Source organism: Arthrobacter sp. 179 (genome assembly GCF_052379645.1).
GTDB lineage: Bacteria > Actinomycetota > Actinomycetes > Actinomycetales > Micrococcaceae > Arthrobacter_H.
Window position 1 is genome coordinate 1 of sequence record NZ_JBQSYU010000011.1, and the last position, 106,349, is coordinate 106,349.

A 106,349-nucleotide genomic window follows, 5' to 3' on the forward strand; every position below is an offset into this window, starting at 1 on the left:
CGAGGAGCCTCGGCAATCTCTGTGGCGTCCCAAGCCTGCTGCGGGGTGACGCGTCCCGGCAACCCCTGGTGCGGGCGCTCCGTGTTGTAGATCTGGTCGAACCGGTCGACCTGATCCTGGAGCTGGCCGTGGTTTTGCGCCATCGGCTGCTTGTCCAGCCACCGAAACAGGGTCTGATGAAACCGCTCATTTTTGCCTTGGGTGGTCGGCTTGTTCGCCTTGCCGGTGATCGCTTCGACGCCCAGTGAGGAGACGTAGGCGACGAGCTGGCCTTCCCATCCACGGCGCGAGGGATTCAGCGCCATGCCATTATCCGACAGCAGGCGCTGAGGGACCCCATGGGCTTCGATGCCCTTCTTCACGACCGCCAAGGCAGCCTCGCTGGTCTCCGAGCCGGCGACGTGGGTCGCGATGGCCAGGCGCGAATGGTCATCCTGGAGCTGGAAGATCACGCACTTGCGTCCGCCGGTGAGCACGTACTCGGTCGCGTCGAGCTGCCAGCAGGCATTCGGTGCCGGGTAGACGAACCTGCGGTACGCGGCACGTGGCTTCTTCTTCGGCTCGGCCCGGGCCACATTCCTTTCGCGGAAGATCCGTGCCAGTGAGGCAATGGATGGAGTTTCCATCCCCAGGGAGGCCATCTTGTCGTGCACGCTGATAGGACCATGGTCCAGTCCGGAGGACTCCATGGCGGCCCGCACTTTCACGGCTTCATCCTTCAGCGCCTCGGGAACGCTGGTGGGCGAAGACTTGGGTCGCCGCGAGCGCGGTTCCAAGGCTGCCGTCTGGCCCTCGGTGCGGACTCTGGCCCGGATGGCGTAGAACGTCTTGCGAGTGATGGCGTGCTCGGCGCAGAACGTGGTGACCGCGCCGCGGGGCGCGTCATCGGGCCATTGGGCAATCGCGAGGCGTATTCGGGCGTCGACGGGCTCATTCGGATTCATCCGTCATTCTTGTCCGACCGCATCGGGGGCTGCCAAGCCCCTTAACACCGCCGGGAAGTGTCACCACCAAAACACCCGGGAGTGTCACCGATGTCTTGAGGCAGAACTGTCACCGATGTCCTGCGAGATAACAGAATTAGAGGAATGGCGTGCCCCTTTAGTAGATCAGATGCTAAAGCAGCTGCTGAGTATCAGTCGCCACAAAACACGTCTTGATAAGAGCCTTTCGGAGACCTTCTTTGAACAACTTGCAGTTACGTACCGTAAGTATGCTCCTGCGGACCATCAGCCAAACATTGAATGGACGTTTATCCTATGGAACACACTGGGTAAGGTCGTCCCCTCCATTAGGCCGAAAGGATTCAAGGGTCATCCAGGTGGCCCAAAGATTCGTGCCATTGCGACATCAAACTACCAGCTATTCAAGTTGGCTGATCGAATGGTGCCTCTCGTACACCGCCTGGAGAATGCGCCGAAAAAACGTAGACAAACCATTTCTAAGATAACAAAAAAGGCCGCGCCTAAAGCAAAACTCTCTTATTACCGAGCGCAACTTAGGCTTCCGCTGGACGAAAACCTGGCGGTGTACGCGTCCTACTGGGAATCGGGTTTGGCCTCAAACCCGAAGGCAATTTATACGGCTGCGCAAAGGCTCCGTCCCAACTTGCGGGGTGTTTGGGTAGTGAAGCCAGGGAAAGTTTCCGAGGTTCCTGCAGACGTAGATTATGTGGTCAAAAACAGCATTGCCTACTTCAGATTAATGGCAAGAGCAAAATATTTCATCAACAATGTAAACTTCCCAACTGAAATCGTTAAGCGTCCGGGGCAAGTCTATATACAAACTCACCATGGAACCCCACTCAAAAAAATGGGGCTCCAACTACAAAATCATCCAGTAGGCGCCTCGGGGATGAGTTTCGGTCAATTACTAAAAAGGTGTGATCGTTGGGATTATTCTCTGTCTGCGAACAGGTATTCGAGTGAAGTATGGGAACAGGCTTACCCTTCGTTCTACAAGACTCTCGAAGTAGGTTCTCCAAGGAATGACCGCCTGGTGAACTCAACGCCCGCCGACCGAAGCTCTCTACGGGATTCCTTAGATATCCCCGATGGAAAAACAGCAATTCTTTATGCGCCCACTTTTCGAGACTGGGCCAAGGGAGGTGCGCAGCCGGAAGTCGATCTTGATCAACTCTCGCATGCCTTGGGGGACGACTACATTATTCTGGTTCGTGGACACTATTTGCGGCCAAAAAGCAAGGCGCTCGGCAGGTTAGCTTCAGAAGGCGCCATTCGCGACGTTCATTCTTATGGTCCGGTTGAGGATCTTTTGATCGCATCCGATGTGTTATTGACTGACTACTCGTCGATAATGTTCGACTTCGCCAACCTCAAAAGGCCTATAGTCTTGTATGCGAACGACTGGCGGACGTACTCGCAAGTGAGAGGAGTCAATTTTGATATCACTGCAAATCCTCCTGGAGTAGTTGCGTCGACGATGGACCAGTTGATTCAGACCTTCTTGAATGGGACCTATCAGGATTCAGACGCGACCGAACTCCGCACAAAATTCACTAACCGGTTCTGTGCCTTCGAAGATGGCAAAGCAGCGGAAAGAACAGTTGAACTTACGATGTGATCCGGCTATCAAGGCCATCCAAAGATCGAGCCGATTCCGTCAACGGAGAACGGCCTCCCTTCTTTCCCTGTCAACGGGCCGACAGCCTCCGCAGTTTAGTGCAGCTCTTTAGTGGTTATCAGGAACGTCAATTATGTTTTGGATCGTAGCCAGTTCCTGTTGATGATCTGGGGCCTCTGGTTCAGGGCTCCAATCCAAAGAGCGACAGAAGGTTGCTTTATGCCAGCCGGGTTAGTGAAAGAGCTAGGCCCGCATGAGCGGTCCGGGGCGCTTGAGGTAGTGGTCGCTTGGCTCGGCGATGACCCCATCCAATTCATGCAGACAGCTGTCGACGAAGCTGATGCGCTTGGTCAGATGTTTGCTGACGTGCCGGAATGGTGAATATTCATTCGTCTCACGTTATAATGCCGACTCTAATGTCTGCGAACTAGGTTGGCACCATGAGTGCGGCGGCCAACTTTAACCGTCAGGGGGATTCGACGCCACTTTCAGGAGTGACCGCACGCGACGCATGCCCCGCGGCCACTCCGGTAGGTGCCCAGGTGGGCGTTCAGGGCCTGCGGCGCGATGGTCTCTAGGACCTATCCCGACCGCAGGTAGTCGAGAAAACGTGTTCAACGGTGAAAACTTACCGGGCAGCGGTGCTGCCGGGGCCCAAGACACTGTCAGACGTCCAGTTCCCGATCTGAAGCCGTCCCTAGACCTCGAATGACCCATCATGGATGGTGGGCCGCCATTTTGTCCGGTCGAAGTGTCTGCGCCGAAGCTCTGGCTCGACACCGGCGACGGCCCCCGGTTGCGGCGTTGGAGCACTGGCTCCCATTGTGGGACCTAGCCAAGGCGCTTCTCTTTCCGCACCACGATTTCCTACATGGGGATCTCTGCGGAAAGCGTCCTGGCAACCCGTGATCTGCGTTGGTGCGTCCATGTAGAAGAGTGGGCATCAGATCATTAGCACGTGATTTCAAACCCAAGCGCGCCGCACGATCAAAGGTGTGCCCGCAAATCCTCCGGTTCTGGGCGATCAAAGAATCGGTCCTCGACGCAGTAGGCGGCCTTTGCGGGAAGCACAGACTTCCCGGTCTTGCATAACCCGAGAACGATGCTTTTAGCAAATCATGGCTGTACGCCCTCGAGCCACATGTTCGATAGCCTTTCGCTATTCCGAACACCGTGATCGTGCTGATTTTTGCCGGCTTGACTTAGCTTACGTCCGAATCCAGCTTGGTCCTGCTTCTTCTCCTCGTTGGCGTCGCCAGCCGTCGGCACTGGATTCAGCAAGGCCTCGGGCCTGTAACCGGCTGAGCCCACCGAGGACTGCTCCGATACCCAGCCCGGAAACCGTGGACAGCTTATCCGGGGTGGCCGGCTGGCGGATGGGCAGGGCATCCATGAGCAGTAGATCTTGGATATCGAGCCCGTCGTGGGGCCTGGTTTCCTCCGCTTGAACTCCTGTGTCACGGGCTGAGTCCCCGCTCGTGACGGACTGGGCCATGGTGCCAAGCAGCTCGAGGGCTTCGGCGGCATCGGTAATGGGGATCGCCGATCCTTCCCGCAGGAGTCGATGACAACCTGCTGAATTGGCCGAGAACACCGATCCGGGTACCGCCCCGACATCACGCCCCAGTTCGCTGGCGCGCCGGGCAGTGGTCAGGGCCCCTGAGCGCCATCGTGCTTCGACAACCAGCGTCGCCCCACACAACGCGGCGAGCAACCTGTTGCGTTGCAGGAACCTCCAACGAGTCGGTGCCGTCCCCGGGGGAACCTCGGCGAAGAGCATCCCGTTGGCTTCGACCCGGCGTAGGAGTTCATCATTTCCGGCCGGGTAGAAACGGTCCAATCCCCCGGCCATGACGGCCGCCGTTGCCAGGCACTCGTGGCCAGATGCCGCGTGAAGTGCTGCCTCGTGGGCGCGTGCGTCGATACCGTAGGCACCACCGGAGACGATCGTGATTCCCCGGGCACAGAGTTCGGAGACGATCTGGCTGCCCACTTGTCGGCCGTAGTCAGTGGCATCCCGGCTTCCCACCACGGCCATCAGAGCGTCCTTGGCCGGCAGCTGCTGGGGTGGAACTGTCCCCCGCCACCAGAGACATAGCGGGGCGCCGAGGCCGAGGTCGTCAACTTGCGCCGGCCAGGCGGGATCTTCGGGGACGAGCAGGCCGCCGCCGAAGCGCCGGATGGTTTCCAGATCCCGTGCCGCCCCCGAGGCGTCAACGCGCGGCCTCCATCGCTCGAGTCCCGCGTCGAGGCGGTGGGCACCCCGGGTTCCTGCTTCGCCACCCAGGAGTTCGGCCACTGCCTGTTGTACGGCGGCTGGTGCTTTGCCGGTGGTCGTACTGATCAACCGATAGGCCTCCACCGGACCGCTGACAGCCACGAGGGCGGTCCCGGTCAGGTCGTTGGGTTCCATCAGTCGAGACAGTCCGGCGCGCGCGACGAGTATTTCTGCTTCGACGCTCATGGTCTTCCTCCTCGTGCGTGGTGGCGTAGTTGCAAGGCCACTTCGATATCGCCTTGCCGCGGGCATTCCTGTCCTCCCAGATCACTGATGGTCCAGGCCAGGCGAAGCACCCGGTGGTATCCCCTGGCCGTGAGCAATCCTCGCTCGACCTGCCGATCCGCAGTGGCCGTGACGTGCCCGGGCAGGGCTAGTTCGTGGCGCAGGATGGTTCCCGAAAGGTCGGCGTTGCGGCGCAGCCCCAGCGCCTTCAGACGGCGGCGTTGAGCCTGTCGTGCAGCGGCCACCCGGCCGGCGACGGTGGCGGAGGTTTCCTCACCGCGTCCCGTCCCCAAATGCACCGAGGTCACTCGAGGAACTTCGATCTGCACATCGATACGGTCCAGCAGGGGCCCCGAGAGCCGGTCAAAATAGCGGCGGCGTTGCATCGGTGTACACCGGCAGTCCAGGGCCTTGCCCGTGTTCTGTCCGCAGGGGCAGGGGTTCGCTGCGAGCACCAGCTGGAACCTGGCCGGGTAGGTGGCGATGCCTCCGGCACGGTGCAACGTGATCTGCCCAGATTCCAGCGGTTGGCGCAGACTGTCCAGAGATTTGGAACTGAATTCCGGTGCTTCGTCCAAGAACAGGACCCCGCGGTGGGCACGCGAGGCGGCCCCCGGTCGAGGAAGTCCTCCCCCTCCACCCATGAGGGCGACCATGCTCGCACTGTGGTGCGGACTTTCATACGGCGGCCTCAGCAGCAGCTGATCCATGCCTGCCGTCCCGCGATGCAGCGAATGGATGGCTGTGGCCTCCATCCCCTCGACGGGATCCAGATTCGGCAGTAGGCCGGGTAGCCGTTCGGCAAGCATCGTCTTGCCCGCACCGGGAGGACCCACCAGCAATAAGTGGTGTCCACCGGCCGCGGCAACCTCCAGAGCGAAGCGTGCCAACGGCTGGCCGAGCACATCGCAGAGGTCGGCGCGTTCGGTGGCCGCGCCGGGCAGTTCGGCGGTGGTGCCCGGCGCTGCAGTAGGTGTCCGTACCTGCGCCGGGGCCCTAGGCGGGACCACGGTATCGAGGCAGCCATAGTCCGAGAGAACTTCGCCCAGGTGACGGTAGGCGCTGATATGGGCCCCGGGGACGAGGCGTGCCTCGGCCGCGTTGGCTTCGGCCACCACCACTCGTGGCCTTCCTGCCCTCACTGCTGCCATCACCGAGGGGAGGACTCCGGCGACGGGGCGCAAGGTTCCGTCCAGGCCGAGTTCGGCCACGTAGACGATGTCGGGAGGATTCTCGATCTCCCCCGCGGCGGCAAGTGCCGCGACGACGATCGCGAGATCGAAGGAGGACCCCCGTTTGGGCAGCGAAGCCGGAGTGAGGTTCACGGTGATGCGTCGCGGACACAGTGGCACTCCCGAATTGCGGGCCGCCGAGCGGATGCGGTCACGGGCTTCGATCAAGGAGGCATCGGGCAGCCCCAACAGCACGAAGGCGGGCAGCCCTCCGCCCAGATCGGCCTCGACGTCGATGATGTGACCGTTCAAACCGACCAGGGACACCCCGGCGGCCCTGCCCAGGCTCATGGGGTGACTTCCTTGAAATAGGCGACCCGGTGGTGTTGCCCCGGGACCGCGATAATGGCGATGACATCCACGCGGCGCCGCCGTCGGGGTTGGCCCGCCGCACGACACCAGGCGCTAGCCAATCGGTGCAGTCGTCGCAGCTTCACCGCATCCACGGCCTCGGCCGGATGACCGAAGCCGAGCCCCGAACGGGTTTTCACTTCCACGGCCACCAGGGTCCCGGCGTCGTCCGCGACGATGTCTATTTCGCCGATCGGGCACCGCCAGTTCCTGGCCAACACGTGGATGCCGCGCCCCATCAGGTATTGAGCGGCCAACACTTCTCCGCGTTGACCCAGCTCCTGGTTATGTCCCATGACCCACCTCCGCCTCTACTCTGGGCGGCAGGTGTGTTGGGTCGACCTGACCGGTCGGCAGCTGTGGACGCGGGGTTCAGGGCAGTACCTGTGGAGGACTCAAACGAAGCTGAGGGAACGGGTGAAAACAGCGAACATGAGTCCGCGGCCAGTCTTGTCAAGTCACCGGTGGGCCCGGGCGAGCGTTCCCCTCGGTTGCCGCCTGAAATGCCGGTTGTGGTCATAAACCTGCGACATCAAGTCATTTTACAAAGCCAATGGATTTGCCGCCAAAAATCTGTGTATCATCCGTTGGACGGGCATCGACGCCCGCGGCGTCCTGGGGGGAACAAAAATGCTGGTGACTTGTGGTTGGCGAGAGATCTCGCTTCCGGGGCACGCGCGCCGCATCGGTCCTCCCGGTGACGCGCCCAGTCTCGCACCCATCCCGCACGATACGTATCGCACGTCGGTCAGGTGTCCCCTGAAAGGACTCTCATGAGCCAAACTCCCAACTTCGCGCCCTATCCGCCAGCCAATGGTTATGGTTACGGCCAACCTCAGCAGAGCTCGAAATCCTTCCTCGCCACCTGGCTGCTCTCGCTTCTGCTGGGGATGTTCGGTGTGGATAGGTTCTATCTGGGCAAAGTCGGGACAGGGATTCTCAAGCTGATCACCTTTGGTGGTCTGGGTGTCTGGGCTCTGGTCGATCTCATCCTCGTACTGGCGAATAGAACCCGCGATAAGCGCGGTCTCCCGTTGGAAGGCTACGACCAGCACAAGAAGGTGGCACTGATCGTCACACTCGCCCTCTTCGCTCTGAGTATCATCATCAACGTGGCCGGTGGCGGCACCGCTTCCGTGCCCGGCCCAGCCGATTCGGCGCCGAATGCTTCGGCACAAGCCGTAGCTCAGGCGGCCGACGATGAGGCGGCCCAGGAGAAGGCCGACGTTGAGGCATCCCAGAAGGCGAAGGACGAGGCAGCTCGGGAAAAGGCTGACGCCGAAGCGTCTGCGAAGGCGGAGGCTGATGCAGCGCAGGAGAAGGCAGCCGCGGAAAAGGCCGAGGCCAAGGCTTCGAAGAAGGCCAAGGCTGAAGCTGCCGAAAAGAAGGCAGATGCCTCCAAGAAGGCCAAGGCAGAGGCAGCCGCGCAAAAGAAAGCCGAAGCTGCGGCTGGCACGACCAGCCAGCAGAACGCTCAGCGGGCCGCTGAAAGCTACCTTGATTACACGGCCTTCTCCCAGCCAGGGCTGATCGAACAATTGGTCTTCGAAAAGTATTCGAAAGCCGATGCCACCTGGGCCGTGAACCGGCTGACCGTTGATTGGAACGAACAGGCTGCCCAAGCCGCAGAGAATTACCTCGATTACACCGCCTTCTCCCGTTCCGGGCTGATCGAGCAACTGGTCTTCGAGGGATACACCCCGGCGCAGGCCAAATATGGAGTCAGCAAGACGGGCCTCTAGCTCAGATCTCCCGCCCCGGCCCGCCTCGAACCGCAGGTCGTGTCGCTAGGCAGGGACGAGCCTCCAGAGGGACGTGATTTCGGCAGATCGTGCCGCATGGAACGGGTCCTCGCGGTCCAGTGCGCGGCGATGGCTGGGTTTCACGTCGCTGCGCCCGGCAACCCGCAGCCCGGCGGCGGCGATCCAGCCCAGCAGCTCGTCCCGGCTACGCAGTCCCAGATGCTCTGCAAGATCCGAGATCACCAACCAGCCTTCACCTCCGGGTTCCAGATGCTCCGGCAGTCCGGTGAGGAAGGCACGGAGCATCCGGGACTTGGGGTCGTAGACCGCTTGGTCGAGCAGGGTGTTCGCACTACCGGGAAGCCACGGCGGATTACAGACCACCAGGCCGGCACGCTGGCCGGTGGGGAACATATCGGTCTGCTCCAACTCGACGGTCTCGCCTACTCCGAGCCGGTCTAGGTTCTCCCGGGCGCAGGCAACGGCCCGGGCGGACAGGTCGGTGGCAACGATCCGTTTCATGCCTCGTCGGGCGAGGATCGCGGCGATCACCCCGGTTCCCGTGCCGATGTCGAAGGCCGTGTCGGTCTCGGGCAAGGTTTCGCCGGCGACCAAGTCCAGGTATTCTCCGCGGATCGGGGCGAAGGTGCCGTAATGCGGGTGGATGGAAGCGTCCAGCGCGGAGACGGGCACACCGCGGACCCTCCACTGTTCGGCTCCCAGCACCCCGAGCAGGTCCTGCAGGGGGATGACGGAAGCCTCGGTGAGGGGGCTGTGGGCGTGGGACCAGGCGGACGCGACATCGGGGCCCCGGCGCAGGTCCACCGACGGTCCGGGGGCCAGCGGCACCAGGAGCGAGGCCAACATCCGCGAACGTCGGGAGCGGGCCTGACGGTGCCGGTAGAAATCGGCTCCGACGTCTGGCTCGCGTTCTGCCTGGGTGCCGGCCGCACGTTTTGCGGGGCGGGGGCCGGGGATCCGCCGTCCGAGGGCGCTGAGCAGTTGACGGGCGTTATGGTAATCCCCGGTCCAGAGCATCGCGGTGCCCCGGTTGGCCATCCGGTAGGCGTCTTCGGCCGTCAACGTATCGTCGACGACCCGGATCTGTAGGGGGGCGGGGCCGCTACCGAACCAACGGGCGGTGCCCTGTGTCCCGCCGTCGTCCCAGGTCAACCGTTGTGGTTCGGGGAGATCTAGTTCGAGCGGGCCCGAGACGTCCCGGACGGGGGTGGGTTGGTCTTTCATAGCGGCGGCCTAGCTGCCCAGGCCGGCATCCTTGGTGGTCAGTTCCCCGGTTTCGGCGAGTTCTTCGACGTTGACGTCCTTGAAGGTAATGACCCTGACGTTTTTCACGAATCGGGCCGAACGGTAGACGTCCCAGACCCAGGCGTCCTTGAGGGTGACGTCGAAATAGACTTCGCCGTCGGCCGAGCGGATCTGGAGGTCGACCTCGTTGGCGAGGTAGAACCGTCGTTCGGTTTCCACGACATAGGTGAACAGGTTCACCACATCGCGGTATTCGCGGTAGAGCTGCAGCTCCATATCCGTCTCATAGTTCTCGAGATCGTCGGCGCTCATGGTTCCTCCCTGGGTCTAACGGGTTGCCGCCGGTGCCGTGAGCCGCCAGCTGCGGCGGTGGTAGTCGGTGGCACCGTGTTCGACGATGGCCTGGCGGTGGGCTGCCGTTCCGTAGCCCTTATTGATCGCCCACCCATACTGGGGCTCCAGTTCATCATAGGTGGCCATGAGGGTGTCGCGTTCCACTTTGGCCAGGACCGAGGCTGCGGCCACCGACAGGCAGAGCAGGTCTCCCTTGATCTGGGTGCTCACCCGGGCTTCGGAAGCGTCGAAGGGGTACGACGGCGATGTGGCACCGGTGCCCTGGCCCAGCAGTGCCGGTTGTCCGGGGGCCGTCAACCAGTCGTGGCTGCCATCGAGCAATACGGCGTGGGGCCGCGCCGATTCGGCGAGGTTCGCCCAGGCCCGGTTTCCGGCTAGGCGCAGGGCGCCGACGATGCCCAGCTCGTCGATTTCAGTCGCTGCCGCATGGCCCACACCCCAGCCGGCGGCCCATTCCCGGATCACCGGGACGAGGGCTTCGCGGGTGGCGACCTTGAGAAGTTTGGAGTCCCTGACGTCCTCGAGCAGTTCGGCGATCGCCGGGTCGATGACGACCATGCCCACGCTGACGGGACCTGCCAGGGCTCCGCGGCCGACCTCGTCGCAACCACCGATCAGCTGGTTTCCTCCGCCGCCCAGGGCCGTAGCCAGGGCGAGTTCGGTGTCCAGGGTCGGGGCGGGGGTCCGGTGGGCCATGGGTTAGTGGCCTGATTCGTTGGGGACGTCGGCGAAGACGTCGTGGTGTCCGTCGATGGTTCCGAAGCGGTCCAGGGGCCAGGCACGCAGGACCGCCTTGCCTTCGATGGAGTCCATGTCGATGAATCCGTCCTGAATATCCGGGTGGAAGCGTGAATCGGCGGAGGCGTTGCGGTGGTCCCCCATGACCCAGGCCTTGCCTGCGGGCACGGTGACCTTGAAGGACTCCTCCGAGGGGGCTGCTCCCGGGTAAATGTAGGGCTCAGTGATGGGCACCCCGTTGACGATCAGGCGCCCGTCCTCGGAGCAGCATTCCACGGTGTCTCCCGGCATGCCGATGAGGCGTTTGACCAGATGCTGGTCTGCGGTGTTGGGGAGCAGGCCGACGAAGGTCATCGCCTCGGTCACCGGGTTGGTGGGGGTCGGCGGGGTTTCGCCCAGCCAGCCCAGATCGTCGTTGAAGACGACGACGTCGCCGCGGTGCAGGTCGAAGGGGCCGGGGATCAGCAGGTTCACGAAGATCCTGTCGTTGATCTCCAGGGTCTGCTCCATGGAGCCCGAGGGAATGTAGAAGGCGCGGAAGAAAAAGGTTTTGATGACGAAGGAGAGCACCAGTGCGATACCGACCACGATGAGGAATTCGCGGACCCACCCCCAGACGGGGTTCCGGGGACCCTTGACGGGCGCACCGCCGTCGTCCTCGGCCGGTCCTACCGCCTGCTGCTCATTCACGTGGTGCCTTTCCCTCGATATGCCGCGCCGCGCCCATGGGCCAAATCACCCGTTCCACCCGTCCTATGACTCGTTCCTCGGGGATCATTCCTCCCCCGGGTGCCCCCAGCAGGGAGCGGGAATCGGCCGAAACCGAACGGTGGTCGCCCATAACCCAGATCCTGCCTTCGGGGACCACTGCCGTGAACTCCTGTTCGCTGGCTGCGTCCCCGGCGAAAAGGTAGGGCTCGTGGAGCGGTTCCCCGTTGAGCAGTAGCCGTCCGTCCTTGTCACAACAGCTTAGGGTGTCTCCGCCGACGGCGATGACACGTTTGACGAAGGCCGTGTCGTCCCCCGAGACGCGCAGTGCCCGCAGCACATCATCCAGGGGGCTGGCCCGTTGGTAGGGCAGCAGGGATCCGCGGCCATCGAAGACCAGGACGTCGCCGCGTTGTGGCGGATCCTGGTGGTAGGCGGTCCGGTTCACCAGCAGTCCCTCGCCGGGTTCCATGGTGGTTTCCATGGAGTCGGAGCCGATGTAGTAGAAGTCCACCAGCGTGGCCCGCACGATGATCGCCGCGATGGCGGCGACCATCAGTGCGCCCACGACAAGGCGCCAGCCCCGAAAACGGGACCGGCGCCTGCTCCGCCCGCTCGGCGAAGCGTGCGGGACGGATGATGTCTTCACGAACACGGACGGGACGAATTCGTCCCGACGCACGGCTCTACTTGGAGCCGAACTCGCGCTTTTCCTTGATGCGTGCAGCCTTGCCGTGACGATCGCGCATGTAGTACAGCTTCGCGCGACGCACGTCACCGCGAGAGACGACCTCGATCTTTTCGACGATCGGCGAGTGCACCGGGAAGGTACGCTCCACGCCGACGCCGAAGGTCACCTTGCGCACGGTGAACGTCTCGCCCACACCGTGGCCCTGGCGGCCCAAGACGTAGCCCTGGAAGACCTGAACACGAGTGTTCTTGCCTTCAACGATGTTCACGTGCACCTTGAGGGTGTCACCGGTCCGGAAGTCCGGAATGTCGTTACGCAGCGAGGCTGCGTTAACTGAGTCGAGAATATGCATCTGGTGCTTCTCCTTGGGCGGATGCCACAGGTCACCCACCTTCGACACGTTCTCACGGCCGCGATACGAGGAAAGCGGAAACCGTGGAAACGGAGTGTGGTGAACCGACCAACACGTCTGTGTTCGTCGGCGCTCTGACTGTTGGCGCACTCCCCCTGTGGCAGGGGCGCACCCAGTAGACGCAAGGTCCCATTTTGCCATACGCATCCCCGCGGTGGTTAATCCCGTGCCGGCCCAGAGCGTGCTGTCGGGGATCCCGGCCTGGTTAGTCCGCTGGGCGACCCACGACGCGGCCGTCCTCGAGCATGAAGCCCGCATGCCACAGGGTGTCGCGGTCGCGCCGGTTCAGGGAATCGGGGTCCAGCGCCCGGATCAGGTCGGGGCGGCGTTCGGCGGTGCGTTCGAGCTGCCAGGCCCGGCGGGTCCGGGCAATGAGAGCGTGGTTGCCGTTGAGGAGGACCTCGGGGACGTCGCGCCCCTCCCAGCTGGACGGTTTGGTGTAGACGGGGTATTCGAGCAACCCGTCGGAGTGGGATTCCTCGACCAAGGATTCGGGGTTGCCCACGACTCCGGGGACCAGGCGGCCAATCGCCTCCACCATGGCCAGCACGGCAACTTCTCCCCCGTTCAGGACATAGTCGCCGAGGCTGACGGGGCGGACCTCGTAGTGTTCCGCGGCGAATTCATAGACCCGCTCGTCGATGCCTTCGTAACGTCCGCAGGCAAAGACCAGATGTTCGCGTTCGGACAGTTCCCGGGCCATGGGCTGGGTGAAGACCTCTCCAGCGGGTGAGGGGATCAGCAAGAGGGGCCGGGAAGAATCGGCGTGCTGTGCTCCTGACTCGGCTCCGGCGATCGAGGAAAGCGCTTCGGCCCAGGGGCCGGGTTTCATCACCATGCCGGCTCCCCCGCCGTAAGGGGTGTCGTCGACGGTGCGGTGACGGTCGTGGGTATGGTCGCGTAGATCGTGGATCCGCACGTCGAGTAGGGCCTCCCGCCGGGCCTTGCCGATCAGCGAGATATCCAGTGCCTGCAGGTATTCGGGAAAGATGCTGACGACGTCGATGCGCATGCCCTAGGCCTGGCCCTCCTCGGCGCCCTGCGCACGATTGAGCGTGAAGAGCCCGTCCGGCGGGGTGAGCCGGATAAAGCCGGCCTGCGGGTCGACCTCGGGGACGATGGCTTCAACGAAGGGGACGAGGACTTCGGCGCCCTCGGTGTCTTCGATGACGAGCAGGTCCTGGGCGTCGTTGGTGCGTAGTCCGGTCACCGTGCCGACGGCTTCCCCGCCGATGCGGGCCGTGAGGCCGACCAGCTCATGCTCATACCAGGCGTCCTCATCGTCTTCTTCAAGATCCGCTGTCTCGAGGAACAGCAGGGATCCGCGCATGGTCTCTGCGGTGTTGCGGTCGGGGATCTCCTCGAAGGCAACCAGCAGGATTTCCTTATTCCAGCGCGCCCCCTCCACGGTCAGGTGCTTGGCCGGGGAGGATTCGACATCGAAGACGGTTCCCGGTTCGAAGCGTGCGTCGGGGTCGTCGGTCATGAGCTGGACGGTGACCTCCCCCCGGATTCCGTGAGGCTTGCCGATGCGTGCGACCTGGAGGCGCAAGGTGACTCCTTGAGACGGGAACGTTCTGCAACGTTCCGACGATGTGTTTAAAGCGCGCGGCCCCGCACCGGTGTACGGTGCGGGGCCGGCGGGGTGAAACTCTGCGACCGGGCCTAGCGGCGTCGGTCGGTGTCGACCACGTCGACGCGGACCGGTTCGCCGTCCGACAGGGCCGCTACCACGGTGCGCAATGCGCGGGCGGTACGTCCCTGACGGCCGATGACCCGTCCGAGGTCGTCGGGGTGGACCCGGACCTCGAGGGTGTCGCCTCGGCGGTTGGCCTTCTGCTCCACGGCGACGTCCTCCGGGGAGTCGACGATGCCGCGGACCAGGTGGTCGAGAGCTTCAACGAGCATTTCTACTCAGCCTCGGTGGCTTCTGCCTTCTCGGCCTCGGCTTCCGCGGCGGGTGCTTCTTCTGTCTTATCGGCCTTCTTGGTGATGGCCTCGGGCAGGATGACCGAAGACTTCTCGGGAGCGACGTACGCTTCCTTGGCGGTCTTGGTCTTCAAGGTGCCTTCCTGGCCCTCGATGCCCTTATGCTTCTGCCAATCACCGGTGATCTTCAGCAGTGCGGCAACCTGCTCGGTCGGCTGGGCGCCGACGGAGAGCCAGTAGCCAACACGCTCGGAGTTGACCTCGATGAACGAGGGCTCCTCGGTGGGCTGGTATTTGCCGACCTCTTCGATGGCATAACCGTCGCGCTTGGCGCGGGAGTCCATGATGACGATGCGGTAGGACGGTGCGCCCTTTTTGCCGAGGCGCTTGAGTCGAATCTTAACGGCCACTGTAGTGGTCACTCCTGTATCTAATACTGGGCGATCCCGCGTTTCTGCACCCGTGGGGCGGGCCATACTGCGAAGGGTCTGAGGACAAGATGCACACGCGGAGAGAGGGGCCACGTCGATCGAGTACCTTGCCATTATGCCAGAACGCGGCGCGCGACGCGACCCATCGTTCAGACGGGCGAGCCGTGGCCGCACGGCGGCTTGGTGGAAGCGGTGCTGGCTGGTCAGCGCATGGAGCGGTCGACGGATTCCTGCTCCCTGCGAGCCCCGTGGCGCACTGATAGGCGCAGCCAGTTGATCCCGATAAGGGCAATGATCACCATTCCACCGATATACACCAGCAATGAGATGAAGGCGACCTCGGGAGCCACCGATGGGGGCAGATGACCGTAGGTGAGCTCAAATCTGACGGTTCCGGTGAAGAGAACGGCGAGGAAGGAACTCAGCGGTCCGATCAGATCCCAAAGGGAATGAAGTGCCGAGACGCCGATGAAGGTCAGGATCAGCCTCCAGACCGGCCGGCCGGGCCGCCTCAGGGAAAAGAGTGCGGCACCGAGGATGGCCGTCCACAGGATGTGCCCCACGGGAGAGAGGGCTGCCCGCAGGACCTCCGTCTCCAGAAGAGAGGTGAGGTTGATGGTGTTTTGGCCCAAGGCTGCGTTGAAGGCGTAACCCGCGGATTCGAAGGCCGCGAAGCCCGCCCCAACCACCGCACCCAGAGATGCCCCCAAACCCGCCGTGCGCCGGGTGATCCCGCGAGCGGCGATGGCCAAGATCAGGAGCTTGACGAACTCTTCAATGAACCCCACCAGGGCGAACTGGAGGGCTGATTTACCGAGGTCCACTTCGAGGAGGGAAGCCCCCAAGACACCGAAGACCCCGCCGATGAAGAAAGCCGAGAATAAGCGGACCGGCGATAAAACGCCTTCCTGTCGGGCTCCCACGAACAGGACCACCACGAAGGGGACCAAGAAACTCCCCAACAGGATCAGCGTGGGGATCAGATTGGTGTTCTCTGTACGGGCGGTGACGACGATGGTGAGGATCCACAAGGCGACTCCGCCGAGAAGCACCTTCCACCAATACCCGTGCAGGCCCGGGCTCGAATCCCGTGGAGCTTCGACCACCGCTACGCCCCCCATCTTGCCGACCAAGCCGGGTGTTAGAGCCGCCCGCGACTCGTGAGGATCCACCGGGACCGGAGAAACGAAGCCTACATCCAGCACGATGGGCCAACAACAGTCCGCGTTGACTCATAAAGAACCTCCGCTTGTGGCCATACGTTGCCTCATAGCAAAACCTCCGGATGCTTCAGAGTTGCCCACGACCAAATCAGGCGGGACCGTTATGGATGGGACTGACCATGAGTGAGCGCAAGGCAGTAACGAAGCACCTGGCCCAGCGATACCAAAACGCCAATAAGCCGGTGAAGACCGAGATCCTGGACCACGTCGTGGAACTAACTGGCTGGCACCGCGATCATGCCCGAGCCGCGCTGCGCCGGGCCGTTGAACCATCACGACCGAAGCTGGTCCGACAAGGACGAGCACCTACCTATCCGGCGGATCTTCAGCAGTCCCTGATCCTGTGTTGGGCGGTGCTGCGGGCCCCGGCGGGGAAGCTGCTGGCGGCAGCGACGGACTATCTGGTTCCCATGCTCAGGGCCGAGCACGTTCTGGACGTCACTGATGAACAAGCCAGGCTGCTCATGGCGATGAGCGCGGCGACCATCGATCGTCGCCTGGCCCACGAACGGGAAAAGATGCGCCTGCATGGGCGCTCGCGTACCAAGCCCGGATCACTGTTGAAGTCCCAGATCCCGATCCGGACCTGGGCTGATTGGGACGACGCAGTCCCCGGGTTCGTGGAGATCGATCTGGTCTGCCATGAGGGCTCGAACCCGGCAGGGCAATTCTGTTGCACGCTCACCGTCACCGATATCGCCACGGGCTGGACAGTGAACCGTTCGGTGCAGAACAAGGCCCAGAAATGGGTGTTCGAGGCCCTGATGCACGTCAAGAACGTGTTCCCGTTCCCGATCATCGGGATCGATTCCGATAATGGCAGTGAGTTCATCAATGACCATCTCTACCGATACTGCCTGGACAACAAGATCACCTTCACCCGATCGCGTCCGTTGCATAAGAATGATGGCGCGCACGTGGAACAGAAGAACTGGTCCCGAGTCCGGGAGCTGGTTGGCTATCAGCGTTTCGATACTGCCCGGGAATTGGAGTTGTTGAATCGGATCTGGGAGCTGGACCGGGTCTTCACGAACTACCTGCTCCCTCAGCAGAAACTCGTTTCGAAGACCCGTCACGGGGCGAAGGTGAGCAAGAAGCACGACAAGCCAGCCACCGCGTACCAGCGGGCCGCCGGGTATCCCGGGATGGCCAAGCGTCCGATCATTACGATGAATGCTCAATTCAAGAGGATCCGGGTCATGGCCCTGCAACGACAGATCTCTGCCCTGACCGCGGAGCTAGACACGCTGGCCCGGCGTAAGAACAGGGCCCCGGTACCGGTGTTCGATATCGCTAAGGCAAGATCATGAACCCGATTCCTCGCGGAGGTTTTCTAATGAGGCAACGAAGCAGTCTTCCCGGAGGTATTGCTATGAGGCAACAGGCAGTCCGTCGCCAGAGGTGGTCTCCCACCCACAGCGGGCACGGGCCCACGATGCGATGTATCAATGGCACCCAACACCCAACCACATCGGTAGATGACGAGATCTTCCACAGCGACGCTGATGATCCCCTCGGCACGTTCGGCGCTTTCCACGACGGGCGGCGAGCAGCCCGCAGCAGCTTTGCATGATTTCATGTGACGGTGACGTGAACGAAAGGACCCATCATGCGAACAGTTCAACTACCTAACGGGACGACCATGCCCGCGATGGGCCAAGGCACGTGGTTCCTCGGCGACAATCCCCAGCGTCGGGCGCAGGAGATCGCTGCGCTGCGTGCCGGCGTTGAATGCGGCCTGACCCTGATTGACACCGCTGAAATGTATGGAGGCGGTCGCTCGGAGGACCTCGTCGGTGAGGCCATCTCCGGCTGTCGCGACGACGTGTTTCTGGTCAGCAAGGTCCTCCCCGGATCCAACCGCGCCGAAACCATCGAAGCCTGCGAGAAGAGCCTGGAACGCCTGGGCACCGACCATCTGGATCTGTACCTGCTCCACGGGGTCGGACCCGCACCGTTTGAGGAGACGCTCGAGGGCTTCGAGCATCTCGTCGCTGCGGGCAAAATCGACCAGTTCGGTGTCAGCAACCTGGACCTCGAGGAAATGCAGTACTTCCACTCGTTGCCCGGCGGCGGTCACACCCAGGTCCAGCAGCTGCTCTACAACCTCAACCAGCGAGGAATCGAATGGGACCTTCTGCCGTGGTTGCAGCGGAAGGGTCTGGGCATGATGGCCTATTCCCCGTTCGACCGCGGCGATCTGGCCCATCACGCGGGGCTCACCGGCTTCGCTCGTGAACGTGGTGCCACCGCAGGCCAGGTCGCGCTGGCCTGGCTTTTGGCCCAAGACCAGGTCATTCCCATCCCCAAGAGCTCCCAGGTGGAGCGGGTCACCGAGAATGCCGGCGCCCTCGAACTAGAACTCACGACGGAAGATTTGGCGGCACTCGATGACCTGTTCGCTCCGCCGAACGGGCCCGAGTCGCTACAGATCTATTAGTGACGGCTCAGCAATGTCCTGGCCAGTGACCAGCCGGCGCTCAATGATGCGTCCCCGATATAAGCCTTGGAGATGGCGACGGAAATGGCTGGCAGGGCGGCTGCGTCGGGGTAAACCATGTATTGGGGGACGAACTGTGGCTGAAATTTTTTCTTGAAGGACATCAGCGACTGGAATCCATAGACCGGCTCCAAGGTGGCTGCCAGCCAACCCAGTACCCGCTCCATGGGCGGCACTCCGGTGTCATCTCCGGTCGGCGACACCGTGTCCTGTGGTTTGTTCGCGGAGACGAGCGGCGCACCGGACAGGCTGGCGAAGGAATAGCCCTGCGCTTGGAGCGTCAGTGCCGCGGTGCCAATCAGGAACTCCACGACCGGCCTGAACCCTCCCTGTTTCCGCCGCATGAAATCAAGCGTCCACCCTGTCACTTGCCCGCAGTGCCGGACCGGCAGCCACGAGGTGGCCCCTTGCAGCACACCCGCGTCGTCAACGGCCAGCAACAGCCTCACCTCGGGATCGTCCAGCTCAGCCAGCCCGCCGAGGGTGAAACCGAGCTCGGGCATGCCCCGATCGGCAACCCACTCCTCGGAGATGGCCCGGAGTTGTTCGCGCCTGTTCAGGGTCAACAGCGAGTATTTGCTCCACACCGCCTCGACACCCGACTTCTCTGCCCGGTTCAGTGCCGTGCGCACATCCTGAAACTTCTTCCCGGTGAACGCCATCGAACCGAGTGGAAGCACCGTTTCTGTGGCGACGCGAACCCTGCTGAACGTCTCCGGCGGCAACGCGTCTGCGACTTCGCTCGTCACGGAGTAGAAGCACGGGATCCATGCGTGGCTTATGCAATACCCGGCGAACCCGCGAACCACCGCAGCAACATCCTGGGGCGCAGCGATGGGGTTGCTCGTGGTCAAGGCGACTCCGGCGGTCACCCGGTAGGCGATGAACGAGCGACCATCTGGTGCGAACCAGTAACTGTTGCCCTCCCAGGTGGTCATCCACGAGAACGTTCCTCCCGTCCCCTCTCGCACCAGGGCCCGGGCGCGGGTCCCATCTGCCGTCGAATCGTGGTCCCCTGCCGTGATGAAGGATGCGAGCAGCCAGAGGCAGACGGCAGCCCAAAAGAGGATCCCCAACCCCTCGAACAGGATGGTTGCGGCCGCGGTGATCGGGACGAACTCGGGGCTGATATGAAGGGCATAGACCAGGGGAACGAAACGCTCGGGCAGGTTCTCTGCCAGCTCGCCAAGATCCGGGACCGGGCGGAACCCCTCGCGCAACCAGAACCCCACCCCGAGGTAGAGCGCCGACAGGAAAACCCCGAGCAGCAGGATCTTCTGCAGTAGACGACGGTTCACTCGGGGCGGCGCACTGATGCTGAAGAGCCGCCGGGTGGCCAGCAAGAGGAGAAAGACGGCCAGTGGAGCCAGCAAGGGCAGGATGATGGCCTTGGCTTGCCCGTAGTCGGTGAAGTCATATTCGCCCAACCCCTCCAGCAGGCCAGCGTCCGGGACCCTGGCCTGAAGCACGACGCCGGCAAGGAAAATCAGGGTCAACCCGGCCATGGCTCCCTGGACCACGGCTGCCGCCCACCAGGCGAGGCGGCGCCCCCGCCGCAGACCGTCGGCCAGAACCACCAGAAGAATGGAAGGAAGGACTGCGGAGAACATGGCGCCGAGGCCGGCTCGTTGTTGAAGCTGTGCTGCGGCGCATTCGTTGATGCGTTCCGGACTCGAGCACAACTCGGCCAGCGACTGGGGATCGACCGGCACGATGTTGGTTCCCAGATAACGCAGGACGGCCAGCGGTCCTACGGCCCCGGGTGAGAGGGCCGCCACCACGGGCCCCAGTGCCGCAGCGCAGATGACGACCGCCACGAGGACACGGCCCTCATGGCGTGTAGCCCTGATCCGCGGCCTGCCCGGCCGTTGACCGATCAGCAGCGGACCGAGCAATAGCCCGATCAGTACCGCCCCCAAACGCATGACATCCGGCAGCGTCCCGGCATACAGCGCGGTGACCAGGACAACGGCCAGCAACCCGGTGCGCAGCCGTCTGCGCCACATCACCCGTAGCCCTGCGGTCGCTGCCATCGCCGTGCCGCAAGCAATGACCGTCACCCCCACCAGGAGGCCCGGCTCAGCCCTATGGACCGCTGCGTCCGGTTGGATCAAGGCCACGAACACTGCCCCGGATGCCAAGGCCGCAGACTGGGTGAACAAGAAGGCGACGAGAAATCTCAGGCTACCCATCCTGGTCTCCACCCACAGGGCCACCAACGCGATGAAGACCGCGCCGAGAATGAACGCCGTCAGATGGCTGGTGCTGGGCAGATAGGCATCCCATGCCGCTTGCACAGGCGAGAGAACGGCTGGACTGGGCGTACCCGGGCCCCTGGGATCCTTCGGTTCCGAGATATGTCCCCTGCTAGCGAGGCCGGCGGCGACATAAGCACAGAGCAGGACGAGGGTGACCGGCAGCCGCAGGAGCTTTCCCTGAATGCCGGCGCTCCAGGCATCAACCGAGTTTCTCTCTCCCAGGCTCATTTAGCGCACCATGCCCCAGTGAGGCGCCAGAAAATCCAGGCCCGCGGTAAGCCCCGCCCTGGCGGCCGCCCACGAGTGGCCCGCTCCGGGGACCCGGAGTTCCTTCACCTGCATACCTGCGGCACGGGCAGCGGTGACCACCACCTCCATATCGGGACCATATTGATGATCGCTGGCCCCCACCGAAAAGAAAGCGTGGGTTGAGGGAAAACGTTGGTGGTGCAGGAGCGTGAGTGGCAGGCGGGACTCGAAGGCAGCCGTGTTTCCGCCAAAGGATTTGTCGATGGTCTCGGTTCGGCTGACCGACAGGGCCGGCTCCTGCTGACCGGAGAGATCAATGATGTTCGGGTAGAGGTGCGGATGCATGGTTCCCATTTGCAGCGCGCAGGTACCCCCGAAGGAAAACCCGCCAAAGGCCCAGCCCGGGCTGGGTTTTTGCACGTTGAGCGTCGTGGTGATCCAGGTCGGCACGTCGACCGAGAGGTAGGTGTCCGCCTGGGCGATGTCTGAATCCATGCACATTGAATTTCCGCTAGTGGTTCCATTGGGATCCGCGACAACGACCACGGGTGCCATGCCGTGGTGCGCAGCGGCAAAGGAGTCCATGATTCCTGGCAGATGCCCTGCGTCGAGCCAACGTTGCGGTCCGCCGGGCTGTCCAGCGACCAACACCAAGACGGGTAGCTGCCTCGGTCCCGACGGTTCGTAGGCGGGCGGCAGGTAGATGATGGCATCGCGCGCCGTGAACTTCGAAACGGTCCCCGGGATCGATGCCTGACTGACGGTACCGGGCATTGGAATCTTCTGGCTGCCGGTCCCGGATCCGCCGCGCATGAGGTTCGGTGGCAGGGCTTGCACCGCCACTTGATCGCCCAACAGGCTTCTCACATTCACGTATTGCCCGAAATAGGCGTTCAGTTGCAATCCGGCGAGGAGAACGACGGCGATGGTCGCCAGTGTGGCCAGGAGCTTCCAGGTCCAGGGAGACTTTGACGCCGAATACACGCCCAACAGGATTCCGAACAGAGCCAAGCCCGCCCAGGCGATGACGACCAGTGGGAGCGGATCGGCGATGACGAACCAGACGTACACGAGGAGAAGATAGATCACCCAGGTGACCAGAGCCGCGGCCAAGACAAGCAAGGGGTAGGCGAGCCACCATCGACGGCGTTGACGCGGTAGCACCAGGAAGATGAGGCCGATAATACCCACTACCCAAACCAGTGGGGGTAGCCAGCCGCCAACGAGGCTGATCGATTCCACAGCATCCATAGGTTCCGGCCTGCCAGTGCTGTGCCGGCCCGTGCCGGATCCACTAGGCCCCTCCGATGTGGACTCTACGCCTAGCACGTCACAGTTGACTCGATGGACAGGCGATTATTTATTGTCGGGGCTGCGACACGCAGCCTGCGCTCATCCTCGCGTTTGGCGCAACCCGGGTACCGGCGCGGTCGCGGGCAGCTCGGGCATGAGGCCGCGGGGAGGCTGCCGGTTACCCGGTACATGGCGAGGGGTCATGTCCCTGCCGTGCTCGAGTTCGGTCACTCCCCCGAGCTCCAGGGCACGGACACCGGCTGCGGCACGTTCTGCGTCCCCGGGTGGCAACAGGACCGGAAGTTGATCTAGCGGGCAGAATCTAACCTGGAGCAGCCCGCCGTCGGCGGTGAAGCGTTCCACTTCGGTGACCCAGGTGCCTCCGTCGTACACGAAGAACTCTTGGCCCGTGTCATTTCCTCCGGCCGAGTGCGCTCCTCCGGTAGCGGGGCGGAAATCATGGACCAGCATCCGGCCCATCGAGGGTTCCAAAGCCATCCGGGCCAGGATCGAGGCGGCAGCCCCGCGCGGTGTCGCCCCTGACCTGACCTGGGCGGTCGGTAGCACCCAGTCCGGCTCCGAGTCCTCGCCGTAACGGGATTCGTTGACTCCCACGGCGTCCTTGACGGTCAGGACGGCCCCATCGGAGCGCCGTACCAGGGTCGAAGCGTAGGCCTGGTGCTTCCACCGGGCGCCGAGGAATCCGTCAAGTCCCTGCACAACAGTCATCAGCCGCTACCGCCGCCGACCTATTTGCCCAGGAACTTATCAAAGCCCTTGGGCAAGTTCAGGTCCGAGGGATTGAAGTCCTGCCCGCCCTGCTGCCCGAAGGAGGCACCCGTCGGGGCCGAGGGAGCAGCCGACTTGCGGTTCTTGGAATCCAATTCCGCCTGGGCAGCCTTGGCCGGGTTTCCGAACTTCTGCTTCTTCTTGCCAGCGCCTTTACCCTTTTTGGCGCCGCCCCGACCACCGCCACCGGGCATGCCCGGCATCCCACCGCCGGCGGCCATGCGCTTCATCATCTTTTGTGCTTCACCAAAGCGCTCGAGCATCTGGTTGACCTCGGAAACGCTCACGCCTGAACCCTTGGCGATACGGGCTCGACGCGAACCGTTGATGATCTTCGGCGCCACGCGTTCGTGCTGGGTCATCGAGCGGACGATGGCTTCGATCCTGTCGATCTGACGCTCATCGAATTGCTCGAGCTGCTGTTTGGAGATGGCGGCTCCGGGCATCATGGAGAGCATTTTCTTCATGGAGCCCATTTTTTTGATTTGCTGCATCTGGGACAGGAAGTCGTCCAGGGTGAAGTCCTCGCGGTCGGCGAACTTCTGCGCCATCCGTTCGGCTTCGCCCTTATCCCAGTTCTGCTCAGCCTGTTCGATGAGCGTCATCATGTCGCCCATGTCCAGGATGCGGCTGGCCATCCGGTCCGGGTGGAAGACCTCAAAGTCGCTCAGGTTCTCGCCGGTCGATGCGAACATGATCGGCTTGCCGGTCACCGAGGCAACGGACAGCGCGGCGCCACCGCGCGCGTCGCCATCGAGCTTGGAGAGCACCACACCGGTAACTCCGACACCTTCGTTGAAGGCCTGGGCAGTGTTCACGGCATCCTGACCGATCATCGCGTCGATGACGAACAGGACTTCATGTGGATTGACTGCCGAACGAATGTCAGCTGCCTGCTGCATCAGCTCTTCGTCAACACCCAGACGGCCGGCGGTGTCAACAATGACCACATCGTGCTGCTTCTGCCGGCCTTCGGAGACGCCGTTGCGGGCGACGACGACCGGGTCGCCGGTGGCCTCCTCAAATTCCGAGGAGACGCCTGGGTGTGGGGCATAGACCGGGACACCCGCGCGTTCACCGTTGACCTGGAGCTGCTTGACGGCATTGGGCCGCTGCAGGTCACAGGCCACCAACAGCGGGGTGTGCCCCTGGGCCTTGAGGTATTTGGCCAGCTTGCCCGCCAGCGTCGTCTTACCGGCGCCTTGCAGGCCCGCCAGCATGATGACCGTCGGTGGAACCTTGGCCAGGTTCAGCCGGCGGGTCTCTCCGCCGAGGATGCCCACCAGTTCCTCGTTGACGATCTTGATGATCTGCTGGCCCGGATTCAGCGCACCGCTGACCTCGGCGCCCAGCGCACGCTCCTTGACCTGGGCGGTGAAGGCACGCACCACCGGGACGGCGACATCGGCGTCGAGTAGGGCGCGCCGGATCTCCCGGACGGTCCCGTCGACATCGGCTTCGGAAAGGCGTCCCTTGCCGCGCAGGCCCTTGAAGGTCGCTGTCAGCCGGTCGGAGAGAGAATTGAACACGTGAGCTGAACTACTTTCGTGTGGGTGGCTGCGGGAAACCCCGCTGGACTCGACTACCAAGGTTACCAAGGTCCAACGTGCCCAACGGTATCGGCCAGCGGGGGCAGACACGGTGGGCGCAATGGTGGCAAGCTAGGCAGGTGAGTGAAGCAAAGAAATCCCATGTCAAGACGTTACTCATCCTCGGCGCCTCAGGGGACCTGACCGGGAGATTGCTGCTGCCCGGTCTGGCTGCCCTCATCTCCAAGGGAGATCAGCCTGACTTGATCCTCGCCGGGGCCGGCTCCCCGGATTTCACCCCCAAAGATTGGTCCAACCGCGTCACCGAGGCCTTCGCCAACGCACGGACGAAGGCTTCCGGAGACGGTGCCGCACATTTGGACCGCATTGCCCGGCAGACGACGTACACGGCCCTCGACGTCACCGCACCGGGCGAACTCGGCAAACTACTGGCCACGTGCGAGGGCCCGATCGCCCTGTATTTCGCGCTTCCCCCGACGGTCAGCCAGAAAGCCTGCGAAGTCCTGACACCGGAAGAAGTCCCCGAGGGTACCTCGCTGGTCATGGAGAAGCCCTTCGGTTCCAGCGCCGAATCAGCCCACGCCCTGACCAAGACACTCACCCGCCTGGTGCCGGAGGAATCCATTCAGCGTGTGGACCACTTCCGAGGCAAGGCCACGGTCTTCAACATCCTGGGCCTACGCTTCGCCAACCGCTTCCTAGAACCGCTGTTCAGCAGCGAACACGTGGCGAAGATGGAGATCTTCTACGACGAAGACCTGGCCCTGGAGTCCAGGGCAGGATACTACGACCATGCCGGTGCCCTACGGGACATGATCCAGTCACACCTCTTGCAGATCTTGGCCCTGCTGACCCTTAACGCCCCCGCCACTTTGGGCGAACGGGATCTACGCGACCACATCGGTTCGGTCCTTCGGGCGACGAAGGTCCCCACCGACTACACCAAAAGCACCCGGCGTGCCCGTTACACCGCTGGGACGAGCCGCGGACACCATGTGCCTGACTACACCTCCGAAGACGGTGTGGATCGGACCAACAACACCGAAACCCTGGCGGAGATCGAAGTCGAGATCAACAACTCCCGCTGGTCTGGCGTACCGTTCATCCTGCGTTCGGGAAAGGCTCTGGCGCAGCCCCGCAAAGAGGCCGTCATTACCTTCAAGCCGGTCGCCCACCTACCGCAAGGCTTCACCGGCAACGACTCCCCCACCCGCCTGCGCATCGGTTTCGGCCCGGACATCCTTCAACTCGAGCTAGACGTCAATGGCCCCGGGGACATGTACAACCTGGATCGTGTCGGTCTTTCAGCCCAGCTCAACACCCCCGACCTGCTGCCCTACGGTGAAGTCTTGGCGGGCGTACTGGCCGGGGACCCGACGCTGTCGGTTCGTGATGACACCGCCGAACAATGCTGGCGGATCATCGAGCCGGTATTGGCCGCCTGGTCGAACGGCGAGGTCCCGATGGAGGAGTACCCCGCCGGCTCCAACGGACCCACCCACTGGGTGACTTCCCAAGAAGTCGAGCTGGAGAGCGAACCGATGGAAGGCCTCCTTCCGGGCACCGAACTCCCACCACAGGACGCTCCTCCAGCAGCCGGCTGACCCCTTCGTACCCGCTGCTAAGCTGGCCTCAGGTGGACGAAACGGTCCTGCCATCCGGCACGTCCTCTGCAACAGCGACCGTGATCTTCGAAGGTGTGCTCGGAGCACACCGGAGGTGGTGAACGAACACATGGCAACCAAACCAGTAGTCGTCGGCATCGATGGCTCCAACGACTCCAAGGCAGCTCTTCAGTGGGCCGTGGAGTATGGGAAGCGCTTCGACCTTCCGGTCTACGCTGTGGCGGTCTGGGAACTTCCGTTGGCCTTCGGGAATATGGCCACCTACCCAGAGACCGGCGCACAAGTTGAGGAACGCACCAGCAAGGTCCTCAACGAAGCAGTTCAAGAAGCCGTCGGCGCAGATTCCGGAGTGCTTCAACGCACGGAACGTGGGCACCCCGCCAAAACTCTGGTGGAAATCTCGGAGTCCGCCGAGCTCTTGGTCTTGGGCACCAGAGGTCGCGGTGCTTTCAGGGGCATGCTGTTGGGCTCCGTCAGTCAGCACTGCGCGTCTCATTCAAAATGCCCCTTCGTCGTCATTCGGCATCCGGAGAGCGACGTCGAAGCGAAGTAATTGATGTTCGAGTCGCCGCAGGGTCGAAGGACCCTCCGGCGACCCCAGTCTGGCCCCGGATCAGGGCTCTGCCGCCGTGATATGCTGGCTATTGAGTGGACGAGGCGGTCCTGCCAGAAGGCACGTCCACCAGAACCGTGGCCGCAGTCTTCAAGGGTGTGCTCGGTGCACACCGGAGGTGGTGAACGAAATCATGGCAACCAAACCAGTTGTGGTCGGAGTCGATGGGTCCGATGATTCCAAGGCAGCCCTGAAATGGGCCGTGGAATACGGGCAGCGGTACGAAGCTCCGGTAGAGGCACTGGCCGTTTGGGATATCCCGACGAGCTACGGATACTTGGCCGCGTACGCAGAATCCGGGGAGAAAATCGAGGCGCGTGCACGCGAACTTCTCGAAGAAACCGTCGCCGAAGCCGTCGGAGCGGACTCCAATGTTATTCGGCGGACCGAGCGGGGGCATCCTTCTTCAACACTGGTCGAGGCATCTAAAGACGCACAGCTACTGGTCTTGGGCACCCGAGGCCATGGAGCCTTTGCCGGGATGCTGTTGGGCTCCGTAAGTCAGCACTGTGTGGCACATTCGAAATCCCCTTTCGTCGTCGTTCCCAGCGAAAAGGAAGATAAGAAAAAGCGCAAATAGCCGTGTGGCCTGGAGTAGATCGCCGGCGGCCTACTCCAGGCTCCTTGCCGCATTCGCGAGGCAGGCTCTCCTGCCGCTAGGCCATGTCGTGCCGATGACTAGTGTTGGCTTGCCCGAGTTAGTCTGCTTGGCACTCGCTCTTTCGTGTCTGCCTGCGACTGAATAGGGCGTTTGAAGAGATATCCGCTGACATCCCGCATCACCGCGTTAGTACGACGCCCCGAGGTCAGCAACACTGTTCCAGCCGCGAGGACAACAACCAGGACGATGGCAACGATGTTCTTGTCCGCCAAAACGTCGGGCAGGTACGGTTCAGCGCACAAAACAATGAAGCCATGGAGCAGGAAAACAGGCAGAGTGTGCCGTCCGACTTTCGCTAGCCCCATTTGTTCCTGCGTTGGGACGAGCATGAGAAAAGCCATGATAGATAATGCAGCAACTCCTAGGAGCAGACTTCTCATGGCTAGCCCCTCAGCTGGAGTGGCATCAAGCTCCTCTGAACTCAAAGCCGCGTGATACCACCCATGCTGGATGTCCTTGGAATACAAAACGAGGACGGTTATTAGCGCAAGGCCGACGACGACGCCCTTAAGGAGTCCTGGAGCTGCCATACACCAGTTGAGGGCGCGCTTTCCATAAACATAGCCAACGGCATAGAACGGCAGGAAGACAAGAGCCCGGCCCAGGGATAGTGGATAGCCAATCCAAGGAACCACGGTCACAGCGATGCCAAGAAGAATCGCCCCCAGTATCGAGGAACGAGGAAATCTATCAATGATCGGTGTCAGCAACAGCCACCAGATCATCGCCACTAAGAACCAAAGCATCCAGAACGGGGCGTTCCACTCGAAATCCGCGCCAGGCTTCAGAACGCGCGTTGCCCCGAAATAGAGGCTTTGAAAGAGGACAAGTAGCACTACCAGCGGGCCGATTCGTCGGACTAGTTTCTTTGGTGTTCCCGTGATTCCCGTAAGGAATGCAAAAGCCGGCATATGGAACGCATAAATGAACGTCAGTGGAAGACGTACCGTGTCTGCAGTCCAAAAATTTGTTCCCTCGAGCAAATGTCCGAGGACTACCAGGACGATCAGGAGCCCCTTCGCAATGTCCAGACGCTGGTCGCGTCGCTTCAGTTCGGGAGCTTTCATCACACTACGATAACAATTCTCGAGTTTTATGCCGAATGCCGCGACGTCACCAGCTTTAACATTGCTCTGTCAGCGGAGTGGTTCGATCGCCCATAAACACGACCATACTGTTGGATTTGCACGCATTCCTAGCAACCGGCTTGACGTGATGGTGTCCCAACTACGGGAACTTTTCCATCGAGAACTCCTTCAGGCCCAAAAGTACGTACTGCCCTTTCATAGGTAGCGGCCCGTTAGAGCGGTTCGGACCGTCAGGCGAAACTAGGATCGACCGAACACATAGCGTCCTGATATAAGTCGTAGGTCTTCCCAAAACACCTCCGGAGGTGCCAGAAGGGATATATCAAATCCCTCATCGAGGATCAGGCGTTGACGCGCCGGTCCTTCTGGCTGCCCCCGGAGGTGGGTCATGTCATTCCATCATGCAACACAGACCGTAGTCGTGGCTGCGGACGTCGGCAAGAACACCCTGGCCCTCTCGGCCACCGACTCTGAACATCAGGTTCTACTGGATCCATTCGATGCCGCGATGACCCGAACGGGTCTGAACGCCGCGTTGGAGAAGATCCAGCTCGTCATACCACCGGATATCCCGGTCCTGGTCGGCATCGAGACCGCCGGGCATTACCACCACCCGCTTTCGTCCCCGATGTCCTGGCCCCCGGGGTGGGACCTTCTCCAGCTGAATCCGGCCCACGTGGCCGAACAACGCCGCATCCAGGGCCGGCGCAAGGTCAAGACCGACGCGATCGATCTCGAAGCAATCACCGAACTGGTCCTGGCCGGACGTGGCCAGCCAATGACCGAACGCTCCGTGGTCATCGGCTCAATCACCGTCTTGGCCGCCCACCGGTATCGCCGTATAGAGGCCAGGACTGCGTTGAAGAACCAGATCCTGGGCCAGCTCGACGGCACCTTTCCCGGCCTGTCCCTGGCCCTTCCCAACGTCCTGGCCACCAAGGTCGGCAGGCTGGTCACCGAGCACTTCGCCGACCCGGACCGTCTTTCCTCACCGGGTACCGAACGGTTCATCCGCTACGCCCAGGTTCGTGGGCTGCAGGTCCGAGGCCCCATGGCGGCCCGGCTGGTAGCCGCGGCCAGAGATGCGTTGCCCCAGAACGATGCCGTCTCGGCCCGCGAAGTGCTCGTAGAAGACCTGGCAATGCTCCAACTCCTCGACGGGCAGATCTGCACGGTGGACGCCCAACTCGCCGCACTGTTGCCGGCCACCCCGTTCCATCCCCTACTGTCCGTGCCTGGCTGGTCAGTATCCCGGGCCGCGGCCTACGGCGCCTGTATCGGGGAACCATCCCGGTGGCCGGGACCGTCGCAGATCTACCGGGCCTCCGGGCTGTCTCCGTCCCAATATGAATCAGCCGGTCGGCGCCGGGACGGCTCAATCAGCCGCGAGGGCAGCGTCGAACTACGCCGGGCCCTCATCGGCTTGGGCAACGGGCTGTGGCTCCACGACCGGGCCTCGAAGGACTACGGGGCCAGCATGCGCAAGCGCGGGAAGAAAGGCAAGGTCATTGCCTGCGCGATGGCCAACCGGGCCAACCGGATCGCCTATGCCCTGGTGCGTGACCAATGCTCCTACGAGCCCACCCGCTGGACGACCCTGGAGGACTGAACCCCACCATTACCAACCCTTCACCAACGCCCGTGACAGAGGCAGACTGGAAGGTGGCGAGGGACCGGACCAGACGCCGATAGTCCTATGGCGGACCCCCAAGGGTTACGCCGCTACTAGCTTGGCGCCCGGCCCTTCGCCCCAAACGCAGCTCGAACGACGCCAGATGACCCACCGAGGTCGCATCAGTCAGTGTGAGCGCAACTGGGCGACTCGCGCCGCCCTCCATCCAACCCGCCACGGATCCTCAACAGCTTCGTGCAGAACACGGCCCGAAGGTAGGTATACCTGCGCCACCACGATATTGACAGACCTTATAGCCAGCTAGTCCAAGAGCGCGTCGACAAAATCCTCTGCATCGAACGGCGCCAGATCGTCCGGGCCCTCGCCGAGTCCCACAAGTTTGACGGGTACGCCAAGTTGGCGCTGGATGGCGACGACGATTCCGCCTTTTGCCGTTCCATCGAGTTTGGTCAGAACAATTCCGGTGACGTTAACAACTTCGGAGAACACCTTCGCCTGGTTCAGACCATTCTGGCCAGTGGTGGCGTCAAGGACGAGCAGAACCTCATTGACGGCAGCCTGCTTTTGAACGACTCGCTTAATTTTGCCCAGTTCGTCCATCAGTCCGACCTTGTTCTGCAGGCGGCCGGCGGTGTCGATCATGACGACATCTACTTCTTGATCCATGCCAGCTTTCACTGCTTCGAAAGCCACAGACGCGGGGTCTGCACCGTCAACATCGGAACGGACGGTAGGGACACCGACTCGGGCCCCCCACGTTGCCAATTGCTCGGCGGCTGCGGCACGGAACGTGTCAGCAGCCCCGAGGAGCACGTCTTTATCCTCGGCAACGAGGACGCGGGCAATCTTGCCGATGGTGGTCGTTTTTCCGACGCCGTTGACTCCAACGACCATGACGATCGACGGGCCGGTGGGCTGCCGAACGGATACGATGGAGCGGTCCATGCTCGGATCAACCAGTTTGATGAGTTCAGTACGAAGCATCGACCTGACCTGGACAGGGTCCCGGTGGCCTTCGACCTTCACCCGTTCACGAAGTGCTTCAACCAGTTCCTGGGTAGGTTCACTGCCGAGGTCAGCTAGCAGCAGCGTTTCCTCGATCTCGTCCCAAACGTCTTCGTCAATGTCGTCCTGCGACAACAGCGACAGCAGTCCCTTTCCCAGTGCATTGTTCGACTTGACCAGACGTGCCCGGAGGCGTGCGAGACGACCGAGAACTGGCGCCGGAACGTCAACGGCCAGGTCTTGTTGTCCAACCGCATCTTCGGGGGCCGGTGCGGTGCCTGATCGCCCACCAGCTTCGACGTCCTGTTCCGGGGCTTTGCCCGGATCGGTCAGGGTGTCAGTTCCATCGCCACCAGGACCTCCCCGAGCTGGATCATTTGCGTCACGGGGTCCGTCGTAGGTACCAGGAGGTGTCGTGCGTCCACGCAGGAAGAAGGCAGTTCCCAAGCCCACGACAAGGACCACAACAACGACGACGGCAATAATCAAGAGGGTTTCTGTAGACACCGCATAACCTTCTCATAAACTGGCAAATAGCCACGAACTCGCCAAGTGATATGGGTCGGATTTCTACGGCTGGCCGGCTGAAGCTGTTCTAACTCAGCCCATGCCCCGTGCGTCGGCCCTTGCCCGGTTTTCGGCGAAAGACTAGCTTGGCGCCCGCCTAATTCGCGCTAACTGCAATGCGATACCCTAACTTTCGCCAACCGGTTTGTGTGTTTCAGCAGGAGCTTTGAGAGAGAGGCTCTCGCTCCAAAGCAAACACTCACTACATCACCCTAATAGGCTTCGCCGCCTGTATGGAATCAAGTTCCGTGAATTACGCACACATAGTGGCCAGCGTCGAGACTCATCCCTTACGGAGCCCTAGGCATAGAGGCCAAAATAGGCATCAAAAAGAAGAGGCTTCTGGCAATTCGAAGTCACAGGCCGATAATCCACGTAAATATTTCATGTCGGAAAGGAGAGGCTTCGATGGTGGAAATTCTGAGACCTCCAATTGATTCCAAGGTTCAGCGCCTAGAGCTTTAGGAATCGAAAATTCTCGAAGTCAGTACGGATTCGGATATCACATTTCACGAGTGTGTTCGCGTTCGTACAGTCAGAATGATGAACTGCAAAAATAAACTCTTAGACAACAAGGACGAACTGAAATCGTGTCTGTTGTGGCAATCCAACCCATCCTTAGGGCAAAAACCCCCTGACACCGGAAGACCTTGCGTCCATTGCCCACCTACGACGATTTTGGAACTCAAAACTGGCACATCTTTTTCGATCAGCGTCACAGGGGCTTACAGGGTGGACATTGTTAAGGGACCATGCGTTTAGCTTCCAAGGCTCTTGACTCGGAAGAGATCGCTCCAGCGCCTGAGCGTTGCGTCCGTCGAGTAACTGTCAGCGATCTTGTTTTGTCCGATCGCACCCATGGATGATGCCCGCGCAGGATCATTGAGGAGGTCGACAATGCGAGATCCGAGAGTGCCAACGTCGCCAAGAGGGGCTAGAAAGCCATCAACACCGTTGTTGATAAGGTCGCGAGGACCATAGGGGCAGTCGTAAGCAACAACTGGGGTGCCCGTCAGCATTGACTCTATTACCGCGAAAGGAAGTCCTTCGGTCCGAGATGGAAGAATCGTGGCCGTGCAACGGGCTGTTTCCATCGCAACCTCAGTAGAGTACCCTCGGAATTTTACGCAGTTAGCGAGACCATGTACTTCGATTTCGGCTTGAATTTCTTTCAGATAGGCAGCCGACTCCGTGGGAACTGAACCGAAAATGTGTAGCTCCGCACCCGGGTGCGCCCGGACAACGCCACTCCACGCACGGACCGCATCGAGATGACCTTTATTCCTGAAGACACTTGCGAATAACCCGACTCGACCAGGAATAGTCTGGACGACTGGTGTCTGGTTGAACTGCATAGTGTTGGGAATAGTATGGATTTTTTCTGGATGCCCCGTCTCCGTCGCTACGTCGGCTCTCTGCTGGTCGGTCAGGGTGAGGATCCCATCGAAGTCGTCGATCCTTTCAAAATAGTCCTGGTAGTAGTCCTTGAGTGGCGCCCCAGGAGAGTGAGGTTCCGCGGCATAGTGGTTCGAATGCACCACCGCATAGAGGCGGCAAGTTCCCTTGGGCACTTTGAGTAGGTTAGGCATGACAAAACGCCCATCTGCCAGAACAATCGGGGGCTTCCTGCAAGCCGCAAATTGCTCGCGGATCCAGGCCGTCCTCCACGCTGTGAAGCTAGAGTAACGGACAGCTGTTTCCTGTCCCCGAGTAAATCTGTAGACGCTCTGCCCCTTGCCGGTTTCCGGATCGTACCAACGCACAAAGTAGCAGAATCCATCTGCCGTTAGATAGCGTTCCCGGTTCTTCTTCCCTCGAAGGTATCCAATTTCTCGATGGAGCACTCCGTCATCATCGAACTCCTCGCGCCGACAGATTTCTTTGTCGTCGTTAAAGTGGTCAATGAAAACAAGACGAGAACGATCGGGTGACCACTTTTTGTATTTCGCGTATGTTCCGTCTTGGTTAAAATAGCGGGCATAATGTTTGGTCTCGATTTCATCCGCCTGGACCAAATACCCAGCCTCAGTCGTACCGATAAGTACAGGATCGGGCGTCGTGCTGGTCTCGAGAGTGTTGGCAGCCCTTGCTTCTTCGAAAGGGTTGTTGACGACCACGTCCGGGTGAATTCGGGCTCGGTTTCCAACTCTTGCGGCAGGTCCCGAACCGTAGTCCAAGGTCATGATGTGGGATTTGTGGCCGGCATTGGCAAACATGGAGCTCCGGTTCAAAACGGCCGTTGTCATTCCCCCCGGTCCGAACATTCCGAAAACACTGAATATATCTTGTCTCTTCATGGTTCACCTACCCATTCACTAGTCGAGGGGAACAGCTTACTTGAGCGACTGTCGCTGCCGACTCATATGCGTTCCCTCATAGCTGTCCCTCCGTGAGTAATTTGGTTCACGAACGAGTCATTTTGATTTCAATTATCGGCTCCGAAATCCTTTTCTTTCTCCCGTGCCAGGGACGCCAGTTCTGCCGGCCGAGCAAGCTTGGCGTTGCAAGACCAAGCCTTGGTCTTCTTGCGTTGGATGTGCAGCGTGATATCCAGAGGTTCTGCCGGCCCAGGATACTGTTGGCTCGCGGGTAGTCGGCAGTTGATTCAATATGCATCTCAGTCGCTTAGCCTCGCTTCGCTTTGGATCTTGGAATAGGATCTTGCCGAAGCAGCAAGTACTGCTCCAAGACCCGATCCAAGTCCCGACTCCGGCTCAACAGCCCCAACTCACTGATGGTCCTGGAAGGGGCGTGGATGCCGAGTTCGCAAACCAGCACCAGTTCTTGTGTTCGCAATGTGCCCCATTGTCCCTGTAAACGGACTCGGCCCAGTGGGGTGTGGCGTTTTATCGGCCACGTGGCATCAGAAGAGATGTTAGTTAATCAATTCGCCACAGCAATCTGAATCGCTTGTGATGTTCGGGAACTGGACACTATCAAGGCTTGATAAATGAACAATCGACTACTGAAGAATGAATACTTTGGAGGATTAAATGCTGATCACGAAACTGGCTGCCGAGGGCATGCCAAAGGCACGGATTGCCGCGCGTTTGGAGACCTGCCGTCGCACGACTCTCAAGGCCGCATTGAGCCGGAGCCGACGGCATTACTGGCAAAACTAGTGACGGTGTCCTTCCCATCCCTGGCGCGACTCACGTCATAAGAGGTTCATCGTCTAGGCTGTGGACTTGATGTCCAGCCCTGTTCTTCCGCCCAAGCAATCGACGATCACTCGCGAAATCAAGGTCCTAATCGCTGCGGCTTTCGTGATAGCGCTGGGCTTCGGACTGATCGCACCGATTCTGCCGCAATTCGCCAAAAGCTTCGACGTCGGGATCGCCCAAGCCGGTTTCATCGTCAGTGTCTTCGCACTCACACGCCTAGCTTTCGCGCCGGTCAGTGGTCGGCTGACGTCTGCTCTGAGCGAGCCCCCCGTGTATGTAGGGGGTGTGCTCATTGTCGCGGTATCGACCATCCTGTGTGGCTTTGCACAGGACTACACCCAATTGCTGGTCTTCCGGGCAGCTGGTGGTCTGGGATCGACCATGTTCACCGTTTCTGCCATGTCACTCATCGCCCGACTAGCACCCACCGAGATCCGGGGACGGATATCCGGCTACTATGCCGGATCATTCCTCATCGGGAACATTGTTGGCCCTGTTCTCGGCGGTTTCCTGGCGGTCTTCGGATACCGCCTGCCGTTCTTCATCTACGGTGGCGCCCTCATCATCGCAGCGGCCTTCGTGTATTTGTCACTTTTGGGAGTGCGATCGGCCGCGAAGCGTGGGCCCCGTGACGAACGCCCAGCGATGCAATTCAACGATGCGTTGAAGAGTCCGAGTTATCGGGCTGCCTTGTTTTCCGGCTTCGCGAACGGATGGTCCAATTTCGGCGTACGGGTAGCGTTGGTACCTCTCTTTGCCGCGCAAGTTTTTGACGATGGAGCAGCGTTAGCAGGTCTGTCGTTGGGAATCTTCGCCATTGGCAACGGTGCTGCACTCACTATTGCGGGGCGAATTACCGATAAATATGGGCGACGCATGCCGGTTTTGGTGGGACTGACGGTGGGGTCAGTCGCCATGGCTGGAATTGGACTGACCGACAACGCGGTGCTGTTCATCGCGCTCTCGATCATTGCTGGCGCCGGTATCGGATTTATGAACCCTGCCCAGCAAGCTGCCGTAGCCGACGTCATCGGCCGCGATCATAATGGCGGCAAAGTCATGGCAGGCTTCCAGATGGCCAGTGATTCCGGCGCCATTTTAGGTCCTGTAGTCGCGGGCCTCATCGCGGACCAGATGGGTTTCGGGTGGGCATTCGTCGTGACCGGCATCATCGGCTTGGCCGGTGCTGGAGCCTGGATTCGTGTCCCCTCGACCGACACCAGCTCCACTGTTAGTTGAGAGCCGACAGGATTTCCGGCTCTAAGTAAGGGGAAAGTGTTGTGGCATAGGTAGCCGATAAATGTGATCCATCGAAGTAGGTCACGACCCCGCCATTTGCTCCATAGCAACGCTCCGGACGACAAATATGGTCGTTCAAATCGGCCGTACGAATGCTCCCGTCAAGTTTCCTCGCGGCATCATATAGCGGATCGCCGGGAATCCAGTCGCTTGGCTTACCGGAACATGCTGCGAGGGATTTATCCGTGTCACCGAGGCAATCCGGGATGGAAGGAACGGTGTCATGTGGAAAGGGCGTGTCATGGAGGACCAGCACGTTCGTATCTGCTTCCTGCCAAGTTTCCAACAGTCCCTGGTATCCCTCTTCCAGATCTTCATGAAAGCTTCCTTCAGACGATCCTTCGACCCCATAGACGTTGCGTGTCGAGACGACCACCAGATCAAAAGCATGTCCTGACGTGGCTTGAACCATCCGCTGACCCCATTCACGGCACCCTTTCCGCTTCTCAGGGCTTATGGCCAAATCGGCATCAATTGGCGCGCAGGCCGATGCAAGGTAGGTGGTGATCCTGAGGTCACTCTTATCGGCAATGTTTTGTAGTGCGGGAAGCCACTGACCGGCGTGGGAGTTACCAACGAGGGCGATGTTGCGGCTGCCATGCCCATACACACACTTGGTCAGGCCAGGATAAGGCGAACTCTCCCAGCAATCATCAGCGTACGCATCGGACTTGTCCTCACCTGCAACGGCAGCCGCAGGTACCAACTCGTCACGCTGAACACTGGGACAACCCTTAGGAGGCTTGTCCAATGCCCGCGCCCCTAAACACGGATCCGCGCCCGTCTTCGCTTCGGCAACTTTCTGTTCGGACATCGCCTCTTGTTGGCCGACATAGTAGACCGGGACCAGGGCCAACGCGGCCACCAGAGCCATCGAGCTCGCTCCCATGGCAAAACTACGCGACGGCAGCCGCAGCATACGAGCTTGGCGAAAGCGATCTTCGATGAAGGTCTTGCTCAAGGCAGACAAGCCCAAGGTCGCCCCGATGATGACCACGGAATCCAGCCAACCAAGGCGTCCATTGCCGACCCAGGGCACGATGGCGATCAGAGGCCAATGCCAGAGGTATATCGAATACGAGGCATCCCCAACCCACTGGATGGGTTTGAGGCTGAGGATTCCTGTAGGTGACCAGCGGGACGTGCAGGCCGGCCATATGAGCAAAGCTGCGCCCAAGGTAGGCGCCAAAGCTGCAGCACCAGGGAACGGCGTTGCTGGGGTATAAGTGATGGAGGCCCAGAGGATCAACAACAGTCCCGCCCACGCACTAAACATGCTGAGTAGACGGCCTGGTTGCCACAGTTGATGTACGCAAGCTAATAGGGCGCCAATTCCGAGCTCCCAGATTCTGGTCGTACTTACGAAATATGCGGCTGCCGGTTCTGACGCTGTCAGAAACAATCCATAGGAGAACGATGCCACGGTGATTGTAGCCAGAGCTCCCGTCACGACCATGCGCGAGTTCCACCGCATTCGAGAAGAAACAGCCAAGACCACCAAGATAAGGATGGGCCAGAAGATATAGAACTGTTCCTCGATGGACAGCGACCAGTAGTGCTGGAGCGGAGAAGGTGCCTCCTCTGCTGCCAGATAATCGGTAGAACTCGCTGAGAGGCGCCAGTTCTGCACATAGAATGCGGAGGCTATTCCGTCCCAAGAGACGCTTCGCCACCGACTTTCGGGCGCTACCAGCCAGGTCAGGGAAAGGGTCGCGACGATAACTGTAAAAGCCGCTGGCAGCAGTCGACGGACACGCCTCGCCCAGAAGTCGGCGAGCAGCCTCGGCGTCGTCGGGGGTTTGGACAAGAGGTGGTTGGTGATCAGGAACCCGGAGATCACGAAGAAGACGTCTACGCCGATATATCCACCCGTGAACGTTCCGGGAAGTAAGTGGTATGTCACCACCAAGGTGACGGCAATGGCACGCAACCCTTGGATATCAAAACGAAGTTGTCGGCTCGGCTTCGTCTGCGTCTGACTCTCGTGAATGGTCCTTCTCCTGTTCGGCGTACCGCTTTTTGGCAACGATCTAGATTACAGTTCGGGTCAGATCGTGAACGATCAAGACGCACTGGTTCAAACATCTTCATGCCAGAGACGGCAAAAAGCTTGACGTGGTCAGAGCCGTTGGCTGATCACCTTCGTGACCCCATCGCCGCGCATGGAGACGCCATACAGTGCGTCAGCGATCTCCATAGTGCGCTTTTGATGCGTGATAATGATCAGTTGACTAACTTCTTGGAGCTCGCGGAAAATCAGCAGTAATCGACCCAAGTTCGTATCGTCTAGGGCAGCCTCGACCTCGTCCATCACGTAGAACGGCGATGGACGGGCCTTGAAAATCGCTACCAGGAGCGCAACGGCAGTCAATGATCGCTCTCCACCAGAAAGTAGTGAGAGACGCTTGATCTTCTTGCCGGCTGGACGGGCATGCACTTCGATCCCCGTATTGAGCATGTCGTCTGGGTCGGTCAACACCAGTTTTCCCTCACCGCCCGGGAACAGTGTGGCAAAGACTTGTTCGAACTGTTCGGCCGTATCGTGGAAGGCCTCCGTGAAGACGAGTTCAACTCGTTCATCCACGTCGCGAATGATGTCCAGAAGGTCTTTGCGACTGGATTTCAGATCCGCAAGTTGCTCCGCCAGGAACCTGTGGCGTTCCTCAAGTGCCGCAAACTCTTCCAAGGCCAAGGGGTTGACCTTGCCCAAGGACGCTAGATCCTTTTCTGCCTTCCGTAAACGTTTTTCCTGCTGGTGACGGTCGAAGGGCCGTCCCACCGGCACCGGGTTTCCGTCCATGTCCACGTCTTGACGCAAAGCCGCCCACCTATCGCTTTCCTGGTCAGGTTGTGGGACCAATAGGTCGGGACCATAGTTTTCGATGAGATGCTCCGACGTCATCCCCAACTCTGCGAGGGCCCGGGCTTCAAGGCTTTCAATGCGAGTGTGTTGTTGGGAGCGCGCCAACTCATCACGATGCACGGAATCAGTGAGCCCGGCCAACTCACTACCTAGTTCATTTGATCGGGTTCTGGCTTGCCCCAGCTCGCCATTTATTTGGTCGCGATGCTTCGTTAGCCGTGCGTGTTCGTCCGCAGCTTCCTGCAATGAACTTTCAAGGTGTTCTTGCACCAACAAGATCGCCTGTCCGACGGCTTGAGCACGTTTGGCTTGACGACGTCGTAGCGCGGCTCTCCGCTCAGCCTGTTCACGGTTACGGCGTTCCCCCGCGGCGGATTTCACGAGTGATTCAATGTGGCCCGACAAGCTCTTGACCTGCTCTTCACTGCCCCGCAGAGCCAACCGTGCGTCAAGCTCTCGCTCACGAGCCTTGCCGGCCTCTGCATCTAGCCTCGCGCGCGTTGAGCTGTCTGGTTCTTCATCAGCTGGGGCCTCCCGGGTAGCAGCCAGGCGCTCCTCAAGTGCAGCCAGGGTTTTCTTGGCTTCGGCTACCGACTCCGTGGCAACGCTGATCCGGTCTCTTGATCTTTCGACCTCTGCGGCAGCTTCTCGGGCTGTGGCTCCGAGAGTTGCCAGCTGTTCAGCAACGCCGGTAATGCGGGCATCTGATTGGTACAACTTTTCAAGTGCCGTATCGACAGCCCCGGCAGCCTCGCTGCGTGTAGTTTCCAGCGCTGAGCGTTGGAAACGAAGCTGTTCGTAGCATGCGGTGACGTCATGGAGTTCGACGTTGGTGGCATCAATGGCCGCTTGTTGCTCCACAAGTGATGAACCGGTGCCAGATCCCCCGGCAAGGCTATTCGTCGAATGGACCACGCCATCGCGAGTGACCACAGTAAATTGGGGTGCTGCGGTCAGGAGTTCAACAGCGCCTTCCCTATTTTCAGCGACGATGACGTTGCGCAGAAGATGCCGGACAGCTTCGGCGAGGCCGTCTGGGGATGCTTCCTTGACATCCACGAGGCCCGAAGCCCACAAGCCACCAGCGGGCAGTAGATTCCTCTTCGCGTGCGTTTCCGCCCGCTGGTCCGAGACAAAAGCACCTGACTCGGCTGCCTGCGGAAAGATCAGGTGGACACGGCCTGATTCCTGTTCACGGACTGTTTCCAGGACTCGCTGAGCGTCGTCGGCGCTACAGGCACTTAGCGCCTCGGCGTAGGTACCTAGCGCAGCGGCAATCGCCCCGTCGTATCCGGGTTCGACATGGAGCTCTGCACTAATACGCCCCCTAATGCCCTGATGCCCTGCTGCAAGGATCTCCTCAGAGGCATCCTTGCGGCTCATCGCAGAGTGTAGTGCGTCAAGACGAGCTTGAAGAGCGGCCCGTTCACGTTCTGCTTTTTGCTCCCGAGAAACTAACTGCTCCAACTCTCGATCGCAGGACGCCAAACGTTCCTCGGCCAATTCGTGCGAAGCGTCCAGGTCCTCTTCCGTGTCCTCAACACCGCTAGCCTGCTGTTCCAGTTCGGTATATTTCATCTGTGCCTCAGAACCGCGTACACGTGCGAGTTCGGCCGATGCCCGCAGTCTGCCCAGCTCACCTTCGAGTGATTCGACGCGGCTGCGTGCCGAGGCGACTTTTCCGGCCAGGGTAGCCAGTCCCTCGCGACGGTCAGCTATGGCACGCATCAATTCGGTCATTCGGCGGCCTTCTACGGCCGCGGCCTGTTCCGATTCCTTCCGATCAGCAATCGCGGAATCGAGTACATTTGATGACTTATCGCGTTCGTTCTCAAGCTCTTCCAGATCAACGCGTAAACGCTGTGCTTGGCTTTCTAACCGGTCCGGTTCCCGCGACGGATCGTGCACGACGCGACTCTGCTCAGCCAAGCCGCGTTCGCGTTCTTTCGCCAAGGCGCCCAGAGATCTGTACCGTTCTTTCATGGTGTTCAACCCGTGCCATGTCTCTCGAGCGGAGTTTAGGGCAGGAACAGTGCTCGCGGCAGCAGATTCCAGCTCCGCGAGCCGGGCGCGGACTCGGGTAACCTCCACGTCGACTTCGTCCCGTCGCACAAGAATTCGTCGTTCGTCTTCGACCTCGCGATGGAGGGCTTCTTGGAGGGTCACCAACTCGTCGGCCAGGAGCCGAGAACGCGCATCGCGCACCTCAAGTTGGACCGATTGTGCCAGACGTGCAACGTCAGCCTGTTTACCCAACGGTGTCAGCTGGCGCCGAACCTCTCCTGTGAGGTCCTGAAGGCGCGAGAGGTTGGTGGCCATTGACTCGAGTTTGCGTACGGTCTTTTCCCGACGTCTGCGGTGCTTCAGCACCCCAGCGGCTTCCTCAATAAAACCTCGGCGTTCATCAGATGTGGCATGAAGGATACGGTCCAGTTGCCCTTGCCCGACGATGACGTGCATCTCCCGGCCCATTCCGGTGTCGGAAAGCAATTCTTGGATATCGAGCAAGCGGCAGGACTGACCATTGATGGCATATTCAGAGCCGCCAGCCCGGAACAGGGTCCGGGTGATCGTCACTTCTGAATATTCGATGGGCAGGGCACCATCTGCATTATCGATAGTTAGCGAGACCTGTGCTCGCCCTAACGCCGGACGGCCAGAGGTTCCGGCGAAGATGACATCTTCCATCTTGCCGCCACGGAGTGTCTTAGCTCCCTGCTCCCCCATCACCCACGACAAGGCGTCGACGACGTTGGATTTCCCAGAACCATTCGGGCCAACCACGGCAGTGACGCCGGGTTCGAACTCAAAAGTCGTCGCTGAGGCGAACGACTTGAATCCACGAACGGTCAGGGTCTTGAGATGCACGGAGGTCTTTCGGACGGCGGGGCAAAGGTCTTCCTCCCTCCAATCTACTGTGTCTGGACTCCCGCGGCGGGTTTGCCACTCGAGGGGAGAAAAGTCACAGGCGGCGTTCATACCGCATGGCGAATGTGCGGGAACCACTTCGCAGAGTGCATAGTTAACGGTTGGAGAGTCTTCGCATCATAGGGATGCGTCGGCGGCAGATGAATCCTCTATGGACGAAGGCTGGATATTGAGCGGCAATGCAACGTTTCGACACACCAACTCGGCGGTTATTGCCGTTACGAGTGTGGAGGCTCCCGTCGTCGTCACCTCGAGCGAATTCGATAAGCGACTAGAGCCGAGCCTCAAGCGACTGCGTCTGTCCAAGAAGCTCCTCGAACGGGTAGCCGGTGTCAGCGAACGACGCTGGTGGCCGGAAGGAACAGGATTCGACGACGCGGCTATCGAAGCCGGATCCAAGGCGTTAGCCGAAGCCGGAGTTGAAGCCGGCGAGATCGGCCTGCTCATCAATACCTCGGTCACCCGCAGGAATCTTGAGCCCTCCGTAGCCGTCAAAGTCCACAATGGGCTCGGTCTACCGTCCTCAGCCATGAACTTCGACCTAGCCAACGCTTGCCTCGGATTCGTCAACGGCATGACGCTGGCCGCAAATATGATCGATTCCGGGCAGATTAAGTACGCACTGATCGTCGCTGGTGAAGATTCCCAGATTGCCCAGGAACCAACCTTCGATCGATTGAACCGCGAAGATTCCACACGTGAGGACTACCTCCGCGAATTCGCAACCCTGACCTTGGGCTCTGGTGCTGCAGCCGCGGTCATCGGCCGCGCCGACGAACACCCAGGCTCACACCGCATCCTCGGAGGCGTCTCACGCGCCGGAAGCGAACATCACGAACTGTGCGTTGGCGGCCCACAGGGGATGTACACCGACACGAAAGGCCTGCTCGACAACGGTCTGAAACTCGTCGTCGACGCCTGGGACGAAGCCCATCAGGACGGTTGGAACTGGGGGTCCATGGACCGTTACGTCACACACCAAGTGTCCAATTCGTATACCAATGCCATTATCAAGGCCGTGAACCTCGTTCGGGACCGGGTGCCGATCACGTTCCCGAAATGGGGAAACGTCGGTCCTGCTTCGCTTCCCATGACGCTGGCCCAAGAGGCGAACACGCTCAACCCAGGAGACAGAGTGCTTTGCATGGGTGTCGGTTCCGGTCTGAACACGGCAATGCTGGAGCTGGCGTGGTAGCAAGGAGCTGGCCCGGGGTCCGCCCGGAATTCTCCCGATACCTTACCGTCCCCTCAACAGCCAGCTGTGATCCCGCCGGGTCGTCCCACCAATGGCATTTATTGGACAACCTGCCAGCGCTCGAAGCTCGGGAGGCAGCACCAGCAGGAACCATTCTGGCCGTACACGGAAATCCCACCTGGTCCTACCTCTGGCGCAGCGTCCTTGAAGCCGGCGCCGAGGCCGAAACCCCATGGCGCGTAGTAGCCGTCGATCAGCTCGATATGGGTTATTCCGACCGGACTGGCACATTTCGCCGACTAGCGGATCGAGTCACCGACCTCGGGGACGTGACCGACGCACTGGGAATTGAAGGCCCCGTGGTGACTCTCGGCCACGACTGGGGAGGGCTCATCTCCCTGGGATGGGCGACACGGCATCGCGAACAGCTGGCAGGCATCGTCTTGACGAACACCGCAGTTCACCCCGCAGGTTTCTCCCTACCACCTGCCCTCAGTCTTGCACTGCACCCTGCGGTCCATGGTTGGGGCACGCGCGCCACCCCGACGTTCCTCAAGGTCACCCACGCGCTGGCACACCCGAGCCTGCCGTCCGACGTTGAATGCGCGTTTATGGCTCCGTATCGCACAGCCCCGGCACGTGCCGGGGTCGCCAACTTCGTCGCCGACATCCCCGCTACCCCGCAGCATCCCAGTTGGCCAACCCTAGATCAGATTTCCACGGAGATCCGGACACTCGAGGTCCCGGCACTGATGATGTGGGGTCCGCGTGATCCTATTTTCTCCGACCGCTACCTGGGCGACCTGATGTACCGTTTGCCTCAAGCAGATGTGCACCGTTTCGAAGGCGCCGGTCACCTCCTTCCCGAAGATCGAGATATCGCCACTCCCTTGTTGGCCTGGCTCTCCTCCACGGTGCACCAAAGGTCGGAAATAAAGTCTGCTCTTCAAGACGACGCCCCGTCACGCGCCAATGTCGGCTCCGACGGCGGTCCTCGCGATCGCGACCTGGCTACCGGGTTCCGCAGCATGCTCGCCGAACTCGACGCCCATCGCGATGACCACGCAGACGCGGTCGTAGACATGGGACCCGCCGGAGAGGGCGTACGAAGTTCCACTTCCCTGTCGTGGGCTTCACTGGTCCGACGCGTCGATGCCATTGCCCACGGTCTATCCGAACTGGGTGTCCGCCGTGGCGATCGAGTGAACCTGCTGGTCCCACCCAGCGCGGAGCTCACTTCCTTAATCTATGCCTGTCTCCGGCTCGAGGCCATCATTGTCGTCGCCGATGCCGGACTGGGCACGAAGGGTCTCGGCAGGGCGATCCGCGGTGCGGGCCCTGGGTACCTGATCGGCATCGAACGGGCCCTCTTGGCCGCCAAGGCGCTGAAATGGCCCGGTCAGCGGATTTCCGCCGGAGACCTCTCCCCCGCCAAACGTCGGCTCCTGGGCGTGGTCGCCACGGTCGGCGACCTGGAGAAATCAGGGATGGGTAGCATCGAGGCCGGTGCTCCGCCGTTCGTGGCGGCAGATCCCGATACCGACGCCGCCATCTTGTTCACCTCAGGATCCACCGGACCGGCCAAAGGCGTCGTCTATACTCATCGGCAGCTAGCCGCCATGCGCGACACCCTGCAGGCCACCTACGGATTGAAGTCTGGCGACGCCCTCGTGGCGGGGTTTGCCCCCTTCGCCCTTCTGGGGCCGGCTCTGGGGGCAGTATCCGTTACGCCCGATATGGACGTGACCTCACCCAGGACCCTGTCTGCCTCCGCGCTGGCTGACGCGGCAGCGGCCATCAACGCCACCATCGTCTTCGCCTCCCCTGCCGCCTTAGTGAACGTTCTGGCCACCTCGGCGGAGCTCGACTCCATCCAACGAGCTGCTCTTGAACGCGTGGATCTACTCCTCTCAGCCGGGGCACCACTCGGGACCACCTTGCTGCAACAAGTTCAGGACTTGGCTCCGCAGGCAGAGGTCCACACGCCTTACGGGATGACCGAGGCACTACCCATCACCGACATCAGTCTTCAAGGGATCCTCGCCGCCGGTTCGGGCGACGGAGTCTGTGTCGGCCAACCCGTGGCGGGCGCCCAAGTTTCCATCGCGGCGTTGGACGATCAGGGAGGCGTTTCCGATGAACTGGATGCCAGCCCTGGCCAGGTCGGAGAAATCGTTGTTTCGGCTCCCCATGTCAAGGATCGGTACGACCGGTTATGGGTCACCGAGCACGCCAGCGCAGTTCATCCAGGCTGGCATCACACGGGCGACGTCGGCCATCTCGACTCCGCGGGGCGTCTATGGGTTCAGGGGCGGCTGGGACATATCCTCACCACTCCTTCGGGGCTGATGACACCCGTTGCCGCAGAATTGGCTGCAGAGACCGTGTCGGGTGTTCGTCGTGCCGCAGTCGTCGGGGTTGGACCAGCAGGTACACAGGCAGTGGTCGTCATCGTGGAAACCGTGCAGAGAACTCGTCGTTCCGGGCTGGCTGCTCAGGCTTTGACGCAGGACGTACGTTCATCCATAACCCGAGCGACCGGTATGGCGGCCGCGGCAGTATTGGTCATCCCCGATTTGCCCACCGATATCCGGCACAATTCAAAGATCGACCGTTCTGCTTTGTCAAAGTGGTCTGCCGAGCTTCTGTCCGGGAAAAAGGCAACCCTGCAATGAGTACTGCCAATCACGACAAGCTCGTTCTGGTGACCGGGGCGAGTGGCATGCTGGGACGGGCTGTGGCCGAAGAACTGCTGGCCCGCGGTTACCGTGTCAGGACCTTTCAACGCGGTCCCACATCATTGCCCGGCGTCGAACAGTGTCGAGGCTCTGTCACCGACCCCCACGCCGTTGCCGCCGCTGTCGAAGGCGTTTCTGCTGTCGTACATTTGGCTGCGAAGGTCTCTTTCACCGGTGAGTGGGAGGAGTTCGTCGCAACAAACATCGAGGGCACCAGGAACCTCTTGTCCGCCGCTCGAACGGCTAGCGTTGAAGACTTCGTCTTCGTTTCATCGCCCTCCGTGGCGCACTTGGGATCCGCGATCGTCGGAGAGGGGGCCGGTACTGCCGCACCCGATGCCGCGCGAGGCTACTATGCCCGTTCCAAGGCCAGTGCCGAGCTTTTGGCGCTGGAAGCCGACTCACCCGGTTTCCGGGTGACCGCTCTGCGCCCACACGTCGTCTGGGGCCCGGGCGACACTCAACTCGTGGAACGGGTCATCGATAGAGCGCGTTCAGGCCGGCTGCCCTTGCTGGATGGCGGCCTGGCTTTGATCGATACTACGTATGTCGACAATGCGGCTTCTGCGATTGTTCAAGGGCTGGAACGGATCAGCGTTGCCCATGGTCTCTCCTTGGTGATCACCAATGGAGAGCCACGTCCAGTCGGTGAGCTCATTGCCGGCATCTGTGCCGCCGGCGGCGTCCCCGCACCAAAGTTCAGTGTCCCCGGATCCTTGGCCCGCAACGCAGGCAAAGTGATAGAGAGGCTTTGGACAGGCGCGCTGCGTCACGGCTGGGTCTCCGATGAGCCACCGATGACGGAATTCCTCGCCGAGCAATTGTCCACTGCGCACTGGTTCGACCAACGCACCACGCATGAAGTCCTCGCATGGAAGCCCCTGCTTTCCATTGACGATGGGCTGTCCCGACTCGCTGCCCACTATGGTGGTACTGCGCCGCGCACCAAGGAATAGGCTGCGTCACCACCCGCAACCGATGAGGAGCACCGCTTCATGACCGCCTTTGACCTACTCGACACATGGCCTGTCCCCCACGCCGCAGCAGCCGTGCTGGACACCGAAGGCAACACCTTGGACAGTCGGGGGGACCCCCAGCGCATTTTTCCGCTTGCTTCTGTCACCAAATTGCTCTCAGCCTTCGCATTCCTGGTCGCTCTGGAAGAAGAGGCACTTTCGCTCGATCAGTCAGCAGGCCCGGAAGGTTCAACGGTTCACCACCTGCTGGCACATACCGGCGGTTATGATTTTTCCTCCGATGCTATTCATGCCGAACCGGGGACCCGCCGCATCTATTCGAATAGGGGCTTCGATGTCCTGGGACAGACCCTCGAATCGGAGACAGGCATCCCCTTTGCCACCTATCTCTCCGAAGCTGTGCTGCAGCCCCTGGGCATGACCAGAACGGCGCTCGAAGGTTCTCCCGCCGCCGACGCCGTCTCTTCTCTCCACGATTTGTCGCTCTTCGCAGCAGAGCTCCAGCGGCCTACCCTTCTGGCCGGACCCACCATGGAGCAAGCAACGACCGTGCAATTTCCCGGTGTTGACGGCATTCTCCCCGGCTACGGGCGCCAGAAGCCCAACGACTGGGGCCTGGGTTTTGAAATCAGGGACCACAAGTCACCCCATTGGACTGGCACTAGGAACGCGGCTCAGACTTTCGGCCATTTCGGACAGTCAGGGACCTTCCTTTGGGTTGACCCTTCAGCTGGCTTAGCATGCGTTGCCTTGACCGACCGAGACTTTGGCCCATGGGCGATTGATGCGTGGACGCCGTTCAACGATGCGGTAGTCTCCGACTTCTCCGCCTAGAAGCGGGCGTTGCGCGGAACCCGCTGACAGGCGGGGCACCAGTAGGACGAGCGGCCCATGAATGCATCCCGGCGAATCAGCGAAAGTTTTCCCTCGTCTGCGCAGCGGTGGCACTGTTGTCCGTTGCGCCCGTAGGCATTCAATGACCGAGAGAAGTAGCCCGACGCACCATTCACGTTGACGTAAAGCTGATCAAAACTAGTCCCTCCGGCAGCAAGTGCTCGGTCCATGATCGTCGATAGGGCATCAACTAGTCTGACGGTGTCTGGACGCCGCAGAGTGTCGGTGGGACGGGCGTAGTGCATCTGGGCCTCCCATAACGCCTCGTCCGCATAGATATTGCCTACTCCGGACACCAGTCCCTGGTCTAGCATCGCCCGCTTAATACTTGTTCTACGTATCCGCAGCCGGCGATGGAAACTCTCTATGTCGAAATTGAGATCCAAAACATCGCGGGCGATATGCGAGGCGGCTTGGGGAACGGTTGCAGCTTGGGAACCTTGCCCTCCCGGGGCGCCGTCGGTGGTCGGCACCAGGGGTGCGATGAGCATGCCCCCGAAGATCCGCTGATCGACGAAGCGTAATTGCTCCGGCTTTGCGGCCGAAGCCGATAGATCAAAGGTGATCTTCAGGTGTTTTTCGTTAGCCGCCGTGGAGTCCTCAACCAACAGTTGACCACTCATTCCGAGGTGGGCAACAAGTGCTGCTCCACCTGGCACACCGTCCAGAGGCATCCAGAGGAACTTTCCACGTCGCACAATGTCGATGATCGTTGTGCCCTGCAGCGTGGCAATAAAGTCAGCTAGGCCGTCCTGATGTCGACGGATGGAGCGTGCGTCATGGACGTAGACTTCGTTGATTTTCCGGCCGGCCACCCAGGATTGCAGACCGCGTCGCACAACTTCTACTTCCGGAAGTTCCGGCATCTACTCGTGGGCCGTCTTGTTTTCCGGCCCCACGGAAGTCTTTGAGGGGACCAGCGTCCGATAAGAGATCGCAGCTGCCTCTTGTTCGGCTTCCTTTTTCGAAGGGCCCGTGCCCGTTCCGTAATCAGTAGAGCCAATGCGTAGCGTTGCTTCGAACACCCGCGCGTGATCAGGGCCGGTGCCGGTGATGGAGTAGTCAATGGGACCAAGTTTGCGCGCTGCCGCAATTTCCTGGATCGCTGTCTTCCAATCGGTGCCTGCGCCGAGGTGTTCAACGTCCGATAGCAGCGGGCCTACCAGACGCATCACGAGGGCTTGTGCCGCGTCTGGGCCATCGCTGAGGTACGTGGCACCGATCAACGCCTCCATGGTGTCAGCAAGGATCGAGGACTTGTCCGCACCATGGGTCAGTACCTCACCCTGACCGAGGAGAATATGCTGTCCAACTTCAATGCTGCGCGCAATCCCGGCGAGTGCTCGGGTGCTGACTACGGAGGCACGTCGCTTCGCGAGATCGCCCTCCGGCAGGTCCGGGTAGGTCCGGTAGAGGTGGTCTGTCACGGCATAGCCGAGAACCGAATCGCCGAGGAACTCGAGGCGTTCGTTGGTCGGCAGTCCTCCATGCTCGTAGGCATAGGAGCGGTGCGTGAGGGCAAGACGAAGCGTCCCGGGGTCGATAGTGACCCCGAGACGCTTCAGAAGCTCTTCTGTTGAAGGCATGTGACGTTATTAGGCGTCTGCTACCTTGCGCCCCTTGTATTCAAGGAACAGCTCGGTACCGGCGGAGTCGGTCACGACCTTGGCCTGGTGCGGCAGGCTGTAGGTGACGCGGCCGTTCTCCATGGTCTTGACCAGGTTCGGCGCAGTTGCCTTCCACTGGGACCGACGGGCCCGGGTATTCGAGCGGGACATCTTCCGCTTGGGAACAGCCACGGCTAACTCTCTTCTCTCTCGACTGAATCTGTACTCGGTACCGCATCTTCTGCGGTGGTGCCAGCCAGCTCGGTGAGAGCTGCCCAGCGGGGATCTAGGATCTCATGGTGGTGTCCGGGCTCGTCCGCGAGACGAATCCCGCATTCTGCACAGAGGCCTTCGCAGCCCTCTCGGCACACCGGTTGGAACGGCAGCGCGGTCACCGCTGCATCCCTGAGTACCGGCTCCAGGTCGATGAAATCATCAACGATCTGTTGCTGGTCCATGTCCTCCTCGTCGGGCAACTCGGTGCCTTCGTGGAAGAACAACTCCTGAATGTCAGACTCGAGGTCATACGCGATGGGCTCCAGGCAACGGCCACATTCGCCGGATACTCCCGAGAATGCTGTACCGGAAACCAAGATTCCCTCGTGTACGGCCTCGAATCGAAGATCCAAATCGATATCCGATCCCTCTTCGATTCCGATCAGTGCCGCCCCCATTTCAGGTGGGGCGGGCACGGTCCGTTCAAGAGTCTTCATGGTACCCGGGTATCCCCCGAATTCCTTGGCCGAAAAGACCAACGGCGAGCTGCGATCGATTCCGCGTGACGACGGACGATCTGAACGCTTATCGCTAATGAGAACTCCTGTAGAACAATGACCGACATTACATCATAGCCTAACACCGAGCGACACCCCAAACTCAAGGACAAGCATGCGCCTGACTACGCGAACCACACGCGCTCACGCGGAACATATCCGTCGCGCGGGCACGAAACCGACGGCCAGTGCTCGGATTCCGCCACGTCGCCGCTGGCTGAGATGCCACCTGACTAATGACAATAACGCCGTTCCGGAGCTTTCCATTAGCATCGCTCCGGCCACTAGTTACCCGCCTTCCGGATGCGCCGCAATCCGACACAAACTATATCCGTACAGCTAGAATGTTCCTTATATAGCATTCACTTCCTGCAACCGATGCGTCAGCGAGATCGATATGTGCACCAGCACAGTCCCTCTCTGCTCCACCGCATCCCGCTCGAACCGATAAGTGGATGCCGCGAACTTCAATCTGAAACGGAAATTTACAGAGGTGGCCGAGACCATGCGAAGAATCTCCATGTCGAAATTCCACACACAGCGCGGGCGCTTACTGGCACGTCGGGGTCTCTGGGCTCAAGCAGAGCGACTTTTCAGCACGGCGATCGAGGCTTCCGCCACCGCAGAGAATTACTATTATCTGGGCAACGCACAGTTTAACCTGGAGAAGTTCGCGCAGGCAACGGTGTCCACACAGCGCGCACTCGAGTTGGACTCATCAAATCCCCTGTGGCATGTGCGACTCGGAGCGTTGTATGAACGCCTGGAGAAGTACTCCGAAGCCGTGGTTGCTTATGCCAATGTTCTTGAATTCGATCCACAGAATGAGGGCTGGAAGAAGAGGCTCGACAGAGCGCGCGTTCTGGCCGCGGCCCCGCGGACTAGCAACCACACTCCACCAGGGCTCGCGTGCACGACGTCTGAAGCAGCAATCTCACAATTAACACCAGCGATTCAATCCGTGCTGAAATCAGACGTGGCAGACACACGTTTGGCGCTCCTGTCGACTGCATCAGATGCGGACCCAGAGAACCCGATTATTCACTTTCATCTGGCAATGGCACTGATTGATACAGGCTGTTTGAAACGTGCGATCGCCCATATGGAACGATCCCGAACATTGGATCCAACCGATGAAGGGTTGGCCTTCCATCTAGGCTGGGCTTTGCGGCAAGATGGCCGCTCAGCTGACGCAGCTAAGTCCTTCGAAGACGGAATACGGATTTCCAATGATCCAGTTGCGAAGAAGCTCGGTCCAGGAGTGTATTTTCATCGACAGGGGCTCTGGGAGCAGGCCGCAGAACTCTACGAAGACCAAGTCCTCTTGCTCCCCGACGCCGGTGACCTTCGTTACCGTGCCGGTCTCGCACGCGAGCGCTCTTATTGCTGGGAGGCTGCCGTAGAGCACCACTACGCAGCTTTAGTACGCGACCCCGAATCGCCAGGCCGTCACTTTCATCTGGGTATGGCAAAAGAAAGAAGCTCTGACCTCTATGGAGCAATAGACGCCTATCGTTCCGCGGTCAGGTTGGCCCCCCAGGTCAAAGAAAACTGGAGGTACCGCCTCGCTTATTGCCTCTATGCGGTGGGACAAACTTACGAGGCCCTCCAAGTCTTCCGGCAAATGAGTCCAGTCCAAAAGTCGTGTCAGCACGCCCCAACCTCCGAGTCGGCCCCATTACACACACCTTCGAAGTACGAAACTGAGCTGCAACAAGCAAGCTTGGATCATGCGTTGAGAACCCACCGAGTCGGCGAATTGTCCAAACGTGGAACAGCCCTGATGGAACAGGGCATGCTCCCCGACGCCATCACCGCGTTCGAAGCCGTAGTGCGCCAAGATGACAAGCAGGACAGCGAGCACTACTTTAAGCTAGCAGCGGCACAGCTCGCTTCCGGCGACGAAAAGGGCGCGCTGGAGACTTTCCTGAACGTTCAAGTGTTCCGACGCCCAGTTGATGTCGGAAATCATTCCTATTTTGACAAACCATGGCAATTACAAAACATGGAGTACGTCGAATTTTTGGAAGCGTACCAAATGGACGAGTCACACGTCGTCTTCGAGAGTTACCACGGCACGAAAATAGATTGCAATCCGGCGGCGATATACCGTCTGCTTCGCAATGATCCCGAATATATTCATCTACGTTTTACGTGGATTGTAAATAAATATTGCCAAGTACCTGTCGATGTCTCTAATGACCCCCGCGTCAGCCTGGTCAATCGTGGATCGCTCCTCTACCGTCGAGTCCTCGCAACCGCCAAATACCTAGTAACTAATGTGTCATTCCCTCAGTACTACGTTCGACGACCTGGACAGAAATACCTCAATACTTGGCACGGCACGCCATTGAAGACTCTTGGAAAAGACCTCAGCTCAGGCTTTATGGACCACAGCAATATCGGCCGCAACGTGCTTCAGACCACGCATCTCCTCGCTCCGAATGAGCACACTCAAAATAGCCTCATCGTACGCAATGAAGTGGGTATTCTTTTCTCGGGAAAAATCGGACGAGTGGGCACGCCTCGCGTTGACCGGATGATGAATATCGATACTTCTCGTAGACGCGCTTTGTTTGCCGCTCTAGGTATAGCCGAAGACGGACGTAAGGTGGTCTTCTACGCTCCAACTTGGAGGGGCACGGGCCCGAAAAAGCGCTTCGATCGAGAAAAACTAGAAAGCGATCTCAGGGCATTGACGGACGTCGATGTCCATATATTGTTTCGCGCCCACCACGCTACGGAACGATTGTTGAGGGGGATGAACATCGAAGACGTTTCCGTTATACCGCCGGAAATTGATTCCTATGACATTTTGGGGATTACCGATGTCTTGGTCACCGATTACTCCAGTATCTTTTTTGACTTCCTGAGCGCCAGCAAACCGATCGTCTTCTATGCTTACGATCTTGAAGAGTATGTCGCCGAACGTGGCTTGTACTTCTCCATGGATGATATGCCTGGCGAATTGGCCCGCAACATCACTGAACTGACGGCGTGTGTCAAGCGGGCCATGGACAGTGGGATCGCAGACGAGCGGGAGCATCGGGACGCTCAGCGTATGTTCGCACCTATGGAAGATGGCATGGCAACGCAACGCGCGATCGACTTCTTCTTCGCAGAAGCAGAAGAATACACGGTCGACGCGCCCCGGAGCCCAAATCCACCGTTGCTTTTCAGGCACGACTTCCAACCTGGCCAGACTACCGATGCTCTTATCACAAGAATCACCAAGCTCAACGCCGCCGGGCGCCCTGTCGTAGTCCTCTTTGATAAGTCAGAGATACGTGACAATAAATACCGGAAAATGGAGGTGGCCAGACTACCGGAGGATGTTCTTCGCGTGGCCCGGGCCGGCGCGCACGTCACTTCTCTTGAGGAACGGTGGAACATCAACCAGTACCGTCGCAGCCGTCGCTTTCTCGACGACGAGCAAGAGTCCATCTATAGGCAGGCTTATGAACGTGAATTCCGGCGCTGCCTCGGAACGCCCGTTCTATGCTCAGTCATACAGGTTTCAGACCTTGACCCGTTGGGGGTGCCGCTGCTTGGATCTCTTCGTGATCACGTCGGTACGCGCGAGCTAATGAGTGATGCGACCGTTAAAGCCGCCCGTGAGGAGCAACGCGCGCCCGTCAGTTGGTATGACAGCGTCAGGTCCTTCAGCCCTACTCCCCCATTGCCGCTATAGCTTTTCTGGAGTGGTCGAGTGAGTGTTTCAAGTGTTGGGTGCACTCGGTATTGCCTTTCGGAACCAGTGATACTGCCGGTGGGGCCAGCAGCTCTCGCCGACAGTTTCTCCTTTGGCCATGCTGGCATCCCCAGGCATGTTCCGGCTGCCTTTCGCGACCCAGATGGCGTTGAGTGCAAGATGCGGTTAATGGTCGCATGCTAGTTCAAGAACTTGTTCTACCCGGGGGAGGGGGGGTGAACTTGGCCGGGTTTCGATTATGAACCGCTAAAAGAATCTATACTTTGTGGCCCCCAAGTAGCACTGAATATTGGCTTCCGTCGGCTCCACTTGTAGTGCGGTTGAGCACCACTGGCGAGTACGGGTTGATGGTACGGATGGTCCGTGCACTTGGTACCTGTTGTTTCGGCGAGGCGGTACCGGTCAGAAACAACACGAGCTGTTCCTGACCGGCGTCGGGCTCGGCACCGCCGCACCGTAGCGGCCACCTCGGTGCCGACGCGCAGCGGTTATTCCCAGTGGTCCCTCCGCGCGCGTTCCTCTTTGGCCTGGAGCCTACGCATGTCGACGGCGCCGAGGTTGATGGTCCTCGCTCGGCTGGCCAACCGGTTCACGATCGGGTCGGCGGCGACCTTGTCCGGCAGCGTCTCGACCCAGTAGGTGGGACCGGATTGGCTGGCGATGATGGTCGGGAGCCGCTGGTCCCTGTTGTCCAGGATCGTGAACAGGTCGTTCGCTGCGGCCGCGTCGATGCCTATGGTCAAAAAGTCGTCAATCAGGAGAAGGTCAACGTCGCTGAGCTTGTTCAGCAGGGCCTGGTGGGCGATCCGGTCGCCACTGGCAATGACCAGCTCGCGGGCCAACTCGTCCATCCGCGTGTAGTGGACACTGTGTTCGTTCAGGCAGGCCGCGATCCCTATCGCGCACGCTATGTAGTTCTTGCCACCGCCGCTGGGCGAGACCAGCAACAGGTTCGTCGGGTCCGCGCCCCAGTCATGGACGGCATAGCGTTGCATCCGCACCTCGGTGAGCCCTCGTTCTGGCAGGTAGCGGATCTCTTCGATCGATGCGTGCGGGATCGGGAACCGTGCCTTGGCGATGAGTTTGTCGATGCGGGTGGCCCGCCGGGTCTCCAACGCCGAGGCCGCTGCGGTGAGGAACAGGTCCTCCGGGGTGCGGTGGTCGTTGCCGTCGTCTTTGAGGAGCTCCTCGAAGTGCAGGGCCATCTGGGTTATGCGCAGAGCGCGGAACTTTTCGTAGTCAACGCTGGTGAACATCCCCCCGTTACCTTTTTTGTAGCCCCTAAATGAGCAAGTATTGGGGTTGCTGGCCTGTCGGCCCCGGCATTGATTCCTGCCCCCAGTCTTCAATGGTCCGGGGGGTGTTGTCACCGGGGTCCGATAGGCACCTAGGAAATCGCTAATAGGGGCCGGATGCAGACGGGGAACCACCGCCAATATCGACCGTAACATGGATGCCGAGCCTTGGAGCCGCAGGACAAACCAGCACCGTCCCACCCGTTGGAAACCATGCTCCAAGGAAGGCAAGACGATGATCCCCGAACACGAAACCGTCGATGTTTTCATCGGCGTCGACGTCGGAAAATCCAACCACCACGCCTTCGCTCTGGACCGGGCAGGCAAGAAACTCCTGGACAAGGCCCTCCCCCAGGACGAGGCCAAGCTCAAGGCCATCATCACCTCACTGTCCCGCCATGGCCGGGCACTGTTAGTCGTGGACCAGCCCGCGACCATCGGTGCCCTGCCCGTCGCGGTGGCCCAGGCCGCCGGGATCATGGTGGGTTACCTGCCCGGACTGGCGATGCGCCGCATCGCGGACTTACATCCCGGGGAAGCCAAAACCGATGCGCGCGACGCGTACATCATCGCCGAAGCCGCCCGCACCATGCCGCACACGCTGCGCTCGATCCAGGTCGCAGACGAAGAGGTCGCCGAGCTGGCGATGCTCTGCGGTTTCGATGACGACCTGGCCAAGCAGGCCACCGCGACCAGCAACCGGATCCGCGGCCTGTTGACCCAGATCCACCCCGCCTTGGAACGGGTTATCGGCGTACATCTGGACCACCAGGCGATGCCCGAGCTGTTGGCGAAATACCCGAATCCTGCAGCCTTGCGCAAGGCCGGTAAGGCCAGGGTCGAGGCCCTGTTGCGCAAGCACGCCCCACGGGCCGGGAAGCGCTGGGCCGCCGAGGTGTTCGCCGCCTTGGACGAGCAGACCGTCGTGGTCTCGGGTACCAACGCGGCCGGCATCGTGCTGCCCCAGCTGGCCCGTTCGCTGGTCCAGACCCGGACTGCCCGCACCGAGGTCCTGGCCCAGGTCGAGCTACTCGTGGAGGCCCACCCTCTTCACATCCTCCTGACGTCCCTACCGGCGGTCGGCGTCAGGACCGAGGCCAGGATCCTCACCGAGGTCGTTGGCAAAGACTTCCAGACCGCCGGAGACCTCGCCTCCTACGCCGGGCTGGCCCCGGTCACGTGGCGCTCGGGCACCTCGATCCGCGGGGACCACCCCTCGCGCAAGGGCAACAAGGTCCTCAAACGGGCCCTGTTTCTATCCGCGTTCGCCTCGCTGCACGACCCGATATCGAGGACCTACTACGACCGCAAACGCGCCGAGGGAAAGAAACACAACCAGGCCCTCATCGCCCTGGCCAGACGACGCTGCAACGTCCTGTTCGCAATGCTCCGCGACGGAACCATCTACCAGAAACACGTGGCCTTGGCAGCCTGAAACCCGCAATCCACCGCCGCGCACCAGGAGCATCCGTCCCAATCACCCGGCCGGCATCGCCATGTCCGAAAATTCTCGCAACGATTATTCAGGTCTTTCCGGCTCGACCCTTGACGAAGCAGATAGGGGCACCCCCCCCCTTACCGCCCGTCGCGGTAGTATTCGGCGCCACGGACGAACACATCGTCGCGTCCGCCGGGACCGGCGGTGGCCTTCTTGGTGGTCGAGGCCGCGGGCCGCGGTGACTGGACCCGTTGGGCCTCGCTGTTCAACGAGGCCATCAACCGCTTCAGAGTGGTGTATCTGGGGTACCCGTGCTGGTTGAGCACCTGCTGGCAGGCCGCTTCCAGCCGCTGCCTGTTTTACTTCCCCAACCCCATCAGGATGTTCTGGCAGTCCAGGTAGGCCTGGACCTCGATCTTCGGGCGTACCAGGATCGCCTCGATCACCGTGACCGTCGCGGGACCGAACGGCCGGGACCGAACGGCCGGGCCCGGTCCAGGAACCACTTGGCCGACCAGAGACCGTCCATGTCCTGGTGGTGCTTGGGCACGTGCTCGGCCAAGGTCGAATACTGACCCTTGCGCCCGTGCTTGCGCGGGTGTTCGCAGGCCACGGATTCACCGTCGAAGACCGTGACCTTCGCCGCCGTCAGCCTCACCTTCAGGATCCGGCCCGCCAAGCCGTAGGGAACCGAATAGTGCTGGTAACTCGCGGTGACGTGGTAGTTTTTCGCGGCCTTGAGCTGCTTCCATTCAACGGACTCGAATCGATCATCCGGCAGGGGTTGCAGCAGGTGCGCTTCCTCCACGGTGAACCGCTCGGCCCTGGTCGAGCCGTCCGCGCGCTCGATGCGCTCGTTGATGTCGACCACCCGCTCGTCGACGGCGGCATTCAACTCCACCAGGGTCCTCCAGAGCTCCTCATTCAGGTAGCCCAGGATCCTCTTATTGGCCACGTTCACCGCCGACTCGGCAGCGGCCTTGTGACGGGGACGCTTCGGGCGAGCCGGAACGACCGCCGACCCGTAGTGCTTGGCCAATTGCCGGTACCTGGCATTGACGACACGGGCGCTGTCGTCCTTGCTGGGCCAGTTGGTGGCGGTCGCCGCGTTGTCCGGGACCACGATCTGGGTGGTCCCGCCGAAGGCCTCGAAGGCCTGGACGTGGGCGCTGTTCCAAGCATCTTGCTTCATGTCGGTGAAGGCCCGGCAGAACACCATCCCCGAATACGGCAGCACAGCGACGAAGAGGTACGCCGTGGCGACCTCCCCGGTGATCTCGTCGCTGATCGCCAGCGTGTCCCCGGCCCAGTTCACCAGCATCGCCCGCCCCGGTTAATGATGAAGCGTCGCCACCACGTCATTGACCGCGGCGTAGTCGTTGAACAGCTGGCAGAACTGGGTATACCCGTACTTCTTCCCCTGCACTGCCGGTGCCTGGATGTACCGGTGCCAGCTCTGCTGGAGGGTGTAGTGCCGTTTGGCCTTCATCGACTTCACAATGGAGGCGAAGTCCGGTTGCACGAAACCCGCGGAGACGTTCTTCCTGCCATCGGGGAACGATTCCGCCAACTCGTCCCGGGTCAATGCCGCCGCCTGCCCCGCGGTGATCCCCCGTTCCTTGACAGCCCGGCTCACCGCGGAAACCTCGCGGCGTGAGCAACCCACGATTTCGACAATCTCGCTATAGCTTCGGCGCTCGAGCACCAAAGCCAGGATCGAACTGTAATCGGCCATCAAAGGCCTCCTCCGACGAAGAGGCAGCGCGGGATGCGCCGCCCGATCCCTCAGGAGACCACGGATCAAGTCCCAGCGGTACCGCCTAGCCGAAATGAGCAGTACCACCTACCCGGACTGGGAGTACCCGAAACCCGTACTCGCCACACCACCTGAAAAGCTCCTTCCACCATGTGATGGCCACGTGGTGGAAGGAGTACCGGTAATGGTACGGAAGATCAAAGCGAAGCTGGTTTTGCAGCTGCGTAATCAAAGCCTGTCGAGACGGGCAATTGAATCCGCCCACGGGATATCCAGGCACAGCATTCAGGCAGTCCTCGATGCGGCGGAGCTGGCAGGTCTGGGTTGGGATGACGTCGCCGAGCTGTCGGAGGCCGAGGTGTATTCGGCGTTGTTTCCCGGCCGCGGGGTCCGCGAGAGCGTATTCGAGCACCCGGACTGGGCCCGGGTGCACACCGAGCTGGCACGGGTCGGGGTGACGTTGAAGCTGCTGCATCAGGAGTATGTCGAAGCATCTTCTCGCGCAGGGCAGGCGGTGATGAGTTATGACCGGTTCTGCCAGCTCTATGGCGAGCACGCCGCCTTGAGCGGGGCCTCGTCCCGGGTTGGTCACAAGGCCGGACGCAGCATCGAGATCGACTGGTCGGGCCCACGATGGCCCTGCTGGATCCGACGACGGGTGAGCTTTCGAAGGTGTATTTATTCGGCGCCTGTTTGCCCTTCAGTAGGTATGCGTTCGTGGAAGGGAGCCTGGATATGCGGCAGCAGTCGTGGCTGCGGGCCCATGTGGCGATGTTCACCTTCTTCGGCGGCAGCGTCCCGCGTCTGGTGCCCGACGACAACCTGAAGACCGGGGTGATCTCCCACCCCCGCGAGGGAGAGGTCATTCTCAACGACGCCTACCGTGAGATGGCCGCGCACTATTCTGCCGCCGTGCTGCCAGGCAGAGTGCGCAGGCCAAAGGACAAGGCAAGCGTCGAGAACACGGTCTTCCACATCGCGACCTGGGTCATCGCCGGGTTCAGGCACGAACAGTTCACTTCTTTGGCGCAGTTGCGCGGACGGATCCGGGAGCAAATCGACGCCTATAACCGCCAACCGTTCCAGAAACGGGAAGGGTCTCGGTGGAGCGTTTTCACCATCGAGGAGCTGCCGCTACTGCAACCGCTGCCGGCAGTTCCATTCGAGATCAGCACCTGGACGTATAAGCGCAAGGTGGGAAAGAACGCCCACGTAGTCTGGGCAAGGAACTTCTACTCCGTGCCCTTCAGCCAAATAGGCGGCCATGTTGATCTTCGTGTCACGGAAACGACGGGGGAGATCTACCGAGGTGATGAACGCCTGACCAGCCACCTGCTGCTGCCGGCGACGACCGTGAATCAGTATCCGACGAATGAGGCCGACCTTCCCGAAGGGCGCAGTTTCCAGGCCTGGGACCGGGCGCGGATCCAGGACTGGGCAACCCGGATGGGACCGGCGACCGTCACGGTGATCGAGAAGAACTTCGAATCCGCCAGCATCGAGGAGGCAGGTTATGACCCCGCGCTGGCAGTGCTGCGCCTATCGCGGCGTTTCTCTCCAGCCCGGGTCGAAGCCGCCAGCGCGCTGGCGCTGAAGGGGCCAATCCGCTCTCCGCGCTATGCGCACCTGCGTCCGATCCTCGATACCGGGCAGGACAAGACCGGCCACGTCCCCCTGGAGCCTGAGGGCGATGATGGCGGATACGTCCGCGGCGGCGCCTACTACTCCGGAGGGAACCGTTGAGCCGCCTGGATGGGGAGACCAAACGCAAGCTCCGCGAGATGAACGCAGACGAGTTGCTGGAAGCGATCGATACCCAGGACGAGACACTGTCGATCAGTCTGTCGTTCGAAGAGCGGGTGAGGTTGGTTGTCGATGATGCCTATTCGACGTTCACGCATTCCAAGGTCGCGGGTCTGATTCGACGGGCTGGGTTGCGTTATCCAAACGCGGACCTGCGCCGTATTGATCTCCTTGACGAGCGCGGTCTGAACCGGCAGCTACTGAGCCAGCTCGGCACTTGCTCGTTCGTGACCCGGCAGCAGAACGTTGTCTTCCGGAGGTTCACCGGATCGGGGAAGTCGTTTCTGGGATGCGCGATCGCCAAACGTGCCTGCGAGCATCGCATCCGCGCCCATTACGTGCGGATGCCTGACCTCGAGGAAGCTTGGGTCTCCGCTCAGGACACTCCCGGCGGTGCCGGGAAATTCTTGCGCAAGTATGCGGCCTTCACGCTCTTGGTCGTTGATGAATGGTTGCTGGACCGGCCGACGGAATCAATGCGGGGAATGCTGCTGGAGTTGATGGAGCGCCGTTAGGGCGAGACGTCGACGGTCTTCTGCACTCAGTATCAGCAGAAGGACTGGCACCAGCGGCTCGGCTCCGGCGTCCATGCGGACGCAATCATGGACCGCATCATCCACAACACGGTCTGGGTCGAAACTGGCAACTACAACATGCGGGAGCATACGGCGCTAGGCGGCGTCTAATCCGTAGCGGAGAGCATCGGTGGCGCTATGCCAGACCGTTACTGGTGCTCTCTCGCACGATCGGTGGTGCTGAGTCGCACGATCGGGTGGGGCTCAAAGCCTCTAATACTCAACTGCCCCTGCAGCGTCGGCCCGCAATGGGCGACGGTATCGCCTTCGAAAAACCCGGGCTCTTCCTCGACTTCATCGCTGGTCTTACGGATCGTGATCGAGTTACGCAAGATCTGGCCCGGCCGGGTCGTTGACCGGCCACGGATCGGAACCCCGGCCTTCGCCGGCGCCAAATACCTGTCAATGGTCGCCGCGCTCATATGTTCGAGCTCCTCCCTGACCGTGTGGCTGTATCGACTCTGCCCCGGGGCCAAGGTGTCGTGCTTCTCGAGGCTGTCCAGGACATCGGTCATCGAAGCGGCCAGATACTTTCCGCATTGCCCACCGCTGAGAGCCCAGACATGTTGAAGTACGCGGGTGGCATCGTAGGAATATTTACGGGCCTTGGTCTTCCTCCGATCGATCACCGCGACCGTCGCTGCAGCCCGCCCCGGCGGCTGGTGCAGGCGTTTGACGAGCTGTCGGCGTGCGTGGTCGCGGTTCCAACCAGTGATCTCGGTGACGGTATCTAGGATCCGTCCCTTGTCTGGTTTGGTGGCTTGCCGGTACGCGGTGGCGTATTTCTTGGTGATTTCCACGCGAGCGTTCATCGAGAGCCTGCTTTCCATGCTTCATGGTGCCAAGGTTTCGCGGGCAAAAGTATGTGAGGCACGGCTTCGGCTACGCGGGCACTTTCCATGAGGCTCGTCGCCATCTAGCTATTGGATAGGCACTGGACTACCATCGGGGACCCAGCCAGAATCTTTCTGGCGGCTCCCGAAGGCATGAGCGGTGTACACCACTGAAGCGAATATTCAGTTGCGGGTTGAAACGTAATGCCTGCAGCGATTGGCGTAGCTTTTGTCGTCGTCTCGCACCGTGTCGCGTAGCCCCAACTCAGTTGGAAACGTCACGGTGAAACCAGTGAACTTTCAACAGGTTTCCTATCGTCGAGTCTATTCACTAAATGAATGCCAAACCTTGTAAACGGAAGACCAAAATATATTTTAGGAAACTTCACAAAGCAAAAATGTAAATCCTAAAGTCTCTGTGCTGACGTTGAAAACGCCGCACGACCGGCCTCCGTTGTGATCGGCACCCAGCGGGGTGCCTGAATAGATGGAGACTCCAAAGTCCGCCGTATGGATACATTCTCGAAGACAGCAATCAAATACAACTCTGTCAGTGGACTGCTTCCTTGCGAAGAACTTGCTTCACTCAACATTCGCTGAGTAATCAGCCCGTCGAATTCGAGTCCTGATGATCCGGTGGAACTAACTTTCACGGGGACTGAGATAGCTGGGCCCTCCGCTCGATTCTCCAACTGCAGCCTAAATACTCCAGGCCCCTTCTTCAGGAAGTTTTTATCCGTCGCCCATGCTAGCTGTCCGGCAAGTTTCACATCGCCCATTCGAGTCTTCTCAAACTTCTTCAAGGTTGCGACGGTATTCGAAACATCACCCTCAGTATGGCGAGACCGCTTTTGAGACCATGCTTGAGACACAACATTTGACCATTTTTGCAGAACGGTTTGGTCACTGAATTTGTAGCTCTCCTGCCAGGCAGTTTGACCCATCTCCCCAGCCAATTTTTCGCTTCTGCATAGCCCAATAATCCGATGTGCTGCAGCGTCCACGTCGCCAATGGATACCAAGTAACCACTCTTAGAATCAGTGATCATTGCCTCGGGCCCATACTTGATGTCGAAGGATACAGGAGGGCATGCTAAACCCATACTCTCAATAAGCGTGAGAGGAAATCCCTCGTATCTGCTCGTGAGTAAAGAAAAACTAGCAGTAGCATACTTTGCAGCCGCGTTGTGTTCATATCCGCAAAGCTTGACATTTTGCGATAAGGAGAGGCGGTCGATCTTATTTTGCAAGGAAGCCTGAGCGGGCCCTTTACCGTATATTTCCAATTGGATACTAGGGATGGTTTCGCGGACTCGATCAATGATGTCGATGGCGATGCTGAAGTTCTTGTTTGGCAGAAGGCTTCCAATCATGATTCCAACGTTCGCCCTCCTATGGCCAAACGGCGGAAGACGTGGAGCAGGACTTGCCGGATTGGGAACGACAAACAAGTTATCGGTCAAGCCGAATCGACTAGCGTAATCGTCACGTTGCCTATCAGTCAGGAATACCAAACCATCCCACCGCCAAGATTCGTCAAAAATTTTTGCACGGCTGGGAGCAATAGCGCTTCGGACTGGGTCTCGTGAACCGACGACATGACTGCTATGAATCACAACAAGCTTTACAGCATGCGACAATTCCAAAGTTCGAAGATTGGTTGCTGCCTCCTTGTCGTCGAAAATAAAAGTAGTCTTCGAGTTGTCCGCTAGCTCGGTGAGCCAATTCCTGTAAAAGGCGCTGGCACTCCGGAAAAGTGCACAGGCCATTTCTTCCTTGTCGAGCAGCCAGACGCTCCTCTTTGTGGGCCGATTATCGTTGTCGAGAGTACTGACGTCTAAAAGGAAGGTACTGCCGTCGGGTCTAAAACACTCGCGATATACGATCGAGTTAGAAGAATTACGTGCTACCCGCATATAGAGGAGTCCTGCAGAATCATGGATCGACTCGTGCGAGATCTCGGCTCGATCAACGAACGCAGCTCTCAATTGAGACAAGTTCGGCTGAGACACGGGCCCACTGCTCGGCTTTAGAATATCTTTTGAGCGGTAGTACTGAAAGACATTCAGAACTTCCATTTCTTCCCTGAGATAGCCGCGATCAACGAGTGATTGAAAAAGTTCTTTGTGATTTGGGTTCATATCGAAACAAAGAATCGGGGCATGAACGTTTGCCAATTGACTTAACGCTCGAGCGCGGCGCATGCACATCGAGGTCATTCCCCCGAATGTTTCAGCGATACTCCACATAATCAGAAAGTATTTCGTCGCCGGCATAGTCACGGTCATTGTGATCCTAACTACAACTATTCGCTAATGATGCGTTGACATCGCAGAGCTTTGCTCCAACGGTACTACAGCTTGGAATCTACCCTAAGGTTTTCCGAGTCTACGAGATCATTTGGCTCTGTAGAAAGGGACTGCTGCAAGGAAAGGAGACAATTTGAGTGTCAGGCTGCAAGAGCAGCTATGTCCATGATTGCTTCGTACTCCACGGGGGTCAACCGCCCGCGTTGACTCATCAAAGATGCCCGCGTAGCGGCACGTCTGCCGAGCCGGTGTCCACCGGCTCGGCACGCTAAGCCATGGAGCAGTCCAAACTCGAACGCAGAGCAGTCACGAAAACCACCGCCCTCCGATACGCCCGATCAGACCGGACAGCCAAAAAGACCATCCTGGACGAACTATGCGCCTTGACCGGTTGGCACCGGGACCACGCACGCAAAGCACTGAGCCAGGCGCTGATTCTCAAACCGGTCAAGCCCCGGACCCCGAGACCACCGCTTTACCCTCAACCGGTGATCGAGGCGCTGCGATCGTGCTGGGCCGTTCAGGGCAACCCCTGCGGGCGACTTCTGGCCGCCGCACTGCCGGAGCTGGTCCCGAGGCTGCTGCGGTTCAAGGAGCTTCAGATCGACGATGCGACGGCGGCACTGCTGCTGAAAATCGCACCGGCAACCATCGACCGCCGTCTCAAGGCCGGCCGGGCGAAACTCGATCCGAGATGGCGCTTTCATACCAAGCCCGGGACCTTGTTGAAGAACACCATTCCGATGCGGACCTAGGCCGAGTGGGACGAAGCCAAGCCCGGTTTCGTGGAGATCGACCTGGTCGGCCACGAGGGCGGCAATTCCAAGGGCGAGTTCTGCTTCACCCTTGACATCGCCAACATCGCCAACAGGTGGACCGAGACCGTCTCGGTGAGGAACAAGGCCCAGAAATGGGTATTCGCGGCCATCAAGTCCGCCACGGCCAAGTTCCCTTTCCCGATCCTTGGAATCGATAACGACAACGGGAGTGAATTCTTCAACTGGGAGCTGTTTCGCTGGTGCGAGCAGGAGGAATGAACCTGCACCAGGTCCCGATCAGGGAACAAGAACGACGGGGCCCACATGGAGCAGAAGAACTGGCATATCGTTCGCCAGACCGTTGGCTACCATCACTACGGCACGTCGGCGGAACTGGAACTGGAACTGCTGAACAGGATCTGGGAGCTGCAGCGGCTACTGACGAACCACTTCGCTCCGCAGCAGAAACTGGTCAAGAAGGTACGCAACGGGGCGAAGATCAGCAAGAAGTACGACGCCCCGGCCACGCCGTATCAGCGGGCCCTCGCCGCCACGGACACGGTCCGCAAAATGGTCAAAACCAAGCCGTCGAGGGAAACAAGCCCTTCAATCCAGCCACGATCCGACGACAGATCCAAGCGCTCTGCGACGATTTACTCGCCTTGACCACCGCTAAGCAGTGCGCCAAACCCAGTCCAGCCATCCGGGCAAAATCAGATGATCCTGCGAATCTATCCAGACGGGCATCTTGACGCTCATGATGTTATTAGGCCATCAGCCCAGCGTGACTCATATTTTGACTGACGTCGATGTGGTTGTCCTACTCATGATCCGTCCGCCGGACTGGTGGCCTGCACGAACCGTGCTGGTGAGCCGGACATGACCTAATAGGAGCTCGATCAGGAATCCCGTTACCGTCTTGTCTGCCCGACCCGCAAACACGGAACCATCCCGCCGCTCTGCGGAGGAACTGGTTCCATCATGACAAACGAGAAAATAGGAGACGACGCCGGCATCGACACGCACGCCGACACGCACCACGTGGCACTGATGACCGACTACGGAAAACACCTCAGGGGCCGTAAGTTCCTGGCTGCGGGTTCCTGGTATCGGGAGATCGCCGCCTACCTGACCAGCTTCGGTCCCGTCACCGCCGTAGGGGTCGAGGGAACCTGGTCCTACGGAGCCGTACTTGCACATGTGCTGGCTGGCCATGGCTTCGCGATCCGGGAGGTGAACCACCCCAACCGGGCAGAGCGGCGCCTGCGCGGCAAATCGGATCCGTTGGATGCCTACCAAGCCGCCGAACCAGTACTCTCAGAAAGGGGTACATCGACCCCGAAATCGCGCGACGGGTTCGTCGAAGCGCTACGAGTCCTACGTACGGCACGGACAAGTGCCATGAAGGCCCGCACTGCAGTGCTGTCGCAGATTAGCGCCGTACTGACGGCTGCTCCCGAGACTCTCAGAGCCAACTCCGTGGCATGATCAGCGAAGCCCACGTAAAGGCCATGACGCCCACGCGCCCAACAGGCAACCCAGCAGATCCAGGTATCGCCACCACACTGACGCTGAAACGCATGGGATCCCGACACCCGTTCCCCAGCCAGGAGATAGCTGAAGTCGATCTCGAGCTCTCCCAGGTAGTCTTCGTGCACGCGCCAGCTCTACTGGAAGTCAATGGGGTTGGCGCCGTGATCGCGTCGCAGCTTCTGATGACCGTGGGAGACAACCCAAAGAGGCTGACCAGCGAGGTCGCATTTGCCGCGTTGAACGGCACCGCACCGATCCCGGCGTTCTCGGGGAAAACAAGCCGTCACAAGCTCTCCAGAGGCCGCGACCGCCATGCAAACGCCTCGCTCTAACGGATCTTTCTGGTGCGCATGTCCAAGGACCGAAGAACCAGCGACTACGTGGTCAAGCGCACTGCGGATGGCAAGAGTAAAAAGGAGATTATCCGCTGCCTTATATGTTGCCCGCGAAATTTACCGGGTACGACAAACCCCAAGATCAGCGCCGCCCACCAAGGACCTGCAGCTCCAGCGCATTGAGCTTGGACTGACAATGACCAATGCCGCAAGGGATCTCGGTGTTTGGCCCACAACGATCCAGCCCATCGAACGACGGCAAATGCGTGACCATGAAGCGATCAACCGTTTCCGGGACTGGATCGAGCAAAAGGCCTTGATCAATGCTTGACAACCATAGGAGCATCATGATTATCCGGGGTGGCTTGGCGCAGTTGTTCGGCGGCTTGTTGGTGTCCTCTGAGGCGGTAGGATTCCCCGTCCATGTTTAGCACCACGGAGCGGTGTAGCAACCGGTCCAGCAGGGCGGCGGCGACCGTGAAGTCGCCTAGGATCTCGCCCCAAGCACCCACCGGACGGTTTGTCGTGATCACGATGCTCGTTTTCAGGTAGCGCTGATTCACGACCTGAAACAGTGCCGAAGCCGCCTCCTGCGGCAGCGCGAGGTAGCCCAGTTCGTCGATCACGAGCAGGGTCGGTCCTGCGAAGTAGCACATCGTGGTGGACCAGCGACCCTCGATGGCGGCTTTGTGGCATTTGGCGGCCAACTCGGCTGCCGAGGTGAAATAGACGCGGTAGCCGGCCTCGACCGCGGCACGCCCCAACCCGACGGCCAGATGCGTCTCCCCCACTCCGGGAGGCCCGATGAGCAGTAGGTTCGTCGCTGTCTCGGTCCAACGGCAGGTGGCCAACTCGGCAAGGAGTGCCCGATCGATCCCCTTGGCGTGGTCGAGGTCGAAGTGGTCTATGTTTGCCTCGGTAGACAGGTTCGCGAAGCGCAGTCGTCCGGCCAGGCGTCTAGCTTCGGTTTCGGCGACCTCAACGGCCAGGACCCGGGCCAGGCTCTCGGTATTGGACCAACCCGCGGTTGTGCCCTCATCGAGAATCGAAGGCAGTGCCTCGGCTGCGGTGCCGAGTTTGAGCACCCCGAGGTGGGAGCGGAGCTGTTGGTAGGTGGATGCGTGGGCAGTCATGGCCGGTGTGGGTCCTTTCAGCCGCGGCACGCTCGTAGGCCGCCAAGGGGATGATGGTGGCATCGGGGCGAGGATCCGTCCTCGCCAAGCAGGAGGTGCGCGTTAGCCACGGCTTCAGGTCCCGGAGGGATACGTTCCTTGCGCCGATGTGGACGTGCGGTGTTCGCCCCTGCCATGGCTGCTTGGTCCAGGACGATGATCTGGCCGACGTCGCGGATGATGGCACCGGTCCCGTCGGCCGTGCGCCGGTGCCTGGCCAGAACCCTCACGCTGGGGGGCGCAATTTCCACGACGGTGGTCCCCAGCCGGTGGCTGACCTGACCACTACTTTCGCGGCGGCGAGTTCCGGTGGAACGAAATATCGGTTTCCCCGCCAGGAGACCAGTGCTTGCCCTGAGGCGGTACGACTCTCGGAGATGGTCGCCGGATATGGTGCCGGCAAAGCAGCCAGAACTTCACCGGCGGCCATCGCGGTAGTGGTGCTCTTGGCCTGGAGAGCCCGTCGTTGGCGTACGTCCTGAGAGGTGGCAAATGCTGCCACGGATGTCTGTCCAGTTCGAAGGTTGTTTCGTCTGGCAGGGTCCGCCACCAGCGTTGGGCCGCGGTGTGGGTGTTCTTTTCCACCACTTCCTTTCGGTGACCCGAACGCGGTGAGCAGAGCGCGAGCTGGACTCCGTAGTGCTTGGCGAAACCAGCGAACACGGTGTTCACATCCCCGCTCGAGACGTTATAGACCGTGGACATCCGATCAAACCGCCAGATCTTTGTTGTCCCTCCCAGCAGGCCTACGGCGGTGATCATCGCTTCGAACAGATGCGGCTGTTCCACGGACGGGGCCAGCACGGCCCTCCATTCGCCCGAATGCGGCAGCGACCCCACCAGTGTCAGTCGCCATTAGGAACTGCCCGCTGGCGGCCACCATTCCTTCCCGCTGATGGCCAGTAAAAATGCGCGGTGGCGGCCAGATGGTTTGCCCGCGTGGCAGGATTTTCGTGGCTGGCCGCCGACTCGGTTTAGTCCAGTGGCATGACTCCCTTTCCTGCCACTAAGTTGGCAGGTTTTCCTTGCCGAACTGGCCTACAAACAGTCGATCACACACACCGAGTCGCCGGTGGTCTGGCAGACATGTGCGTGGTGCAGTAGCCGGTCCACAGTCGCGGCGGTCAGCGTCTTGGGCCTCAGCTCATCGAAGCCTGCCGGGCGGAGGTTCGAGGAGACCGCGATGGAGCGTTTTTCGTAGGCGGCATCCACCACCCTGCAGAGGCCCTCGGCGGCATCGCTGGCCAGAGCGAGCAGCCAGATGTCATCGATGAGCACCAAATCCGAGCGCAGGATTCTGGCCACGGCCCGAGTGATAGTGTCATCGGCGCGATGGGATCGGACCAGGGTGCCCAGGTCCTCTAGGGTGAACCACGCCACGCGCATCCCTTCCTCGATGGCTCGCTTTCCCAGTGCCTCGAGGAAGAACGTCTTCCCGGTCCCGGAAGGACCGCAGAGCACGAGATTCTCCTTGCGGTGGATCCATTCCAGGGTCTGCAGGGCCCGCTGGGTCGGTGCCGGTATGGACGATGCTGCCTCGTACCAGGTCTGGAAGGTCTTCCCGGTGGGGAATCCAGCGGCCTTGCGACGGGTGGCGAGCATGGAGCGGGCCCGACTGGCGGTCTCCTCGGTGAGCAGGGTCTTGATGGTCTCGACCGGTGCCCATCGTTGGGCGTGAGCAGTGGCCAGGATCTCGGGGCGATCGCGCGGGCGTGGGGCATCTTCAGTTTGCGCATCAGCGCCTCCAGATCCGATGGCAGGGCAAGGGCGGTGGTGTTGGGCATGGTGATGCTCATCGTCTTTCCTGCGCCCCCGTGGCGCCTGCTGGATTGGTGCCGAGGCCGGCCCACCCGCTGGTTCCCTGCGTAAACGATTTGTCCTCGGTTGCCGCGTGCTGGCCGCTCTGATGCCCTGCGGCGTTGAGCAGCGACGCCAGGTGGCCGTGGGCGAAGCTGTGGTGCACGGCGGCGACGCCAAGGGTCTTGTCGACCTCCCCACTCCCGGCGATCTTGGGCAGCATAACTTCCTCGTCCATCTTCTTTCGGATCTGCACGGTCCCGGCCGCGGCGGCCTCCGGGAGCCAGGACCGGGCACTGGCGCCGATACCCCGGAACTCGGCCTCCGCCGCCGAGCCCAGCACGATCGCGTAGTCGCCGGGGACCTTGGCCGGGTCGTGGTCGGGGAAGTGCGCGTCGATGATCGACGGAGAACAGGCAGGGCCTGCCGGTGGCGGGCGACCTCGACGGGTCCTTCGTCGCCTACGTGGACGATCACCACCACCGCCTTGGTCCCCGGTTCCGTACAGGAGGACAAAGACCTCTGCGCCGAGCAGTTCGGAGGGCACCGAGTACTGCGCGTTTTCGAACGTCGCCATGGGCGTGTTGACCGGGACCTTGCGCCCGATCGCGTGCGCGATGGTGTAGGCGGTGGCCGGGACCGGGTGCAGGTCCGGGCGCTCACCGGCCAGGGCATCGAATGGTCTGCGGCAGATGGTGCGGTGCTCCCGTTTGTTGACCATGTCCATGAAAGCGGCGCACGCGGCCTCGAGCTCGGCGAACGACGCGTATTCGGTCAGCAGGTTCGTCTCCTTGGGCACCAGGTCGGCCTTGGCGACCTTCACGGCGTTTTTCACCCCGCCCTTCGAGGCGGGGCCTGCGGGCTGACAGGTGAGGACCTCGACGAAGTAGTGGGCGGCGAAGTCCAACGTGGGTTGGTTGCGGACCGGTAGCCCGGTCATGTGCATCGTGGTCACGGTCTTCTCATTGTCGGTCAACACGTAGGTCGGCACACCGCCGATGAGCCGGAAGCTGCGGTACAAGGCGGCGAACACCCTCGGTGCGGTGCGGTCACGCAACGCGATGAAGATCCCGAACCTAGACCATGCCAGCCAGGCGATGAACAGAACCGTCTTGGCTTCGTCGATGACCGGGCCATCCCCGAAGTCGTAGTGGAGCCAGGCCCCTGGTTCGGTGGTCCAGGGCCGGTGCACCCGTCGGCAGCCGGCCCGGTAGGCGGGCTTCAGGTCGCCCACGACGTGGCGGGTGGAGCGTTCCGAGCCCTGGTATCCCATCGTGGTGAGTTTGAGGTGGGCCGTATCGAGGCGGATGCGCCCGTTGCTTTTGTCAACCCATTCCTCGATCTTTTCCAGCCACGGGTCGGTGACCCGTCCGTGGTCGGTCCCGGAGCCGGGTGAACGTCCGTCGTAGCGGTCGCGGATCTTCGCCGCGACGGTGTGGTGGAAGAGCAGCCGGCCAGGTCGGCGGCGCCGCGTAGGGACTCTGTCAGGTCGTAGGCAGCAAGTATTTCCATGGTTTCTAAGGCATCCTTCATAGTGGGCCTCTTCCTGTTCGGCGGATTTGATTCGACACCGTTATCCAACAGCAGGGGGAGGTTACCGCCGCGTTCATGGCGGGGAAGTGAACAATGCGGACAAACTTGATGGCCGCCAATGGGCAATTCCACTGGCCATATCCGGGCAGTTCCCTTGGCCGTCAGCAGGTAATTCCGTGGCCGCCTACGGGCAGTTCTTCATGGCCGCTAACACACCAGCAGCAACGCCTTGCGCATTCCCCGTCCGGCCGCCGGGTTCGGAAATTTAAACCAATCGAACATGGTTTCCGCTCCTGGAGGGTGCACGATGATCGCATTCGGACGCTGCAGTACGTTCTTGCATGATCGGAATGGCGGACGCAGATTCCGTTCGCAGATTTGGCGCTTCAGGCTTTGGTAGGACAACGAGAAATCGAGTTTGTGCAGCTCGTCCATCAGCGTCTGGGCCCAGAGGTGCGGGTCCTCGGCCAGTCGGGCCCGGATGTAGTCCTCAAAGGCATCGAACGGATCGAGCCCGGTGCGTTGGCGTTCCGCTGCGACTCGTTGCCCGTTCAGATGCGAGCGGATGGTTTTGCGGTCCCGTCTCGTCCTGCGGGAGATCTCGCTGATGGTTATCCCGTTTCTTCTCAGCGCGTGAATGTCCACGCCTTTCCTCCGTGTCAAGATGAGAGAACGGGCCTTTCTCGAATACTGGTGTGTGGTCAGAAACCACCAGTCTCGGGGGAGGCCCATGCCTCGTTATTGGATCAACACGAGGTGGGGAATTTCAGTGAGCGCCATCAACGTCACTGACCGAGAAAGACTTTGTAATGGAGATTTCACGATCGATCGGCTTGATACTGCTGCACGGAGTACTCGCTAGTCGGACGCACCATAGAGCGCCTCAGCCGGTTAGATATCAACTCGTAGTTTCCGCTCGCGATAGGCGACCCGAAGCATTTAGCTGACTCAGCCGAATCGGTGCGATATTCCAGGTAGAAAGAGTCGGTAAGTCACCTGCCCGAACCGATCTCGAGTGCAGGTGACGTACGTTTGACCATCGTTCGCTTTCCATGGGCATATCTGCTCCACTGTCGCAGCCTAGTGCTTGCTTTCTGCAACAATAGTCAACTACTCCTATACGGCAAGAAAAACTACTCAAAAAAAGTAAAGACCCATTGGTTGGTCCTATGGCCACCGCGACATGAGCGCGCAAGCACGTGCAGAAGCCTGACCGAAAAAGGTCCATCAGAGAAGTTCGTCGACTGTCCTCGCTGCCGCCCGCCCATCGTCTCTCGGTGCAAACCGCGCTGCGAAGCTTCGAATCTTGGCCTGCTGCTCCAAGGTCATGATTGAGGCCGCTTCGATTGCATCAAAGAGTTCGACTTCATCCTGGACAATAGGCCCCGGTAGTTCCGTCTGGTAGTCGAGATAGAACCCCCGCAAATTGTCGCGGTAGTTTTCCAAGTCGTAGGCATAGAACACCATGGGCCTACCAAGAATCGAGTAGTCGAAGAACGACGATGAGTAGTCCGTCACCAACATGTCACTAGCGAGGAAAAGTTCTTGAATGTCTGGGTATCCCGAAACGTCCATGACACTAGCTTTTGCTTCGTCCGGAATGACAAGTTTGCTGTTCACTAGAACGTGGGTGCGAACCAGAAGAATCGTGTCTGGTCCGAACCTCTCATGGAAATGTAACGGATTGAAAGGCCAGTCGAAGGCAAAGCGCCCACTCTTCGTTGGTTGATCGTCCCTAAAAGTCGGAGCATAGAGAATTACTTTGGTCTCTGTTGGAATGCCCAGACGTTGTCGTACGGATTGTCGGACAGTTTCCCCGCGTTCTCCGACCAATACATCATTCCGAGGATATCCCAGCTCATAAACCGGCCCCTTATACTGGTAAGCCGATTGCATTGCTTTCGTTGCATAGGCACTTGGCGACAGCAGCGCGTTCCATTGCGCCGAGGCTGTTGCTACTCGTGTTTTGTAGCCTTCATCGCGACCATAGAAGTTATCCTGATCCATGAACATTCGCTTAAGGGGTGTGCCATGCCACGTCTGGATGTACATTCCGTGCTTTCGCCGGTGGATGTAATGAGGGAAGTTGTGGTTATTGACCCAAAATTTCGCGCGCGCAAGATTCCAGAAGAATCCTGGAGAGTGACGCTTGTGGACGACAGTATAGTCGTCGCGCATCGGAAGCATTTTGTTGTATATCCACACCTTTTTCCGAGTGTCACCACGTCGGACGAGTTCCTCATAGATGGCCCTCGGGCTGTCGCCGAATTGGCGGCCTTGCCCACTCTCAAAAACAATCACATTTGGATCCAAGGGCAAAAGTCTGAAGAGTTTATAGAGCTGTTTCATGATGGGCAGATATTGTTTCTGCCTCCGCCCGGCGAGAGTCACAGCCTTCACGAATTCGCTGCTCAAGGCATTCCGCAATGAACTGTTGTGCGTCTTAAACTGGGAAATGGCGACAAATGTACGTTCGTTGTTGCTTCCCTTCCTGTGGGTGAGGAATCTAGACGCCCTTTCATGATACAGATCTTGCATGCGGCAACTACGGTCAATCATAGAAGACAAAGCTTGCAGCACTCCCGCCTGATCCGCGACCACTGGCCCAGGAAGTTCGGTCGTGGGGTCGGCGTGTGGAGCAGGGAATCTATCTGCATCGAACTGGTAGTAGACAACTGGTCTATCCAAGAAGGCAAAGTCGAACGCCACACTGGAGTAATCGGTAACCATCGCAGAGCTTTCCTTCATCAGCCGCTGTACATCAACTTCTCCTTGGATGACGACTCGAACGTCGTCTCCCGCAAAGTATCTGCTGAACTGCTGCATGTTCGGATGAAGGCAGAAAACGATGCTCGCTCCATCTCTTCGTTTCAAGTCATCGAGTTCTTGACTGTTGAGGAGCTCTAGCCAGCGCTGGTAGTACTCAGAATCCGTGAAATAGTCTGGATCCTGAAGCCAAGGCCTCCAAGTCGGCATGATAAGGATTTGGTTCTCATTCCGAACGACGTCACCCGCAAAGAGTGCATCAAACCGAGTAAACCCGGTCACAGCTACTTCACGAGGAGCATATCCGAAATCACGGACGAAGAATTCCTTTTCGCGCTCGGAGCAAACAAGGATCAGATCCGTTTGAAAGTCGCTCACTTGTTTGCCGTAGTTGGGCACCATCCATTTAGCGCCGGTGACGCCGTGTTGGAGAAAGATCTTGTCAGCCTTGACGCGACGTTCAAACTCCGGTGTGCGAATTGGATATAAGAATCCAGGATCGTGTGTTCCAACGATTCGATCTGCCTCAAGGACCTTGTCGATGTGTTCTTTAGAACGATAATCAAGGATGTGGTCGTATCCTTCGAGATTCCTTCGTTCAGGCGAGTCCCTACGAATTACATAGTAGGCGTCTATTTCGGGATGGAACTCACGCATGAACCGAAAGAAGTGCAATCCGTTGTCTTGTGCTTTGTAGGGCAATTCTCCGATGACCCAAACGGGCTTCGACGGCCCAGCCTTCTTCCGCACGATTTGACGTCGGAGGCTTTGTTGCAAGTAGCGAAAGACCTGTTCGTCGAACAACTCCAGATACAGCGACGGATTCTTAGCTTTGAAAGTGTAGTACGGAGTAACTGAAAGAGTCTTCCCTGCTCCGGAGACTGAGTCCCCCGAGGAGTGTCGCCGTACTAGGTACCGGCTCTTACCCACCCGCCTACGAAAACCTTCCTTAGAAGTACTACTGCTGAGTTCCAAATAAATGTCGACAGTATCGTCAACAATCAGGCCCTCAAGAAGGTCATCAGAAAAATCATAGGTCGCGGTGAAGAAATACCGCCGGAGACCGAATCGAAGACGAGTATTTACCTCGTCAAAAGTGAAGTCGAGCGGAGCTCTACCGCGGAAGCCCGAGGTACGGCCTAAGAGGAGAAGCGCTGCACCTGTTAGCTCTGCGTTCCGCGTGAAAATTTTTCCCTTAATCCGCAGGACGCCACTCTTGACTTCCAGCCGATCATTACGTATTAGAGCGTAATCGGGAAGATCCTCATTAACCAGGACGGAGAGAAAGCCATATCTATTTACGTAGAGGGTGAAGCGGTCCTCCCCAAAGAGAACCTGGGGGGCAAGGATAAAGTCTGTCTCTCCTGCACGCCCCAACGGATACCTGTAGTAAAGTCCATTTTCCGTCCGCTGAACGCTAGCTGCGTTTTTCGGGACTTTTCCCGGAGGAGCCGATACGTCAGCGTAAAGACGGAAGCGGATTCCTGGCTCATCTGTTTGGCTATTAGTCTCCTGCTGAACAACTCGCGTCAAGGGGAGAACATTATTGTGTACGCTCGCCAAATCAATGACAGTTTCATACGATTTAGTCTCGGGGGCATCGTCAAACGATTTGGCAGACCTATCGACAAATTGCGCGAGCTCGAACCATTCGCCGTCGATTCGACACCAGAGACCAGAAAGATTCAAATAAGGAGCGACAGTTAGGCTAACAGCAAATTTTCCCGTTGTTCCAGGTACCGGTCGGACGTTCAGGTACTGGATCAGCGCACCTGCACTGCTTGCCTGGCGCTTTGCCTTACGGCGCATTTTCTGCAGTGTGACTGCTCGCTCTACGCCGCGTTCCAGATTTCGCTTCAATTGGGCACTTCTCGACACGTGGTAGTCCTTAGCTAATTTCGGGTTTCACACAACACTATCGTGGGGAACGTGGTTCTAGCAGGACATTTTCCTGTCTGCTGAACGCAGAAGCGACATGCCGATGCAGGCCGTGGATGTAGATCTGCAACCACAGATGCCAAGAGCCCTCTCTTGCATACCCGTTAGGTCAATCTGGAAGAGTGTTAATTCTTTCGCCAGCATAGTCGTCGGACAGCCACCTCTTCAATTTCCATTTGCTACAAACGGGACAGAGATGGCACATCCTGCCCATGTCTTAGACCTTGTCGACGCCAACCGAAAATAGGACCACACACGACAACTGAAAATGAGGCCACCTGACCATTATGGAAAGGTGATCACATTTGGACGATTGGGCAACTATCCGCCACCGGTACGCCAACGAGAAAATATCCAAACGCGAGCTTGCACGACAGGCCGGGGTTCCCCGCGGGACCGTGGACCGCGCTCTGGCCGCGGAACGCACACCGCGTAACGAACGTGCGCCGACCGGTTCGAGTTCGATACCTACGAAGCCAGAGTGAGGTCACTATTGGCCAAGACGCCTACGATGGCAGCCACGGTGCTAGCCGAACGGCTGCAATGGCCAGGCTCGTCATCCCTATTCAGATCCAAAGTCGCCGAGCTGCGTCCCGAATATGCGCCGTCCGATCCTGCCGACCGGCTCGAACGCAAGCCCGGAGCAACCATCCAGTGGATTTGTGGTTCCCGCACGAGGGCATTCCAATCGGCCACAGCCAGCAGGACGGGCCCCCGGTACTCGTGATGACCTCGAGTTTCTCTGGTTTCATCCAGGCTCGGATGCTCCCGACTCGCACCACCGAGGGCCTCCTCTCAGGGATGTGGTCAGTGCTGCGGGACGCGGCTGCGGTGCCCCACCGGTGGGTCTGGGACAACGAGATCGGAATCGGGCGAGGAAAGCTGACCGAGACGGCCAGCTCCTTCGCCGGGGTCCTGGGCACCGAGATCAAGCTGCCTCCACCAAGGGACCCCGGGTCCAAGGGAATGGTCGAGCGCATGAACGGCTTCTTCCGGCGCGGCTTCATGCCCCGACGCACCGTCACCCACCCCGATGACTTCAACGACCAGCTCAACGGTTGGCTACCGCGGGCCAATGCACGATATTCACGATCCCACCATGGCCGCCCGACCGAGCTGGTGGTCGATGACCGGGCCGCGATGCGAGCCTTGTCGCCGGTGGCTCCGGAAACGATGTTCCGCAAAAGCATCCGGTTGCCACGGGACTACTACGTGCGGGTCTTCTCCAATGACTACTCCGTCGATCCCTCCGCGATAGAGCGCATCGTGGATGTCAGCTGCGATCTGGAGACCGTGAAGGTCACGTGCGATGGCAAGTTGTTGGCCGTTCACGAGCGTCAATGGCCAGGCACCAGGTTCTGACCGATAAACAGCACTTGGCCAAGGCCGCCGAGTTGCGTCGTGCCTACCGTTGCCTGAAGAAGCCGCAGTGCCCGGGCGTTCAGGTCCGCGATTTATCGATCTATGACGAGGGCTTCGGGGTCGGCGTTCCCCACGACGGCCGCAATCTGACGGGAATCGTTCCGTGAACGGCGCCGACTCAAGCATCGAGTACTACGCCCGTGCCCTGCGCGCACCCCGGATCAGCGATGCGTATCAGGCGTTGGGCGAACAAGCCCGGCAGGCCGGCTGGACTCACGAGGAATACCTGGCCGCGGTATTGAGCCGGGAAGTTGCCGAACGGGAGGCATCAGGCTCGGCCCTGCGGAACCACACGGACAAGTTTGGGGGCCATAAGACCCTGGAGGAGTTAAACTAAGATCATCAGTCGGCGGCGGACCGCAACCTCTGCGCCCACCTCGGGACCGGGTCGTTTTTGCACGAAACCAGGAACGTGGTCCTGCTTGGTCCGCCAGGGATCGGGATCAAGGCCACTCAAGCCGGGCATAAGGTGCTCTTCGATTCGGCCGTTGGCTCGGTGGCCAGACTGGCGGCAGCAGATGACCGTGGCCCGTTGGCCCAGGAACTGGCCAAGCTACGCCGCTACAAGCTGATCATCGTCGATGAAGTCGGATACATCCCCTTCGATCAAGCCTCAGCGAATCTGTTCTTCCAATTGGTCGCCTCCAGATACGAACACGCTTAGCTGATTCTCACGAGCAACCTGCCCTTCAGTCGGTGGGCCGACGTCTTCGGGGACGCTACCGTGGCTTCGGCCATGATCAACCGGATTGTTCACCACGCGGAAGTCATCAACCTCACCGGGAACAGCTACAAGCTCCAGGGCCGGATCAAACCGCAGACTCTGGCACACTATGTGTGGACTCAACACATCGTTCACCCATGTCCTGGGACATCGTTTCGCCCGTAGGCAATCCGAAAACCCGGGCCCAGCCAGCGCACTGATCCTTCACCTAAAGACTCGGGACATCGTTCCCCGTCGTGGCTGAACCCGAAGTCTCGGGACATCGTTCACGATCTGGAAATGTGAGATCAACGAACAAGGCCATCATCATGGCCATCACCCAGGCATCCATGTCCACCAAGTCCGCCGCGCAGCACTTCGACGTCACCGAAAGGTGGATCAAGGAGCTCCTCAGCCGCTACGCCCGCGAAGGCGAAACCGCATACCACCCACGTTCCAAACGACCCAGGACCGCCCCCAACCGAACACCCGAGCACATCCGCGAACGCATCGTCTTCCTCCGCGGTCACCTGGTTGCCCAGGGCCTGGACGCAGGAGCGGAAACCATCCGGATCCACCTGGAACAAGAAGGCCACAAAGCCCCGGCAAAGGCCACGGTCCACCGCATCCTCCGACAAGCAGCACAGGTCACCAACCAGCCCCAGAAGCGCCCCAAATCCTCGTTCATCCGCTTCGAGGCCGCCTTTCCCAACGAGATGTGGCAGGCGGACTTCACGCACTGGAGGCTGGCCGACGGCAGCGATACCGAAGTGCTGGACTTCATCGATGACCACTCCCGGCTCCTAGTCAGCATCCACGCATACCGGCGGGTGACAGGCAGGAACGTCGCGGACCAATTCACTCAGGCCTGCACCGAGCACGGCCGGCCCCAATCAACACTGACCGACAACGGACTGGTCTTCACCGCCCGATTCACCACAAAGGACCGGGGAGAACAACCCGCCATGAACCTGTTCGAAAAACTCCTGCAGCAATGGGACATCCGGCAAATCAACGGCTCGCCAAACCACCCGCAAACCCAAGGCAAGATCGAGCGGTTCCACCGCACTCTCAAGCTCTGGCTCACCGCACAACCCCGAGCGGAAACGCTACGGCAACTCAACGTCCAACTGGCCGAATTCCAACGGGTCTACAACACCGAACGCCCGCACAAGGGAGCAGGACGACGCACGCCCCAGACCGCCTACTTGGCGCTGGGAAAGGCCACGCCGATTCCCCAGCCACGCGAGGAGCACCGGGTCCGCACCGACATCGTGGACAAATTCGGAAAACTCACATTAGGTACGGCGGCGCCCTACGCCACCTCGGAATGGGGGCCACCTATTCAGGCGTTCCGGTCCGAATGATCATCGATGAAACCGACGTCACGGTCATCAGCAGAAAAACCGGCGAAATCCTCAGGTACTTCAAAATCGACCCATCGAAGAATTACCAAAAAGCAATTTCCCGCCTGAACAGGTGACTCGTTAAAGACTAATGTCTCGGGACATCGTTCTACCGATGTCCCGAGACATTACAGACTCTGGCACACTAGAACCACGACGAGTGGCCCTGTTTTCACTTGGCAGAAGTGGCCCTATATTCGGTTGGCGTTGACAGACCTGATGCGGGACATCCACGGAAATATGCAGGCCTAGATAAAATTTAGTGAACCTGTTTCGCTGCCAGCGCGACTCCGGGTTCCTATAAAAACGACATCATTCTCTTCACTCAGCGACCGCATATCGTACTTATCGGCAACTCGCTCAACTGCCTTTAGGAATCGTCTGCTCGGAGGAAAGCACTGGGGTCGAAGAAGCCTCGAAAGCTGTGGTCCGGTAGCTGACTCTGAAGTCGCGACAGCGCCTAATTGGCGATCGACCTTAGCGCATCAAAAAATGGATCTTCCACTCCTTCGATTTCTAAGTGGAAAGCTACGCGTGGGGAAGGTTAGTCATAAATGCGTCTGGATGCTCTCGACGCGCCCGCGTGAAATCTGTTCTAATGCTTGAAATCGCGCCAGAGATTCCCCCGAGTTCCTGCGCTGACAAGTTGACAACCTTCAAATCAGCGTTGCGGTTTCCGAGAGAGTCAAGCACCAGGTCTCGGGTCCACTCGTCATCGACCAAGACGTAGTCGAAACCGTTTAATCGGTTATTGATCCAACCTGTTTGTTCGTTGCCCCAATACACATGGAACATCCCATGATAAGCAGTCTCGCGGAGGTTGTGTTTGGCCTGTTCAAGATAGAGGACCGCAAACGGGGACAAAGCCTTGGTGATCATCTCCGTCTGCCCACTCCCGGCGCCCAGGTAGACGGGCAGGTACGTTCGCCTCCGGAGCTTGAGGTAGGTCATGTAGTTCCCGACAACCAAAGCTATCGACCTCGACGAAGCGAGTGCCTCAACTTCGGGAATGCGTTTGATAATGCCTTTTGCTCCTGCCGGCGATGCCATGGAGCACAATACTAAATCGACCGATCCGTCACTATGGACGTCCTGCAACGATTGCGCCGCCTGCTGTTCGGCTTTCTCCCTACTTATCCGTCTAAGTAGCGCTTCCCACGAATTTTTCACGACATCCCGCACTGGAAAACTGGGCTTCACTTGATGCAGCTCCGGGGCTAACTCGTCGCGGCCCCATTCATCACGCTCCGAGATCGTTCGTTCGAGAGCCCTCTTGAACCTTGTCATTGAGGCACCCGGCGTGCGGTCTCCATAGTAGAAGTCTGCCCACCGTCGGATACGCGCACCCAGCTCGTCATCTTTTCTCACTTGATCGACGATCCGTACGACATCCGCCGCATCACATTCCGCCAGCATGGGCATATCGGATATAAAACCAGTCTGCGTAACCGTGGTCTCAGGGGCGCTGGGAATGGTGATGAGAATCGGTTTGCCAGTCGTCAGCCAATCGTAGGCGACTGCTGAAATATCAGTGATCATTACGTCTGCGACATCGAGCTGCCACCCGAACACTCCGGCGTCGATCATATGCTGTGCGGCTGGGTCACGGGCTATGGCGTTCGCGAGCATCCCCCTCGCCTCTGCATCTGCTCTGGCGACCTCTGCATCTTGTACACCGGTCCGCGGGTGCGGTCTGTAAATCACTCGGAAACGTCCATCAGCCAACAGGCCGGATAAAATGGAAACCCCATGTGTCGCGACCGATCCATAGCGCATGGACGGTCGTCCGCCTTCCCACGTCGGGGCATAGAGAATGGTGGTTCGGGTCGTTCGCCGTTTGAGAGGAGACGGGCGCGGCATGTCGATTTGTGGACGGCCGATCTCCATGGTTTTTTTATCGACGTCGTAGTTCAACAGATGCGTCGAGAGGCGCTGGCGAGACGCCTCACCTGCAACGAAGAAGTAGTTGAAAACCTTCATCCAGTTGGATGCCATGTAAATCTTGTCTGATTCGCCATGGCTAATAAAAACATGCTGGGCATTCGTCAGTCCCAAAACCGCATAGTTATTGTAGTTCTGATTCGGGTATAGAACCACCTTCGGAGCGATGCGTTCTCGCAGTTCCTTGAGATTTCCCAACCCCTGTGCCAACACAACCTTGAGAGTCGTTTCCGAGGCGATAATCTTTGCAGTCTCGGGACGGTGGCAGAAAATAGCCACGGAGAAGTCTCCGCCGAGTTGCTCCAAGGGCGCATACCACTGACGTACTTGGTAAAGGTTCACAGGATCGTCGGCAAAGTTGAGCAAGATATCGACGTGTCCGTTCTTCGGCGCGGCAAAAACGGGGTCTCGACGCATCTTGGCTCGTCGGAGACTATTGGTGACAGCGGCTACTACTCTCTTGAACAGCGTGTTGTCTCCTTCATAATTTCGTGTCGTTGCTCTTCAAACCGGAAAGAAGAAGCCCTGGGACATCCCTTCTTAGAAGGTCGTCTCGCCAAGCTCCCTGTTCGCGCTCAGCAACTGTCCGTGCCGGGATTGGGTTCAGCTCAGCTCTTTGACGATCTGGCTCAGACTATCGAGGGTGCGTTTGAGCTCGGTTACGTGTCGCTCATCGAAGGCGCTGAGCACGCGCTTCATCTCAGTCGTCGAGATCCCAGAAGTTCTAGGCAGGTAGATCACGTCGACCTTGTCTTCGAGGTCATCGAATTTGCCTCGCCAGTCGTCGCCGATCCCAAAAACATTTACACCATATTTGGCGATATCCTCACGTTTCTGAGCCCAGTTGTCTTCGGGAATGGCTTCATCCACATAACGAATCGATTGGACGATTTCAACACGTTGGTCAAAGGGGACGATGGGTTTTTTCCCTTTGATGGCGTTGAACTCATCAGTCGATACCCCCACGATCAGGTGATCGCCTTGTTCCTTGAGACGCTTCAAGATGTTGAGGTGCCCGATGTGGAAGAGGTCAAAGGTTCCGTAGGTCAATACGGTCCTGGTCATGTTCTATTGCCTGACGTCGAAGGGCTAAGGTCCATATTCACTTTAGACGACACTCGCCCTACGTTCACGTTTCGAACAACACGTGTTCTTGCCATGATTTGCCGCTGTAGTGCATAGAAGCTGTCGTACATGGACCGAGATACGGTTCCAACCCGTCTTCAGATAACCGGAGGTCGACCTGCGAAGGTCATGCGAAAGTGCGTGCTCCACTTCAACTTTGGACGCGATACTTGGTACCAAGGTGAAGTACGGTAGCCCGACGCCAATCCTGCAAGATGCTGGCGCAGGCCTTTGCGGTCGTTCCGAAGACGGATCACATTGATCAGTGTCCAAGACCCGACATAAGCCCAGCTGAAGGGCCAGCGCAGGTTGCGGCGTGCCAACCAGACGCGGTTGCGGGCGTTCAATCGATGAAATTCGCCATGCCGTCGCGGATCAACCACCGGGTGGAAGACGCGAAGGTCCCCTGCATACCAGACACGATGACCGGTGTCCCATACCCGCCACGCTAGTTCGATACCTTCATGGGCATACCAGAAGCCCCCGGCCCAGCCGCGGGTGGCTTCGAAAATCGTTCTTGGCAAGAGCAGGCAGGTCTCACCTACATGGAAGATATTGCTGGACTCTCCCGCAGTGCGTTTATTCAGCCGCGGGATCCAACGACGTGGCGATTCATCGTCCTCGGGATCGGCAATGCGTGGCATGAGCATCCCCATATCCGGATACTTTCGGAAACGACCCACTGCGTTTTCCAGGAAATCCACGTCTGGTAGCCACGAATCATCGTCGAGGAACAGAATGAACTCTCCCGAAACTCGGGGTACTCCGGCGTTGCGTCCGGCGGGGATACCAAGATTGGCCTCCAAATACACTGGAATAAAGCCGTCCGGCAGTCCCCCAGGAAACGACTCTGGATCCCAGCCGTTTCCGACAACCGCCACGTCCATATGAACGCCTTTTTGGAACTCTAGCGAGGCAAAGGCCCGCCGGAGCTCCTGCGGTCGGTCCCCCATCGTAAGGATGACGACACCGATGCTCGGAGGTGTGTCCGTTGTGCTGTTGGGGTCCAAAACTGATTCCTAGGCGCTGAGACGGGATGAGGCCATGCTGGCCACAAAATGTCCGAGGTTGACGAACAGGGTAATCGGTAGCAGAGCCCAGAGCAGCCAGCCCTCGACTGTGCCGGGCTGGCTTAGAAAAGCCGCAACGATGGAAGCTGCAAGGATCAACAGGCTCAGTTCAACGGCATGCAGAAGCCGGTGGAACGGCAGGAAACGGGCTGCCCTCCGGAGACGACCGATCAACGTGGTCGCGGGAATCGCGCGTGCCTCACCGGTGTCGGGCAACTTGCCCAGACCCGCCATACCGCGAGCGGCATGGACCATCAGGCTCAGCGACCTGTTGAGCACCAACATCAGAGCCACGAGTGCGCCGATGAACAACATTTGGTAGTCGAGGCCAGAGGAGGTATCGTCTTCGTTTCCGAGAATAATCCGAAATGCCAAGGCGATCGGCAAGAGTGCCTCCGTAGTGTGGTGACCGACCATGTCGATGAAGATACCCTTAGGGCCCTGGGTCCGTCGCCACCGCGCGACTTCGCCGTCACAGCAGTCAAAATACAGCTGGAGTTGCGACAGCAAAACGGCAAGGAGCGGGCCCCATATCCCGGGGATCAACAAGGTCGCGGACATGCCCCAGCCAGCCAGGATCATTAGTCCCGTGACTCCATTTGCACTAATGGGCGTTCGGACCAACAATGCGGTCAAATAGATGGAGATATGTCGCAGATACAGTTCTGCGGTCCAGTGTTCGGCGTTCCGACGCGCCCTAACCTCCGGTGGCTGACAGACGGCACGCAGCTCATCAAGCCTCGGGCGGCTCGGACGTGTTGCTCGCTCGATCACTGACCACCAGCTACCAGGCGATGTCCTGTCGCGCGGCCCGCATCCGTTGTCTCTCCGGAGCCGCGCAGGCGCCCTCGGATGAAACCAGCAGCCCACGGGAAGTGAATTGTCGGGAGGACCTTGGCAAGCAATCCACGTTCCTTGGGACTGAGGTCAGGCATGGTTAGTGCGGTGTATCCGACCAACATCGCGTAGGCGACCGGGGCTAGCCGAAATAAACCCAAAAGTGCCTTCGCCGGAAGCGGTATCTGCCCCAGTGGCGCGAGCCACGAAGCACATCCAAGAGCCGAAGCAAGTAGGGCTACCGGAGGGACCAGGTGCCGGAACGATTTTCCTTCGGAATATCGGCGCGCCAACTCACCGCGCCAAACCCCGGAGGCATAGCTCTGAGCTGCGAGAGAGCGGAAGTCCTCCCTCGGGTAATAGACGGTGCTTAGTTCCGGATCAAACCAAACCACATGGCCCGCCTTGCGGATGCGCAGGCAGAACTCCCAGTCCTGCCCCCTCCACAACGACTCGTCGTAGTAGCCAATCTCATCGAATATGGAGCGACGGAAGATTCCCAGATAAGCCGATTCGGCCTGACCTTCAGATGCTCCCGAATGGTAGGGGGCCCCACCCATGCCGTAGCGGGAGTTGTAGGCAGCCGCCACTGCTCGTTGCAGGGGGTTTCGTCCCCGGGCATTCATCAGCCCACCGACATCAGCGGCATCCGTCCGCATCAAGGTGGCAACCCCATGTTTCGTGTATTCGGGGTCGAGTATGCTGTGGGCATCGACCCGGATGACCACCGGATTCCGGGACGCCCGTATCGCCAGATTCAAACCAATCGGAGTATGTGACTGCGGATTGTGAACGAACCGCACCCGAGCATCTCGGGCTGCCATGGCCTCCACGATCGCCGTCGTGTCATCGGTGCTCGGCCCCAAAGCGAGAATAATCTCCTTCCCTCCGGAGTATTGCTGGCCGAGAATGCTGGCAACGGCCTCGCGGATATAGTTCGCCTCGTTGAGCACAGGCATCACATAGGACACTTCCGGAGTTGGAGCAGCGTCGATCATTTCCGCCATTCCCGGTAAGCAGCGATAACCTCCGCCGGTTCCCCATCCATCTCAAGCTTTCCTTGGTTGATCCATAGCGCCCTGTTGCAGGTGTCCTTAATCGATTTCATTGAGTGGGAGACGTGGAAAACAGTGCCCGCATTTTCGCGAATCGCGCGGATCTTCGCTTCACTGCGCCGGTGGAAACGTGCGTCCCCTACCGCAAGTGCCTCGTCAACAATGAGAATGTCGTGCTGTTTGGCTGCCGCAATGGCAAATTTCAGTCTCGCAGACATCCCGGACGAGTAGGTCCGCATCGGCAGATCGATGAAGTCCTCCAACTCTGCGAATGTAATGATCTCTTCGCGCAGTTCCTCGATTTCCTGGCGGGAGAATCCGAGGGCGAGGCCGCCCAAAGTGATGTTCTTGTCTCCTGACAAGTCGGGCATCAGCGCAGCTCCGATGCCCAACAAATTTGGACGTGACGAGGCGTAAACGGCGCCCTGTGACGGCGGGGTAAGCCCGACAAGGGCACGCATCAACGTGGACTTTCCTGATCCGTTGGGGCCGATGATGCCGATGGACTCGTTTTGGTAGGCAGCAAACGAAACCCCCCTCAGTGCCTCCACTGAACGCAACCCACGGACCGGCGTCGACATCAACCGTCTTAGCCCGGCCTTTCCAGCTTTCTTTCCGCTGGAGAATACTTTGTAGGTGACATGTAGGTCATCGACCACGACTACCGGTTGACGCCCCTGTGCGTCCGGTTTGATCAGGTCAGCGTCGGGCTGCGACCCACCATCGACCTTGTCGGAGCGCTCGGGTTCGCCGATGTCGATTCGATCAGCGGCCAGACGTCGCTGATCATGCCGGTGAGGTCCGCGTCCAACTGGCCCGGCAGGGGACACTTCGGACAGCACGTTAGGCCTCGAACGGCGTTTCGTGCCGGGGTCCACCGGAGAGACAGATCCTGGCATGCCCGACGTTCCGCCGCTCGGCTTGCCCAGTTCATCGAAACTAGATGTCCCGGCCATAACGCTCCTCTGCGGTCCAAAAGAATACGACTCCGAAAGCGGATATGGCCACGGCCCAAACGGACATTACGATCCATGCGTGAACGGAGGGCATCGTCACTGAATCCAGAATGGCACCCCGAGCAATCTGAAGGGCTTGATACAACGGGTGGTAGTCGAATATTTTTATCATCCACGGCATTTTGTCCAAGATGCGATCAACGCTGAACAGCACTCCCGAGGTGTAGAAGAGAAGTCGGGTGAAGATCGGCAGCAAGTGCGTCAAGTCACGAATATGAACGGTCAGTCGGGCAGCAACCAACGCGACGCCGACATTGAAGACCGTCAGGATCGCCACCAACGGAAAAATAAGCAACCAGGACAGCGCCGGCGTCTCCCCCAGGATCATCACATAAATGAACATCACCCCGAGCATCGGCATCAGAGTCAGTAGCTGCTCCATCACCGTTGACAGGGGAAGCGTTATGCGGGGGAAAGAAAGTGACTGGACCAGCGACTGGTTACCCGTAATCGACTTCGCGCCTTGGTTCATCGACGCCGTGAAGAACTGGAACAGGAAGACCCCGATGACCACAAAAGAAGCGAAGTTCGGAGGACGCCTGTCACCTTGCAGTAGACCGAAAATCGCTCCATACATCAGGGCGTTCATGGTGGGCTGGAAGATAATCCATAGCATGCCCAGCCGATTCCGCTGATTACTGGCCTGGATACGACTGCGTGCCATCTCGAACGCAAAGTCCCTGCGTTCCCACGCCTGACGCAAATACGAAAAGAAGGGAGCACGGGCACCGACCCGGTGCAGGGTCGTCGGCGCGTCCTCTGGGACCACTGTCATTGATGCTTTCCTCAAAGTTTGACTGAGCCACGGCCCGCGGAAGGCGCCGTGAACTCTCCGATTCTACGTGACCAGGGACGGTTCCCCGGGACCTACTGGCTTTCCGAAGGCGCTGCAGAGGAGCTCGCTGCACCACTCTCGGATTCAGTTTCGGCGAAATAGCTATCCATCTCGTCGCTCTGGAGTGCCTTGCCCACGCTGTCTATCGCATCCTGATCCTTGAGGACGATTGACTGTCCATCTGCCGATGTCGAGGTTCCCGACGTCGGTAGTGTGAAAAGATGCACATCCTCGGATCTCATACTCTTCAGCTGAAGTCCCAGACCTGCCGCAGTTGAAGCATCAAAACCATCGTCCAAGGACACATAGGGAGAGACCTTGTCGATCACTTTATAGAGCGTCGACGGGTTCCTCAACGTCTCAGCCCGCAGCATTTTATCCAACACGGCTTTGAGGAACTTCTGTTGGTTGCGCACCCGCTGGTAGTCCCCGTCGACAAAGGACTTACGCTCTCGAACGAAGCGCAAGGCCCGATCGCCTTGGAGGTTGATCTTCCCGACGGGGTAAAAGTAGTCGGTGTCGTTGGCCGTGAACTCGATGTCATTGTTAACGGTCACTCCGCCCAGCGCCGTGGTCAAATCACGGAATCCCTGGAAATCAACGACCGCCACATGGTCGATCTTGGTGTTGAAGAGTCCCTCGAAAGTCTGCACCACCAGGGGCACCCCACCAAAGGCCATGGCCGCATTGATCTTGTGGTTTCCATGCCCTGGGATTTCGACCCAGGTGTCTCGCAACACCGACATGACGTAGATGCCCTGACGATCCGCGGGAACGTGCACCACCATCATCGTGTCGGCTCGCTGTCCGGTCCCTCCATCATCCAGAACATCGTCCGGAGCTTGGTTGGCACCGCCGTGATCCGCTCCCATCAGGAGAATGTTCATCGACCCGTCCCCGGGATCCTTGACGGGACGCAATGATTCATCGGGAAACGCCGACCCCAGCTCCGGGGTCTTGCCATCAAAAGTATTCGCCAGCGTAAACAGGTAGCCACCGGCGACCAGAGCAGCAACGACAACCAGAGATACTGCCGTGAGGATCACCGCGCGAACGGGGTGCTTCTTTCGCGGTGCCACGTGTCGGGGTCGGTATCCCGGACTCGGCGTCGTGTCGTTCAAGTATTCTCCCATGTGGACAGATTCATGCTGAGGCATCCAGCGGTGCCATGGCAAAGCCCTACCCAACTACTCGATCAGTTAGGGCGGGAACCAGTTTAACGCGGTCGTCTGTACGTCCGCTGGAAAACCATGCTCAGGGAAGTCTAGCCTTTGTGGTCATCGGAACTGTTCAACCCGGCCACGAACTCCTGCAGCCACGGCACCAGCTTCTTGCCGATATCTTCGCGCTCAGCTGCGAGGGAGATCACAGCTTGGATATAGCTGAGCTTATCGCCGGTGTCATACCGGCGGCCTCGGAAGACGACAGCGTGCACTCCCCCGCCGGGTGCTCCTGAAGCAGCCAGTTCCTGCAGAGCATCAGTCAACTGGATTTCGTTGCCCCGCCCTGGCTCGGTACGTTCGAGTACTTCAAAGACTGCAGGGTGAAGGACGTAGCGGCCGATGACTGCCAAATTCGATGGGGCTTCCTCAGGCTTTGGCTTTTCCACCAGCCGATTGACTTTAACAAAGCCTTCACCCTCGACTGCGGTCACGTCGGCGCAACCATATGCACCGATCTGGTCTGGTTCAACTTCCATCACGGCGATGACCGAGCCACCGGTTTGTTGTTGGACCTTGATCATTTCGCTCAGTAGATCATCACGTTCGTCGATGAGGTCGTCACCCAAGAGAACGGCGAAAGGGTCATCGCCCACATGTAGTTTGGCGCACAGAACGGCGTGCCCTAGGCCCTGGGGATCTCCCTGGCGAATGTAGTGGATCTCTCCGAGGTCAGTCGCCTCTTGGATCAACGCGAGCTTCTCGGTGTCGCCCTTCTCCGTCAAGACCTGCTCAAGATTAGGGACCCGGTCAAAATGATCTTCAAGGGCTCGTTTACTGCGTCCAGTGATCATCAAAACGTCGTCCAAGCCTGCCTTCGCTGCCTCGGCGACGACATATTGGATGGCTGGTTTATCGACAACGGGGAGCATTTCCTTGGGCATCGCTTTGGTAGCCGGCAAGAAACGGGTCCCCAAGCCCGCCGCCGGAATCACTGCCTTGGTGATGCGCTTCGCTTCAGTCATACTCCGACTTTACAAGACCTCGAGGGTTTCGGGTTGCAAGCTCTAACGACCATGGCGAAAACGGTTAACGACCGAGCGTGGAAGGTATTCGTCCACGTCACCGCCTAGGGCTTGGACTTCTTTGATCAGGCTTGAGGACAAATGCGCGTATCTGTTGTCTGCGGAGAGGAAAACCGTCTCAACACCTGTCAGGTGCCGATTCATGGCAGCCATCGGAACCTCGTACTGATAGTCCACGACGGAACGCAGGCCCTTGACGATGGCGTCGGCACCCACCTCGCGACAAAATCCTGCCAGCAGCCCGTCCCCCATCGGCACGACGCTGATGCCGGCAAGCCCAGAGACTGTTTCACGCGCCATGGCGATCCGCTCCTCCTCGTCAAAGCGGTACTTTTTGGAGTAGTTCGTCGACACGGCCACCACGACCTCGTCGAAGAGACTACTGGCGCGGGCAATGATTTCCACATGGCCCTTATGAATGGGATCAAACGATCCGGGGCAGACGGCGCGACGCATACGTGCAATCTATCAATTGGAGGCGTCCATGGCCTGCAATAGTCGTCATGTTGGCCGCGTCCTTGCCATACTGGGTCCATGTCCCACAGCTTTCCCTGGCAACGTGCCGCCCATGGCGCAAATCTCCTCGGCCCAGACGGCCACCTGGCAGCGACCATTTTCGAAGAGATCACTGTCCTGGCGCGAAAACACGAAGCCGTCAATCTCGGTCAAGGCTTCCCCGACACGGACGGGCCCGACTTCATGGCCGAAGCCGCTGCACATAATATTCGGTCAGGTCAGAACCAATATGCACCGGGTCCGGGTATTCCGGAGCTCCGAGAAGCCATTGCAGAACACCAACTACACTTCTACGGGATTTCGCCCGATCCGGCGGACGGCGTCGTAGTTACTACCGGAGCTACTGAAGCGATTGCTGCGTCGGTCCTCGCTCTGGTCAACCCGGGAGACGAAGTTCTCACCTTCGAGCCCTTCTACGACTCCTACGGGGCGACCATCGCCTTAGCCGGAGGTATCCACCGAACGGTTCCGCTGCGTGTTCCTGATTTCCAGCCAGACCCGGCAGATCTTGAACGCGCCATCACCGCTAAAACGCGGATGATTCTGCTCAATAATCCGCATAATCCGACGGGGACTGTCTTCACGCGCGAAGTCCTCGAACAGATCGTCCAGCTCGCTGAACGCCACGACGTGCTGATCGTGTCCGACGAAGTTTACGAGCACCTGACCTTCGGCTGTCAGCACATTCCCGTGGCCTCCATCGATGGCGCTTGGAAACGGACGATCAGCATTTCATCGGCTGGCAAGACTTTTTCCTTTACCGGGTGGAAAGTCGGATGGGCGAGTGGACCAGCCGACTTGATTGCTGCAGTCCGCACGGTCAAGCAGTTCCTTTCCTACAGTTCGGGTCCGGCCTACCAGCCCGCCGTGGCCGAGGCGCTCCGGCTTCCCGACGAATACTTCGCGAATTTTGCGACAAATTTGGCAGAACGCGGCACGTTCCTGGCCGACGGCTTGGAGAACGCTGGCATGGGAGTGTATCGCCCTTCAGGCACGTACTTCGTCGTCGCCGATGTGGCACCCCTGGGAATCGACGACGCCGCGGACTTGGCGCGGCGGATGCCTGAAATCGTTGGGGTTGCCGGGATTCCCCTGTCGGTCTTCTGTCACCAGGAGGGTGCCGCTGCCACACGTACGTTGATCCGTTTCGCCTTCTGCAAGCGGCCCGATGTCCTCGCCGAGGCGACGAAACGGCTGAGTCGGCTGCGCGAAGTCATCAAGCGATGAACGCACCACACCACAAGACCCATCGCCGCTGGCTGTCCGGCGTCGGTCAACACGCGGAGCTCATTCCCGACACGTGGATTCCCGGCGCGTGGGTCCTCTCGATCGGCGACGCCGAGCAATCCCACGTCAATCCTGCGGCTCCCCAGGAAATCTTCTACGAGTACCTCCGCAGAACTGCCAACCATCTGGATCTACTCGGCTCCCCTGGTACACCGTTGAAGGTTCTGCACTTGGGTGCAGGGGCCCTCACCTTGGCTCGCTACCTCGCCGCGACACGGCCCGGCAGCACGCAGCTTGCCGTTGATTCAGAGCGGGAGCTCTTGGACTTCGTCACCGAGGTCCTGCCGCTACCCGCCGAGACGAACCTTCAACTGATCATCGCTGATGCACGTGATGTTGTCGCTGGGAAGCTTGCCGGGGAAACCTTCGACGCCGTCATTCTGGATATTTTTGCCGGAGACGACGCTCCGGAACACTTGCGTGCGGATGAATTCCATCGAGAAATCCGACGATTATTGACCCCTGCGGGGATTTCATTGGTCAATGTCGGGGACGATCCGCCCTTTGCCTTCATCCGCCAACAGATCCGCGCCATGGAAGAGACCTACCGGCAGGTCACCGTCGCTGCTCCCCAGGATCTATTCGAGCTCCGGGCCCCGGGAAATTTCATCCTCATGGGAACGGATACCGCATGGGACGGCTCTCGGCTAGACGACTTGCGTGGCATGGGCCCCCACCCCGGCAGTGTCCTTTCAGGCGTCGATCTTGACGACCTCCGCAAACCATAGGGTCGTCTCCCCGTATTTTTTCGTCGACAGTCCGGCCAGCTCCGCCGGCCACGAAGGTTCAGGGGAACGTGAGGAACGTTCCAGGACCACCAACGCCCCCTCGTTCAAGACAGGCACCAACGCCAGGAGCGTGGCCGAGAGCTCGGCGTCAGTCAGAGGGTAGGGCGGGTCCATGAAGACCAGGTCCCAGCCACGCCCCGACTCGGTTTCCGCAGCCAGGAACGTTTTGACAGACCCGCGCCGGGCGGCGACAACTTCGCGGCGCAGGTGTTTGTTGACCAACGCGGCATTGGCTTGGCACACCGCCAAAGCCTTGGGAGCTTGTTCAACGAGCACTACTGCTCGAGCTCCCCGACTGGCTGCCTCAACGCCGAGTGCGCCGGAGCCAGCATAGAGGTCCAGAACACGAGCGCCGTCGAGTTCGTCCTGGCTTTCCAACCTCGAGAAGAGTGCTTCCTTCACACGATCGGTCGTCGGTCGAGTAGCGTCACCCGGTACGGAGGTGAGGCCAAGTCCCCCGGCTGCACCGGCAATAACACGTCCCATATGCGGTTAACCCCGTTCCAGAAAAGCTTGCATGTCATCATCCACCCAGCTGTGCACCAGTTGGCGCAGTCCCGGGTGCGCGGCGAGCCCTCCGATGCTTTCAACGATTTTTTCGGCATCAGTTCGGGCTGCCGTGATGATCTTCCGGTCACGGACGACCCGGAGGATCTTCAGGGTGTTCTGTGTTCCCGACTGTCTGGCCCCCAGCACGTCTCCCTCGCGGCGCTCGGCCAAATCAACTTCGGCCAGCTCAAAACCGTCGGTGGTTTTGGCCACGGCTGCGAGTCGTTGCAAGGAAGGGTGCTCCTGGGGCAGCCATGACGCCAAGAGACAGGTCCCTGGCAGGCCGCCACGGCCAACGCGTCCGCGCAGCTGGTGCAACTGCGACACACCGAAGGAGTCGGCATCAAGGATCACCATGGCGGTGGCATTGGGGACATCGACGCCTACTTCGATGACCGTCGTGGAGATCAGGATTCCGGTCTCCCCCGATTCGAATCCCGACATGGCGGCTGCCTTCTCTTCGGTCGTCATCCGACCGTGCAGCGTATCGATGCCTACCCCGATGAAAAGCGGCATGTTTGCCACACGTTGGTACATCTCCTCAACGGTAGCCTTCGGCGGTGCCGGCAGACCGGGCAGATTAGCGCCTTCAGATCCTGTGTCCGAACCCATAGCTTCGGAGCCGTTCGGCCCCGGAGCCATGCCGTCTTCGGTCGCCTGTTCGGAGATGCGCGGGCACACCAAATAGACTTGGTGTCCCTGATCAACCTCTTCTCGCATGAGGACAAACATTCGGTCGCGGTAGCGTTCGTCATGGAGGTCAACGACATAGGTACTGGTCGGGGCCCGGCCGGCCGGCAATTCCGACAACGTACTGATCTCCAGGTCCCCAAAGACCGTGATCGCGACGGTTCGCGGGATAGGTGTTGCCGTCATGACCAACATATGGGGTTGAATGCTGCCCTTGGCTCGCAGGGTATCTCGTTGTTCGACGCCAAACCGATGTTGTTCGTCGACAACAACGAATCCCAGTTCGGCAAAGATCACGTTTTCCGAAAGCAATGCGTGGGTGCCAATGAGGATTCCGGTCTCCCCGGAGGCAACGCTCAGCAGGACTTCCTTGCGCTGTGCGGCGGGCATGGACCCAGTGAGCAGATCCACGCGTGTCCCGTTCGGATGCCCGTCTAGCTGCCCTGCACGTCCTAGTGGACCCAGCATCCGGGAGATGGACGCATAGTGCTGCTGCGCCAGGACCTCTGTCGGTGCCATCAACGCCGTTTGGGCACCGGCATCGATCACCTGGAGCATGGCCCGCAACGCCACGACGGTCTTACCTGACCCGACCTCTCCCTGGAGCAGACGGTTCATCGGTCGTTGACGCGCCAGATCCGCTGAAATTTCCAACCCAGCCCGGATCTGGCCTTCGGTGAGCGTGAACGGCAGAGCTGCTTCGAAGGCATTGAGTATCCCGTCGACTCCCCCGACCCGAGCGGTCGCTGGCTGTCGGAAGCGGTGCGCCCGGCGCTCAGCCAAGGCCAGCTGGAGCACCAATGCCTCGTCGTATCGGAAGCGTTTCTTCGCCGCTTCACCATGGGCGACCGTATCCGGCGCGTGGACCGCATGCAGGGCTCGTGCGAGCTCGGGAAGGCGGTGTTGCTCGCGGAGTGATTCGGGCAGCGGATCCGGGTAAGTGGTCGATGAGACGCCAGCCAACACCAGGTCCATCATGCCCCGCAGTGCCTGGCTACTAACAGCAGCGGTCGCCGGGTAGATGGGGATCGGCCGGGCTTCGGCGTCCTCTGCGGTTTCCAGGAGTGCGTATTCGGGTTGGGCCAGTTGAAGTGTCTGCCGGTAGGCACCGACTTTTCCACTGAACATGGCCACGGTTCCGTGGGTGAGTTCCTTGGCCGCCTTGTACCCGTTGAAGAAGGTCATGTTGAGTCGGCCCTGCGTATCGCCGAGTTCGTCCTCGACGGCCACTTGGAGCAGCATGCCTTTGCGTCGCTGCATTCTGCGTTGCTCCGAGGAGACGACCCGGGCCACCACGGTCACGGTTTCACCGAACGGCAGTTCGTCGATACGCGTCAGTTCACCCACGTCGAGATAACGTCGGGGGAAGTGGTGGAGCAGTTCCCCACAGGTTTCAAGGTGAAAGGCCTTGGCCACTGCGTCGGCTGCTCGACTTCCAATTGCCGAGCGCAACGGTGTTTCCGGGCCGAAGGACGTTGAGTCAGCCACTGTGGGTACACAAGTCCGTAATAGAAACGTTGACCGGTTCACCGGCCTCACGGATGGCTTCCAGCGCGTCTTCTGCAGCAGGAACATGGACGTGGACACGCCAGCGATAAGCTTCGTTGGGACCATTGACCGCGCTCATGATGACCGAGTTGCCGAGCGAGTCGAGCCGGGCACGCAGGGTGGCAGCTTCCAAGGCTCCCAACGTGATCGTGCACATCACTTCGACGCCTTCCTCAGTTGAGGACGTGGCATGAATGTGGGGATCCTGGATCCCGTACCCGTGTAACGGGGTATAGCGCGATTCCTCAGGTTCTTCACCCGTCAGCGCTGCACACAGCGTATCGAGGACCAGCAGCATGCCCACGGCTCCGGCATCTACCACCTTGGCTTTGGTCAGCGCCCCGAGCTGGTCTTCAGTACAGACCACGGATTGGATCGTTACTTCCTGCACGGCAGTCAGAACCTCGCGCAGGTTTGCTCGACTGGACGGATCGGCAGTCGACTGTGCCACCGCGCTACTTGCCGCCCGAGCCGCGGACTCCGCCACGGAGAGCATGGTCCCCGGAACCGGGTCGCTGAGCGCGGACCATGCCCGGACCCTTCCACGTTCCAGGGCGGCGGCGAGCAAGGGGCCGGTCAATCGTGGCTGTCCCAGCAGCGGTTCTGAAAAACCGATCAGGAACACCGAAAGCAGTGTGCCTGAATTACCGCGCGCCGATTCCATTCCGGCTCGACCTGCCGTCGCCAGATACTCGCCGAGGTCCTCTGATTCCAATACCGACACCGCGTCGTGGGCAGTCCGCGCGGTCAGGTAAAGATTGGAGCCGGTATCCCCATCAGCAACCGGAAAGATATTGATAGCGTCCAGCCGGTCGCTATGGTTGGCCAAGGCCCCGACCATCGATTCGAGCCAGGTGGCTGCTGCGGGCACCCCTGAAGCGATCTTGGCGGTCATGTTCGTTCCCCTTACGGGTTGCTTAGAGTCCGTGTGACTGGACGAATTCGCCGACTTTGTCATCCTTGAGTGCGGCGGCGAGTTCATCGATCGCCGCGTCGTCAGGGACGACGATTGACTGGCCGTCGTTGGACCAACCAGTGCCCTTATTCGGCAGTGTGAAGAAGTGCATGTCACCACTTCGCACACGAGCCAGAGAGGCGCCCAATTTACCAACCTCGACAGCGCCGAATTCATCGTCGACGGCGATATATGGCGAGATTTCATCGACCACATCGGTCATCTTGGCCGGGTTGGCCAACGTTTTCGGAGTCAACACCTTCCCCACGACAGCCTTGATAAAGGTCTGTTGGTTCTTCACTCGCTGGTAGTCGCCATCCTTGAACGACTTTCGCTCGCGGACAAAGGCCAAGGCCTTATCTCCTTCGAGATGTGTCTGTCCTTGAGTGAAGTCATAGTGCCCGTACCCTGACGTGAAATTCGATGGGACGTTGACATCGACACCACCTATCGCCTCGGTGAGCCCCTTGAAGCCTTCCATATCAATGGAAGCCACATGGTCAATACGCGTATCCAAAAGAGTTTCCAGCGTCTGGACCGCCAGCGGGACCCCACCGTAGGAGAAGGCTGCGTTAATTTTGTGGCTGCCCTTCCCCGGAATCGGCACCCAGGTATCGCGCATAATCGAGGTGACGAAAACGTTCTTCCGGTCTGCCGGTACGTGGATCAGCATGATGGTGTCAGATCTGCCGGCATTGGGGACACCCTTGAGGTTCTCCGAGTCACCAGATCCGCCTCCAGAGTCGCTGCCCAAGAGCAGAATGTTGGAGGCCCCATTGGCCGACTTCTCAGGGCGGACTGAGTCCGAAGGGAAAGCCGACTCGATTTTTGCGCTGTGCGAATCGAAGTTCTTGGCGAGCATGAAGACGTATCCACCGGCGACCAGGGCGGCAATCACGACCAGTGACAAGAGAGTGATGATGGTCGCTCGTACCGGGTGCTTCTTCTTATGTTCGGGTTCACCGAACGCCAAATCCATGTTCTCTTGGGACATGTCAGCCTTTCATCGCCGTGGTTGCCGTTTCATCTTAGCCGTGGCACCACGGGTTAGAGTGGAGGTGTGCGTTTGCCTGTTGATTTATTTGTTCAGCGCCGGGCCCTCCCGGCGGTCGTTGTCCTTCTCGCGGGCCTATCATTGGCAGGATGTGCCAGTCCCGCTACCGTGCAGCCGGCCGATGACGCAGCGAATCCACTCTGCGCTGACATGATGGTCGCCATGCCGGATGAGCTGGCCGGCTACGAGCTCCGACCCACGACCAGTCAAGCAACGGCAGTCTGGGGGGACCCTGCGAAAATCATCCTGCGGTGCGGCGTCAATGTTCCGGGCCCGACGACGGATCAGTGTGCCGGCGTGAACGGTGTGGACTGGGTGACCAAGGAGGGTGAGGTCGCGTGGACGTTGACTACCTATGGCCGGACCCCCGCTACCGAGGTCCTTTTCAACCCGGATGAAGTGCCTTCCAGTTCCGTGCTGTCCCAGCTTGGATCCGCCGCCGAGCGTATTCCCGCTCAAGGAGGGTGCAGCACCCAAGACACCTCCGAGGACCTGCCGTAGGTTCCCGAAGGGAGCCACCGGGTGCTAGCGGAGACCGGTTTTTCGGTTCACTGCCAACCAGATCAGTTCGTCGACGAGTTCCACGTAGCCGATTCCGGTTTCCCCCCAAATACGCGGGTACATGCTCACCGGGGTGAAGCCGGGCATGGTGTTGATCTCGTTGATGATCCAGCGGCCATCATCGGTGTAGAAGAAGTCGACCCGGGCCAGGCCTTCACCAGCGATCGCGTCGAACGCGATGGAGGCCTGTTCCCTGATGATCGAGATCTGGTCTTCAGGTAGAGCGGCCGGGCAGGTGAGCTCCGCGGCTCCCCCGTCCACGTATTTGGCGTTGAAATCGTAGAAGGTATCGGCCCCGGCCGTGACCTCGATCTCTCCGGGCAATGAGGTCCGCGGCGCGTCGGAGCCGCGTCCTTCCAGAACACCGCATTCGATTTCACGGCCGGCAATGCCCTGTTCAATGATGACCTTCGGATCGTGCTCGCGCGCCGCGTCGATGGCATCGACGAGTCCGGCTTCGTCGGAGACGCGGCTCACGCCGACCGACGAGCCTGCGCGCGCAGGTTTCACGAACAGGGGGAAGTCGAGGCGCGAAAGCCGACTTAGGCACGCTTGCCGGTCCCTCTGCCATTCCTTATCGGTGATGACCTCGTAGGGGCCGACTTCCAGTCCGGCTGCCTCGAAGACGAGTTTGGCGAAGTGCTTATCCATCCCGATGGCGCTGGCGGCAACGCCAGAACCCACATACGAAACGTCGGCCATTTCCAGTAGCCCCTGGACCGTGCCGTCTTCACCGAAGGATCCGTGCAGCACGGGGAAGACGACGTCGACTCCACCGAGGCTGCGCATGGCCCCGGAATCGCTATGTCCAATGAGTTCGGTCGCCTCATTGGTATGGGAGAACTGCAGGGACTCTCCACTGGGTTTGATTTCCGGAGCGATGCCGGAGGAGAGTGACCAAGACTCCGGGTCAGCTTCTTCAATAGTCCACTGTCCCTGACGGGTGATACCGATAGGAACGACCTGGTATTTCTCAGGGTCCAGAACCCGGAGGATCCCGGCAGCAGTCACGCAGCTCACGGAGTGCTCCGGCGACCTGCCGCCGAAGAGCAGCGCGATCCTTGTTTTTTTGCTGTTGGTCGCGCTCATGAGCCTTCTCCCTCGGATTTCAGTTCCCGCCCCAGCAGGCGTTCGGCCATCGCTGAAACGGTGAGTTTTCCTTCGAGGACCATGACCACGGCCTCGGTGATCGGCATTTCCACGTGGACGTTTCGGCCCAGGTCCAGCACGGCACGGGCTGATTTGATGCCCTCGGCAGTCTGCGTCATCGTGTCGTTGACTTCCTCGAGCGTGAGTCCGTTGCCGAGATGTCGACCTGCCGTGCGGTTGCGTGAGAGCGGGGAGGAGCAGGTTGCCACGAGGTCACCCAGACCTGCCAAGCCCGACATGGTCTCCAATTTTCCGCCAATGGCCAGAGCCAACCGCGTGGTTTCGGCCAGCCCACGGGTGATGACTGAGGCTTTGGTGTTGTCCCCCATGCCACGGCCGTCGCAGATACCTACGGCTAAGGCAATGACGTTCTTCACGATGCCGCCAATTTCTACGCCGATGAGGTCGGTATTGGTGTACGGACGGAAGTAGTCCGGAGAGCAGGCATTGGCGATCCATGCTGCCGTGTCACCATCCGGGCAGGCCACCACCGAGGCGGTTGGTTCTTCACGGGCAATTTCCATGGCCAGGTTCGGGCCGGAAACGACGGCAATTTCGTCCTGGTTTCGGCCGAGTTCTTCCGCGATGACTTCCGTCATCCGTGAGTCGGTCCCCCGTTCGAGGCCCTTCATCAAGGACACGATGACCGCACCGGCAGGGATGAGGCCTACGACTTTTCGTAGCTGTTCGCGCAGCTGTTGGGCTGGCACCGCCAGCACCACCATGTCGGCACCGGCTAGGACGGCACCGGCATCCGCAGAGGCAGTGATATTGGACGGAAGGACGGTTTCCTTCAGGTACGTCGAGTTCGTATGCCGCGAGGTGATTTCCTCGGCAACCTCAGCACGGCGGGCCCATAACTGGACCGTGGTTCCGTCGTCGGCGCAGGAGTCTGCCAGGACCTTGGCAAAGGTTGTTCCCCAACTTCCGGCTCCGAGGACGGCAATCTTCTGCGGTGCTGGCCTCATGCTGCCCCTCCTGGTCGGTCGTCTTCGTTGCGGTTTTTGTTTTCGGTGTTCATTCGTCCGGTCGCCGTCTGCCCATGCGCAGCCGGGTCCCATGGTTTCTCTGGTGGCTGCTCGCCGCGGAGCTCGCCCACCCCCGCCGATAAGGCGGCAATAATGCGCTGTGTCGCCTGGTCCAAAACCGTGCGAGTCATCGGTTGGTCTCGTAGATCGTCGAGGTCCACGGGCTGGGTGGCTCTGACGTACACGCGCTTTCTTGGGAAGATGCTCAACGACTTGCCGTAACGGGGCAGGACCTTTTGCGCGCCCCAATGTGCGATCGGTACCACCGGCGCCCCGGTCTGCAACGCGAGCCGGGCCGCACCCGTGCGTCCACGCATGGGCCATTCCTCGGGATCCCGAGTCAGGGATCCTTCGGGATAGATGATGATCACGTCCCCAGCGTCGAGTACTTCCTTCGCAATGGCTAATGATCCGCTGGCACCCGTAGTCGCACGGGACACCGGCACCTGATGGGAGGCCCGCAGGGCAGCACCCAGAAGCGGAACCTTGAAGAGCGAATCTTTCGTCAGATAACGCGGCAGGCGACCTTGGTTGTAGAAGGCATGGCCCACCACTACCGGGTCGATCTCCGTGACGTGGTTCGGGCAAGCGATGAAGCCCGCTGCCGGCAGGTTATCGAAACCGATCCACGTTTTGGCCATCAGCACGTTCATCAGGGGCCTGGCAATTCCAGCCAAGATCCCGAAGACCAGTCGCTGTCCGCGTTCCTCCTTCACCGGGACCTAAACGGTTTCTACGGATCTGCTGGTTTCACTGATCTCGACCTGCGCGCCCAGTCCCAAGAGCTTGTCCAGGAAATGCTCGTACCCGCGGTTGATCAGCTCGATCCCGGTCACGTGACTGGTGCCGTCGGCGGCCAGGGCTGCAATCAGGTGGGAGAACCCTCCCCGCAGGTCGGGGATGTCGATATCGCGGCCCACCAGCTGGGCCGGACCGGTGATCACCGCCGAGTGCTTGAAGTTCCGCTGTCCGAAGCGGCAGGGAACCGCGCCGAGGCATTCTCGGTGCAACTGAATGGTCGCTCCCATGCGCACCAGGGCGTCGGTGAAGCCAAAGCGGTTTTCATAGACCGTCTCGTGGACGATCGACACGCCATGGGCCTGGGTCAGGGCCACCACGAGGGGCTGCTGCCAATCAGTCATGAACCCGGGGTGGACATCGGTTTCCAAGACCAGCGGCTTCAGTTCCCCACCGGGGTGGAAGAAGCGAATGCCGTCGTCGTGCACCTCGAAGTCGCCACCGATCTTGCGATAAGTGTTCAGGAAGGAGGTCAGATCCTGTTGGACCGCTCCCTCGACGTAGATGTCCCCTCCCGTTGCCAGCGCCGCGGAGGCCCAGGAGGCACCCTCGTTGCGGTCGGAGAGAGCGCGATGGTTGTAGCCATGGAGCTCGGCGACACCTTCGATGTGAATGACGCGGTCCGTCTGCACCGTGATGATGGCTCCCATCTTCTGCAAGAGGGCAATCAGGTCCATGATTTCGGGCTCGACGGCGGCCCCCGAGAGTTCGGTGATGCCTTCGGCCCGGACCGCGGTGAGCAGGACCTGCTCGGTGGCACCGACGCTGGGGTAGGGCAGTTCGACCTTGGCTCCCTTGAGGCCGTGGGGGGCGCTGATCGAAATACCGTTGGCACGCTTATCGACGACGGCGCCGAAATGACGCAGGACGTCGAGATGGAAATCGATGGGGCGGTCCCCGATCCGGCAGCCCCCGAGATCGGGGATGAAGGCCTCACCAATGCTGTGGATCAGCGGTCCGCAGAAGAGGATCGGAATCCGCGAGTCCCCGGCATGGGCATCGATTTCATTGGAGGGGGCGGTTTTGGCCCGCAGCGGGTCAAGGGTGAGGTCCCCGGATTCAGGGTCCTTTTCGACCGTGACACCGTGGATCTGCAACAGACTCGTGACGACGTCGACGTCCTTGATCTCGGGAACATTGCGCAGCACCGAGGGGGTGTTCCCCAAGAGGGAAGCCACCATCGCCTTCGGAACGAGATTCTTGGCCCCCCTGACCTTTACTCTCCCCTGAAGCGGGACGCCGCCGTGGATCGTCAGGACCTTGCCCATGTATCAAAACCTCACACTTGTATGGTTCTTCGAGTTCTCCGAAGGTTCCCGGTAAGCATACAGCCACCACCCCTGCAGGCCCGTGAATGCGTGGCGGTTCGGCGTGCGCGATTCGCTGTCGGCAGAAGTGGGGACCGACTCCGCTCAGGAGTGCTTCGCGGGCAGCGTCCTCGGCTTCCAGCTGGGCCGGGTCTGCTCATAGGCGGTGATCTCCGGTTCCTGCTGCAAGGTCAGCCCAATGTCGTCCAGACCCTCCATGAGACGCCAGCGGGTGTAGTCGTCGATCTCGAAGGGTGCAACGATCGATCCGCAGCTGACGGTGCGCGATGCGAGGTCAACGGTGACCTGGGTCCCCGGGTGGTTGTCGAGTTCCTTCCAGATGAGCTCGATATCGCCCTGGTCGACCTGGGCGGCAACGAGGCCTTGTTTCCCTGAGTTGCCGCGGAAGATGTCGCCGAACCGAGAGGAGAGGACGGCGCGGAATCCGTAGTCCTTCAGGGCCCAGACGGCATGTTCGCGGGAGGACCCGGTACCGAAGTCCGGGCCGGCCACCAGGACGGAGCCGTGGGAGAAGGGGTCCTGGTTCAGCACGAACTCGGGATCCTTGCGCCAGCGGGCGAACAGGGCGTCATCGAAGCCGGTGCGGGTGATCCGCTTCAGGTACACGGCGGGAATGATCTGGTCGGTGTCGATATCCGACTGGCGCAGCGGGACGCCGATGCCGGTATGTGTGGTGATCTTTTCCATATCTGCTTCCTTAGGCTGCGCTGGCGGCTGCGCCGTCGGCTGGTTCCAGGTCCGAGGGCGAGCTCAGGGTTCCGCGGATGGCGGTGGCTGCCGCGACGAGCGGGGAGACCAGGTGGGTGCGCCCGCCCTTGCCCTGACGGCCTTCGAAGTTCCGGTTGGACGTCGAGGCACAGCGTTCGCCTTCGGCCAGCTGGTCGGGGTTCATGCCCAGGCACATGGAACAGCCGGCGAAGCGCCATTCGGCACCAAAGTCCTTGAAGACCTGGTCCAGTCCTTCGGCTTCGGCTTCGAGGCGGACGCGTGCGGAGCCGGGGACCACGATCATGCGGATGTCGGGATCCTTTTCCCGGCCGCTGATGATATTGGCTGCCGAGCGCAGGTCTTCCATGCGGGAGTTGGTGCAGGATCCCAGGAACACGGTGTCGACCCGGATGTCTTTCATCGGTGTGCCGGCCGCCAGGTCCATGTAGGTCAGAGCCCGTTCGCAGGCGGCGCGGGCGTTCTCGTCCTCGAAGTCTTCGGGAGCCGGGACCGATTCGGAGAGGGAAACGCCTTGGCCGGGGTTGGTCCCCCAGGTGACGAAGGGTTCCAGGTCATCTGCGTTGACGGTGACCTCGGCGTCGAACCGGGCGTCATCGTCGGTGCGCAGCGTCCGCCAGTAGTCGACCGCGGCGTCCCAGTCGTCGCCCTGTGGGGCGTGCGGGCGGCCTTCGAGGTAGTCGAAGGTGATCTGGTCGGGGGCGACCATGCCAGCGCGGGCTCCCGCTTCAATCGACATATTGCAGATCGTCATGCGGGCTTCCATGGACAGTGCACGGATGGCCGAGCCACGGTATTCCAACACGTACCCTTGGCCCCCGCCGGTCCCGATCTTGGCGATGACGGCCAAAATGATGTCCTTGGAGGTCACCCCGGTGCGCAGGGTTCCCTCGACGTTGATGGCCATCGTCTTGAAGGGTTTCAGCGACAGGGTCTGGGTGGCCATCACGTGTTCGACTTCGGAAGTCCCGATGCCGAAGGCCAACGCGCCGAAGGCTCCGTGGGTGGAGGTGTGGGAGTCCCCGCACACCACGGTGACGCCGGGCTGGGTCAGGCCCAGCTGCGGTCCAACGACATGGACGATCCCTTGTTCCTGATCCCCAAGCGAATGCAGCCGCACGCCGTACTCGGCGCAGTTCGAGCGCAACGTCTCGATCTGGGTCCTGGAGGTCGGATCCGCAATCGGCTTATGGATCTCCAGCGTCGGAGTGTTGTGGTCCTCGGTGGCAATGGTCAGATCAGGCCGGCGCAACGGCCGACCGGCCAGCCGCAGCCCTTCGAAAGCCTGCGGCGACGTCACTTCGTGAATCAGGTGCAGATCAATGTAGATGAGGTCCGGACGGCGTGCCGAGCCTTCTCCGCCACCTTCTTGGACCACATGTGCGTTCCAGACCTTTTCGGCCAGCGTCTTCGGCGTGATGGTGGCCGTGGACCGTTCCTGTTCAGACATTGGGTTCCTCCTGGATTCTTCCCTTAGATCTAGGACACCACCAGCGGCACTCCACGCGCTAGCAGAATAGCGTGCATCTCAAATGGTGAGACGCTAGTATCAATAGATGGACACTTCTAGCGGGGTCGGCGTCATCGACAAGGCAGCTCTGGTTCTCGATTCACTCGAGGCTGGACCCATCAGTTTGGCTCAATTGGTTGCGGCCACCGGACTCTCACGCCCCACCGTCCACAGGTTGGCCCAGGCGTTGGTCCACCATCGGCTGGCGGGCAAGGACATCCACGGCCGGTTCATGCTCGGCAGCCGCTTGGTGGAACTGGCATCCGCCGCTGGCGAGGATCGCCTCATCGCCGCTGCCGGCCCACTCCTGGTCCAGCTCCGCGATGCCACCGGTGAAAGTTCGCAGGTATTCCGCCGTCAGGGTGAAAACCGAGTCTGTGTTGCCTCAGCCGAACGCCCCGTCGGGTTGCGCGACACCATTCCCGTGGGCACCCAACTGTCCATGAAGGCCGGTTCGGCGGCCCAAGTCCTGCTGGCGTGGGAAGACCACGAGAGACTGCTGCATGGGCTCAACCAAGCGCGGTTCTCCCCCACCATTCTCGCGGGTGTGCGGCGGCGAGGATGGGCCCAGTCCCTGGGCGAACGCGAACAAGGCGTGGCTTCCGTCTCGGCACCGGTGCGCGGCCCCTCGGGCCGGGTCATCGCCGCCGTGTCGATCTCCGGTCCTATCGAACGTCTCGGCCGTCAACCGGGCAAGGCTCATTCGGAAATCGTGTGCCGGATGGCCGCCCAGCTCAGCGAGGCGCTGAAGAAGCCGACCGCCTAAATCAGCTCGCCTCCTCCTGTCCGCTGAAATGGTCGAATCCGGGGGAGGAATCCCCCGCGGACCCGGAAGGGTACGGCGCGTCATCCAGCGAGATGCGTTGCCGTACGTCCTGGTCACCACTTTCGCGGCCCACCCTGCCCACGCGCATGAATCCCGAAGGCAGTGCTGCATCTGGGGGAAACGTTGCCAGCAACCCGTGGTCCTCTCCCCCGGAGAGAACCCATTTCAAGGGTTCCTGTTCCATGAGTTCCGCGGCGGCCCCGAGATCTATGCCTTCGCGTTCCATGGATCCGATGATGGCCCGTAGTGAGGTGGATTCAAAGTCAATGGACGCCCCGCTGGCTTCGGCCAGTCGTCCGGCGTCACGGGCCAACCCGTCGGAGATGTCCATCGCCGCGGTTGCTCCAGCCGCTGCCGCCCGGGGTCCCGCGGATAAGGGAGGGCGTGGCCGGAGCTGTCGTTCAACCAGAGTTGCGCACGACGGATCGAGAGCGGTGAAGTCATGCTCGGACTCCAAAAGGGCCAGCCCGGCGGCAGCGGCGCCCAGAACTCCGGAGACTGCCACGATGTCTCCCGGACGGGCCCCGCTCCGCAGCAGCGCAGGGCCGGGAATCGACCCGGTCAAGGCGGCCGTGATCGACAGTTCACTGCCCGAGCTCAAGTCCCCACCAGCTAGTGCGCATTGGTCGGCGCCGAGTTCCCTGACCGCTGCCGAGAAACCGTCGGCGATTCCCTCGACCCACGCCACGGGTGTCTCCGGGGGAAGCGTCAGGGAGATGACTGCGGCCGTCGCTACACCCCCCATGGCGTTGATGTCTGAGAGGTTCTGCGCCGCGGATTTCCATCCGACCTCGTATCCGCTGCTTTGGTAGCCGTTGCGCCAGTTCAGGCGGAAGTCCTGATCCTGGACGAGGGTATCGATGGTGAAGACGAAGCGCCCTCCCGGGGCGCCGATGATGGCCGCATCGTCCCCTGGCCCCAGCAGCATGCTCGCTCCGCGCAGACGCGGCAGGATCCGTTTCAGGACACCCGATTCACCGAGTCCGGCCACCGTGACTTCCTGATCCGATGTTTTAGCCACGGGCCCTCCGAACTGCGGAACTGAAGGAGTTGAAACGCCTGACTTCCTCGCTCACCGGTTCCACGATCGAGTTCTGCGCCACGTGGGCGATAGAGGCCTTCAGTTTCTTGCCCGCTGCCCGCGCTCTCCCGGAGGCAGCGGCCCGAGCCAGGAGGCCGGTTGCGAGCCCGAGGACAATACCCAGCAGCACTCCCCCGGCCAGCATCAAGGTCGGGACGGGAAGGCCTTCAACCCGGGGGGCTGGCGGAGCGTCGAACTGCAGATATCCCATGACCGCCAACACGGCCAACCATCCAGCTCCGGAGAGGGCAACGGCCAACGCCGCCCATTGGACCACGGAAACGACCGGCCACCACCAGGACCCACGTCCAGCCG

The 106,349-nt window shown here is 60.1% G+C and carries 87 protein-coding genes and 5 pseudogenes; 31 read left to right on the forward strand and 61 right to left on the reverse strand.

Features of this window, described 5'->3' with window-relative positions:
• Positions 1–944: integrase core domain-containing protein (locus ACT3UE_RS08415; protein WP_444566520.1), on the reverse strand; the 944-nt coding region annotated here is incomplete at its 3' end.
• A 169-nt stretch (positions 945–1,113) separates the two neighbouring features.
• Between ACT3UE_RS08415 and ACT3UE_RS08420 the strand changes: the two genes are divergently transcribed.
• Positions 1,114–2,583: a CDP-glycerol glycerophosphotransferase family protein gene (locus ACT3UE_RS08420; RefSeq protein ID WP_444566521.1), complete on the forward strand. Its 1,470-nt coding sequence runs from the start codon at positions 1,114–1,116 to the stop codon at positions 2,581–2,583.
• 1,207 nt (positions 2,584–3,790) lie between these two features.
• Here ACT3UE_RS08420 and dprA read toward each other — a convergent pair.
• The 3 genes from dprA to ACT3UE_RS08435 are packed head-to-tail and all read right to left on the reverse strand — an operon-like array spanning position 3,791 to position 6,965.
• On the reverse strand, positions 3,791–5,047 hold the full coding sequence (dprA, locus tag ACT3UE_RS08425; protein ID WP_444566522.1) for a DNA-processing protein DprA: 1,257 nt from the start codon (positions 5,045–5,047) through the stop codon (positions 3,791–3,793).
• Complete coding sequence (locus ACT3UE_RS08430) at positions 5,044–6,609, reverse strand: YifB family Mg chelatase-like AAA ATPase (protein ID WP_444566523.1); 1,566 nt, start codon at positions 6,607–6,609, stop codon at positions 5,044–5,046. Before ACT3UE_RS08430 ends, dprA begins: the two co-directional genes overlap by 4 nt.
• Positions 6,606–6,965 (reverse strand): YraN family protein, encoded by a 360-nt coding sequence (locus ACT3UE_RS08435; protein WP_096223483.1) that lies wholly within the window; start codon positions 6,963–6,965, stop codon positions 6,606–6,608. The genes ACT3UE_RS08430 and ACT3UE_RS08435 overlap by 4 nt, the downstream gene beginning before the upstream one ends.
• Before the next feature lie 477 nt (positions 6,966–7,442).
• Between ACT3UE_RS08435 and ACT3UE_RS08440 the strand changes: the two genes are divergently transcribed.
• Positions 7,443–8,411: an Ltp family lipoprotein gene (locus ACT3UE_RS08440; protein ID WP_444566524.1), complete on the forward strand. Its 969-nt coding sequence runs from the start codon at positions 7,443–7,445 to the stop codon at positions 8,409–8,411.
• A 45-nt stretch (positions 8,412–8,456) separates the two neighbouring features.
• Here ACT3UE_RS08440 and ACT3UE_RS08445 read toward each other — a convergent pair whose 3' ends face one another.
• The 11 genes from ACT3UE_RS08445 to ACT3UE_RS08495 all read right to left on the reverse strand — a co-directional run bounded on the left by ACT3UE_RS08445 (position 8,457) and on the right by ACT3UE_RS08495 (position 16,046).
• The gene (locus tag ACT3UE_RS08445) at positions 8,457–9,656 is read right to left on the reverse strand and encodes a methyltransferase (RefSeq protein ID WP_443383366.1); all 1,200 of its coding nucleotides are present in this window, start codon (positions 9,654–9,656) and stop codon (positions 8,457–8,459) included.
• A 9-nt stretch (positions 9,657–9,665) separates the two neighbouring features.
• On the reverse strand, positions 9,666–9,989 hold the full coding sequence (locus tag ACT3UE_RS08450) for a DUF2469 domain-containing protein (RefSeq protein ID WP_086996372.1): 324 nt from the start codon (positions 9,987–9,989) through the stop codon (positions 9,666–9,668).
• A 15-nt stretch (positions 9,990–10,004) separates the two neighbouring features.
• Positions 10,005–10,727 carry a ribonuclease HII gene (locus ACT3UE_RS08455; RefSeq protein WP_443383364.1) on the reverse strand — a complete coding sequence of 241 codons (723 nt, stop codon included), beginning with the start codon at positions 10,725–10,727 and terminating at the stop codon, positions 10,005–10,007.
• A 3-nt stretch (positions 10,728–10,730) separates the two neighbouring features.
• Positions 10,731–11,459 carry a signal peptidase I gene (lepB, locus tag ACT3UE_RS08460; RefSeq protein ID WP_444566525.1) on the reverse strand — a complete coding sequence of 243 codons (729 nt, stop codon included), beginning with the start codon at positions 11,457–11,459 and terminating at the stop codon, positions 10,731–10,733.
• Positions 11,452–12,045, reverse strand: a complete 594-nt coding sequence (lepB, locus tag ACT3UE_RS08465) for a signal peptidase I (RefSeq protein WP_444566526.1) — start codon at positions 12,043–12,045, stop codon at positions 11,452–11,454. Before lepB (ACT3UE_RS08465) ends, lepB (ACT3UE_RS08460) begins: the two co-directional genes overlap by 8 nt.
• Positions 12,046–12,163: 118 nt before the next feature.
• The gene (gene rplS, locus ACT3UE_RS08470) at positions 12,164–12,520 is read right to left on the reverse strand and encodes a 50S ribosomal protein L19 (protein WP_086996363.1); all 357 of its coding nucleotides are present in this window, start codon (positions 12,518–12,520) and stop codon (positions 12,164–12,166) included.
• A 265-nt stretch (positions 12,521–12,785) separates the two neighbouring features.
• On the reverse strand, positions 12,786–13,592 hold the full coding sequence (trmD, locus tag ACT3UE_RS08475) for a tRNA (guanosine(37)-N1)-methyltransferase TrmD (RefSeq protein WP_444566527.1): 807 nt from the start codon (positions 13,590–13,592) through the stop codon (positions 12,786–12,788).
• A gap of 3 nt (positions 13,593–13,595) precedes the next feature.
• Positions 13,596–14,132 carry a ribosome maturation factor RimM gene (rimM, locus tag ACT3UE_RS08480; RefSeq protein ID WP_443348383.1) on the reverse strand — a complete coding sequence of 179 codons (537 nt, stop codon included), beginning with the start codon at positions 14,130–14,132 and terminating at the stop codon, positions 13,596–13,598.
• Positions 14,133–14,245: 113 nt separating this feature from the next.
• Positions 14,246–14,488 carry an RNA-binding protein gene (locus tag ACT3UE_RS08485; RefSeq protein ID WP_086996354.1) on the reverse strand — a complete coding sequence of 81 codons (243 nt, stop codon included), beginning with the start codon at positions 14,486–14,488 and terminating at the stop codon, positions 14,246–14,248.
• Positions 14,489–14,490: 2 nt separating this feature from the next.
• Positions 14,491–14,919 (reverse strand): 30S ribosomal protein S16, encoded by a 429-nt coding sequence (gene rpsP, locus ACT3UE_RS08490; RefSeq protein WP_086996351.1) that lies wholly within the window; start codon positions 14,917–14,919, stop codon positions 14,491–14,493.
• Between the two features lie 224 nt (positions 14,920–15,143).
• Positions 15,144–16,046: a PrsW family glutamic-type intramembrane protease gene (locus ACT3UE_RS08495; RefSeq protein ID WP_444566528.1), complete on the reverse strand. Its 903-nt coding sequence runs from the start codon at positions 16,044–16,046 to the stop codon at positions 15,144–15,146.
• A gap of 236 nt (positions 16,047–16,282) precedes the next feature.
• Here ACT3UE_RS08495 and ACT3UE_RS08500 point away from each other — a divergent pair, with 236 nt between their 5' ends.
• Both ACT3UE_RS08500 and ACT3UE_RS08505 read left to right on the forward strand, forming a co-directional pair.
• Positions 16,283–17,473 carry an integrase catalytic domain-containing protein gene (locus ACT3UE_RS08500; RefSeq protein ID WP_086997593.1) on the forward strand — a complete coding sequence of 397 codons (1,191 nt, stop codon included), beginning with the start codon at positions 16,283–16,285 and terminating at the stop codon, positions 17,471–17,473.
• Between the two features lie 341 nt (positions 17,474–17,814).
• Positions 17,815–18,603, forward strand: coding sequence for an aldo/keto reductase (locus ACT3UE_RS08505; RefSeq protein ID WP_444566529.1), 789 nt, complete (start codon positions 17,815–17,817; stop codon positions 18,601–18,603).
• On the opposite strand, the gene ACT3UE_RS08510 is transcribed toward ACT3UE_RS08505, so the two are convergent.
• From ACT3UE_RS08510 to ffh, 4 genes are all read right to left on the reverse strand, one after another.
• Entirely contained in the window at positions 18,600–20,960 is a 2,361-nt protein-coding gene (locus ACT3UE_RS08510) for a bifunctional lysylphosphatidylglycerol flippase/synthetase MprF (RefSeq protein ID WP_444561519.1), read from the reverse strand. The two genes, ACT3UE_RS08505 and ACT3UE_RS08510, sit on opposite strands and share 4 nt — an antisense overlap.
• 189 nt (positions 20,961–21,149) lie before the next feature.
• Positions 21,150–22,412 carry an alpha/beta hydrolase gene (locus tag ACT3UE_RS08515; RefSeq protein WP_444566530.1) on the reverse strand — a complete coding sequence of 421 codons (1,263 nt, stop codon included), beginning with the start codon at positions 22,410–22,412 and terminating at the stop codon, positions 21,150–21,152.
• Between the two features lie 150 nt (positions 22,413–22,562).
• Positions 22,563–23,192, reverse strand: a complete 630-nt coding sequence (locus ACT3UE_RS08520; RefSeq protein ID WP_443348375.1) for a hypothetical protein — start codon at positions 23,190–23,192, stop codon at positions 22,563–22,565.
• A gap of 20 nt (positions 23,193–23,212) precedes the next feature.
• Positions 23,213–24,781 carry a signal recognition particle protein gene (gene ffh, locus ACT3UE_RS08525; protein WP_443348373.1) on the reverse strand — a complete coding sequence of 523 codons (1,569 nt, stop codon included), beginning with the start codon at positions 24,779–24,781 and terminating at the stop codon, positions 23,213–23,215.
• Between the two features lie 140 nt (positions 24,782–24,921).
• On the opposite strand from ffh, the gene ACT3UE_RS08530 reads away from it, so the two are divergent.
• The 3 genes from ACT3UE_RS08530 (at position 24,922) to ACT3UE_RS08540 (ending at position 27,620) form a co-directional block, all read left to right on the forward strand.
• Complete coding sequence (locus tag ACT3UE_RS08530; protein ID WP_443348370.1) at positions 24,922–26,406, forward strand: glucose-6-phosphate dehydrogenase; 1,485 nt, start codon at positions 24,922–24,924, stop codon at positions 26,404–26,406.
• 130 nt (positions 26,407–26,536) lie between these two features.
• Positions 26,537–26,980: a universal stress protein gene (locus ACT3UE_RS08535; RefSeq protein WP_218778260.1), complete on the forward strand. Its 444-nt coding sequence runs from the start codon at positions 26,537–26,539 to the stop codon at positions 26,978–26,980.
• Between the two features lie 181 nt (positions 26,981–27,161).
• On the forward strand, positions 27,162–27,620 hold the full coding sequence (locus ACT3UE_RS08540; protein ID WP_444566531.1) for a universal stress protein: 459 nt from the start codon (positions 27,162–27,164) through the stop codon (positions 27,618–27,620).
• A 98-nt stretch (positions 27,621–27,718) separates the two neighbouring features.
• Here the strand turns inward: ACT3UE_RS08540 and ACT3UE_RS08545 are convergent, their stop codons facing one another.
• The gene (locus tag ACT3UE_RS08545) at positions 27,719–28,768 is read right to left on the reverse strand and encodes an acyltransferase family protein (RefSeq protein ID WP_443349313.1); all 1,050 of its coding nucleotides are present in this window, start codon (positions 28,766–28,768) and stop codon (positions 27,719–27,721) included.
• A gap of 442 nt (positions 28,769–29,210) precedes the next feature.
• Here ACT3UE_RS08545 and ACT3UE_RS08550 point away from each other — a divergent pair, with 442 nt between their 5' ends.
• A complete protein-coding gene (locus tag ACT3UE_RS08550; RefSeq protein WP_444566532.1) occupies positions 29,211–30,398 on the forward strand; it encodes an IS110 family transposase in 1,188 nt (395 codons plus the stop codon).
• A 324-nt stretch (positions 30,399–30,722) separates the two neighbouring features.
• Here the strand turns inward: ACT3UE_RS08550 and ftsY are convergent, their stop codons facing one another.
• Together ftsY and ACT3UE_RS08560 are read right to left on the reverse strand one after the other, a co-directional pair.
• The gene (gene ftsY, locus ACT3UE_RS08555; protein ID WP_444566533.1) at positions 30,723–31,934 is read right to left on the reverse strand and encodes a signal recognition particle-docking protein FtsY; all 1,212 of its coding nucleotides are present in this window, start codon (positions 31,932–31,934) and stop codon (positions 30,723–30,725) included.
• 818 nt (positions 31,935–32,752) lie between these two features.
• A complete protein-coding gene (locus ACT3UE_RS08560; protein ID WP_444566534.1) occupies positions 32,753–34,210 on the reverse strand; it encodes a glycosyltransferase in 1,458 nt (485 codons plus the stop codon).
• Positions 34,211–35,185: 975 nt separating this feature from the next.
• On the opposite strand from ACT3UE_RS08560, the gene ACT3UE_RS08565 reads away from it, so the two are divergent.
• A complete protein-coding gene (locus tag ACT3UE_RS08565) occupies positions 35,186–36,397 on the forward strand; it encodes an MFS transporter (RefSeq protein ID WP_443347955.1) in 1,212 nt (403 codons plus the stop codon).
• On the opposite strand, the gene ACT3UE_RS08570 is transcribed toward ACT3UE_RS08565, so the two are convergent.
• Together ACT3UE_RS08570 and smc are read right to left on the reverse strand one after the other, a co-directional pair.
• On the reverse strand, positions 36,390–38,387 hold the full coding sequence (locus tag ACT3UE_RS08570) for an acyltransferase family protein (protein WP_443347954.1): 1,998 nt from the start codon (positions 38,385–38,387) through the stop codon (positions 36,390–36,392). The two genes, ACT3UE_RS08565 and ACT3UE_RS08570, sit on opposite strands and share 8 nt — an antisense overlap.
• A gap of 189 nt (positions 38,388–38,576) precedes the next feature.
• A complete protein-coding gene (gene smc / locus ACT3UE_RS08575; RefSeq protein WP_444566535.1) occupies positions 38,577–42,188 on the reverse strand; it encodes a chromosome segregation protein SMC in 3,612 nt (1,203 codons plus the stop codon).
• A 229-nt stretch (positions 42,189–42,417) separates the two neighbouring features.
• Here smc and ACT3UE_RS08580 point away from each other — a divergent pair, with 229 nt between their 5' ends.
• The 4 genes from ACT3UE_RS08580 to ACT3UE_RS08595 are packed head-to-tail and all read left to right on the forward strand — an operon-like array spanning position 42,418 to position 47,992.
• Positions 42,418–43,443, forward strand: coding sequence for a 3-oxoacyl-ACP synthase III (locus tag ACT3UE_RS08580; protein WP_179204237.1), 1,026 nt, complete (start codon positions 42,418–42,420; stop codon positions 43,441–43,443).
• Positions 43,437–46,118 (forward strand): alpha/beta fold hydrolase, encoded by a 2,682-nt coding sequence (locus ACT3UE_RS08585; protein WP_444566536.1) that lies wholly within the window; start codon positions 43,437–43,439, stop codon positions 46,116–46,118. Before ACT3UE_RS08580 ends, ACT3UE_RS08585 begins: the two co-directional genes overlap by 7 nt.
• Positions 46,115–47,137: an NAD-dependent epimerase/dehydratase family protein gene (locus ACT3UE_RS08590; RefSeq protein ID WP_444566537.1), complete on the forward strand. Its 1,023-nt coding sequence runs from the start codon at positions 46,115–46,117 to the stop codon at positions 47,135–47,137. The genes ACT3UE_RS08585 and ACT3UE_RS08590 overlap by 4 nt, the downstream gene beginning before the upstream one ends.
• Before the next feature lie 39 nt (positions 47,138–47,176).
• On the forward strand, positions 47,177–47,992 hold the full coding sequence (locus ACT3UE_RS08595) for a serine hydrolase domain-containing protein (protein WP_444566538.1): 816 nt from the start codon (positions 47,177–47,179) through the stop codon (positions 47,990–47,992).
• On the opposite strand, the gene mutM is transcribed toward ACT3UE_RS08595, so the two are convergent.
• Genes mutM through ACT3UE_RS08615 form a run of 4 tightly spaced genes read right to left on the reverse strand, consistent with a single transcriptional unit; the run spans position 47,989 to position 50,372 of the window.
• Entirely contained in the window at positions 47,989–48,918 is a 930-nt protein-coding gene (mutM, locus tag ACT3UE_RS08600; protein WP_444566539.1) for a bifunctional DNA-formamidopyrimidine glycosylase/DNA-(apurinic or apyrimidinic site) lyase, read from the reverse strand. The two genes, ACT3UE_RS08595 and mutM, sit on opposite strands and share 4 nt — an antisense overlap.
• Positions 48,919–49,638 (reverse strand): ribonuclease III, encoded by a 720-nt coding sequence (gene rnc, locus ACT3UE_RS08605; RefSeq protein WP_444566540.1) that lies wholly within the window; start codon positions 49,636–49,638, stop codon positions 48,919–48,921.
• A gap of 9 nt (positions 49,639–49,647) precedes the next feature.
• Entirely contained in the window at positions 49,648–49,851 is a 204-nt protein-coding gene (gene rpmF, locus ACT3UE_RS08610; RefSeq protein ID WP_086996298.1) for a 50S ribosomal protein L32, read from the reverse strand.
• A 2-nt stretch (positions 49,852–49,853) separates the two neighbouring features.
• A complete protein-coding gene (locus ACT3UE_RS08615; RefSeq protein WP_444566541.1) occupies positions 49,854–50,372 on the reverse strand; it encodes a YceD family protein in 519 nt (172 codons plus the stop codon).
• Between the two features lie 511 nt (positions 50,373–50,883).
• Between ACT3UE_RS08615 and ACT3UE_RS08620 the strand changes: the two genes are divergently transcribed.
• Positions 50,884–54,123 carry a CDP-glycerol glycerophosphotransferase family protein gene (locus ACT3UE_RS08620; protein WP_444566542.1) on the forward strand — a complete coding sequence of 1,080 codons (3,240 nt, stop codon included), beginning with the start codon at positions 50,884–50,886 and terminating at the stop codon, positions 54,121–54,123.
• A 509-nt stretch (positions 54,124–54,632) separates the two neighbouring features.
• On the opposite strand, the gene ACT3UE_RS08625 is transcribed toward ACT3UE_RS08620, so the two are convergent.
• Complete coding sequence (locus tag ACT3UE_RS08625; protein WP_444566543.1) at positions 54,633–55,400, reverse strand: ATP-binding protein; 768 nt, start codon at positions 55,398–55,400, stop codon at positions 54,633–54,635.
• A 274-nt stretch (positions 55,401–55,674) separates the two neighbouring features.
• Here ACT3UE_RS08625 and ACT3UE_RS08630 point away from each other — a divergent pair, with 274 nt between their 5' ends.
• A complete protein-coding gene (locus tag ACT3UE_RS08630) occupies positions 55,675–56,874 on the forward strand; it encodes an IS110 family transposase (protein WP_444566544.1) in 1,200 nt (399 codons plus the stop codon).
• A 140-nt stretch (positions 56,875–57,014) separates the two neighbouring features.
• Here the strand turns inward: ACT3UE_RS08630 and ACT3UE_RS08635 are convergent, their stop codons facing one another.
• The 3 genes from ACT3UE_RS08635 to ACT3UE_RS08645 form a co-directional block, all read right to left on the reverse strand.
• Positions 57,015–57,155: a hypothetical protein gene (locus ACT3UE_RS08635; protein WP_444566545.1), complete on the reverse strand. Its 141-nt coding sequence runs from the start codon at positions 57,153–57,155 to the stop codon at positions 57,015–57,017.
• Positions 57,156–57,319: 164 nt separating this feature from the next.
• Entirely contained in the window at positions 57,320–58,198 is an 879-nt protein-coding gene (locus ACT3UE_RS08640; RefSeq protein WP_444566546.1) for a Mu transposase domain-containing protein, read from the reverse strand.
• 12 nt (positions 58,199–58,210) lie between these two features.
• On the reverse strand, positions 58,211–58,612 hold the full coding sequence (locus tag ACT3UE_RS08645) for a hypothetical protein (protein WP_444566547.1): 402 nt from the start codon (positions 58,610–58,612) through the stop codon (positions 58,211–58,213).
• A gap of 205 nt (positions 58,613–58,817) precedes the next feature.
• On the opposite strand from ACT3UE_RS08645, the pseudogene istA reads away from it, so the two are divergent.
• A pseudogene (gene istA, locus ACT3UE_RS08650) lies at positions 58,818–60,376 on the forward strand (IS21 family transposase).
• Positions 60,373–61,122 (forward strand): annotated as a pseudogene (locus ACT3UE_RS08655) (ATP-binding protein). The pseudogenes istA and ACT3UE_RS08655 overlap by 4 nt, the downstream one beginning before the upstream one ends.
• A gap of 38 nt (positions 61,123–61,160) precedes the next feature.
• On the opposite strand, the gene ACT3UE_RS08660 reads toward ACT3UE_RS08655, so the two are convergent.
• A complete protein-coding gene (locus ACT3UE_RS08660; protein ID WP_444566548.1) occupies positions 61,161–61,811 on the reverse strand; it encodes a hypothetical protein in 651 nt (216 codons plus the stop codon).
• Between the two features lie 440 nt (positions 61,812–62,251).
• The gene (locus tag ACT3UE_RS08665; protein WP_444566549.1) at positions 62,252–64,132 is read right to left on the reverse strand and encodes a glycosyltransferase; all 1,881 of its coding nucleotides are present in this window, start codon (positions 64,130–64,132) and stop codon (positions 62,252–62,254) included.
• Between the two features lie 509 nt (positions 64,133–64,641).
• On the opposite strand from ACT3UE_RS08665, the gene ACT3UE_RS08670 reads away from it, so the two are divergent.
• The 6 genes from ACT3UE_RS08670 to ACT3UE_RS08695 all read left to right on the forward strand — a co-directional run bounded on the left by ACT3UE_RS08670 (position 64,642) and on the right by ACT3UE_RS08695 (position 67,110).
• Entirely contained in the window at positions 64,642–64,908 is a 267-nt protein-coding gene (locus ACT3UE_RS08670; protein ID WP_444566550.1) for a hypothetical protein, read from the forward strand.
• A 30-nt stretch (positions 64,909–64,938) separates the two neighbouring features.
• Positions 64,939–65,190, forward strand: coding sequence for a hypothetical protein (locus ACT3UE_RS08675; protein WP_444566551.1), 252 nt, complete (start codon positions 64,939–64,941; stop codon positions 65,188–65,190).
• A gap of 45 nt (positions 65,191–65,235) precedes the next feature.
• On the forward strand, positions 65,236–65,577 hold the full coding sequence (locus tag ACT3UE_RS08680; RefSeq protein ID WP_444566552.1) for a hypothetical protein: 342 nt from the start codon (positions 65,236–65,238) through the stop codon (positions 65,575–65,577).
• 315 nt (positions 65,578–65,892) lie between these two features.
• The gene (locus ACT3UE_RS08685; RefSeq protein ID WP_444566553.1) at positions 65,893–66,399 is read left to right on the forward strand and encodes an IS110 family transposase; all 507 of its coding nucleotides are present in this window, start codon (positions 65,893–65,895) and stop codon (positions 66,397–66,399) included.
• A complete protein-coding gene (locus tag ACT3UE_RS08690; RefSeq protein ID WP_444566554.1) occupies positions 66,396–66,776 on the forward strand; it encodes a transposase in 381 nt (126 codons plus the stop codon). The genes ACT3UE_RS08685 and ACT3UE_RS08690 overlap by 4 nt, the downstream gene beginning before the upstream one ends.
• Before the next feature lie 199 nt (positions 66,777–66,975).
• A complete protein-coding gene (locus tag ACT3UE_RS08695) occupies positions 66,976–67,110 on the forward strand; it encodes a hypothetical protein (RefSeq protein WP_444566555.1) in 135 nt (44 codons plus the stop codon).
• Here ACT3UE_RS08695 and istB (ACT3UE_RS08700) read toward each other — a convergent pair.
• From istB (ACT3UE_RS08700) to ACT3UE_RS08720, 5 genes and pseudogenes are all read right to left on the reverse strand, one after another.
• The gene (gene istB, locus ACT3UE_RS08700; RefSeq protein WP_444566556.1) at positions 67,100–67,912 is read right to left on the reverse strand and encodes an IS21-like element helper ATPase IstB; all 813 of its coding nucleotides are present in this window, start codon (positions 67,910–67,912) and stop codon (positions 67,100–67,102) included. The two genes, ACT3UE_RS08695 and istB (ACT3UE_RS08700), sit on opposite strands and share 11 nt — an antisense overlap.
• A 1,077-nt stretch (positions 67,913–68,989) precedes the next feature.
• A complete protein-coding gene (locus tag ACT3UE_RS08705; RefSeq protein WP_444566580.1) occupies positions 68,990–69,859 on the reverse strand; it encodes an ATP-binding protein in 870 nt (289 codons plus the stop codon).
• Positions 69,744–71,281: pseudogene (locus tag ACT3UE_RS08710) on the reverse strand (IS21 family transposase). Before ACT3UE_RS08710 ends, ACT3UE_RS08705 begins: the two are co-directional and overlap by 116 nt.
• Before the next feature lie 207 nt (positions 71,282–71,488).
• Positions 71,489–71,926 (reverse strand): hypothetical protein, encoded by a 438-nt coding sequence (locus ACT3UE_RS08715; RefSeq protein WP_444566557.1) that lies wholly within the window; start codon positions 71,924–71,926, stop codon positions 71,489–71,491.
• A 582-nt stretch (positions 71,927–72,508) separates the two neighbouring features.
• The gene (locus tag ACT3UE_RS08720; RefSeq protein ID WP_444566558.1) at positions 72,509–75,856 is read right to left on the reverse strand and encodes a CDP-glycerol glycerophosphotransferase family protein; all 3,348 of its coding nucleotides are present in this window, start codon (positions 75,854–75,856) and stop codon (positions 72,509–72,511) included.
• A gap of 891 nt (positions 75,857–76,747) precedes the next feature.
• Here ACT3UE_RS08720 and ACT3UE_RS08725 point away from each other — a divergent pair.
• From ACT3UE_RS08725 to ACT3UE_RS08740, 4 genes and pseudogenes are all read left to right on the forward strand, one after another.
• A complete protein-coding gene (locus ACT3UE_RS08725; protein ID WP_444566559.1) occupies positions 76,748–77,347 on the forward strand; it encodes a Mu transposase domain-containing protein in 600 nt (199 codons plus the stop codon).
• On the forward strand, positions 77,326–77,514 hold the full coding sequence (locus ACT3UE_RS08730) for a hypothetical protein (RefSeq protein ID WP_444566560.1): 189 nt from the start codon (positions 77,326–77,328) through the stop codon (positions 77,512–77,514). Before ACT3UE_RS08725 ends, ACT3UE_RS08730 begins: the two co-directional genes overlap by 22 nt.
• Positions 77,511–78,296 (forward strand): annotated as a pseudogene (gene istB, locus ACT3UE_RS08735) (IS21-like element helper ATPase IstB). Before ACT3UE_RS08730 ends, istB (ACT3UE_RS08735) begins: the two are co-directional and overlap by 4 nt.
• Positions 78,297–78,412: 116 nt before the next feature.
• On the forward strand, positions 78,413–79,477 hold the full coding sequence (locus tag ACT3UE_RS08740; RefSeq protein ID WP_444566561.1) for an IS481 family transposase: 1,065 nt from the start codon (positions 78,413–78,415) through the stop codon (positions 79,475–79,477).
• Between the two features lie 567 nt (positions 79,478–80,044).
• On the opposite strand, the gene ACT3UE_RS08745 is transcribed toward ACT3UE_RS08740, so the two are convergent.
• The 10 genes from ACT3UE_RS08745 to coaD all read right to left on the reverse strand — a co-directional run bounded on the left by ACT3UE_RS08745 (position 80,045) and on the right by coaD (position 90,096).
• Entirely contained in the window at positions 80,045–81,874 is a 1,830-nt protein-coding gene (locus ACT3UE_RS08745; RefSeq protein WP_444566562.1) for a CDP-glycerol glycerophosphotransferase family protein, read from the reverse strand.
• A 186-nt stretch (positions 81,875–82,060) separates the two neighbouring features.
• Positions 82,061–82,522: an adenylyltransferase/cytidyltransferase family protein gene (locus ACT3UE_RS08750; RefSeq protein ID WP_444566563.1), complete on the reverse strand. Its 462-nt coding sequence runs from the start codon at positions 82,520–82,522 to the stop codon at positions 82,061–82,063.
• A 158-nt stretch (positions 82,523–82,680) separates the two neighbouring features.
• Positions 82,681–83,535: a glycosyltransferase family 2 protein gene (locus tag ACT3UE_RS08755; RefSeq protein ID WP_444566581.1), complete on the reverse strand. Its 855-nt coding sequence runs from the start codon at positions 83,533–83,535 to the stop codon at positions 82,681–82,683.
• A gap of 66 nt (positions 83,536–83,601) precedes the next feature.
• Positions 83,602–84,234 carry a CDP-alcohol phosphatidyltransferase family protein gene (locus ACT3UE_RS08760; protein ID WP_444566564.1) on the reverse strand — a complete coding sequence of 211 codons (633 nt, stop codon included), beginning with the start codon at positions 84,232–84,234 and terminating at the stop codon, positions 83,602–83,604.
• 188 nt (positions 84,235–84,422) lie between these two features.
• Positions 84,423–85,496, reverse strand: coding sequence for a glycosyltransferase family 2 protein (locus ACT3UE_RS08765; protein ID WP_444566565.1), 1,074 nt, complete (start codon positions 85,494–85,496; stop codon positions 84,423–84,425).
• A complete protein-coding gene (locus ACT3UE_RS08770; protein WP_444566566.1) occupies positions 85,484–86,500 on the reverse strand; it encodes an ABC transporter ATP-binding protein in 1,017 nt (338 codons plus the stop codon). Before ACT3UE_RS08770 ends, ACT3UE_RS08765 begins: the two co-directional genes overlap by 13 nt.
• Positions 86,484–87,335 (reverse strand): ABC transporter permease, encoded by an 852-nt coding sequence (locus ACT3UE_RS08775; RefSeq protein ID WP_444566567.1) that lies wholly within the window; start codon positions 87,333–87,335, stop codon positions 86,484–86,486. The genes ACT3UE_RS08770 and ACT3UE_RS08775 overlap by 17 nt, the downstream gene beginning before the upstream one ends.
• 92 nt (positions 87,336–87,427) lie before the next feature.
• Positions 87,428–88,441, reverse strand: a complete 1,014-nt coding sequence (locus ACT3UE_RS08780) for an LCP family protein (RefSeq protein WP_444566568.1) — start codon at positions 88,439–88,441, stop codon at positions 87,428–87,430.
• Positions 88,442–88,659: 218 nt separating this feature from the next.
• Positions 88,660–89,580, reverse strand: a complete 921-nt coding sequence (galU, locus tag ACT3UE_RS08785; protein WP_444566569.1) for a UTP--glucose-1-phosphate uridylyltransferase GalU — start codon at positions 89,578–89,580, stop codon at positions 88,660–88,662.
• 42 nt (positions 89,581–89,622) lie between these two features.
• A complete protein-coding gene (coaD, locus tag ACT3UE_RS08790; protein ID WP_443390287.1) occupies positions 89,623–90,096 on the reverse strand; it encodes a pantetheine-phosphate adenylyltransferase in 474 nt (157 codons plus the stop codon).
• A 78-nt stretch (positions 90,097–90,174) separates the two neighbouring features.
• Between coaD and ACT3UE_RS08795 the strand changes: the two genes are divergently transcribed.
• Both ACT3UE_RS08795 and ACT3UE_RS08800 read left to right on the forward strand, forming a co-directional pair.
• The gene (locus tag ACT3UE_RS08795; RefSeq protein WP_444566570.1) at positions 90,175–91,383 is read left to right on the forward strand and encodes an aminotransferase class I/II-fold pyridoxal phosphate-dependent enzyme; all 1,209 of its coding nucleotides are present in this window, start codon (positions 90,175–90,177) and stop codon (positions 91,381–91,383) included.
• Positions 91,380–92,171, forward strand: coding sequence for a spermidine synthase (locus tag ACT3UE_RS08800; protein ID WP_444566571.1), 792 nt, complete (start codon positions 91,380–91,382; stop codon positions 92,169–92,171). The genes ACT3UE_RS08795 and ACT3UE_RS08800 overlap by 4 nt, the downstream gene beginning before the upstream one ends.
• Here the strand turns inward: ACT3UE_RS08800 and rsmD are convergent.
• From rsmD to ACT3UE_RS08820, 4 genes are read right to left on the reverse strand one after another with little or no spacing between them, the layout of a single operon-like run.
• Positions 92,136–92,717, reverse strand: coding sequence for a 16S rRNA (guanine(966)-N(2))-methyltransferase RsmD (gene rsmD, locus ACT3UE_RS08805; protein WP_444566572.1), 582 nt, complete (start codon positions 92,715–92,717; stop codon positions 92,136–92,138). The two genes, ACT3UE_RS08800 and rsmD, sit on opposite strands and share 36 nt — an antisense overlap.
• Before the next feature lie 6 nt (positions 92,718–92,723).
• Positions 92,724–94,958 (reverse strand): ATP-dependent DNA helicase RecG, encoded by a 2,235-nt coding sequence (gene recG / locus ACT3UE_RS08810; protein WP_444566573.1) that lies wholly within the window; start codon positions 94,956–94,958, stop codon positions 92,724–92,726.
• Positions 94,951–95,913, reverse strand: coding sequence for a DAK2 domain-containing protein (locus tag ACT3UE_RS08815; RefSeq protein ID WP_444566574.1), 963 nt, complete (start codon positions 95,911–95,913; stop codon positions 94,951–94,953). The genes recG and ACT3UE_RS08815 overlap by 8 nt, the downstream gene beginning before the upstream one ends.
• Before the next feature lie 22 nt (positions 95,914–95,935).
• Entirely contained in the window at positions 95,936–96,967 is a 1,032-nt protein-coding gene (locus tag ACT3UE_RS08820) for an LCP family protein (protein WP_443359056.1), read from the reverse strand.
• 66 nt (positions 96,968–97,033) lie between these two features.
• Here ACT3UE_RS08820 and ACT3UE_RS08825 point away from each other — a divergent pair, with 66 nt between their 5' ends.
• Positions 97,034–97,528: a DUF3515 family protein gene (locus tag ACT3UE_RS08825; RefSeq protein WP_444566575.1), complete on the forward strand. Its 495-nt coding sequence runs from the start codon at positions 97,034–97,036 to the stop codon at positions 97,526–97,528.
• Positions 97,529–97,552: 24 nt separating this feature from the next.
• On the opposite strand, the gene ACT3UE_RS08830 is transcribed toward ACT3UE_RS08825, so the two are convergent.
• The 6 genes from ACT3UE_RS08830 to leuC form a co-directional block, all read right to left on the reverse strand.
• A complete protein-coding gene (locus ACT3UE_RS08830) occupies positions 97,553–98,677 on the reverse strand; it encodes a D-alanine--D-alanine ligase family protein (RefSeq protein WP_444566576.1) in 1,125 nt (374 codons plus the stop codon).
• Positions 98,674–99,705: an NAD(P)H-dependent glycerol-3-phosphate dehydrogenase gene (locus tag ACT3UE_RS08835; protein ID WP_443384098.1), complete on the reverse strand. Its 1,032-nt coding sequence runs from the start codon at positions 99,703–99,705 to the stop codon at positions 98,674–98,676. The genes ACT3UE_RS08830 and ACT3UE_RS08835 overlap by 4 nt, the downstream gene beginning before the upstream one ends.
• A complete protein-coding gene (locus ACT3UE_RS08840) occupies positions 99,702–100,481 on the reverse strand; it encodes a lysophospholipid acyltransferase family protein (RefSeq protein WP_444566577.1) in 780 nt (259 codons plus the stop codon). The genes ACT3UE_RS08835 and ACT3UE_RS08840 overlap by 4 nt, the downstream gene beginning before the upstream one ends.
• 6 nt (positions 100,482–100,487) lie before the next feature.
• A complete protein-coding gene (gene murA, locus ACT3UE_RS08845; protein WP_443347920.1) occupies positions 100,488–101,831 on the reverse strand; it encodes a UDP-N-acetylglucosamine 1-carboxyvinyltransferase in 1,344 nt (447 codons plus the stop codon).
• A gap of 144 nt (positions 101,832–101,975) precedes the next feature.
• Positions 101,976–102,578 carry a 3-isopropylmalate dehydratase small subunit gene (gene leuD, locus ACT3UE_RS08850; protein WP_443428004.1) on the reverse strand — a complete coding sequence of 201 codons (603 nt, stop codon included), beginning with the start codon at positions 102,576–102,578 and terminating at the stop codon, positions 101,976–101,978.
• A gap of 10 nt (positions 102,579–102,588) precedes the next feature.
• Entirely contained in the window at positions 102,589–104,067 is a 1,479-nt protein-coding gene (gene leuC / locus ACT3UE_RS08855; RefSeq protein ID WP_444566578.1) for a 3-isopropylmalate dehydratase large subunit, read from the reverse strand.
• A gap of 106 nt (positions 104,068–104,173) precedes the next feature.
• Between leuC and ACT3UE_RS08860 the strand changes: the two genes are divergently transcribed.
• Positions 104,174–104,893 (forward strand): IclR family transcriptional regulator, encoded by a 720-nt coding sequence (locus tag ACT3UE_RS08860; RefSeq protein WP_086998657.1) that lies wholly within the window; start codon positions 104,174–104,176, stop codon positions 104,891–104,893.
• 1 nt (position 104,894) lies between these two features.
• Here the strand turns inward: ACT3UE_RS08860 and thiL are convergent, their stop codons facing one another.
• Both thiL and ACT3UE_RS08870 read right to left on the reverse strand, forming a co-directional pair.
• On the reverse strand, positions 104,895–105,974 hold the full coding sequence (gene thiL, locus ACT3UE_RS08865; protein ID WP_444566579.1) for a thiamine-phosphate kinase: 1,080 nt from the start codon (positions 105,972–105,974) through the stop codon (positions 104,895–104,897).
• A pseudogene (locus tag ACT3UE_RS08870) lies at positions 105,967–106,349 on the reverse strand (ABC transporter); the annotation flags it as partial. The pseudogene ACT3UE_RS08870 and the gene thiL, both read right to left, overlap by 8 nt.

Bases quoted from the DNA above. Each gene is read 5' to 3' on its own strand.
- ACT3UE_RS08420 (WP_444566521.1), top strand. From the start codon at position 1,114: ATGCTAAAGCAGCTGCTGAGTATCAGTCGCCACAAAACACGTCTTGAT.
- dprA (WP_444566522.1), bottom strand. From the start codon at position 5,047: ATGAGCGTCGAAGCAGAAATACTCGTCGCGCGCGCCGGACTGTCTCGA.
- ACT3UE_RS08430 (WP_444566523.1), bottom strand. From the start codon at position 6,609: ATGAGCCTGGGCAGGGCCGCCGGGGTGTCCCTGGTCGGTTTGAACGGT.
- ACT3UE_RS08435 (WP_096223483.1), bottom strand. From the start codon at position 6,965: ATGGGACATAACCAGGAGCTGGGTCAACGCGGAGAAGTGTTGGCCGCT.
- ACT3UE_RS08440 (WP_444566524.1), top strand. From the start codon at position 7,443: ATGAGCCAAACTCCCAACTTCGCGCCCTATCCGCCAGCCAATGGTTAT.
- ACT3UE_RS08445 (WP_443383366.1), bottom strand. From the start codon at position 9,656: ATGAAAGACCAACCCACCCCCGTCCGGGACGTCTCGGGCCCGCTCGAA.
- ACT3UE_RS08450 (WP_086996372.1), bottom strand. From the start codon at position 9,989: ATGAGCGCCGACGATCTCGAGAACTATGAGACGGATATGGAGCTGCAG.
- ACT3UE_RS08455 (WP_443383364.1), bottom strand. From the start codon at position 10,727: ATGGCCCACCGGACCCCCGCCCCGACCCTGGACACCGAACTCGCCCTG.
- rplS (WP_086996363.1), bottom strand. From the start codon at position 12,520: ATGCATATTCTCGACTCAGTTAACGCAGCCTCGCTGCGTAACGACATT.
- trmD (WP_444566527.1), bottom strand. From the start codon at position 13,592: ATGCGCATCGACGTCGTCAGCATCTTTCCCGAATACCTGCAGGCACTG.
- ACT3UE_RS08485 (WP_086996354.1), bottom strand. From the start codon at position 14,488: ATGCTCGTTGAAGCTCTCGACCACCTGGTCCGCGGCATCGTCGACTCC.
- ACT3UE_RS08500 (WP_086997593.1), top strand. From the start codon at position 16,283: ATGAGTGAGCGCAAGGCAGTAACGAAGCACCTGGCCCAGCGATACCAA.
- ACT3UE_RS08505 (WP_444566529.1), top strand. From the start codon at position 17,815: ATGGGCCAAGGCACGTGGTTCCTCGGCGACAATCCCCAGCGTCGGGCG.
- ACT3UE_RS08520 (WP_443348375.1), bottom strand. From the start codon at position 23,192: ATGACTGTTGTGCAGGGACTTGACGGATTCCTCGGCGCCCGGTGGAAG.
- ACT3UE_RS08535 (WP_218778260.1), top strand. From the start codon at position 26,537: ATGGCAACCAAACCAGTAGTCGTCGGCATCGATGGCTCCAACGACTCC.
- ACT3UE_RS08545 (WP_443349313.1), bottom strand. From the start codon at position 28,768: ATGAAAGCTCCCGAACTGAAGCGACGCGACCAGCGTCTGGACATTGCG.
- ACT3UE_RS08560 (WP_444566534.1), bottom strand. From the start codon at position 34,210: ATGTTTGCCAATGCCGGCCACAAATCCCACATCATGACCTTGGACTAC.
- ACT3UE_RS08565 (WP_443347955.1), top strand. From the start codon at position 35,186: ATGTCCAGCCCTGTTCTTCCGCCCAAGCAATCGACGATCACTCGCGAA.
- ACT3UE_RS08590 (WP_444566537.1), top strand. From the start codon at position 46,115: ATGAGTACTGCCAATCACGACAAGCTCGTTCTGGTGACCGGGGCGAGT.
- ACT3UE_RS08595 (WP_444566538.1), top strand. From the start codon at position 47,177: ATGACCGCCTTTGACCTACTCGACACATGGCCTGTCCCCCACGCCGCA.
- mutM (WP_444566539.1), bottom strand. From the start codon at position 48,918: ATGCCGGAACTTCCGGAAGTAGAAGTTGTGCGACGCGGTCTGCAATCC.
- rnc (WP_444566540.1), bottom strand. From the start codon at position 49,638: ATGCCTTCAACAGAAGAGCTTCTGAAGCGTCTCGGGGTCACTATCGAC.
- ACT3UE_RS08615 (WP_444566541.1), bottom strand. From the start codon at position 50,372: ATGAAGACTCTTGAACGGACCGTGCCCGCCCCACCTGAAATGGGGGCG.
- ACT3UE_RS08625 (WP_444566543.1), bottom strand. From the start codon at position 55,400: ATGTTCACCAGCGTTGACTACGAAAAGTTCCGCGCTCTGCGCATAACC.
- ACT3UE_RS08630 (WP_444566544.1), top strand. From the start codon at position 55,675: ATGATCCCCGAACACGAAACCGTCGATGTTTTCATCGGCGTCGACGTC.
- ACT3UE_RS08635 (WP_444566545.1), bottom strand. From the start codon at position 57,155: ATGGCCTCGTTGAACAGCGAGGCCCAACGGGTCCAGTCACCGCGGCCC.
- ACT3UE_RS08640 (WP_444566546.1), bottom strand. From the start codon at position 58,198: ATGCTGGTGAACTGGGCCGGGGACACGCTGGCGATCAGCGACGAGATC.
- ACT3UE_RS08645 (WP_444566547.1), bottom strand. From the start codon at position 58,612: ATGGCCGATTACAGTTCGATCCTGGCTTTGGTGCTCGAGCGCCGAAGC.
- ACT3UE_RS08665 (WP_444566549.1), bottom strand. From the start codon at position 64,132: ATGACCGTGACTATGCCGGCGACGAAATACTTTCTGATTATGTGGAGT.
- ACT3UE_RS08680 (WP_444566552.1), top strand. From the start codon at position 65,236: ATGGAGCAGAAGAACTGGCATATCGTTCGCCAGACCGTTGGCTACCAT.
- ACT3UE_RS08685 (WP_444566553.1), top strand. From the start codon at position 65,893: ATGACAAACGAGAAAATAGGAGACGACGCCGGCATCGACACGCACGCC.
- ACT3UE_RS08690 (WP_444566554.1), top strand. From the start codon at position 66,396: ATGATCAGCGAAGCCCACGTAAAGGCCATGACGCCCACGCGCCCAACA.
- ACT3UE_RS08695 (WP_444566555.1), top strand. From the start codon at position 66,976: ATGACCAATGCCGCAAGGGATCTCGGTGTTTGGCCCACAACGATCCAG.
- istB (WP_444566556.1), bottom strand. From the start codon at position 67,912: ATGACTGCCCACGCATCCACCTACCAACAGCTCCGCTCCCACCTCGGG.
- ACT3UE_RS08720 (WP_444566558.1), bottom strand. From the start codon at position 75,856: ATGCGCCGTAAGGCAAAGCGCCAGGCAAGCAGTGCAGGTGCGCTGATC.
- ACT3UE_RS08725 (WP_444566559.1), top strand. From the start codon at position 76,748: ATGCTCCCGACTCGCACCACCGAGGGCCTCCTCTCAGGGATGTGGTCA.
- ACT3UE_RS08730 (WP_444566560.1), top strand. From the start codon at position 77,326: ATGGCCAGGCACCAGGTTCTGACCGATAAACAGCACTTGGCCAAGGCC.
- ACT3UE_RS08745 (WP_444566562.1), bottom strand. From the start codon at position 81,874: ATGCGTCGAGACCCCGTTTTTGCCGCGCCGAAGAACGGACACGTCGAT.
- ACT3UE_RS08750 (WP_444566563.1), bottom strand. From the start codon at position 82,522: ATGACCAGGACCGTATTGACCTACGGAACCTTTGACCTCTTCCACATC.
- ACT3UE_RS08755 (WP_444566581.1), bottom strand. From the start codon at position 83,535: ATGGGGGACCGACCGCAGGAGCTCCGGCGGGCCTTTGCCTCGCTAGAG.
- ACT3UE_RS08760 (WP_444566564.1), bottom strand. From the start codon at position 84,234: ATGATCCTGGCTGGCTGGGGCATGTCCGCGACCTTGTTGATCCCCGGG.
- ACT3UE_RS08765 (WP_444566565.1), bottom strand. From the start codon at position 85,496: ATGGCGGAAATGATCGACGCTGCTCCAACTCCGGAAGTGTCCTATGTG.
- ACT3UE_RS08770 (WP_444566566.1), bottom strand. From the start codon at position 86,500: ATGGCCGGGACATCTAGTTTCGATGAACTGGGCAAGCCGAGCGGCGGA.
- ACT3UE_RS08775 (WP_444566567.1), bottom strand. From the start codon at position 87,335: ATGACAGTGGTCCCAGAGGACGCGCCGACGACCCTGCACCGGGTCGGT.
- galU (WP_444566569.1), bottom strand. From the start codon at position 89,580: ATGACTGAAGCGAAGCGCATCACCAAGGCAGTGATTCCGGCGGCGGGC.
- coaD (WP_443390287.1), bottom strand. From the start codon at position 90,096: ATGCGTCGCGCCGTCTGCCCCGGATCGTTTGATCCCATTCATAAGGGC.
- ACT3UE_RS08795 (WP_444566570.1), top strand. From the start codon at position 90,175: ATGTCCCACAGCTTTCCCTGGCAACGTGCCGCCCATGGCGCAAATCTC.
- ACT3UE_RS08800 (WP_444566571.1), top strand. From the start codon at position 91,380: ATGAACGCACCACACCACAAGACCCATCGCCGCTGGCTGTCCGGCGTC.
- rsmD (WP_444566572.1), bottom strand. From the start codon at position 92,717: ATGGGACGTGTTATTGCCGGTGCAGCCGGGGGACTTGGCCTCACCTCC.
- ACT3UE_RS08815 (WP_444566574.1), bottom strand. From the start codon at position 95,913: ATGACCGCCAAGATCGCTTCAGGGGTGCCCGCAGCAGCCACCTGGCTC.
- ACT3UE_RS08820 (WP_443359056.1), bottom strand. From the start codon at position 96,967: ATGTCCCAAGAGAACATGGATTTGGCGTTCGGTGAACCCGAACATAAG.
- ACT3UE_RS08830 (WP_444566576.1), bottom strand. From the start codon at position 98,677: ATGAGCGCGACCAACAGCAAAAAAACAAGGATCGCGCTGCTCTTCGGC.
- ACT3UE_RS08835 (WP_443384098.1), bottom strand. From the start codon at position 99,705: ATGAGGCCAGCACCGCAGAAGATTGCCGTCCTCGGAGCCGGAAGTTGG.
- murA (WP_443347920.1), bottom strand. From the start codon at position 101,831: ATGGGCAAGGTCCTGACGATCCACGGCGGCGTCCCGCTTCAGGGGAGA.
- leuD (WP_443428004.1), bottom strand. From the start codon at position 102,578: ATGGAAAAGATCACCACACATACCGGCATCGGCGTCCCGCTGCGCCAG.
- leuC (WP_444566578.1), bottom strand. From the start codon at position 104,067: ATGTCTGAACAGGAACGGTCCACGGCCACCATCACGCCGAAGACGCTG.
- ACT3UE_RS08860 (WP_086998657.1), top strand. From the start codon at position 104,174: ATGGACACTTCTAGCGGGGTCGGCGTCATCGACAAGGCAGCTCTGGTT.